The sequence below is a fragment of the Agromyces sp. NPDC060279 genome (assembly GCF_042726785.1).
Classification (GTDB): Bacteria; Actinomycetota; Actinomycetes; order Actinomycetales; family Microbacteriaceae; genus Agromyces.
Map to the genome: position 1 here is coordinate 1 of NZ_JBHXBK010000009.1, position 86,974 is coordinate 86,974.

General features: G+C 72.4%; 87 protein-coding genes and 3 tRNA genes. 25 read left to right on the forward strand and 65 right to left on the reverse strand.

Annotated elements, in window-relative coordinates; all coding sequences use genetic code 11:
* A partial coding sequence (locus tag ACFWE1_RS16865) for a DUF3459 domain-containing protein (protein ID WP_376934587.1) occupies positions 1–516 on the forward strand: 516 nt, incomplete at its 5' end.
* 61 nt (positions 517–577) lie between these two features.
* On the opposite strand, the gene ACFWE1_RS16870 is transcribed toward ACFWE1_RS16865, so the two are convergent.
* The 6 genes from ACFWE1_RS16870 to ACFWE1_RS16895 all read right to left on the reverse strand — a co-directional run bounded on the left by ACFWE1_RS16870 (position 578) and on the right by ACFWE1_RS16895 (position 7,200).
* Positions 578–650: transfer RNA gene (locus tag ACFWE1_RS16870), tRNA-Arg, on the reverse strand.
* Between the two features lie 159 nt (positions 651–809).
* Positions 810–1,742, reverse strand: coding sequence for a carbohydrate ABC transporter permease (locus tag ACFWE1_RS16875; RefSeq protein ID WP_376934730.1), 933 nt, complete (start codon positions 1,740–1,742; stop codon positions 810–812).
* 38 nt (positions 1,743–1,780) lie between these two features.
* Complete coding sequence (locus tag ACFWE1_RS16880) at positions 1,781–2,776, reverse strand: carbohydrate ABC transporter permease (protein WP_376934589.1); 996 nt, start codon at positions 2,774–2,776, stop codon at positions 1,781–1,783.
* A complete protein-coding gene (locus tag ACFWE1_RS16885; protein ID WP_376934591.1) occupies positions 2,773–4,131 on the reverse strand; it encodes an ABC transporter substrate-binding protein in 1,359 nt (452 codons plus the stop codon). The genes ACFWE1_RS16880 and ACFWE1_RS16885 overlap by 4 nt, the downstream gene beginning before the upstream one ends.
* A gap of 87 nt (positions 4,132–4,218) precedes the next feature.
* Positions 4,219–5,904, reverse strand: a complete 1,686-nt coding sequence (locus ACFWE1_RS16890; protein ID WP_376934731.1) for a glycoside hydrolase family 13 protein — start codon at positions 5,902–5,904, stop codon at positions 4,219–4,221.
* A 276-nt stretch (positions 5,905–6,180) separates the two neighbouring features.
* The gene (locus ACFWE1_RS16895) at positions 6,181–7,200 is read right to left on the reverse strand and encodes a LacI family DNA-binding transcriptional regulator (RefSeq protein WP_376934593.1); all 1,020 of its coding nucleotides are present in this window, start codon (positions 7,198–7,200) and stop codon (positions 6,181–6,183) included.
* A gap of 84 nt (positions 7,201–7,284) precedes the next feature.
* Here ACFWE1_RS16895 and ACFWE1_RS16900 point away from each other — a divergent pair, with 84 nt between their 5' ends.
* Positions 7,285–7,608, forward strand: a complete 324-nt coding sequence (locus ACFWE1_RS16900) for an ATP-dependent DNA ligase (protein WP_376934595.1) — start codon at positions 7,285–7,287, stop codon at positions 7,606–7,608.
* 18 nt (positions 7,609–7,626) lie between these two features.
* Here ACFWE1_RS16900 and ACFWE1_RS16905 read toward each other — a convergent pair whose 3' ends face one another.
* Positions 7,627–7,884, reverse strand: coding sequence for a hypothetical protein (locus ACFWE1_RS16905; RefSeq protein WP_376934596.1), 258 nt, complete (start codon positions 7,882–7,884; stop codon positions 7,627–7,629).
* On the reverse strand, positions 7,881–8,279 hold the full coding sequence (locus tag ACFWE1_RS16910; RefSeq protein ID WP_376934598.1) for a hypothetical protein: 399 nt from the start codon (positions 8,277–8,279) through the stop codon (positions 7,881–7,883). The genes ACFWE1_RS16905 and ACFWE1_RS16910 overlap by 4 nt, the downstream gene beginning before the upstream one ends.
* A gap of 118 nt (positions 8,280–8,397) precedes the next feature.
* On the opposite strand from ACFWE1_RS16910, the gene ACFWE1_RS16915 reads away from it, so the two are divergent.
* Positions 8,398–8,664 (forward strand): Rho termination factor N-terminal domain-containing protein, encoded by a 267-nt coding sequence (locus ACFWE1_RS16915; RefSeq protein ID WP_376934600.1) that lies wholly within the window; start codon positions 8,398–8,400, stop codon positions 8,662–8,664.
* Positions 8,665–8,683: 19 nt separating this feature from the next.
* Here the strand turns inward: ACFWE1_RS16915 and ACFWE1_RS16920 are convergent, their stop codons facing one another.
* The gene (locus ACFWE1_RS16920) at positions 8,684–11,170 is read right to left on the reverse strand and encodes an ATP-dependent DNA ligase (RefSeq protein WP_376934602.1); all 2,487 of its coding nucleotides are present in this window, start codon (positions 11,168–11,170) and stop codon (positions 8,684–8,686) included.
* Between the two features lie 90 nt (positions 11,171–11,260).
* Between ACFWE1_RS16920 and ACFWE1_RS16925 the strand changes: the two genes are divergently transcribed.
* A complete protein-coding gene (locus ACFWE1_RS16925; RefSeq protein WP_376934604.1) occupies positions 11,261–12,193 on the forward strand; it encodes a Ku protein in 933 nt (310 codons plus the stop codon).
* 25 nt (positions 12,194–12,218) lie between these two features.
* Here the strand turns inward: ACFWE1_RS16925 and ACFWE1_RS16930 are convergent, their stop codons facing one another.
* From ACFWE1_RS16930 to ACFWE1_RS16950, 5 genes are all read right to left on the reverse strand, one after another.
* The gene (locus ACFWE1_RS16930) at positions 12,219–13,901 is read right to left on the reverse strand and encodes a dipeptide ABC transporter ATP-binding protein (RefSeq protein WP_376934606.1); all 1,683 of its coding nucleotides are present in this window, start codon (positions 13,899–13,901) and stop codon (positions 12,219–12,221) included.
* Entirely contained in the window at positions 13,898–14,764 is an 867-nt protein-coding gene (locus ACFWE1_RS16935; RefSeq protein WP_376934608.1) for an ABC transporter permease, read from the reverse strand. The genes ACFWE1_RS16930 and ACFWE1_RS16935 overlap by 4 nt, the downstream gene beginning before the upstream one ends.
* Positions 14,761–15,795, reverse strand: a complete 1,035-nt coding sequence (locus ACFWE1_RS16940; RefSeq protein WP_376934610.1) for an ABC transporter permease — start codon at positions 15,793–15,795, stop codon at positions 14,761–14,763. The genes ACFWE1_RS16935 and ACFWE1_RS16940 overlap by 4 nt, the downstream gene beginning before the upstream one ends.
* The gene (locus ACFWE1_RS16945) at positions 15,782–17,428 is read right to left on the reverse strand and encodes an ABC transporter substrate-binding protein (RefSeq protein ID WP_376934612.1); all 1,647 of its coding nucleotides are present in this window, start codon (positions 17,426–17,428) and stop codon (positions 15,782–15,784) included. Before ACFWE1_RS16945 ends, ACFWE1_RS16940 begins: the two co-directional genes overlap by 14 nt.
* 77 nt (positions 17,429–17,505) lie before the next feature.
* Positions 17,506–19,167: an amidohydrolase gene (locus ACFWE1_RS16950; RefSeq protein WP_376934614.1), complete on the reverse strand. Its 1,662-nt coding sequence runs from the start codon at positions 19,165–19,167 to the stop codon at positions 17,506–17,508.
* A 161-nt stretch (positions 19,168–19,328) separates the two neighbouring features.
* Between ACFWE1_RS16950 and ACFWE1_RS16955 the strand changes: the two genes are divergently transcribed.
* Complete coding sequence (locus ACFWE1_RS16955) at positions 19,329–20,015, forward strand: TetR/AcrR family transcriptional regulator (protein ID WP_376934616.1); 687 nt, start codon at positions 19,329–19,331, stop codon at positions 20,013–20,015.
* A gap of 70 nt (positions 20,016–20,085) precedes the next feature.
* On the opposite strand, the gene ACFWE1_RS16960 is transcribed toward ACFWE1_RS16955, so the two are convergent.
* The 5 genes from ACFWE1_RS16960 to ACFWE1_RS16980 form a co-directional block, all read right to left on the reverse strand.
* Entirely contained in the window at positions 20,086–20,499 is a 414-nt protein-coding gene (locus tag ACFWE1_RS16960; protein WP_376934618.1) for a hypothetical protein, read from the reverse strand.
* A gap of 123 nt (positions 20,500–20,622) precedes the next feature.
* Positions 20,623–21,015: a DUF1304 domain-containing protein gene (locus tag ACFWE1_RS16965; RefSeq protein ID WP_376934620.1), complete on the reverse strand. Its 393-nt coding sequence runs from the start codon at positions 21,013–21,015 to the stop codon at positions 20,623–20,625.
* The gene (locus tag ACFWE1_RS16970) at positions 21,012–21,479 is read right to left on the reverse strand and encodes a GNAT family N-acetyltransferase (RefSeq protein WP_376934622.1); all 468 of its coding nucleotides are present in this window, start codon (positions 21,477–21,479) and stop codon (positions 21,012–21,014) included. Before ACFWE1_RS16970 ends, ACFWE1_RS16965 begins: the two co-directional genes overlap by 4 nt.
* Before the next feature lie 39 nt (positions 21,480–21,518).
* Positions 21,519–22,466 carry a capsular polysaccharide synthesis protein gene (locus ACFWE1_RS16975; protein ID WP_376934624.1) on the reverse strand — a complete coding sequence of 316 codons (948 nt, stop codon included), beginning with the start codon at positions 22,464–22,466 and terminating at the stop codon, positions 21,519–21,521.
* Positions 22,467–22,476: 10 nt separating this feature from the next.
* Entirely contained in the window at positions 22,477–23,388 is a 912-nt protein-coding gene (locus ACFWE1_RS16980; protein ID WP_376934626.1) for a CPBP family intramembrane glutamic endopeptidase, read from the reverse strand.
* A 108-nt stretch (positions 23,389–23,496) separates the two neighbouring features.
* Here ACFWE1_RS16980 and ACFWE1_RS16985 point away from each other — a divergent pair, with 108 nt between their 5' ends.
* Positions 23,497–24,951 carry an FAD-binding oxidoreductase gene (locus ACFWE1_RS16985; RefSeq protein ID WP_376934628.1) on the forward strand — a complete coding sequence of 485 codons (1,455 nt, stop codon included), beginning with the start codon at positions 23,497–23,499 and terminating at the stop codon, positions 24,949–24,951.
* Positions 24,952–25,391: 440 nt separating this feature from the next.
* On the opposite strand, the gene ACFWE1_RS16990 is transcribed toward ACFWE1_RS16985, so the two are convergent.
* The 3 genes from ACFWE1_RS16990 to ACFWE1_RS17000 all read right to left on the reverse strand — a co-directional run bounded on the left by ACFWE1_RS16990 (position 25,392) and on the right by ACFWE1_RS17000 (position 29,977).
* The gene (locus ACFWE1_RS16990) at positions 25,392–27,728 is read right to left on the reverse strand and encodes an arylsulfatase (protein ID WP_376934630.1); all 2,337 of its coding nucleotides are present in this window, start codon (positions 27,726–27,728) and stop codon (positions 25,392–25,394) included.
* Positions 27,729–28,007: 279 nt separating this feature from the next.
* Positions 28,008–29,210, reverse strand: coding sequence for a CynX/NimT family MFS transporter (locus ACFWE1_RS16995; RefSeq protein WP_376934632.1), 1,203 nt, complete (start codon positions 29,208–29,210; stop codon positions 28,008–28,010).
* Positions 29,207–29,977 (reverse strand): FadR/GntR family transcriptional regulator, encoded by a 771-nt coding sequence (locus ACFWE1_RS17000; RefSeq protein WP_376934634.1) that lies wholly within the window; start codon positions 29,975–29,977, stop codon positions 29,207–29,209. Before ACFWE1_RS17000 ends, ACFWE1_RS16995 begins: the two co-directional genes overlap by 4 nt.
* Before the next feature lie 120 nt (positions 29,978–30,097).
* Here ACFWE1_RS17000 and ACFWE1_RS17005 point away from each other — a divergent pair, with 120 nt between their 5' ends.
* The gene (locus tag ACFWE1_RS17005; RefSeq protein ID WP_376934636.1) at positions 30,098–31,048 is read left to right on the forward strand and encodes a hypothetical protein; all 951 of its coding nucleotides are present in this window, start codon (positions 30,098–30,100) and stop codon (positions 31,046–31,048) included.
* Between the two features lie 102 nt (positions 31,049–31,150).
* Here the strand turns inward: ACFWE1_RS17005 and ACFWE1_RS17010 are convergent, their stop codons facing one another.
* The 4 genes from ACFWE1_RS17010 to ACFWE1_RS17025 are packed head-to-tail and all read right to left on the reverse strand — an operon-like array spanning position 31,151 to position 33,427.
* Complete coding sequence (locus ACFWE1_RS17010) at positions 31,151–31,915, reverse strand: ABC transporter permease (protein ID WP_376934638.1); 765 nt, start codon at positions 31,913–31,915, stop codon at positions 31,151–31,153.
* On the reverse strand, positions 31,912–32,730 hold the full coding sequence (locus ACFWE1_RS17015; RefSeq protein ID WP_376934640.1) for an ABC transporter ATP-binding protein: 819 nt from the start codon (positions 32,728–32,730) through the stop codon (positions 31,912–31,914). The genes ACFWE1_RS17010 and ACFWE1_RS17015 overlap by 4 nt, the downstream gene beginning before the upstream one ends.
* A complete protein-coding gene (locus tag ACFWE1_RS17020; RefSeq protein WP_376934642.1) occupies positions 32,727–33,095 on the reverse strand; it encodes a DUF1048 domain-containing protein in 369 nt (122 codons plus the stop codon). Before ACFWE1_RS17020 ends, ACFWE1_RS17015 begins: the two co-directional genes overlap by 4 nt.
* A gap of 2 nt (positions 33,096–33,097) precedes the next feature.
* On the reverse strand, positions 33,098–33,427 hold the full coding sequence (locus ACFWE1_RS17025; protein ID WP_376934644.1) for a PadR family transcriptional regulator: 330 nt from the start codon (positions 33,425–33,427) through the stop codon (positions 33,098–33,100).
* Positions 33,428–33,607: 180 nt separating this feature from the next.
* Here ACFWE1_RS17025 and ACFWE1_RS17030 point away from each other — a divergent pair, with 180 nt between their 5' ends.
* Both ACFWE1_RS17030 and ACFWE1_RS17035 read left to right on the forward strand, forming a co-directional pair.
* Positions 33,608–34,513, forward strand: a complete 906-nt coding sequence (locus tag ACFWE1_RS17030) for a transposase (RefSeq protein WP_376934646.1) — start codon at positions 33,608–33,610, stop codon at positions 34,511–34,513.
* A gap of 253 nt (positions 34,514–34,766) precedes the next feature.
* Positions 34,767–35,357: a uracil-DNA glycosylase family protein gene (locus ACFWE1_RS17035; RefSeq protein ID WP_376934648.1), complete on the forward strand. Its 591-nt coding sequence runs from the start codon at positions 34,767–34,769 to the stop codon at positions 35,355–35,357.
* A 427-nt stretch (positions 35,358–35,784) separates the two neighbouring features.
* Here the strand turns inward: ACFWE1_RS17035 and ACFWE1_RS17040 are convergent, their stop codons facing one another.
* Positions 35,785–37,125: an MFS transporter gene (locus tag ACFWE1_RS17040; RefSeq protein WP_376934650.1), complete on the reverse strand. Its 1,341-nt coding sequence runs from the start codon at positions 37,123–37,125 to the stop codon at positions 35,785–35,787.
* 118 nt (positions 37,126–37,243) lie between these two features.
* Between ACFWE1_RS17040 and ACFWE1_RS17045 the strand changes: the two genes are divergently transcribed.
* Positions 37,244–37,618 (forward strand): winged helix-turn-helix transcriptional regulator, encoded by a 375-nt coding sequence (locus ACFWE1_RS17045; protein WP_376934652.1) that lies wholly within the window; start codon positions 37,244–37,246, stop codon positions 37,616–37,618.
* Positions 37,619–37,659: 41 nt separating this feature from the next.
* On the opposite strand, the gene ACFWE1_RS17050 is transcribed toward ACFWE1_RS17045, so the two are convergent.
* Complete coding sequence (locus ACFWE1_RS17050) at positions 37,660–38,289, reverse strand: class I SAM-dependent methyltransferase (protein ID WP_376934654.1); 630 nt, start codon at positions 38,287–38,289, stop codon at positions 37,660–37,662.
* Positions 38,290–38,456: 167 nt separating this feature from the next.
* On the opposite strand from ACFWE1_RS17050, the gene ACFWE1_RS17055 reads away from it, so the two are divergent.
* A complete protein-coding gene (locus ACFWE1_RS17055) occupies positions 38,457–39,323 on the forward strand; it encodes a GyrI-like domain-containing protein (RefSeq protein WP_376934656.1) in 867 nt (288 codons plus the stop codon).
* A gap of 45 nt (positions 39,324–39,368) precedes the next feature.
* On the opposite strand, the gene ACFWE1_RS17060 is transcribed toward ACFWE1_RS17055, so the two are convergent.
* The 10 genes from ACFWE1_RS17060 to ACFWE1_RS17105 all read right to left on the reverse strand — a co-directional run bounded on the left by ACFWE1_RS17060 (position 39,369) and on the right by ACFWE1_RS17105 (position 48,584).
* Positions 39,369–39,629 (reverse strand): hypothetical protein, encoded by a 261-nt coding sequence (locus tag ACFWE1_RS17060; protein WP_376934658.1) that lies wholly within the window; start codon positions 39,627–39,629, stop codon positions 39,369–39,371.
* Between the two features lie 99 nt (positions 39,630–39,728).
* Complete coding sequence (locus tag ACFWE1_RS17065; RefSeq protein ID WP_376934660.1) at positions 39,729–40,832, reverse strand: aminotransferase class V-fold PLP-dependent enzyme; 1,104 nt, start codon at positions 40,830–40,832, stop codon at positions 39,729–39,731.
* Entirely contained in the window at positions 40,829–41,239 is a 411-nt protein-coding gene (locus ACFWE1_RS17070) for a RidA family protein (protein WP_376934661.1), read from the reverse strand. The genes ACFWE1_RS17065 and ACFWE1_RS17070 overlap by 4 nt, the downstream gene beginning before the upstream one ends.
* Entirely contained in the window at positions 41,236–42,288 is a 1,053-nt protein-coding gene (locus ACFWE1_RS17075) for a zinc-binding alcohol dehydrogenase family protein (RefSeq protein ID WP_376934662.1), read from the reverse strand. The genes ACFWE1_RS17070 and ACFWE1_RS17075 overlap by 4 nt, the downstream gene beginning before the upstream one ends.
* Positions 42,285–43,634, reverse strand: coding sequence for an MFS transporter (locus ACFWE1_RS17080; protein ID WP_376934663.1), 1,350 nt, complete (start codon positions 43,632–43,634; stop codon positions 42,285–42,287). The genes ACFWE1_RS17075 and ACFWE1_RS17080 overlap by 4 nt, the downstream gene beginning before the upstream one ends.
* Positions 43,635–43,726: 92 nt before the next feature.
* Complete coding sequence (locus ACFWE1_RS17085; RefSeq protein WP_376934664.1) at positions 43,727–44,545, reverse strand: acetoacetate decarboxylase family protein; 819 nt, start codon at positions 44,543–44,545, stop codon at positions 43,727–43,729.
* Positions 44,542–45,573, reverse strand: coding sequence for an alpha-ketoacid dehydrogenase subunit beta (locus tag ACFWE1_RS17090; RefSeq protein WP_376934665.1), 1,032 nt, complete (start codon positions 45,571–45,573; stop codon positions 44,542–44,544). The genes ACFWE1_RS17085 and ACFWE1_RS17090 overlap by 4 nt, the downstream gene beginning before the upstream one ends.
* On the reverse strand, positions 45,566–46,519 hold the full coding sequence (locus ACFWE1_RS17095; RefSeq protein ID WP_376934667.1) for a thiamine pyrophosphate-dependent dehydrogenase E1 component subunit alpha: 954 nt from the start codon (positions 46,517–46,519) through the stop codon (positions 45,566–45,568). Before ACFWE1_RS17095 ends, ACFWE1_RS17090 begins: the two co-directional genes overlap by 8 nt.
* Entirely contained in the window at positions 46,516–47,346 is an 831-nt protein-coding gene (locus tag ACFWE1_RS17100; protein ID WP_376934669.1) for an IclR family transcriptional regulator, read from the reverse strand. The genes ACFWE1_RS17095 and ACFWE1_RS17100 overlap by 4 nt, the downstream gene beginning before the upstream one ends.
* Entirely contained in the window at positions 47,343–48,584 is a 1,242-nt protein-coding gene (locus ACFWE1_RS17105) for a M20 family metallopeptidase (RefSeq protein WP_376934671.1), read from the reverse strand. The genes ACFWE1_RS17100 and ACFWE1_RS17105 overlap by 4 nt, the downstream gene beginning before the upstream one ends.
* Before the next feature lie 138 nt (positions 48,585–48,722).
* On the opposite strand from ACFWE1_RS17105, the gene ACFWE1_RS17110 reads away from it, so the two are divergent.
* Both ACFWE1_RS17110 and ACFWE1_RS17115 read left to right on the forward strand, forming a co-directional pair.
* On the forward strand, positions 48,723–50,075 hold the full coding sequence (locus ACFWE1_RS17110; RefSeq protein ID WP_376934673.1) for an aspartate aminotransferase family protein: 1,353 nt from the start codon (positions 48,723–48,725) through the stop codon (positions 50,073–50,075).
* A complete protein-coding gene (locus ACFWE1_RS17115; protein ID WP_376934675.1) occupies positions 50,072–50,854 on the forward strand; it encodes an SDR family NAD(P)-dependent oxidoreductase in 783 nt (260 codons plus the stop codon). Before ACFWE1_RS17110 ends, ACFWE1_RS17115 begins: the two co-directional genes overlap by 4 nt.
* A gap of 31 nt (positions 50,855–50,885) precedes the next feature.
* Here ACFWE1_RS17115 and ACFWE1_RS17120 read toward each other — a convergent pair whose 3' ends face one another.
* The 5 genes from ACFWE1_RS17120 to ACFWE1_RS17140 all read right to left on the reverse strand — a co-directional run bounded on the left by ACFWE1_RS17120 (position 50,886) and on the right by ACFWE1_RS17140 (position 55,401).
* On the reverse strand, positions 50,886–51,626 hold the full coding sequence (locus ACFWE1_RS17120; RefSeq protein ID WP_376934677.1) for an alpha/beta fold hydrolase: 741 nt from the start codon (positions 51,624–51,626) through the stop codon (positions 50,886–50,888).
* A 13-nt stretch (positions 51,627–51,639) separates the two neighbouring features.
* Positions 51,640–52,242, reverse strand: coding sequence for a TetR/AcrR family transcriptional regulator (locus ACFWE1_RS17125; protein WP_376934679.1), 603 nt, complete (start codon positions 52,240–52,242; stop codon positions 51,640–51,642).
* Between the two features lie 74 nt (positions 52,243–52,316).
* On the reverse strand, positions 52,317–53,255 hold the full coding sequence (locus ACFWE1_RS17130; RefSeq protein ID WP_376934681.1) for a GlxA family transcriptional regulator: 939 nt from the start codon (positions 53,253–53,255) through the stop codon (positions 52,317–52,319).
* The gene (locus ACFWE1_RS17135; protein WP_376934683.1) at positions 53,252–53,830 is read right to left on the reverse strand and encodes a cysteine hydrolase family protein; all 579 of its coding nucleotides are present in this window, start codon (positions 53,828–53,830) and stop codon (positions 53,252–53,254) included. The genes ACFWE1_RS17130 and ACFWE1_RS17135 overlap by 4 nt, the downstream gene beginning before the upstream one ends.
* A gap of 155 nt (positions 53,831–53,985) precedes the next feature.
* Positions 53,986–55,401 carry an MFS transporter gene (locus ACFWE1_RS17140; RefSeq protein ID WP_376934685.1) on the reverse strand — a complete coding sequence of 472 codons (1,416 nt, stop codon included), beginning with the start codon at positions 55,399–55,401 and terminating at the stop codon, positions 53,986–53,988.
* Positions 55,402–55,506: 105 nt separating this feature from the next.
* Here ACFWE1_RS17140 and soxR point away from each other — a divergent pair, with 105 nt between their 5' ends.
* The 3 genes from soxR to ACFWE1_RS17155 all read left to right on the forward strand — a co-directional run bounded on the left by soxR (position 55,507) and on the right by ACFWE1_RS17155 (position 57,756).
* Positions 55,507–55,947: a redox-sensitive transcriptional activator SoxR gene (gene soxR / locus ACFWE1_RS17145; protein ID WP_243569573.1), complete on the forward strand. Its 441-nt coding sequence runs from the start codon at positions 55,507–55,509 to the stop codon at positions 55,945–55,947.
* A gap of 189 nt (positions 55,948–56,136) precedes the next feature.
* Positions 56,137–57,414 carry an MFS transporter gene (locus tag ACFWE1_RS17150; protein WP_376934686.1) on the forward strand — a complete coding sequence of 426 codons (1,278 nt, stop codon included), beginning with the start codon at positions 56,137–56,139 and terminating at the stop codon, positions 57,412–57,414.
* Positions 57,415–57,438: 24 nt separating this feature from the next.
* Positions 57,439–57,756, forward strand: coding sequence for an ATP-dependent DNA ligase (locus tag ACFWE1_RS17155; RefSeq protein ID WP_376934687.1), 318 nt, complete (start codon positions 57,439–57,441; stop codon positions 57,754–57,756).
* Here ACFWE1_RS17155 and ACFWE1_RS17160 read toward each other — a convergent pair.
* A complete protein-coding gene (locus ACFWE1_RS17160) occupies positions 57,753–58,073 on the reverse strand; it encodes an ATP-dependent DNA ligase (protein ID WP_376934689.1) in 321 nt (106 codons plus the stop codon). The genes ACFWE1_RS17155 and ACFWE1_RS17160 overlap by 4 nt on opposite strands.
* Before the next feature lie 155 nt (positions 58,074–58,228).
* Between ACFWE1_RS17160 and ACFWE1_RS17165 the strand changes: the two genes are divergently transcribed.
* The gene (locus ACFWE1_RS17165; protein WP_376934691.1) at positions 58,229–59,008 is read left to right on the forward strand and encodes an EAL domain-containing protein; all 780 of its coding nucleotides are present in this window, start codon (positions 58,229–58,231) and stop codon (positions 59,006–59,008) included.
* Positions 59,009–59,022: 14 nt separating this feature from the next.
* On the opposite strand, the gene ACFWE1_RS17170 is transcribed toward ACFWE1_RS17165, so the two are convergent.
* Complete coding sequence (locus ACFWE1_RS17170) at positions 59,023–59,289, reverse strand: hypothetical protein (protein ID WP_376934693.1); 267 nt, start codon at positions 59,287–59,289, stop codon at positions 59,023–59,025.
* A 43-nt stretch (positions 59,290–59,332) separates the two neighbouring features.
* Between ACFWE1_RS17170 and ACFWE1_RS17175 the strand changes: the two genes are divergently transcribed.
* Positions 59,333–59,623, forward strand: a complete 291-nt coding sequence (locus ACFWE1_RS17175) for a hypothetical protein (RefSeq protein WP_376934695.1) — start codon at positions 59,333–59,335, stop codon at positions 59,621–59,623.
* A 29-nt stretch (positions 59,624–59,652) separates the two neighbouring features.
* On the opposite strand, the gene ACFWE1_RS17180 is transcribed toward ACFWE1_RS17175, so the two are convergent.
* On the reverse strand, positions 59,653–61,581 hold the full coding sequence (locus tag ACFWE1_RS17180) for a diguanylate cyclase (protein ID WP_376934697.1): 1,929 nt from the start codon (positions 61,579–61,581) through the stop codon (positions 59,653–59,655).
* 135 nt (positions 61,582–61,716) lie between these two features.
* Between ACFWE1_RS17180 and ACFWE1_RS17185 the strand changes: the two genes are divergently transcribed.
* The 4 genes from ACFWE1_RS17185 (at position 61,717) to ACFWE1_RS17200 (ending at position 65,136) form a co-directional block, all read left to right on the forward strand.
* Positions 61,717–62,025: a hypothetical protein gene (locus ACFWE1_RS17185; RefSeq protein WP_376934699.1), complete on the forward strand. Its 309-nt coding sequence runs from the start codon at positions 61,717–61,719 to the stop codon at positions 62,023–62,025.
* 195 nt (positions 62,026–62,220) lie between these two features.
* On the forward strand, positions 62,221–63,186 hold the full coding sequence (locus tag ACFWE1_RS17190) for a LacI family DNA-binding transcriptional regulator (RefSeq protein ID WP_376934701.1): 966 nt from the start codon (positions 62,221–62,223) through the stop codon (positions 63,184–63,186).
* Positions 63,187–63,289: 103 nt separating this feature from the next.
* A complete protein-coding gene (locus ACFWE1_RS17195) occupies positions 63,290–63,766 on the forward strand; it encodes an RpiB/LacA/LacB family sugar-phosphate isomerase (protein ID WP_376934703.1) in 477 nt (158 codons plus the stop codon).
* Between the two features lie 32 nt (positions 63,767–63,798).
* Positions 63,799–65,136 carry an MFS transporter gene (locus tag ACFWE1_RS17200; RefSeq protein ID WP_376934705.1) on the forward strand — a complete coding sequence of 446 codons (1,338 nt, stop codon included), beginning with the start codon at positions 63,799–63,801 and terminating at the stop codon, positions 65,134–65,136.
* Between the two features lie 22 nt (positions 65,137–65,158).
* On the opposite strand, the gene ACFWE1_RS17205 is transcribed toward ACFWE1_RS17200, so the two are convergent.
* On the reverse strand, positions 65,159–66,118 hold the full coding sequence (locus tag ACFWE1_RS17205; RefSeq protein WP_376934707.1) for an aldo/keto reductase family oxidoreductase: 960 nt from the start codon (positions 66,116–66,118) through the stop codon (positions 65,159–65,161).
* Between the two features lie 197 nt (positions 66,119–66,315).
* On the opposite strand from ACFWE1_RS17205, the gene ACFWE1_RS17210 reads away from it, so the two are divergent.
* A complete protein-coding gene (locus ACFWE1_RS17210; RefSeq protein ID WP_376934709.1) occupies positions 66,316–66,825 on the forward strand; it encodes a nucleoside deaminase in 510 nt (169 codons plus the stop codon).
* A gap of 33 nt (positions 66,826–66,858) precedes the next feature.
* On the opposite strand, the gene ACFWE1_RS17215 is transcribed toward ACFWE1_RS17210, so the two are convergent.
* The 9 genes from ACFWE1_RS17215 to ACFWE1_RS17255 form a co-directional block, all read right to left on the reverse strand.
* Positions 66,859–68,091 (reverse strand): threonine/serine exporter family protein, encoded by a 1,233-nt coding sequence (locus tag ACFWE1_RS17215; RefSeq protein WP_376934711.1) that lies wholly within the window; start codon positions 68,089–68,091, stop codon positions 66,859–66,861.
* Entirely contained in the window at positions 68,088–69,200 is a 1,113-nt protein-coding gene (locus tag ACFWE1_RS17220; protein ID WP_376934713.1) for a glycerate kinase, read from the reverse strand. Before ACFWE1_RS17220 ends, ACFWE1_RS17215 begins: the two co-directional genes overlap by 4 nt.
* Positions 69,197–70,291, reverse strand: coding sequence for a tartrate dehydrogenase (locus ACFWE1_RS17225; protein WP_376934715.1), 1,095 nt, complete (start codon positions 70,289–70,291; stop codon positions 69,197–69,199). Before ACFWE1_RS17225 ends, ACFWE1_RS17220 begins: the two co-directional genes overlap by 4 nt.
* A gap of 70 nt (positions 70,292–70,361) precedes the next feature.
* Complete coding sequence (locus ACFWE1_RS17230; RefSeq protein ID WP_376934716.1) at positions 70,362–71,348, reverse strand: ABC transporter ATP-binding protein; 987 nt, start codon at positions 71,346–71,348, stop codon at positions 70,362–70,364.
* Positions 71,345–72,343, reverse strand: a complete 999-nt coding sequence (locus tag ACFWE1_RS17235) for an ABC transporter ATP-binding protein (RefSeq protein ID WP_376934717.1) — start codon at positions 72,341–72,343, stop codon at positions 71,345–71,347. Before ACFWE1_RS17235 ends, ACFWE1_RS17230 begins: the two co-directional genes overlap by 4 nt.
* Entirely contained in the window at positions 72,340–73,242 is a 903-nt protein-coding gene (locus ACFWE1_RS17240; RefSeq protein WP_376934718.1) for an ABC transporter permease, read from the reverse strand. The genes ACFWE1_RS17235 and ACFWE1_RS17240 overlap by 4 nt, the downstream gene beginning before the upstream one ends.
* Positions 73,239–74,207 (reverse strand): ABC transporter permease, encoded by a 969-nt coding sequence (locus ACFWE1_RS17245; protein ID WP_189085346.1) that lies wholly within the window; start codon positions 74,205–74,207, stop codon positions 73,239–73,241. The genes ACFWE1_RS17240 and ACFWE1_RS17245 overlap by 4 nt, the downstream gene beginning before the upstream one ends.
* A gap of 33 nt (positions 74,208–74,240) precedes the next feature.
* Positions 74,241–75,941, reverse strand: a complete 1,701-nt coding sequence (locus ACFWE1_RS17250) for an ABC transporter substrate-binding protein (protein ID WP_376934719.1) — start codon at positions 75,939–75,941, stop codon at positions 74,241–74,243.
* A 114-nt stretch (positions 75,942–76,055) separates the two neighbouring features.
* Positions 76,056–77,930: a prolyl oligopeptidase family serine peptidase gene (locus tag ACFWE1_RS17255; RefSeq protein ID WP_376934720.1), complete on the reverse strand. Its 1,875-nt coding sequence runs from the start codon at positions 77,928–77,930 to the stop codon at positions 76,056–76,058.
* Between the two features lie 189 nt (positions 77,931–78,119).
* On the opposite strand from ACFWE1_RS17255, the gene ACFWE1_RS17260 reads away from it, so the two are divergent.
* Positions 78,120–78,833 carry a TetR/AcrR family transcriptional regulator gene (locus ACFWE1_RS17260; RefSeq protein ID WP_376934721.1) on the forward strand — a complete coding sequence of 238 codons (714 nt, stop codon included), beginning with the start codon at positions 78,120–78,122 and terminating at the stop codon, positions 78,831–78,833.
* Here the strand turns inward: ACFWE1_RS17260 and ACFWE1_RS17265 are convergent.
* The 3 genes from ACFWE1_RS17265 to ACFWE1_RS17275 all read right to left on the reverse strand — a co-directional run bounded on the left by ACFWE1_RS17265 (position 78,821) and on the right by ACFWE1_RS17275 (position 81,774).
* Positions 78,821–79,924, reverse strand: a complete 1,104-nt coding sequence (locus ACFWE1_RS17265) for a M20 family metallopeptidase (RefSeq protein WP_376934722.1) — start codon at positions 79,922–79,924, stop codon at positions 78,821–78,823. The genes ACFWE1_RS17260 and ACFWE1_RS17265 overlap by 13 nt on opposite strands.
* Positions 79,921–80,805, reverse strand: coding sequence for an alpha/beta fold hydrolase (locus tag ACFWE1_RS17270; RefSeq protein ID WP_376934723.1), 885 nt, complete (start codon positions 80,803–80,805; stop codon positions 79,921–79,923). The genes ACFWE1_RS17265 and ACFWE1_RS17270 overlap by 4 nt, the downstream gene beginning before the upstream one ends.
* Before the next feature lie 78 nt (positions 80,806–80,883).
* Entirely contained in the window at positions 80,884–81,774 is an 891-nt protein-coding gene (locus tag ACFWE1_RS17275; protein ID WP_376934724.1) for a LysR family transcriptional regulator, read from the reverse strand.
* A 69-nt stretch (positions 81,775–81,843) separates the two neighbouring features.
* Between ACFWE1_RS17275 and ACFWE1_RS17280 the strand changes: the two genes are divergently transcribed.
* Positions 81,844–83,001 (forward strand): MFS transporter, encoded by a 1,158-nt coding sequence (locus tag ACFWE1_RS17280; RefSeq protein ID WP_376934725.1) that lies wholly within the window; start codon positions 81,844–81,846, stop codon positions 82,999–83,001.
* Positions 83,002–83,012: 11 nt separating this feature from the next.
* Here the strand turns inward: ACFWE1_RS17280 and ACFWE1_RS17285 are convergent, their stop codons facing one another.
* From ACFWE1_RS17285 to ACFWE1_RS17310, 6 genes are all read right to left on the reverse strand, one after another.
* Positions 83,013–83,402 (reverse strand): GNAT family N-acetyltransferase, encoded by a 390-nt coding sequence (locus ACFWE1_RS17285; protein WP_376934726.1) that lies wholly within the window; start codon positions 83,400–83,402, stop codon positions 83,013–83,015.
* Between the two features lie 138 nt (positions 83,403–83,540).
* Positions 83,541–83,759, reverse strand: coding sequence for a hypothetical protein (locus tag ACFWE1_RS17290; protein WP_376934727.1), 219 nt, complete (start codon positions 83,757–83,759; stop codon positions 83,541–83,543).
* A 149-nt stretch (positions 83,760–83,908) separates the two neighbouring features.
* Positions 83,909–84,000 (reverse strand) — tRNA-Ser (locus ACFWE1_RS17295).
* Between the two features lie 84 nt (positions 84,001–84,084).
* The gene (locus ACFWE1_RS17300; RefSeq protein ID WP_376934728.1) at positions 84,085–85,383 is read right to left on the reverse strand and encodes an LCP family protein; all 1,299 of its coding nucleotides are present in this window, start codon (positions 85,381–85,383) and stop codon (positions 84,085–84,087) included.
* A gap of 52 nt (positions 85,384–85,435) precedes the next feature.
* Positions 85,436–85,520, reverse strand: a tRNA-Ser gene (locus ACFWE1_RS17305).
* A 135-nt stretch (positions 85,521–85,655) separates the two neighbouring features.
* Positions 85,656–86,909 (reverse strand): LCP family protein, encoded by a 1,254-nt coding sequence (locus ACFWE1_RS17310; RefSeq protein WP_376934729.1) that lies wholly within the window; start codon positions 86,907–86,909, stop codon positions 85,656–85,658.
* Positions 86,910–86,974 lie beyond the last annotated feature (65 nt).

Here is an 86,974-nt window from a genome sequence, read left to right on the forward strand (position 1 = left end):
CAGGGCGAGGAACTCGGCCTCCCCGAGGTCATCGACCTGCCCGACGACGCCCGACAGGACCCGACCTGGTTCCGCACGAACGGCGAACGCTACGGCCGCGACGGCTGCCGCGTCCCCATCCCCTGGGAAGCCGACTCACCCTCCTACGGCTTCGGCCAGACGGACGCCTCCTGGCTCCCCCAACCCGCCGAGTGGGCCGAGCACGCCCGCGACCGCCAGCACGACGCACCCGGCTCGACCCTGTCGATGTACCGGGCCGCACTCACCCTGCGCCGCGAGCACGCCCTCGCGAGCGGCACCCTCGAGTGGATCGACACGCCCGCCACCCCCGACGTCGTCGCCTTCACGAACGGCGCACTCCTCATCGTCGCGAACACCGGCGACACCACCCTCGCGCTCACGGACGTGCTGCCCGACGAGCACACCGCAGCCGCCGCCACGCAGCCACTGCTCGCCTCCGGCGACATGGCCCCAGGCATCCTGCCCGCCGACACCACCGTCTGGCTCACCCGCTGAACCGCGCTGCGCCGGCAAACGCAGAACGGCCCCGTCCGAAGACGGGGCCGTTCTCATTCCGTGCGCCCGGAGGGACTCGAACCCCCAACCTTCTGATCCGTAGTCAGATGCTCTATCCATTGAGCTACGGGCGCATCAGATGCCGCCTGGCGCAGGCTCTGCGATCAGGCAACCACGTCACTCTATCCCACGTCCGACGCGATTGCGAATCGAGCGCCGCGCGATCCCGAGTTGCCCGACTTTCATGAAAGTCGGGCAACTCGGGATGTTGCGCGGCGGATCGGGGACTGGGGCTAGCCCTTGACCGCGCCGCCGAGCCCCGCGCCGCTCAGGAAGAGCCGCTGGAACACGAGGAACAGCACGATCGGGATGAGCGTCGAGATCGCGAGCGCCGCCAGGAACACGTCGAGCTCGGTCTGCGACTGCACCGCGGGCAGGCGCACCGACAGCGGCTGCACGGCGGGGTCCGGCAGCACGAGCAGCGGCCACAGGAAGTCCTTCCACGCGGCGATCACGGCGAACACCGAGACCACGCCGAGGATCGGCTTCGACATCGGCAGCACGATCGACCAGAACACCCGGAACGGGCCCGCCCCGTCGGTGCGCGCCGCCTCGAACACCTCGCGCGGCAGCCCGTCGAAGAAGCGCTTCACGAGCAGGATGTTGAACGCGTTCGCCGCCGCCGGCAGCCAGACCGCCCAATACGTGTTCAGCAGCGAGGTGTCGATGAGCGGCGGATGCAGCACCGTGAGGTACAGCGGCACGAGCAGCACCACCGCGGGCACGAACAGGGTCGCCAGCACGAGCCCGTTCAGGATCGGGGCGTACTTCGGCCGCAGCACCGAGAGCGCGTAGCCCGCGGTCGTCGCGATCAGCAGCTGGAAGAACCAGGAGCCGGCGGCGACCCAGATCGTGTTCAGAAAGTACTGATCGATGTGGATGTCGTTCCACGCCGTCTCGAGGTTCGCCCAGTCGATCCCGTTCGGCCAGAGCTCGAAGGGATGGCTCAGGGTGTCCTGCGTCGGCGTGACCGCCGCCTTGGCGAGCCAGAGCAGCGGGCCGAGGCCGGCGACGACGAGCCCGACGAAGAGCACGACGTGCACGCCGGCCATCGAGACGCGCACGCCCCGCTTGCGCCGGTCGTGCCCGCTCAGGATGCCGCGGTCGCCGCCGGCCTCCGAGGGGTCGCGACGCCGCTTGCCGAGTCCGGCGAGCTTCTGCCGCAGGGCCGTGGCGGGCTGGGCCGAGGAGGGGGTGGGCGCGGTCAATTCGTGCTCCAGCGGTCGGTGAGCTTGAAGTACAGCCAGCTGAGCAGCCCGAGGAACACGGCGAGCATGAGGCTGAGCGCCGTGGCCTCGCCGTAGGCGCCGCCGAGACTGTTCTGGAAGGCGTAGCGGTAGATCAGCAGCAGCACCGTCAGGGTCGCGTTGTTCGGCCCGCCGCCCGTGAACAGGTACGGCTCGAGGAACACCTGCGCGGTGCCGATCACCTGCAGGATCAGCATGATGAAGAGGATGCCGCGCAGCTGCGGCAGCGTGACGTGCCAGATCTTGCGCCAGATGCCGGCGCCGTCGACCTCGGCCGCGTCGTAGAGCTCCGGCGGCACCGCGATGAGCGCGGCGAGGTAGATGATGATCGAACCGCCGGCCGCCGCCCAGGTCGCCTCGATGACGAGCGAGGGCATCGCGGTCGCCGGCGATTGCAGCCAGGGCTGCGGCGGGATGCCGACCCAGCCGAGGATGGTGTTGAACACGCCGTCGGGGCTCGCGTTGTAGAAGACCTTCCACAGCAGCACCGCGACGACGGGCGGCACCACGACCGGCAGGTATGCGAGCGCGCTGTAGAGGCCCTTGCCGCGGCGCACCTCGCTCATCAGCACGGCCATGATGATCGGCAGCGGGAAGCCGAAGACGAGCGCGAGGCCCGCGAAGTACAGGGTGTTCACGACCGCGGTGCCGAGGTTCGGGTCGGCGAGCACGCGGGCGAAGTTGTCGAGGCCGACCCAGATCGGGTCGCTGATCAGGTTCGTCTTCTGGAAGCTCATGACCACCGACCGGGCGATCGGCCACCAGCTGAAGACCCCGAACACGATGAGCATGGGCGCGAGGAAGGCGAGGTTCCACAGGCCTCCCCCGCGCAGCCAGGTGAGCGGGGTGCGACGGCGGCGGCGCGATGGGGTGCGCGCCGCCGCCTCGGGCGACGGATGCCCCGCGCCGGCCTCGGCCGGGGCATCCGTCTGATCGATCGCGGTGGTGCTCACTGGTCGAGCAGCGCCTGCGCGTCGGTGTCGAGCTGCACGAGCAGCGCGTCGATGTCGGCGTTGCGGTCCGTGAGGACCGCCTGCACGACGTTGTCCATCAGGGCGTAGATCGGCTGGGTCTGGCCCTTGAACTCGCCGACCGGGCTCTGGTCGAAGATGCCCTCGGTGAAGCCGGTCATCTGGTCGAGCGGAACGTTGATGTAGTCCTTGATCCACTCGCGCGACTCGAGGTAGGTGTCCTGGTCGAGCACCGGCAGCACCGGGGTGCCGACGGCCTGGTCGCTCGCGGCCAGCGCCTTCGCGTCGGCGACCGCGGCATCCTGGTTCATCAGCTTCTGCATGTAGTACCAGTCGATCCAGGTGACCGCGGCCTTCTTGGTGTCGTCGTCGACCGTGGGCGCCACGACCGCGATGTCACCGCCGCCGAGCACGCCGCCGCCGTCCTCGAGCGGGATGACGGTGAGGCCGTACTTGCCGGAGTCCATGCCGTAGTCGCGCACGAGCGCCGTGTACACGTCGGAGCCGCTCGTGTACATGCCGATGTTGCCGGCCGCGAACTCCTGGTTGATGCTGCCCCAGTCGAGGTCGAAGTTCGCGCCCATCGAGTTGTCTTCCCAGCGCAGGTCGTGCAGGTACTGCAGGGTCGCCTTCGTGGCCGGGTTGTTGATCGTCGAGGTGAAGGTGCCGTCGTCGTTCGCGGTCTGCAGCTGGGCGCCGCGCGAGTCGGCCTGCGCCGACAGCTGCCAGCCGCCCGTGCCGTTGCTCGTCATCGTCGCGTAGCCGGCCTTGCCGGTCTTCTCGGCGATGGTCTTCGCGGCGGCGCGCACCTCGTCCCAGGTGGTCGGCGGCTGGTCGGGGTCGAGGCCGGCCTGCTCGAACAGGTCCCGGTTGTACTGCAGGCCGTTGGCGTAGGCCTGGCGGGGGAAGCCGTAGATCTTGCCGTCGCCGCCGGTGACCTCCTCGAGGAGGATCGGGTTGAACTTGTCGGTGTAGCCGAGCTCGTCGATCTCCTTCGTGAGGTCCATGAGCTGGCCGTTCTCGAGCAGCGTCTTGGAGTCGGTGAAGGGCACGGTGAACACGTCGGGCAGGCTGCCGCCCGCGAGCTGGGCCGCGAAGGTCGGGGCGGTCCACTCGTACTCGACGCCGATGATGTCGATGTCGGGGTGTTCCTTCTCGAACTGCTTCTCCTGCTCGGCGAAGGCGTCGTAGGCCGCCTGGTCGGCGCCGGGCGGGAAGGTGGCGACGCGGAGCTCGAGCTTGCCGTCGCCGTCGCTGCCCCCGGAGGAGCAGGCGGCGAGCGCGCCGACCATGGCGAGCGCGGCGATGCCGGCTGCGACGGTGCGTGATGACTTCATTGTCGGTCCTTTCGGTGCTGTGATGCGAAGGGGTGCGGATGGTGCGTGGTGCGGATGGTGCGTGGTGGTGCAGGCGGATGGTGCGGGTCAGGGCGCCGTCGTCCCCGCCGGCGGCACGGTGCGCAGCCAGGCGGTGGCGTCGGCGGCGAGCCGGCCTCCGTCGAGCGGGGCGCTCGCGAGGAGGATCGACTCGTGCGGCGGCAGCTCGATCGGAGCCGGGCCGAGGTTCGTGATGCTGAGGAATCCGTCGCCGCGGCGGAAGGCGATCGCTTCGGGACCTGCGTCGACCCACTCGAGCGCACTGCGGTGCAGCGCGGGCTCCGCGCGACGGATGCCGAGGGCCCGCCGGTACAGCGCGAGCATGGAGGCCGGGTCCGCCTCCTGCGCTTCGACGGTGAGACCGGACCAGTCGGCCGGCTGGGGCAGCCAGGGGGCCGCCGTTGCGCCCGCCGGGCTGAAGCCGAACGGCTCGGCGAGGCCGCGCCAGGGCAGCGGCACCCGGCAGCCGTCGCGGCCGGGGTCGATGCCGCCGGAGCGGAAGTGCATGGGGTCCTGCAGCACGGCGACGGGCAACTCCGCCTCGGGCAGGCCGAGCTCGTCGCCCTGGTACAGGTAGAGCGAGCCGGGCAGCGCGGCCGTGAGCAGGGCGGCGGCGCGAGCGCGGCGGGTGCCGAGCTCGCGGTCGCTCGGGGTGCCGAAGCGCTTCTTGCGGAACGCGAAGCTCGAGTCCTCACGGCCGTAGCGGGTGACCGGCCTCGTCACGTCGTGGTTGGACAGCACCCAGGTGCTCGGGGCGCCGACCGGGGCGTGCACGCGCAGCATGAGCTCGATCGAGGCGCGCAGTTCGGCGGCGTCCCACGGGCGGGTCATGAAGTCGAAGTTGAACGCCGTGTGCATCTCGTCGGGGCGGAGGTACGCCGAGAAGCGCTGCGCGTCGGGCAGCCAGATCTCGCCGACGAGCACCCGGGGGTCGTCGTAGCTCTCGGTGATCCGCCGCCAGGAGCGGTAGAGCTCGTGCAGCTCGTCGCGGTCGATGTGGGGGTGCTCGCCCGGGCCGGGCTCGGCGGGGTAGTCGGGCAGCTCGGGGTGCTTCATGAGCTGGGCGGCGGAGTCGATGCGCACGCCGGCGACGCCGCGGTCGAACCAGAACCGCAGGATCTCCTCGTGCTCGCGCCGCACGTCGGGGTGGTTCCAGTTGAGGTCGGGCTGTTCGGGGGTGAAGAGGTGCAGGTACCAGTCGCCGGGGGTGCCGTCGGGGTTGGTGGTGCGGGTCCACGGCTCACCGGTGAACTCCGACACCCAGTCGTTGGGCTTCTCCGCGCCGGCCGGTCCGCGGCCGGGGCGGAACCAGAACCGCTCGCGCTCGGGGCTGCCCGGCCCGGCGGCGAGGGCCTCCTGGAACCAGGGGTGCTCGTGCGAGACGTGGTTGGGGACGATGTCGATGATGGTGCGGATGCCTCGCGCCGCCGCGTCCTCGATGAGCTGCTCGGCGTCGGCGAGGGTGCCGAAGGCGGGGTGGATGTCGCGGTAGTCGGCGACGTCGTAGCCGCCGTCGGCGAGGGGCGAGGGGTACCACGGGGTGAACCAGAGCGCGTCGACGCCGAGCTCGGCGAGGTAGTCGAGGCGGCTGCGCACCCCCTGCAGGTCGCCGACACCGTCGCCGTTCGAGTCGGCGAAGCTGCGCACGTACACCTGGTAGATGACGGCGCTGCGCCACCAGTCGGCGTCGCCGGCGGGGGCGGCCGGGCCGGTGGTGGCGGCGGTGAGTGGCATGGTCACGCGGTGGTGCTCCTCGTCGTTCGGCGCGCCGTCGCGTCCGACGACGGCGTCTTGCCGGTCAACGTAATGAGAGCAACAGGATGATGCAACTATTCAACAAATCGACAAAATGTTCCGACGACTTGCGTGAAATTGCGTCAGCCGCTTGCACCACCCGCGCAAGCGGCATCCCGCCCCAGACCGACTTGCCCGACTTTCATGAAAGTCGGGCAAGTCGAGAGCCAAGCAGCAGGGTTGCCCGACTTTCATGAAAGTCGGGCAAGTCTGAACTCAGGCGAGGGCGGGGGCGGGGGCGGGGCCCGTGGAGCCGCGGACGACGAGCTCGGGCGCGAAGAGCACCTCGTCGCCGAGGGCGCGCTCGCTCGTCATCTGCCGCAGCAGCAGCTCGATGACCATCTTTCCCATCGCCTCGATCGGCTGGCGCACGGTCGTGAGCGGCGGTTCGGTGCAGTTCATCAGCGCCGAGTCGTCGTAGCCGATGACCGACACGTCCTCCGGCACGCGCAGGCCCGCCCGACGCACGGCGCGCACGGCGCCGAGCGCCATCGGGTCGCTCGCGCAGACGATCGCCGTGACGCCCGCCTGCAGCAGCTTCGCGGCGGCCGCCTGCCCCGACTCGAGCGAGTACAGCGAGTGCACCACGAGCTCGTCGTCGAGCGCGAGGCCGTGCCGCTCCGCCATCCGCCTGGCCGCGGCCAGCTTTCGCCTGGACGGCACGTGGTCGCGCGGCCCGAGCAGGATGCCGATGCGCCGGTGCCCGAGTTGCACGAGGTGCCCGTAGCCCTGCTCGATCGACATGGCGTCGTCGCACGACACGGTCGCGAAGCCGAGGCCGTCGACCGGGGCGTTCAGCAGCACCGTGGGCAGCTTCAGCTCGACGAGCCGCGCGTAGTGCTCGTGCGAGGCGTCGCCCTGCGAGTACGCGCCGCCGGCGAAGACGACCCCCGAGACCTGCTGGTGCAGCAGCAGCTCGACGTAGTCCGATTCGGACACGCCGCCCGCGCTCTGGATGCAGAGCACGGGGGTGAAGCCGTTCTGCGCGAGGCCGCCGCCGATCGACTCGGCGAGCGCGGGGAAGATCGGGTTCTGCAGCTCGGGCATCACGAGCCCGACGAGGCGGGCCCGTTCGCCGCGGAGCTTCGTCGGCCGTTCGTAGCCCAGCACGTCGAGCGCGGTGAGCACGGCGTCGCGCGTGGACGCGGACACCCCGGGTTTGCCGTTCAGCACCCGGCTCACCGTGGCCTCACTCACGCCGACCTTGCGTGCGACATCCGCCAGTCGTCTCGACATGCGAGCAATGGTATGCGAACTGCGCGCAAGAACTCGACGAACAGTTCCCGGGCAGGCGGCCACCGGCCCGCGTAGGCTTGGCGCATGGGCAAACTGGTCTACGGCGCCTCGTTGCGCGAGTTCGACATCGACGACCGGACGCTCGCCCACCTGCGGGTCGCCATCCTGAACAAGCTGCGACGTTCCGAGTCGTTCGCGTTCACGTGGGAGCACGGCGTCGACCGCGGGTCGGGGCGCACGACGGTCTGGCTGAACGAGTCGATCCCGGTGCAGTTCGTCTTCAGCGGCAACCGCCCGCCGAAGCTGAACCGGCTCTGGATCGAGCAGCTGCTGCTCTCGGCCAACAGTGCGGGCGGCCTGCAGCACGTGCTGGAACCCGACGAGACCGAGCCGTTCGACGCCGAATAGCCTCCGGGCGGAGTCCGCTCAGTCGACCGCTTCGATCTGGGTGCGCACGTAGTCGCGCTCGTGCGCCTCGAGCCGCACAGGCGGTTCAGCATCCGGCCGTCCGCTGCGCGCCGCGATGACGACGATCTCGGCGATCGCCTCCTCGTCGAGCTCGGCCTCGAGGTCGCGGAGCACGCGGTGCTTCGCCTCGATCGAGAGCTGCGGCCACCAGCGCTCGATCTCGATCCGCGCCGCGGCCTCGTCCGCCTGCCCCAGCTCCTCGTCGCGCTCGCTCATGTCGTCGCCTCCTCCTCGTCGTCGCTGTGCTCGATCTCCTGCACGTCGACGCCGACCCGCACCGGCTGGCCGGGGTCGGTCGGGATCGGCCCGGTGTCGAGGTACTCGGGCACGAGCTCGATGCCCCCGGTGCTGTTCGCCGAGCGCATCAGCTCCTCGATCCAGCGCACACTGAGCTCGGGGCGCTCGGGCTCGTCGAAGACGAAGCGCAGCGGGATGGACGGATGCATCCACAGGGTGCTGCGCCCGCGCGGCTGATCCTCGGTGTGCCGCCAGGAGAAGGTGAAGCTCTCGTTGCGGCGCAGCTTCGTCGTGATCGCCACCTTCAGGTGGGCGAGTGCGCGATCCTCGATGCCGATCGGCGTACCGGAGTCGCCGTAGTACAGCGTGCCCATGCGGCCGATGCTACGCCGACCCGAGCGGCGACGCGAGCACCCGCCGGAAGCTGTCAACCCCCTGCCGGGCCGCTCGCGGGCGCCCTAGCGTCGCAGGCACCGAGGAAAGGAGCACGCCATGCCCGGACGACGGAACGCCGCACTGAAGGACCCCGAACTGTACGAGAAGCTCCGCGACGACGGCGCCTCCAAGGAGAAGGCCGCCCGCGTCTCGAACGCCGCGGCGAAGCAGGGTCGCAGCGCCATCGGCCGCAAGGGCGGATCGCACGGCGACTACGAGGACTGGACGGTTCCCGAGCTGAAGAAGCGCGCGAAGGAACTGGGCCTCTCGGGCTACAGCGGCAAGCGCAAGTCCGAGCTCATCTCGGCCCTGCGGAACCACTGACGCGGGATCGCGCCCCGGCTCAGCCGCCCTCCCGGCGCACGCCGGCCGGGTCGAGGTCGGGTCGGAGGCCGCGCCAGCGCGCGTGCCGGACGACGCCCGTGCGGGTCCACGAACCGAACTCGATCTCGCCGACGAGCTCGGGCGCGAGCCACACCGCGTCGGCGGCGTCCGCGGCCGGCACCTCGACGAACGGCGAGGTCTCGCGCTCCAGCTCGCGGAAGCGGGCCAGCAGCCGGTCGAGTTCGCGCTCGCGGAAGCCGCTGCCGACCCGGCCGACGTACTCGAGCCCACGCTCGCCGGGCAGCCCGAGCAGCAGTGAGCGGATTCGCCCCGTGCGCGTGCCGACGCCGCGCCGGTAGCCGCCGATCACGACCTCCTGGGTGCGCGCGAGCTTCAGCTTCAGCCAGTCGTCGCTGCGCTCCCCCGCCCGGTACGGCGCGTCCCGCCGCTTCGCCATGACCCCTTCGAGGCCGAGCCGTTCGGCCTCGGCGAGCGCGGCCTCGACCGGGCCCTCGGCGGGCGCCGGCACCTCGACCGGCACGCCGCTGCCGGGCCGCAGCAGCCGTTCCAGCCGCTCGCGGCGCCGCAGGTACGGCTCGTCGACGGTCGGGGAGCCGGCGACTTCGAGCACGTCGAAGAGCAGCAGCCGCACCGGGATGCGCGGCGCCGTCTTCGCGATCTCGCGCGGGTCGGCGAGGTTCATCCGGTGCTGCAGCAGACCGAAGTCGGGGCGGCCGTCCTCGTCGAGCGCGACGATCTCGCCGTCGACGACGGCGTCGGCGCGGAGCGCCGAGGCGAGCCCGGCGAGCTCGGGGTAGACGTCGGTCACGTCGCGCCCCGTGCGGCTCGCGAGCCGGCTCGCGCCGTCCTCGACGCGGGCGAGCACGCGGATGCCGTCCCACTTCCACTCGAGCGCGCGGTCGTCGCCGGCGAGGCCGGGCGCCCCTGCGACGGCGAGCATGGGCGCGTACGGGATGCGCGGCGGCCGGGCGGCGCCCGTGCGCGGCGCGGGTATAGCGATCCGCTGCGCCGGGGCGAGCGGGGAGGCGGATGCCTCCGCCGCAGCCGGCGCCGCGTGCCGCTGCCCGGCCCGCTGCTCCTTCATGCGGTGCAGCAGCCAGCTGCTCTTCTCGCCATCCCCGTCGGTGCGGATGAGCGCGAGCCGCACCCGCCCGAGCGGCCCGCCGACGCGGCCCTCGAGGGTGAAGATGAGCTCGTCGTCGCGCCACTTCTCGAGCTCGTACTCACCGGTGTCCCACACCGTCATGGTGCCGGCGCCGTACTCCCCGGCCGGGATGGTGCCCTCGAAGTCGAGGTACTCGAGCGGGTGATCCTCGGTCTGCACGGCGAGGTGGTTCACGCCCGTCGTCTCCGGCACGCCCTTCGGCACCGCCCAGCTGCGCAGCACCCCGTCGCGTTCGAGCCGCAGGTCGAAGTGCAGCCGCCGGGCGTGGTGCTCCTGGATCGTGAAGCGGCGGCCCGAGGCATCCGTCGCGCCCGAGGCATCCGCGCCCGCCGTCTCGATGCGCTCGCGCGCCGCCGGGATCGGCTCGGGCGTCGCGCCGACCGTGCGCTTGGCGCGGTACGCGTCGAGCGCATCGCCGCCGGGTGACGCCGCGCGGCCCAGGCGCGCCATCGGATCGCCGCCCGCGGTGACCCGGGCGAGCACCTCCTGGAACTCCAGCTGCGCGAAGCCCGGCTCGTCGAGCTCGGCCCACTCCCGCGGCGCCGCGACGGAGGGGCGCAGCCGGCCGCGCAGGGAGTAGGGCGCGATCGTCGTCTTCTTGCCGTTGTTCTGGCTCCAGTCGATGAGCACCTTGCCCGTGCGCAGCGCCTTGCGCATGCTCGACACGATGAGCTCGGGGTGGTCGGCCTCGAGGGCGCGCGCCAGCTCGTGCGCGACGTCCGAGACCTGCTCGGAGCTCTGCGAGCCGTCGAGCCCGGCGTAGAGGTGCAGGCCCTTGCTGCCGCTCGTGACGGGCACCGCCTCGAGACCCATGCCGCCGATGACGTCGCGCACGAGCCGGGCCACCTCGGCGCACTCGGCGAGGCCGACGCCCTCCCCCGGGTCGAAGTCGAAGACCATCCGGTCGGGGTTCGCGGCGGAGCCGTCCGGCGCGAAGCGCCACTGCGGCACGTGCAGCTCGAGCGCGGCCTGCTGGGCCATCCAGACGAGGCTCGCCCGGTCGCCCGCGATCGGGTAGGTCTTGGGCCCGTCGGAGTGCTGGATGATCCCGCGGCGCAGCCACTCCGGCGCGTGCTCGGCGAGGTTCTTCTCGAAGAAGGGGGTCTCGGGATGCTCCGCGGTGCCGACGCCGTGCACCCAGCGCTTGCGGGTGACCGGGCGCCCGGCGACGTGCGGCACCATGACGGCGGCGATCTCGGCGTAGTACGAGATCACCTCACCCTTCGTCGTGCCCGTCTCGGGGTACATGACCTTGTCGAGGTTCGTCAGCCGCAGCCGTCGACCGTCGACTTCGACGAGCTGGCGCTCCGCATCCGCCATGCCCCCATCCTGCCCGTTCGCGCACCGGGGAGGCGAGGGCTTGCGCGCAAGGGGGTTCCGGTGCGGCATCCCGGGGTGTTCACTGGGGGTATGCGAGCCGTCTGGAAAGGGGCGGTCACGTTCGGCCTCGTGAACGTGCCCGTGAAGCTGTACAGCGCGACCGAGGACCACGACGTGAGCCTGCACCAGGTGCACGACGAGGACGGCGGCCGCATCAGGTACCAGCGCAAGTGCGAGGTCTGCGGCAAGGTCGTGGCCTACCAGGACATCGACAAGGCGTACGACGACGGCGAGCGCACCGTCGTCATCACCGACGCCGACCTCAAGGCGCTGCCCGCCGAGCGCAGCCGCGAGATCGAGGTCGTCGAGTTCGTGCCGAGCGAGCAGATCGATCCGATCATGTTCGACCGCTCGTACTACCTCGAGCCCGACTCGGCGTCGAGCAAGGCGTACGTGCTGCTGCGCGAGACCCTCGAGTCCACCGACCGCACCGCGATCGTGCGCCTCGCGCTGCGGCAGAAGACGCGGCTGGCGGCGCTGCGCGTGCACGACGAGGTGCTCGTGGTGCAGACGCTGCTCTGGTCCGACGAGGTGCGCGAGGCCGCGTTCCCCGCGCTCGACGAGAAGGTGAAGATCAGCGACAAGGAGCTCGCGCTCTCGAAGCAGCTCGTCGAGAGCCTCGTCTCCGACTTCGATCCGACGCAGTACGTCGACGAGTACCAGCAGGAGCTGCGCACCCTCATTCAGGCGAAGCTCGAGCAGGGCGACGCCCTCGACACCGCGGCCACCTTCGGCGAGGAGCCCGAGGAGGAGGGCGCCGAGGTCATCGACCTGATGGAGGCGCTGCGCCGCTCGATCTCCGCCAAGCGAGGCGGCGGCGCGGATGCCTCGGACGGGGCGGATGCCGCTCCGAAGAAGTCGACCAGGAAGAAGCCCGCCGCGAAGAAGACCGCGCCCAAGAAGGCCGCCCCCGAGAAGGCTCCGGCGAAGAAGCCGGCGGCCAAGAAGAAGGCGGCCTCCTAGCCCGCAGCGGGCCGGGGCGCCGCTGCTAGGCCGCGGCCTCCCAGCTGGGCTTCGGCACCGAGTCCACGAGCAGGCGCGTGTAGGGGTGCTCCGGTTCGCGGAGCAGCCGCTCGCTCGGGCCCTGCTCGACGATCTCGCCGCGGCGCATCACGACGGCGCGCTCGCACACCCGGCGCACGACGCCGAGGTCGTGGCTGATGAAGAGCACGGTGAGGCCCCGCTCTGCTCGGAGCCGGGCGACGAGGTCGAGCACCTGCGCCTGCACCGAGACGTCGAGCGCGCTCGTGGCCTCGTCCATGACGAGCAGCTCGGGCTCGATCGCGAGCGCCCGCGCGATGGCGACGCGCTGCCGCTGCCCGCCCGAGAGCGTCTTCGGCCGCGCGGCGAGGTGGCGCTCGCCGAGCCCCACCGCCTCGAGCAGCTCGAGCGCCCGCGCCTCGGCGGCGCCGCGGTCGAGGCCGCCGTGCAGCCGCAGCACGTCCTGGATGGCGCGCCCTGCCGGGATGCGCGGATCGAGCGAGAGGTAGGGATCCTGGAACACCATCTGCACGCTCTTCGCGTGCGCGATCCGCTCGGCGCGACTGCGCGGGGCGGCGCTGCGTTCGCGGCCGCCGATGCGCACCTCGCCGCCATCCGGCCGCTCGAGTCCGACGATCATGCGGGCGAGGGTCGACTTGCCGGAGCCGGACTCGCCGACCACGCCGAGCGATCCGCCGCGCGGGATCTCGAGCTCCGCCTCGACGACGGCGTGGACCGGGGGCCGGCCGCGCAGCTGATACTGCTTGTCGAGCCCGCGCACCTCGAGCATCGGCCCGACGAGAGCCGAGGCATCCGTGCGCCCCGAGGCATCCGGGCGCCCCGAGGCATCCGGGCGCGCCGCGGCATCCGCGGGCGCTGCGGCGTGCGCTTCGGCGTCGCCGTCCAGGCTGCGCACCGCGATGCTCGGCGTCGCCTCGATGAGCCGGCGCGTGTAGTCCGCCTCGGGCGCCGTGAAGACGCGCCGGGCGTCGCCCGACTCCTCGACGCGGCCGCGGCTCATCACGACGACCCGGTCGCACAGCGAGGCCGCGAGGTTCAGGTCGTGCGTGATGAAGAGCATGCCCATGCCGCGCCGCTCGCGGAGTTCCACGAGCACGCGCACGATCTCCGCCTGCGTCGTGACGTCGAGCGCCGTCGTCGGCTCGTCGCAGATCAACAGCTTCGGCGAGCTCGTGAGCGCGCCGGCGATCATGACGCGCTGCAGCATGCCGCCCGAGAACTCGTGCGGGTACTGGCCGAAGTGCTCCTCGGGGCGCGGGAGCTGCACGTCGGCGAGGAGCTCGACCGCCCTGGCCCGCGCCTCGGCGGCGGATTTGCCCTCGCAGCGGCGGAGCGTCTCGGTCAGGTGGTCGCCGATGGTGCGCATCGGGTTGATGCCGGCACGCGGGTCCTGGAAGATCATGGCGGCCGCGTGGCGGCGGAGGTCCAGGATGTCGCGGGCGGGCGCGCCGATCACCTCGCGCCCGTCGAGCCGCACCCGCCCGCCGAGGCGGGAGCGCTCGGGCACGAGGCCGAGCACGGTGCGCGCGGTCAGCGACTTGCCCGAGCCGGACTCGCCGACGAGGCCGACGGTCTCGCCGGGCGCGACCGACAGCGAGATGCCGTCGAGCAGGCGCGTGCCGTCGTGCAGTTCGAGCGTGAGCCCGTCGATGTCGAGCAGCTGGCTCATGCCGGCACCCCTCCTCCGATGCGGTCGGAGAGCTCTTCTCCGATGATGTTCACGGCCACGACGACGAGCACCACGGCGACGGCCGGCACGATCGCGGGCAGGAAGTAGCCGCCCGCGACGCCCGACTGCGCCTCGTTGATCATCGCGCCCCAGTCGGGCGTCGGCGGTTGCACGCCGAGCCCGAGGAACGAGATCCCGGCGAGCTCCGCGAGCACGTAGCCGAAGTTCAGCGCCGACTGCGCGCCGACGATCGGCGTGACGTTCGGGAGCACCCGCCGGAACGCGATCCACGCGCCGCCGAACCCCTGCACCCGGTACGCCGCGACGTACGGCCGGGTGCGCTCGGCCTTGACGAGGGCGCGGGTGAGCCGGGCCACGAAGGGGGCGTAGGCGATGCTCATCGCGATCACCGGCGCCACGAGGCCCTTGCCGAACAGCGCGACCGCCATGATCGCGATGAGCAGCGAGGGGAACGCGAACAGCACGTCGAAGACGCGGCCGAGCACGGCGTCGATCCACCCGCCGCGCCAGCCGGCGATGAGGCCGAGCAGCATGCCGATGACCGTCGAGCCGATGACGACGAGGAGCGGCCCCAGCAGGGCGGTCCGCGCGCCGTAGACGAGCCGGCTCAGCAGGTCGCGGCCGAGGCCGTCGGTGCCGAGCCAGTGCGCGGCGCTCGGCCCGGCGTTCACGGCGGTGAAGTCGACCGCGTCGGGCGGGTACGGCGCGACGAACGGGGCGAAGACGGCGGCGAGCGTCATCACCGCGACGACGCCGCAGGCGATCGCGAAGACGAGGCTCGTGCGGTGGGCGCGGGGCGCGCGCAGCACCTTCACGGCGAGCGTGGGGGTCGGGGTCGTCATCTGGCACTGGCTCCTGCGGCGGATCGGGGGTCGATCCAGGGTTCGGCGAGGTCGACGATCGCGTTCACGACGACGAACGCGGTGACGACGAGCATCACGATCGCCTGCACGACCGGGAAGTCGAGACGGTCGACCGACTGCACGAGCAGCGAGCCGATGCCGGCGAGGCCGAAGGCGGCCTCGACGATCGTGGAGGCGACGAGGAGGCCGGCCACGAGCACACCGCTCACGGTGAGGATCGGGCCGAGCGCGTTGCGGAACACGTGCCGGCGGATCACGGTGGCCCGCTTCAGGCCCCGACTGGTGGCCACCTCGACGTGCTCGCGGCCGAGCTGCTCGACCATCGAGGAGCGGGTGACCTTGCCGACGAGCACGACGAACACGATCGCGAGCGCGATCGACGGCAGCACGAGGTGGGAGACCATGTCGCCGAAGCCCTGGCCGGAGCCGAAGGTCGGGAACCAGCCGAGCTGCACGGCGAAGATCGCGATCAGCACGATCGACCCGACGAACGAGGGGATGGCGCTCAGCACCGTCAGCCCGATGAGCGTCAGCCGGTCGAGCGGACGGCCCTTGTTGAGGGCCGCCACGATGCCGGCGGAGAGGCCGACGATCGCGATCAGGAGGCCCGACATGACGACGAGCATGAGCGTGACGGGCAGGCGCTCGCCGATCACCGTCGAGACGTCCTGGCGGTACTGCAGCGAGCGACCGAAGTCGCCCGTCAGCGCACCGCCCAGCCAGTTCAGGTACTGCTGCCAGGGTGGCAGGTCGAGGCCGTACTGGGCGGTGACCTGCGCGATCGCCTCGGGGCTCGGCTTGCGGCCGCGGAGGAGGAAGCTCACCGGGTCGCCCGGCACGAGGAAGCGCGAGAAGAACACCAGCAGCGAGGCGAGGAAGAGGGTGAGCGCGAGCCCGCCGAGCTTGCCGGCGACCCGGCGCACCCCGGCGGCCGACCACCGCCCGCGGCGGGGCGCCTCGGCCGCCGCCTCGCGGGCGGCGACCGAGACGGTGCGACTATCGAGCGCCAATGGTGGCCGCCCACGGGGAGTAGAGGAACGCGATCGACGGCGCGACGCCGGTGATCCGCTCGCCGACGAAGACCGGCATCGGCCCGGCGAAGAGCGGCAGCCAGGGCAGCTCCTCGTTCGCGATGTGCTGCAGGCGGCTCGTGAGCTTCGCCCGCTCCTCCGGGTCCATGGTGCCGACCGCCTGCGTCGCGAGCTCGTCGAACTCGGCGTTCGACCAGTTGCCGTAGTTGCTGAACTCGCCGGTGCGGAGCACGCCGTACATCTCCAGCGGGTCGGGGCTCGACAGGTACCAGACCGTGTAGAAGAGGTCGACGTCCTCGCGCGCGCTCGGGTCGGAGAAGAGCGCCGTGTACGCGTTCGGCGTGACCGTCTTGATCTCCGCCTCGAGGCCGATCGACTGCGCCGCAGCGGCCGTCGCCTGCGAGACGACGGTGAAGTCGTTGCCGATCGGTGCGGTGGCGAAGACGATCTTCTGCCCGGTGGCGCCCGCTTCCTCGACGAGCGCCTTGGCCTGCTCGAGGTCGTTCGGGTACTCCTCGAGGCCCGAGAAGGCCTCGTCGCGGGTGGCTTCGGACGCCTCGCCCCAGACGGATTCCTGCGTCAGGGCGTTCGACACCTCGCCGTAGCCCTTCGCCGCGGCATCCAGGATGCCCTGCCGGTCGAGCGCGAACATGAGCGCCTTGCGCACCCGGAGGTCGCCGAGCGGCCCGTCGAGGTTCGAGACGATGAGGTTCGACGTCGCGGTGCTGAGCCCGAAGTAGACGTCGCCGGCGCCCGAGGCCTGCAGCTGCGGGATGCCGTCGACGGGGAGCATCCAGCTGCCGTCGACGTCGCCCGACTTCAGTGCGTTGACGCGGGCGGTCGCGTCATTCATGAAGACGAAGCGCACCTCGCCCGACTTCGCGCGGAGCGACTCGTCCCAGTAGCCGTCGAAGCGGGTGAGCGTGATCGACTCCCCCGACTTCCACTCGCTGAGCTCGAACGGCCCCGTGCAGTTCACGAGTCCGGTGGAGTTGCCGTAGTCGGTGCCGTCGGCGGCGAGCGTGGCCGCCGACTCGACGACGCCGGCCGAGCCGCCGAGGCCGAGGTTGAACTGGGAGTCGGGGATCGTCGTGGTGACCGTCACCTGGCGGTCGCCGGTCTGCTCGATGCTCGCGACGTTCTGGTAGACGGAGTACCAGGAGGAGCCGACGGCCGGGTCGAGGTGCCGGCTCATCGAGGCCACGACGTCGGCCGCGGTGAGCGGCGTGCCGTCGTGGAAGCTGACGCCGTCGCGGATCGTGTACACCCAGGTGGTCGGGCTCGTCTGCTCGTACGCCTCGGCGAGCCCGGGGCTCAGCGTGTAGTCGGGGTTCAGCCGCAGCAGCGACTCGCAGACGTTCGAGAGCACCATGTTGTCGGCGTAGTCGAACGCGTAGGCGTAGTCGAGCGAATACGGCTCGGCGTAGTTCGCCCAGGTGAACGAGTCGATGTCGCCGGACGGCGCCGGCGTCTCGGTGCTCACCTCCCAGTCGGGGGCTGCGGTGGGGGCGTCGGATGCCGGCGCGCAGGCGCTGAGCGCGAGCGCGGCGGCCGCGGCGCCGGCGGTCAGCGCGACGATGCGCCGGCCGGTGCGGGGTCGGAGGACTGGCATTGGGGGCTCCTCTGGGTGCGGTGGATGGACGGATGCAGCGGTGCTGGTGCGTGCGGTGCTGGTGCGCGCCGCGCCGCTCAGCCCGCGTCGAGGACGGCGTAGACGCACTCGCCCTCGATCCAGGTCGAGCGGACGGCGGCGCGGTGGAGCTCCTCCGGCGCGAGCCCGAAGGGGTCGGGTGCGACCACCACGAGGTTCGCGAGGTAGCCCTTGCGCACGTGGCCGGTGTCGTGATCGCGGTGGTTCACGTACGCGCTGCCCGAGGTGTACGCGGCGAGCGCGGTCTCGAGCGTGAGGCGCTGGTGGGCTCCGCCGAGCGGTTCGGCGTCGAGCCCGGGGGCCACCCGGGTGACCGCGATGTGGATCGCGGCGAGCGGGTCGGCGGTCGAGACGGGCCAGTCGCTGCCGGCCGCGAGCCGGGCGCCGTCGCGGACGAGGTCGCCGAAGGGGTACTGCCTCGCCTCGGCGCCGTCCTGCAGGAACGGCAGGGTGAGCTCGTCGATCTGGTCCTCGTGGGTGGCCCAGAGCATCTGCAGGTTCGCGACGGCGTCGAGCTCGGCGAAGCGCGCGGTGTCGGCCTCGTCGACGATCTGCAGGTGGGCGAGGTGGTGACGCCCGTCGCTCGGGCCGTTGGCCGCGCGGGCCGCGGCGACGGCGTCGAGCGCCTCGCGCACGGCGCGGTCGCCGAGGGCGTGGAAGTGCACCTGCACCCCCTCGGCGTCGAGCCGTTCGACGGCCTCGCGGAGCAGCTCGGGGTCGATGAAGGAGAGCCCGCGGTTGTCGGTGTCGTGCCCGTGGTGGTCGCGGTAGGGGGCGAGCATCGCGGCGGTCTGGTTCTCGGCGACGCCGTCGACCATCATCTTCACGGTGGCGAGGGAGAGCCGCTCCTCACGGCCGAGCGCCGCGACCTCGTCACGGAGGGCGAGGAGCCCGTCGATCTGCTCGAGACCGGCGTCGCGCCGCCACCACTGCGAACCGACGACGTGCACCTTGAGTTCGCCGGCGTCGAGGGCGCGGCGGTAGGCGGCGAGCGGGTCGTGCACGCCGCCGCCCTGGCCGACCATGGCGTCCTGCCAGCCGGTGATGCCGAGGGCGAGCAGCTCCTCCTGGGCGCGGAGCAGGCCGCGATAGGCGAGGGCCTCGCTCGTCGCGGGCCGCACCTCGGCGAAGAGCTCCATGGCGCCCTCGTGGAAGGTGCCGGCGGGCGTTCCGTCGGCCTCGCGCTCGATCCGCCCGTCGACGGGGTCGGGGGTCGCGGCGTCGAGCCCGGCGGCGCGGATGGCGGCGGTGCTCGCCCAGGCGCTGTGGTGGTCGCGGCTCATGAGCAGCACGGGCCGGTCGCCGACCGCGGCGTCGAGGAGGCCGCGGGTGGGGGCGCCTCCCGGGTAGTGGTCCATCGACCAGCCGCCGCCGAGGATCCACGGCTCCTCGGGGTTGGCCGCGGCGTACGCCGCCACGAGCGCGACGGCCTCCTCGGCGTCGGCCGCGGAGCTGAGTTCGCACTGCAGCAGCTCGATGCCGCCGCCGACGGGGTGGATGTGCGCGTCCTGGAAGCCGGGCGCGAGCAGGGCGCCCTCGAGCTCGACGATGCGGGTGCCCGGGCCGCGGAGGGCGTCGGCCTCGGCATCGGGGACGACCGCGGTGATGCGGCCGCCGGCGACGGCGACCGTGTGGCCTCGGAGCGGGGATCCGGTTCCGGTGAACACGGACCCGCCGGTGAACAGGACGTCGGCAGTCACGTCGCCTCGCTTCCTCATCGAATGGACGAGGCGAGCGTACTCAGCGCGCAACACTGATGTCAACACTGTTGACAGCATTGCTGCGTGACTTGCTACGCTTCCCGAGCCTCCGCACCGCCTCGGCGTGGCAGCATGGAGGCGACGCGGAGCGAAGGAGCGCCATGACGACAGCCACCGACACCACGGCTGGCGCGAGCGCGCGCGGCAAGGCCCGGCTCGACCACGACTCGATCGTGGCCGCCGGCCTGGAGCTCGCCGCGGAGACGCGGGCGACCACGCTGTCGGTGCGGGAGCTCGGCGCCCGGCTCGGCGCCGATCCGACGGCGATCTACCGGCACTTCCGCAACAAGGAGGCGCTCATGCAGGCGCTGCTCGACGAGCTCAATGCGCGCTCCGTCGCGGCGGTGCGCGCCCCGCTCGACGACTGGCGCGGACGCATCCGCCAGCTCGGCGACGCGACGCTCGAGCTCTTCTGCGCGCACCCGGCCGTCGCCGCCGAAGCGGTCGTGCTCACGACGCACGGCCGGGGCGAGCTCGACGCGATCGAGCTCATGCTCGACGCCTTCGCCCGCGCGGGCCTCGCCGAGGAGGAGCTCGTGCGCCACTACGCCCTGCTCGCCTCGCACGTGCTCTCGACCGCGGCCGGCATCGCGCGCAGCCGCAGCGAACGCGGAGCCAACGACGACGGCACGAGCCCCTGGTTCGACGCGCCCATCCTCGCCGACGCCCGCAGCCATCCGCGCGTCGCCGAGTTCGGCACCCGCCTCGTCGAGCTGGAGGACCGCGAGCTGTTCCAGCTCGGCATGGACGTCATCATCGCGTCCGCCGAGCGCGCCGCCGCGCGCTGAGCCCTGGAAACGACGGAGCGCGCGGCACCCGGGGAGGGATGCCGCGCGCCCGTGCGTGCGTGACCTGGCGTCAGGCGGCGCAGGCCGAGGTGACCTCGTTCGCGGCGGTCTGGATCGCGGACTGCTGGGCGGCGAGCGCCTCGGCGTCCTGCGTGCCATCGGCCGGGATGGTCGCGGCGTAGTCCGCGGCGTCGCCGAGGGCGGTCTTCAGGCCCTCGAGCGCGTCTTCCACCTTGGTGTCGTCGCCGGCCTGCTCGTCGAGCGCGTCGACCCGGTCCTCGAGACCCTCGAGGTAGGTCTTCGTCGCCGCACCGTCGGTCGCCGTCGCGAGCGTGTTCTGCGCGCCGTTCGAGACGTTGCGGACCTCGCTGCGGATGGTGTCGCAGCCGTCCTTCGCAGACGTCGAAGCGGCGTCGCCCGAACCGGACGTGGCGCAGCCCGAGAGTAGCAGGGCACCCGCGAACACGAGTGCCGTCGTCGTCATGAATCGTTGCATTGTGTGCAACCTCCCCTGTTCTGTTGTGACCACGGGAGTCTACGCCGCACCGGGGACGCCGGCTCGCCAGCCCCAGTCCGAGTGCCGTGCGCGCGGCTGGACGACGGGGCCTCAGGCGGTCGCGAGGCCGATCCAGAGCGCGACGACGCCGAGCAGCGGCGGCCCGAGCTGGATGAGCGCGGCGCGCGCCTTCGACGGGCTCGACAGCAGCAGCACGAGCCCCGCGGCGACCATCATGCCCGCCCCCGCGAAGACGAGCGTCGCACCCACGGCGGGCGCCCCGGCCGCGAACGCGACGATGCCGGCGAAGACGGCGAGCGCGAGGAACAGGTTGTAGAAGCCCTGGTTGAACGCGAGGGCGCGCGTGAGCTGCGCCTCCTCGTCGCTGCGGATGCCGAAGGTGGCGCGGGCGCGCGGGCCCGTCCAGATGAGCGACTCGAGCACCCAGATGTAGACGTGGATCAGCCCGCCGAGGCCGGCGAGCACGAGCCCCGCGGCGATCACGCGGCGGCCCTCGCCTCGCGGCGCAGGTGGAGCAATGGGAACGGGCGGCCCTCGCCGTCGAGCTCGGAGCGGCCGACCTCGACGAAGCCGCGCGCGAGGTAGAAGCCGCGCGCCACGGGGTTCTGCTCGTTCACGTCGACTCGCAGCTCGCCGCCGTCGGCGCCGACGGCGTCGAGCAGCCGGGTGCCGATGCCCTGGCCGTGCCTGGCCGGGTCGACGAAGAGCATGCCGATCTCGCCGTCGTCGTGCGCGATGAACCCGACGACCTCGCCCTCGCCGTCGCCGCCGTCGACGACCGCGACGCGCAGGTCGCCGAGCTGCGGCAGGTAGCCCGCGACGACCTCCTCATACCAGTCGACATCGGCCGGTGCGAGGAAGTGATGGGTCGCCTCGACGCTCGCGCGCCACAGCTCGAGCAGGCGCGGGTGGTCGCTCGGCGCAGCCGATCGGATCGTGGGTGCCATGCAAGCACGATACGCGACGCCGCCGACGCGGGTCGCCGTTCAGCCGCCGAGGCCGTCGCCGGCGAGCAGCCGCTCCAGCACGGAGCCCGGCGGCACCGCGTCGTACTTGTAGCTGAGCTTCTGCAGCGGGGCGGCGTCGAGGATGCGGCGCACGGTCGAGCTGCGCCAGGGCTGCATCATCTCGAGCTGCAGCAGGTGCGCGGAGGTCGCCGACAGTGACGGCGCGGCATCCCACTGGCCTCGAGCCTCCGGCACGAGCGCCTGGATCACCTCGAAGATCCGGTGGTAGAGGAAGTAGTCGGGCAGTTCGTCCGTCGACTCCCACCAGGCGTCGAGCGCGAGCCGCTGCAGCACGAGGACCGGGGCGCCCGGCTGCGCCGCGATGAACCAGTTCGCGATCTGCCGCTTCGCCCAGCGCGGGAACACCACCCCGGCGCGGAGCAGCCGGTGCAGCTCGGGATCCAGCGGCCGGTCGACCCAGGCCGTGGCATCCGCCCAGACGCCGCCGTGCTCGGCGAGCACCCTGGTGCGCACGTAGTCCGAGAAGTGCGCGGGGCGGGCGTCCTCGAGCAGGGTCGCGACGCGCTCGGGGATCTCGACGAGCTCGCGCGCGGATGCCCCGTCGAGCACCCGGGCGTGCGGGTACGTGCGCCGCAGCTGGGCGATGCAGGCCTGCACGAGGGGCGGCGCCTCGTCGATCGGCCGGTTCCAGAACGTGAACACGCGGTCGCTCGGCACCGGACGCGCTGCGAAGGCCCGGGCCGAGCGGCGCGCACGCCAGCGGGCGAACGGCGGCGGGGCCTCGGGCAGCCCGGCCGCGAGCCGCAGCTCGCCGAGCCGCGGCTGCAGCAGCTGCACGAGGCGCAGCGAGGTGCGCAGCGAAGCGGCGAGATCGATCGTCCCCTCGAAGCGCGCCGAGCGTTCGAGCTGCGCGCGCAGGCCCGCCATCACCCGGTCGAGTTCGGGGATGCCTCCGGCGCCGCTCATGCCTGAGCGCTCAGCCCTGCCGCGCCGGGGTGTCCGCGCCCGCGACCGTCGCGGCGAGCGGGGTCGCCCGGCCGCGGATGAAGATGAGCAGCAGGAAGCCGCCGATGATCAGCAGGATCGTCGCCGGCGCGGTGAGCGCGAGCAGCGGGCTCTCGGCCGCCGCGCCGCCGGTCTTGTCGACGCCGCCGGTCGCGAGGAAGGTGGTCGGGTCGGTCAGGCCGTGCAGCACGATCGCCCAGACCAGGCTTCCCGTCACGCGCATCGTCAGGTACATCAGGATGCCGAAGGCGAAGGTGTAGAGGAGCGTGAAGCCCACGGCCTCGACGCCCTGGCCGGTGAGCGCGTTCACCGAGTGCATGAGCGAGAAGAACAGCGCCGACACCGCGGCGACGGCCCATTCGGCGTGCCCGGCCTTGCGCATCAGGGTGACGACGAGGCCGCGCGTGACGAGCTCCTCCGAGAGGCCGATGAAGAGGCCCGCGACGAAGGTCATGACGATGACCCCCGCGGAGTAGCTCGCGTAGTCGGTGCCGAAGAGCCGCAGCACGATCGGGATGAGCACGAGCACCGGCGCGAGCCACATCCACCAGCGGCCTCGCACGGGCTGACGGCCGAACAGCGGCCGCGGCAGCCAGCCGAGCGACCAGGCGAACGCGAGCAGCACGATGGAACCGAGGATCACCGGCAGGGCGAGCCCGGCGAACACGCTGCCGGGCGTCGCGAAGAGGTTCTCGTCCATCACGGGCCGGGTGAGCGGGAGCAGCACGATCGGCAGCAGCTGGTACACGGCGAGGTAGACCACGACGACGATGAGGGCCTTCCACCAGCCGCCTCGGTTCCAGAATGCGCGCCAGCCGCGCTCGCGGGTCTCGGGGGCGTCGGGCTCGGGGGTGGATGCGTCGGCGAGGGAGGCGTCGGTCACGGAGAGTCCTCTCGGCAGGGTCCCCGATCGCCTCGCGCGGTCGCGCGACGGGCCGAGGTCAGTTCAGACGGTAGTCGAGCGGATGGCCCGCGCGGAAGCGGCGCGAGGGTGTTCGTGTTCGTGCTCGTGCTTGCGTTCGTGCTCGTGCTCGCGTTCGTGCTCGTGTTCCGGGGGATGGCGCATGTCGGCGGGCCCCGCTACCGTCGCGCTATGACCTCGACGGCACTCACCGCCCTCGCCGAGCGCTTCGGCGACCGACTCGTCCTGCCCGGCGACGCCGCCTACGACGAGGCGCGCGCACCGTGGAATCGGGCGGTCGACCAGCGCCCCGCCGCCGTGGCGAGCCCGCGCGACGTCGACGAGCTGCGCGCACTCCTCGAGGCGGCGCGCGCCGACGGCCTGCAGCTGGCGGTGCAGCCCGGCGGCCACGGGGCCTCCGGCTCGCTCGAGAGGGCCGTGCTCCTGCGCACCGTGCACTTCGACACCGTCGAGGTCGACGCCGAGCGCCGGGTGGCGCGCGTCGGGGCCGGCGTGGGCTGGGGCCGCGTGCTCGCCGCGCTCGAGGGCACAGGGCTCGTCGCGCTCTCGGGGTCCAACCGCGTCGTGCACACCGTGCCGTTCCTGCTCGCGGGCGGGCACTCCTGGTTCAGCCGTGAGCACGGGCAGGGCTCCGCCTCGCTCCTCGCCGTCGAACTGCTGACCGCCGACGGCGAGCATCGCTGGGTGCGCGACGCCGACGACCCCGAGCTGCTCTGGGCGTTGCGCGGCGCAGGCGGCGCGTTCGGCGTGGTGACCGCCGTCGAGCTCGAGCTGTACCCCGCGCGCGAGCTCGTCGGCGGCCGTCTCGCCTTCGACGGAGCCGAGCTCCGGCCCGTGCTGCAGGCGGCGCTCGCGGCACAGGCGGCCGCGCCGCGCGAGGTCGCCCTGCACGCCGGGGCGATGCGGCTGCCCGATGTCGAGGCGGTGCCCGCCGAACTGCGCGGTCGCACGATCGTCACCGTGCAGGCCGTCTCGACCGACGGCGCCGAGGCCCTCGAGGCCGTGCTCGCCCCGGTGCGGGCCACCGGCACCGTGCAGCTCGACACGATCGCGCCGATCGGCATCGAACAGCTCGCGGTCGTGGCCGACGAGCCGACCGAGCCGAGCGCGGGCTACGGCTGGGGCCGCTTCGCCGACCTCGACGCCGACGGTCTCGACGCGCTGCTCGACACCTGGCAGTCGCCGGCGGGGCAGGCGATCATGCTCATCGAGTTCCGCGGGCTCGGCGGGGCGCTCGCCGAGTCTCCCGAGCGTCCGGCCATTGCCGGAGCCGTGCCGCACGCGCACGTCGTGAGCGCCCGTGCGGTGGCCGTGCCCGGCATCGAGCCGGCCGTGCAGGCGGGCTTCGCCGCGATCGCGGCGGCGCTCGGCGAGCAGGTGACCGAGCGCACCTTCGCGACGTTCCTCGAGGGTGAGCCGAGCTACCTCGGTGCCTACGACCGGGCCGACGTCGAGCGCGCCGACGCGGTGCGCCGCCGCCTCGACCCGGAGGGCCGCTTCCGCGGCAACCGCGTCTTCGTCTGAGCCGCCGCCCTGCCACCCGTCCGCCTGCCGCTCGCCACGCGCGGCAAGACGTCAGTATCTGCGGGTGCGCGGCCTCCCCGACCCGCAAATGCTGACGTCGCGCCATCCGCCCGCGCCCGGCCCCGGCCCGCCCGCCACCGGCCCCGCCCGCCCGACACCCCGCCCACGCCACCAGGCAAAACGTCAGTATGTGCGGGTGCGCGGGTCGACGAACCCGCACATACTGACGTCGCGCCATCCCCGCCCCGGCGCTCCCGGCTCCGGCCCCGCCCCGCCCGGCCCCGAGGCAAGAAGTCCGTATTTGCGGGTGCCTGGCCTTCCGAACCCGCAAATACTGACGTCTTGTCACCGGCGGCGGCGGAGCTGGGCGGGGGCGGAGTCCGGCGGGCGGGGGGCGGGGTCGGGTGGGGACGGGCGGGCGGGATGCCGGCGAGTGCGACTCAGCGGTATGCGATGTGCACGGCGTCGATCGTGCCGTCCAGGGCGAACGGCATCCGCTCGGCGTACGCCCGCGACACCGCGCCACCGTAGGCGCGCCCGATGTCGAGGCAGTCGTTCGCCGAGAACAGCAACGGCGCGCTCACCGGCACCGTGCCGCTCGCGACCTCCGCACCACCGACCCGTAGCGCGACCGAGAGCGGGCCGCCCGGCCGTCGCTCCACGTACGCCGTCTCGATCTCGATCGTCGCCTCGCCCGCCGGCAGCGGGGCGTCCGCTGCGATGATCGTGCGCTGCACGAGGAACAGGTTGTACTCGTAGTGCAGCACGCCGTCGAGCAGGTACGCGGTGAGCCCGCCGCCCGCGCCGCCGAGCTTGTAGAGCACGCCGTTCGCCCGCTCGGGCAGCGTGGCCCGGATGGTGACGAGGTTCGGCGTGTTCCCGAGCGCCGGCGCGCAGAACTCCGGGATCCGCACCGTGTCGCCCGAGAGCTCCCATTCCGTGTAGGCCGGGCCGAGCCGGTACTCGGGGTGGTAGACCGGCACCCAGAGCCCGCCGCCGACGGGCAGCACCTCGTTGCGCGCCGCCTCGATCGCGAAGAGTTCCTTCAGCTGGGCGAGCTTCTCGGGGTGCTCGGCGGCGAGGTCGTGCGCCTGACTCCAGTCCTCGTCGAGGTGGTAGAGCTCCCACGGATCGGCATCGGGCGTCCAGGTCGCGATGCCGGAAGGGGCGCCGGGCACCCAGGGCAGCCGCGGCCCGGTCGCCGAGGCGAGCCAGCCGTCGGCGTAGATCGATCGGCTGCCCATGATCTCGAAGTACTGCACCCGGTGCCGGCCCTCGGCCGCGGCGTCGTCGATCGCATAGGCGAAGCTCGTGCCGTCGATGGGGATCTGCGGGATGCCGTTCACCGTCTCCGGCGGCTGGATGCCGATGATCTCGTAGATCGTCGGCACGACGTCGATGACGTGGTGGAACTGCGTGCGCGGCGAGGCATCCGCCGCGATGCGGCCCGGCCACTGGATGAACATGGGGTTCCTGGTGCCGCCCAGGTGCGACGCCATGAGCTTCATGCCCTGGTAGGGCGTCGACCCGGCCCAGGCCCACGCCGCGTGGTACTGGTTGTCGGTGGCCGGGGTGCCGAGCGCGTCGAGCCCGCCGAGCTCGTCGAGCGCGGCGAGGTGCTGGTCGATGGTCGTCGGGATCATGTTCTGCGCGAGCAGTTCGCTGATCGTGCCGTTCTGCCCCTCGCCCGAGGAGCCGTTGTCGCCCCAGATGTAGACGATGATCGTGTCGTCGAGGTAGCCGAGCCGCTCGAGTTCGTCGATGAGCCGCCCGGCCTGCACGTCGGCGTGCTCGCCGAAGCCGGCGGCGACCTCCATGAGCCGGCGCTGGAAGGGCTTCTGGTGCTCGGGGATCTCGTCCCAGCCCTGCAGGCTGTCGGGCCGCGGGGTGAGCTCGGCGTCCTCGGGGATCCAGCCCGCGGCCTTCGCCCCCGCGAAGGCCTCCTCGCGGTAGGCGTCCCAGCCGTCGTCGAAGACGCCGGCGTACTTGTCGGCCCACTCCTTCATGATGTGGTGCGGTCCGTGGATGGCGCCGGTCGCCCAGTAGAGGTAGAAGGGCTGGTCGGGCGCGTTGGCCTTGTGGTCGCGCAGCCAGCGCATCGCGTCGTCGGCGAGGTCCTCGCTCAGGTGATAGCCCTCTTCGGGCGAGCGCGGGGGAAGCACGGTCGTCGTGTTCCGCACGAGGTTGGGCTCGTACTGGGATGCCTCGCCGGCGAGGAAGCCGTAGAAGTACTCGAAGCCGTAGCCGGTGGGCCAGCGGTCGAAGGGGCCGGCCGCGGTCGTCTCCTCCGCGGGGGTGTTGTGCCACTTGCCCCAAGCGGCGGTGGAGTAGCCGTACTGGCGCAGCACCTCCGCCATCGTCGCGCTCGACTTCGGGATGTGCCCCGAGTAGCCGTCCCAGTCGTTCGCGAGTTCGGCGATCTGGCCGTTGCCGACGCGGTGGTGGTTACGTCCCGTCAGCAGGGACGCGCGGGTGGGCGAGCACATCGCCGTGGTGTGGAAGCGGTTGAAGCCGATTCCGCCCTCCCGGATGCGGGCGAGCGTCGGCGTCTCGACGAGGCCGCCGAGCGGTTTCGGCAGGGCCGGGCCGGCGTCGTCGATGAGGATGACGAGCACGTTCGGCGCGTCGGTCGGGAGGTGCCGTTCGGGCGGTCTCGGCGAGTAGGTGGACTCCTGCAGCGTCCGCCCCGCGGTGCTGCCGGAGGATTTCGGTGGGAACGGCAGGGTGCGTGCCGTCGGCAGCGCCTCCCCGATGACCGATGTGCGCGTGCCCGACATGTCGACCTCGACTCTGCGGTGCCGCGCCGTTGCGGCAGGCGGAGCCGACCGCATCCCCCCGGATCCGGCGGCGTTCTCGCCGCCGTCGCCCTGCCCGCTCGCAGCCTAGGGGGAACCCCGAGCAGAACTCAAGAACCCCGCCCCTCCCCAGCCCCGCCCCGCCCACACCCGGCGCAAGACGGCAGTATTTGCGGGTGCGCGGCCATCCCGACCCGCAAATACTGACGTCGCGCCATCCGGTCGGCCGGTCCGGGGCCGCGGGGCGGGGGCGGGGCGCGCTCAGCGGAGCACGCGGTCGCGTCCGGCGAGGAAGCCGAAGACGACCGTGAGGCACACGAGGCCGGCGAGCACGAGCAGCGGCGGCGTCCACGAGCCGGTGACGTCGTGCATGAGGCCGACGGCGATGGGCCCGATCGCGGCGAGCGTGTAGCCGACCGACTGCGCCATGCCGGAGAGCGAGGCCGCCTGCGCGTGATGGCTGGTGCGCAGGCCGAACGAGCTCAGCGCGATCACGATGTTCGATCCGCCCGCGATGCCGGCGAGGACGGCCCACACAGCGGCGAGCTGCGGCGCCAGCAGCACCCCGAGCACCGAACCGAGGAAGAGCGCCGAGCTGCCCGCGGCGAGCCAGCGCTGGTCGCGGAGCCGCGGGATGAGCGCGGATGCCGCGAGGCTCCCCGCGATGCCCGCACCGTTCAGCAGCAGCTGGTGCAGGCCCGCGGCGGCGCGGTCGATGCCGGCCGAGGCCTCGATCGAGGGCAGCCAGGTGATCAGCACGTAGAAGCCGAGCGACTGCAGCCCCATGAACGCGGTCACCTGCCAACCGATCGCCGAGCGCCACGGCGAGCGCAGCCCGGAGAGGTCTGGGTGTTCGGCGTCGGCGAGGTCCTGCGCCGAGAGATGCGTCGTACGCCGGAACTGCGGCAGCATCACCACGATCGCGATGAGCGCGAGACCGGCCCACATGCCGAGCGGCAGCCGCCAGCCGAGCGCCGACGCCCCGGCGACGGGTACGGCGACTCCCGCGGCGAGCGCGGCGAAGGCCGCCTGCACGGCCGAGTAGGTGCCGGTGACCTGGCCGATGCGCTTCGGGAAGTCGCGCTTCACGACGGCGGGCAGTACGACGTTCAGCACGGCGATCGCGACGCCGAGCAGGGCGGTGCCGGTCCAGAGCAGCGGCAAGCCGGGCAGCGAGCGCACCACGAGGCCGACGGCGAGCGCCGCGAGGGCGATGCCGAGGGAGCGTTCGAGGCCGATGCGGCTCGCGACCGCCGGCGCGATCGGCGAGACGATCGCGAAGGCGACGAGCGGCAGGCTGATGAGCACGGATGCCTCGAGCGAGGCGAGCCCGAGATCCTGCTGCAGCTCGCCGAGGACGGGGCCGACCGTGGTGATGCCGGCGCGGAGGTTCGCGGCGACGAGCAGCAGCCCCGCGAGCACGAGCGCGGGGCTGAGGGCGCGGGCGGCTCCCCCGCGGCTCATCGGGCGTCCTCGGCGTCGCTCGCGGCGGTGCCGAGGCCGGTGCCGGTGGCGGTGCCGAGGCCGGCGCCGGTGGCGGCCCCGGGGAAGCCGGTCTGCTCGTGCGCGAGGCGGACCATCCGTTCGGCGGCCTCGACCGCGGCCGCCGGATCGCCGGCCACGATCGCCTGGGCGAGCTCGGCGTGCGCGTCGTCGACGTGACCGAACGCGGCGCGCTGCGCGGCGAGGTCGACCTCGGGCCCCGAGAGCGGCGCGAGGGCCTGCTCGTTGCCGCCGACCCCGCGGTAGAGCTCGGCGAGCAGGGCGTTGCCCGAGGCATCCTGCACCGCGCGGTGGAAGCGCACGTCGGCGGCCGCGTACTCCGGTGCGGTCTCGGCGGCGGTGCGGGCGGCGAGCGCGTCGAGGATGGCCCGGTGCTCCGGCTCGCCCGCGCGCAGGGCGGCGAGGCGCGCTCCCTCGCGCTCGAGCAGGAGCCGCACCTCGGCGACGTCCTCGGCGCGGTCGTGGTCGAGGCGCCTGGCGAGCGCCGGGGCGACGTCGCTCGCGGCGACGACGAAGGTGCCGTAGCCGGCGCGGGCGCCGAGGAGCCCGGCGTGCACGAGCGAGCGGATCGCCTCGCGCAGGCTGTTGCGGCTCACCTCGAACTCGGCGGCCAGCTCGGCCTCGGTCGGCAGGAGCGCGCCGACGGCGTACTCGCCCTCGGCGATGCGGCGGCGGAGTTCGTCGGCCAGTTGGGTGGAGAGCGGGGTGTTGTGGGAGATTCCGGGCACTGCACCACCCTACGCCCGATTGAGCCAAATATTGGACAAATGACGGTTGGGGCGGTTGGATGCTTCGAGGGGCCCGGTCGGGCGATGCGGACGTCGGCGGTCGGTGGCATCATCGCCCGCATGGACGAGGACGTCATCGACTGGCTGTTGCACGCCGACCCGGCGATCCGCTGGCAGGTGCAGCGCGATCTGCTCGACTCGCCGCCCGACCTCGTCGCCGCCGAGCGGGCGCTCGCGACGCGCGAGGGCATCGCCGCGCGCATCCTCGAGCTGCAGGACGAACGCGGCTATTGGGGCGGCTTCACGTACGGGCCGCAGCGCGAACGCGACAGCGTGATGTGGACGCTGCACGTGCTGCTGCGCTTCGGCGTCGATCCCGAGGCGCCCGAGGTGCGGGCCGCGATCGAGCGGGTGCGCGAGGGGGTGCGCTGGCCCGAGGAGGATGGCGGCCGGCCCTTCTTCGCCGGCGAGGTCGAGGAGTGCGTCAACGGCGGCGTGCTGGCGTACGCCGCGTACTTCGGGGTGCTCGACGAGGCATCCGATCGCCTGGTCGACCGCCTGCTCGGCCAGCGTCTCAGCGACGGCGGCTGGAACTGCGACCCCGTCGAGGAGTCCGTGCGCTCCTCCTTCGACAGCACGCTCTGCGCGCTCGAGGGGCTGCGCGCGTACCAGCGGGCGACCGGGTCGGCGGATGCCTCGATCGCCGATGCCGTGCGCACGGGCGAGGAGTACCTGCTCGAGCGCAGCCTGTTCCGCCGCCGGAGCACCGGCGAGCTCGCGAACCCGCAGTACGCGACGTTCGCGTTCCCCATGTACTGGTTCTACGACGTGCTGCGCGCACTCGAGCACTTCCGGCTGAACGGCGGAGCGCCCGACGAGCGGCTCGCCCCGGCGTTCGAACTGCTGCTCGCGCGGCGCCTGCCCGACGGCCGCTGGCCGGCCGGACCGCAGCGGCCGACGTTGCGCGGCTACGTCGTCGAGGCGCCGGAGGGGCAGCCGAGCCGGTGGAACACGCTGCGCGCGCTCCGGGTGCTGCGCTGGGCGGAGCCGGCCGCGCTCACGCGCCGCTGAGGCGTCCGCCGCCGACGGTGCAGCCGCCAACCGCGCACCCGCCGACCCAACGCCGAGTTGCCCGACTTTCATGAAAGTCGGGCAACACCGCATTGGGGCGGCTCAGCTGAGCTTCTTCCGGTAGATCGCGATCGCGAAGCCGTAGGCGACGGCGAGGATGCCGACGAGCCAGGCGAGGGCGATCCAGATCTCGGTGCCGACCGGCTGTCCGGCGAACAGCGCCCGGATCGTGTTCACGATCGAGGTGACCGGCTGGTTCTCGGCGAACCAGGCCACCGGCGCCGGCATCGAGTCGGTCGGCACGAAGGCCGAGCTGATGAACGGCAGGAAGATCAGCGGGTAGCTGAACGCGCTCGCCCCATCGACCGACTTCGCCGAGAGCCCCGCGACCACGGCGAGCCAGGTCAGCGCCAGGATGAAGAGGATCAGGATGCCGGCGACGCCGAGCCACGCCCCGACCGACGCCCCCGTACGGAACCCCATGATCAGGGCGACGCCGACGACGATCGCGACGGACACGAGGTTCGCGACGACCGAGGTGAGCACATGCGCCCAGAGCACGCTCGAGCGGGCGATCGGCATCGACTGGAATCGGTCGAAGATGCCGCCCTGCAGATCGAGGAACAGTCGGTACGAGGTGTACGCGACGCCCGAGGCGATCGTGATGAGCAGGATGCCCGGCAGCAGGTAGTTGATGTACGACTCGTCGGAGCCCGTGTTGATCGCCCCGCCGAGCACGTACACGAACAGCAGCATGAGCGCGATCGGCGTGACCGCGGTCGTGATGATCGTGTCGGGACTGCGGAGGATGTGGCGCAGCGAGCGCCCGGTGAGCACGCCGGTGTCGGCGATGGCGTGGGTGGTCATCGTGCTTCCTTTCGTGCTGAGGCATCCGCCGCCGCGTCGGCGTTCTCCGCCGCGTCGGCCTCGCCCGTGTCGCCGACGAGGGCCAGGAAGACGTCCTCGAGGGAGGGCTGCTTCTCGACGTACTCGATCTCGGCTGGCGGGAGGAGCTGCTTGAGCTCGGCCAGGGTGCCGTTCTGGATGATGGTGCCGCGATGCAGAATCGCGATGCGGTCGGCGAGCTGCTCGGCCTCGTCGAGATACTGCGTCGTGAGCAGCACGGTCGTGCCGCCCTCGGCGAGCTGCTTCACGGTGCGCCAGACGTCGATGCGAGCCTGCGGGTCGAGCCCGGTGGTGGGCTCGTCGAGGAAGATGATCTTCGGCTCCCCGATGAGACTCATCGCGATGTCCAGCCGGCGGCGCATGCCGCCGGAGTACGTCGCCGCGCGTCGGTCGCCCGCCTCGGTGAGCGAGAACCGGGCGAGCAGCTCGTCGGCGATCGCGCCGGGGTTCTTCACGTGCCGGAGCTTCGCGACGAGCACGAGATTCTCCCGCCCGCTCAGCACCTCGTCGACCGCGGCGAACTGCCCCGTGAGGCTGATCGACTCGCGCACCTCGCCGGGGGCGCTGCCCACGTCGTGGCCCTGCACGGTCGCGGCGCCCGCATCGGCCTTCAGCAGCGTCGAGAGGATGCGCACGAGCGTCGTCTTGCCGGCCCCGTTCGAGCCGAGCAGGGCGAAGATGCTGCCCCGCTCGACGTCGAAATCGACCCCGCGCAGCACGTGCACGTCCTTGAAGGACTTCTCGATGCCGCGCACTCGGATGGCGGTGTCACTCATTTCCGATCACCTCGCTTCGCCTGCTCGATGTCCTTGACGAGGCGCGCGCGCTCCTTGTCGATCCACTGGGTGCCGCCGTAGGCCTGGGCGAACGTCTCGGCGAACTCGACGGGGTCGTCGCCCACGATGTCGGCGACGGGGGTGCCGTCGACGGCCGCGCGCTCCCAGAGGTCGGCGAGGTCGACGAACATCTGCACGAGGGTTTCGCCGTCGGTGATGCCGCCGTAGTACATGAGGTAGCGGTGGCAGGCGTTCGCCGCGATGCGGTACTGCTCCGGCAGGGCGTCGAGCCGCGCCTTCGCCTGGCGGTACTGCTTCTTCTGCTCGAGCGAGCCGGTCAATGCTTCGATCCACTTGGCAGCCATGGTCACTTCTCTCCTTCGTGGAGCTGTTCGATACGTTCTGCGAGGAAGCTCCACGTCCTCCAGAACTCTTCGAGTTCGTCGCGCCCCTTGGCGTTCAGGGTGAACACCTTGCGGGGCGGGCCCTTCTCGGAGGGCACCTTCTCGACGTCGACGAGGCCGCGCTGCTCGACTCGGACGAGCAGGGCGTAGATGGTGCCCTCGGCGATGTCGGTGAAGCCGCGCTCGCGGAGCCGCGCGGTGATGTCGTAGCCGTGCGCCGGCTGCACCGCGATGATCGCGAGGACGATGCCCTCGAGCGTGCCCTTGAGCATCTCGGTCATCTGCTTACCCATCGGGATGCTCCCTTCTCTTCGTTCAGTTCCGTGCTCTGCTATTCAGTGTTGCTGAGTACCACTAGAAAGTAACACTGAGTACCGGTACTTAGCAACACCGAATACCGAACTTCTTTTCTCGACTTGCCCGACTTTCATGAAAGTCGGGCAAGTCGAGATGGGGCGGGGCAGGATGAAGGCATGGCCGACGACCACGCACTGGCCGAGATCGCCGGGGAGCTCTACGGGACGCTTCCGACGGAGTTCGTCGCAGCCCGGAACGCCCGGGCGAAGGAGCTGAAGCCGAGTGACCCGGCGCTCGCCGCCGCGGTCGCCGAACTGCGCCGCCCGGCCCCGGCCGCCTGGCTCGTGAACCAGCTTGTCCGGCACCGGCGAGCCGAGCTCGAGCAGCTCCTCGAGCTCGGCGACGAGCTGCGCGCCGCCCAGGCCGAGCTCGACGCGGCCTCCCTCACCGCGCTCGCCCGGCAGCGGCGCACCGTCGTCGCGGCGCTCGCCCGCGAGGCGGGCGGACTCGCCGACGAGCTCGGCGCGCCCGTGCGCCAGCCGGTGCTCGACGAGGTCGCCGAGACTCTGCAGGCGGCGATGACGGATGCCTCAGCCGCCGACGCCGTGCGCACGGGGCTGCTCGTGCGGGCGCTCGAAGCCGTCGGCACCGAGGTCGAGCTCGACGGCGCCGTCGCCGGTGGGCTCGCGGGCGGTGTCGCCCCGGCGTCCGCACGACGTCGGGCGGATCCGCCCGACGAGCTCGCCGAGCGGCGCACGCGCAAGCAGCGGGAGGCGAGGGCGCGCGCGGAGCGCGAGCTCGCCGAGGCGGAGGAGCGGGCGGATGCCTCCGAGGCTGCCGCGGCCGAGGCATCCGAGCTCGTCGACGCGGCGAGCGCCGCCGCCGGAGCCGCCGCTGCGCAGCGGGACGCTCTGCTCGCCGAACGCCGCGAACTCGAACGCCGGCTCAGCGACGCCGAGGGCGAGCTGGCCCGAGCCGAACAGGCGGTGCCACCGCTCGAACGGAAGCGCGCCCGGGCCGCCCGGGCCGCGAGCGAGGCCCGCGCCGCCGCCGACGCGCTGCGCGCCGACCTGGCGCCCTGAGCCCGTGGTTCCCTGAGCCCGTCGAAGGGAACACCGCCCTGGTTCCCTGAGCCCGTCTGGTTCCCCGAGCCCGTCGAAGGGAACACCGCCCACCCTGCTTCGACGAGCTCAGCGAACCAGTACCGCTTCGACGAGCTCAGCGAACCAAGTCCCGCTTCGACGAGCTCAGCGAACCAAGTTCCGCTTCGACAAGCTCAGCGAACCAAGTCCCGCTTCGACAAGCTCAGCGAACCAGGGTGAGATCATCGTTCGCATGAGCTCCGAGACGATCGCGTCGATCCGCGCGGCGATCGTCGCGGCCCCGGCGAACCGGGCGTTCGTAGCCGCCGGCGCGCAGCCCGTCTTCACCGCCGACCCCCGCGCGCGCATCCTCGTCGTCGGCCAGTCCCCCGGTCGGCAGGCGCAGGACAACGCCCTCCCCTGGAGCGACGCGAGCGGCGAACGGCTCCGCGAGTGGCTCGGCGTGGACGAGCGCACGTTCCGCGCGCCCGAGTCATTCGCGTTCCTCTCGATGGACTTCTTCTATCCGGGCCGCGGGCCGAGCGGCGACCTGCCGCCCCGGCGCGGCTTCGCCCAGACGTGGCATCCGCGCATCCTCCGCACGATGCCCGAGCTCCGACTGACCCTGCTCATCGGCGGCTACGCGCAGCGTCACTACCTCGGCAGGCGCGGCGGCGCCACGCTGACGCAGACGGTGCGCGACTTCGCCGCGTTCGGGCCGGAGATCGTTCCGCTCGTGCATCCGAGCCCGCGCAACACGGCTTGGCAGCAACGCAATCCCTGGTTCGCCGCCGAGCTGCTGCCCGTGCTGCGCGAGCGGGTCGCCGCCGCCCTGGCCCCCTGAGCGTGAACCGCTGGTTCCCTGAGCCCGTCGAAGGGAACGCCGCATCGCTTCGACAAGCTCAGCGAACCAGGGGCCGCTCCGCGAACCATGCCCAAAAGCGGACCAAACTCGTCGATTTGCGGCCGGGGCCGCTCTCTGACAAGATCCCCCTACCTTCGGGGTGGTCCCCGTCCTGGAGGACATCGGATGCCGGCGTTTTCCCTGCCGCTCCGATGGCACGGCCGGCCCGGGCAAGCATCCCCCCGATCTCGCCCGGGTCGACCCCCCACTGCGGTGCGCAGCGACGTCGCCCGAACGGTTGACGCGCCTCAACCACCGCAGTGCGCGTCAGCATACTCCCACGTGGCATCCAGCCGACACCCCCGAACGGGCGGGGGCGCGCCCGCGCCGCGGAAGCGCTCTCACGCCGTGCCGGGACTCGGCGAGCTCACCGCCGGCGGCGCAGCTCCGGGAGCACCGCCATGGCGCCCACGACGATCGTCGCGACGAGCACCGCGACCGCGAACCCGCCCGTCGGGAGCGCGGCGGCGATCGTGCCGAACACGGCGATGCCGAGCCCCGAGCCGAGGGCGAAGCCGATCTCCTGGATCGCCCCGACCTGCCCCGCCTGATCCTCGGTGGTCGCCTCGAAGAGCGCGGTCGCCGCGAGCGTGCCGGCGATGCCGAAGCCGAGGCCCACGAGCACGAGCGGGGCCGCGATGAACGCGGGATCGCTCGCGAGCCAGCCGAGCCCGGCGGCCTGCACGAGCAGGGCGAGCACGGTGAGGAGGTTCGCCGAGAGCCAGCGGAGCAGCAGCGGCGTGATCACGCCGCCCGCCGCGATCGCGGCGGCTTGCGGCAGCAGCGCGAGCCCGGCCTCCGCGGCGCTCGCACCCCGGGTGTCCTGCAGCTGCAGGCTGACGAGCAGCACCGCGGCTGCGGAGGCGCCGGCGCTGACGAGGATGCGGGTGATCGCCGGCGAGAACCCCGGGAGGCCGAACAGCCGCACATCGATGAGCGGTTCGCGCAGCCGCCGCTGCCGCACGATGAAGAAGACGAGGCTCGCGATGGCCACCGCACCGGCGACGATCGCGACGAGCGGGGCGGCGATCGCCTCGTGCAGCGCGAGCACCAGGCCGCCGAGCGCGAGCATCGAGGCGAGGATGCTCGGCACGTCCCAGCTCGGCCGCAGGCTGCTGCGGGAGTCGGGCACCAGCCAGGCCGCGAGCACGATGGCGATGATCGCGAGCGGCACACTGCCGAGGAAGAGCCACCGCCAGCCCGGGCCCTCGGCGAGCGCGCCGCCGAGCACGGGCCCGACCGCGTTGCCCACGCCGAAGGTCGCGGTCCAGAGGCCGTAGGCGACGACGCGATCCCGCCCCGCGTAGCGCGCGCCGATCGTCGCGACCACGCCCGCGATCACGAACGCCTCGGCGATGCCGAGCAGGGTTCGCGCCCCGATGAGCATCGCGCCGCCGGTGGCGAGGCCGCCGGCGAGGTTCAGGATGGCGAAGCCGGCGAGTCCGATGAGGATGATCCGTTTGCGGCCGAAGGCATCGCCGATCCTCGCCGCGATGATGAGCGTCGCGGCCATCGCGAGCGCGTAGCTGTCGACGAGCCAGAGCGCCTCGGTGTCGCCGAGCGAGAGCTCCGTGCGGATCGCGGGCAGCGCCGTCGCGGCACTGCTGATCGCGAGCGAGCCGATCAGGATGCCGAGCAGCATCGGCACCATCGCGGCCCAGCGACGGATCGAGGAGCGGGAGTCGGGCAGGGCCGGAGAGAGGGTCACTCGACCATTCTGTGGAGTACGGTACGGAGTGACAAGTACGGACATTCTCGTCAGGTAGTGACCGTTTGGATACTATGGGTGCGAGGAGTCATCCCGATCTCACCCGGAGGTGCAGTCGATGCGAGAGAAGACGGAACGCGTCATCCGCGAGTGGGCCGACTCCTGCGACGCGGAGGTCTCGATCGCCGTGCTCGGCGGCGCGTGGAAGCCGAGCATCCTGAAAGCCCTGGCCGAGCACGGCGTGCTTCGCTTCGGCGAGCTCGGCCGCCTGCTCGACAACCCCACAGCACGGGTGCTCACCCGGCAGCTGCGCGAGCTCGAGCAGGACGGGCTCATCACCCGCACCGTCTACCAGCAGGTGCCCCCGAAGGTCGAGTACCGGCTGAGCGAACTCGGCGAGAGCGCCGGCCCGCTCGTCGAGGCGCTGACGCGGTGGGGCGGGCAGTACGCGGCGCGGCAGCGCACGGGTCTCACGGCGACGCAGGTCGGCTGACGCCGGGGCGTCGACGTTCGACGCGACGGTGGATGCCTGGATCAGGCGCGATGCGCCCCGGTGTGGCGCGCCCCGGCGCGACGGGCGAGGATGAGGCCCTGCCTGCGCACGCCGGGGTCGGTCCGTGCCTGGGCCTCGGTGATCGTGAACCCCGCGTCCTCGACCCGCGCCGCGAGCAGGCCGAGCGGCCAGAAGTAGGCCGTCGTCACGGCGTGCGGGAACGCTTCGAGTTCGGGGCCCTCGAAGAATCCGAGCGCGAGCGAGCCGGCGGGCGCGAGTGCTCGCGCGAACTCCCGGAGTGCGACGTCGATGGCCACGGGATGGGTGTGGATCAGCGAGAACCAGGCCAGGATGCCGCCGAGGCTCGCGTCTCCGACGCCGAGCTCCTCGGCCCGGCCGAGACGGAACCGCTGGGCCGGGTGCCGCAGCCGGGCGGCGGCGACGAACTCCGGCGTGGGGTCCAGGCCCTCGATGTCGAGCCCGTGCTCGGCGAGGAAGGCGGTCCACTGGCCCGGTCCGCAGCCGACGTCGAGCGCCGGCCCGGTGACGCCACCCGCCCAGGCGAGCAGGGCCCGGCGGTCGGCTTCGGCCGCCGCGTCGATGCCGCCGAAGGCGTCGACGTACTCCGCCGACCTGGCGCCGTACGCCGTACTGACCGCTTCGACCGTCACTCGAGGACTCTACCGGCGGGCGCGCGACCACCGGGCGAGCCGTGCCACGATACTCGGATGGCCGGGTGGCCGCCCACCGGAGGCCGATCGGCATCCGATCGATTCGGACCGCGGAAGTCGGGTGCCGGGCCGCCGCGACGAGCAGGCTGGATGGCGAAGGAGGAACCGTGATCGCGACCCTCAACCGCGTCGTCGAGCTGGTCGAGCAGACGCTCGACGGCCCCACGGAGCTGGCGGCGCTCGCCCGCCGGGCGGGCACGACCGAGTACCACCTGCGGCGCATGTTCTCCTCGCTGGCGGGGATGCCGCTATCGGAGTACGTCCGACGGCGGCGGATGACGCTCGCTGCGGCGGAGGTCCTCGGCCACGGCGAGCTGCTCGACATCGCCGTCCGCCATGGCTACGGCTCGACGGAGGCGTTCGGCCGGGCGTTCCGTGCGGTGCACGGCGCATCCCCGGCCGAGGTGCGTCGCGACGGCGGCCCCCTTCGCACACAACCACAGCTCAGGTTCCGCCTGACCGTCGAAGGGAGTGCCCCGATGGACACCCGCATCACCGACCGCCCCGCGTTCACGCTCGCCGGCCACGCCGCGCGCGTGCCGCTCATCCACGAGGGGGTGAATCCGCACATCCAGGCGCACATCGCCGCGATCGAGCCGAGCGAGCACGCCCGGTTGAAGCAGCTCGGCGACACCGAGCCCCGCGGGCTCCTCCAGGTGAGCGCCGACGTGGATCCCGACGCGCGCAAGGGCACGCCATTGACGTATCTGCACGGCGTCGCGCTCGCGGACGCCGCCGCAGCGCCCGACGACCTCGACACGATCGAGGTTCCGGCCGGTCAGTGGGCCGTGTTCCGCGTCGCGGGCGAGTACCCGGCCGCGCTGCAGTCGGCGTGGGCCGCGACGGCGACGGACTGGTTCCCGTCGAATCCGTGGCGGCTCCGCCCCGGGCCGTCGATCGTGGCGGTGCTCGACCGCTCGGACGATTTCGCCACGGCCACGTGCGAGCTGTGGCTCCCGGTCGAGCGCGCCTGAATGCGCGTCCGTCGGCGGCCCGACCCCTGGCCGCCGACGCCGGACTCAGCGCGAGTAGTAGAAGTACGCGCTCCAGTAGCCGCCGCCGCTGTGGTAGCAGGGCTGGCGCAGATCGACCTTGTAGCCGGTCATCAGCTTGCCGCGGATGGCGCTCGTCAGCATGCCCTTGCAGGCGCTCTGCCCCTGCACGCTCACGCTGTACGCCTTCCAGTCGGCGGCCTGCGCCGGTGCCGCAGCCGCCACGCCCCCGGTGACGACGAGAGCGAGGGCCGCCGTCATGGTGGCCAGCCGGATCTTGCGCTTCATGGTTCTCCCCCGGATTCGGTGTCCCTTGTCCTCAGATGCAATCACGACGGGCGCCGAAGCGGTATGGGGAGGACTCCCCGTTTCGAGGCAGCCGCGCCGTCAGGCGGCCCGGATCGCGGCCAGCACCCGTTCGATGTCGCGGACGTCGTTGAAGCCGTGCACGCCGATGCGCAGTCGATCGCCCAGCACGCGTGCGCGCACGTCCGCCTCGGCGAGGCGGGCGGCGAGCCGCTCGGGGCGCGCCACGCGCACCACTCGGATGTGCGAGCCCGCCCCGGTCCGGACGGGGACGGCGCCGAGCTCGAGGGCTTCGCGCTCGAAGAGCTCGGCGAGTCCGAGCGCGCGCTCCTCGATCGCGAGCGGATCGAGCCGGGCGAGGAGGCCCAGCGCCGCCTCCGCCCCGATCCAGGAGAGCCAGGCCTGCGAGGTGTCGCACCGCGCGAGCCCGCCGCCGAGCTGCGGCCGCCCGCCGAACAAGCCATCAGCGCCCTCGGCCGTCTTCCAGCCCGGCGCGATGGCTTCCAAGTGCGCCGCCGCTCCGGGAGCCGCCACGAGCCAGGCCGCACCGCGCGGCGCGAGCATCCACTTGTAGCCGTGCACCGCGAGGTAATCGGGCGCCGCCTCCTCAATCGGCGAACGGAGCACGCCGAGGCTCTGCGTGGCGTTCACGAACAGCTCGGCACCGACCTCGCTGGCGCGCTCCCGCAGCGCCGCAAGGTCGATCCGTTCCCCGTCGAGCGTGGTCGTCTCGGACACCGCGACGAGCGAGACGCCCGGCCGGATCCGCTCGAGCAGCGCGTCGCTCCGGCTCTCGCCCACTTCGACCGGCACCAGCTCGACCGGGCGACGGGGGTCCCGTCCCGCCTCGGCGACGAAGGGCAGCAGCAGGCTCTGGAACTCGTCGGCGGCGAGCAGCGCGACGCCCGCGGGCCGGAACCGGGCGACCGTCGCGGCGGCCTCGGCGAGCGAGCCGAGCGTCGCGACCGAGTCGCGGGGCACGCCGCACCAGTCCGCGAATCGCGCCCTGGCGCGATCGGCGGCCGCGTCCCAGTCGCTCCAGTCGAAGTCCCCGGCCAGCTGCCCGTCGACGGCGCGCCGGAGCGCGGCGGCGACCGCCGCCGCCGCCGGGGCCGAGCCGGGGGTGTCGAGCCACGCCCAGCGCTCCAGCGCGGGGAAGCTCGCGCGGAACTCCTCCGGCGTCATCGCGGGACCGCGACCACGGCCTCGATCTCGACGAGGAGCTCGGGGGCGGCGAGCTCGGCCGCCACGAACGCGGAGTGCGCGGGGTACGCGCCGTCCGGGTACCAGCGCCCGAAGACCTCGGTGCGCACGCCCGCGAACTCCCGGAAGCTGCCCTCGCCCGCGACGATCGTGAAGAGCTTCACGATGTGGGCGGGGGTCGCGCCGAGCTCGTCGAGCAGGAGCTCGAGATTGCGGAAGACCTGCGCCGTCTGCGCGGCGCAGCCGCCGGGAGCGAGCACGCCGTCGCGGTCCTGCCCCACCTGCCCCGAGAGGTACACGAGGCGGTGGTCGTCCGGCACGACCGTGTAGTGCCGGAACTGCCCGATCGGTGCGGCGAGCGTGTCGGGGTTGCCTCCAGTGACGATCATGGCCGTTCTCCTCCTTCATCGAGCGTTCCGGGCATCCGGAACACGGTCTTGCCCAGGGTCCGTCCGTCGGCGCTCGCGCGCATGGCGGCCGGGGCCTCCTCGAGCGGATGCACCGCGTCGACGACGGGCCGGATCCCATGCTCGCGTACGAAGGCGAGCGCGTCACGGAACTCCTCCGCACTGCCCACGGAGGTGCCCCGCAGGCTCAGCTGCCGGAAGAACAGCTCGCGCAACGACAACCGGATCTCCGCGCCTGTCGTCGCCCCGAGGGTCACGATCCGGCCGCCGGGGCGCAGCGTGCCGAGCGCCGCCGGCACGCTCGCGGCGCCGACCGTGTCGACGACGAGGTCGACCGGTGGCAGGCGGGCGCTGCCGAGTTCCTCGCTCGGCACCGCGGCGGCGGCACCCCGTCCGAGCGCGAAGGCGCGCTTCTCGGCCGAGCGGCTGGTCACGGTGACCCGCGCGCCCACGGCGAGCGCGAGGTCCAGCGCGAGGAGGCCGACCCCGCTGCCGATGCCGGGGATGAGCACGTGCTCGCCCGCGGCCAGCTCGCCGACGGTGAAGAGCGCCCGGTACGCCGTGACGGCGGCGAGCCCCAGCGCGCCGGACTCGGGTCCCGAGAGGTGCGCCGGAACGGGATGGGCGTTCCCCGCGGGCACGGCGACGAACTCCGCGAAGGTGCCGGGAGCGCGGCCGCCGAGCAGATCCGGGTGCTCCGGCACCCGGGCGCGCTCCGGCCAGTTCAGGGTGGGATCGAGCAGCACCCGGTCGCCGAGCGCGGGCCCGTCGCCTGCGCGGCCCGGCCGGGCGGCGGCCCCGAGGCCCACCACCCGGCCGACCGCGTCTGCGCCGAGGATCCGGTCCGGCTCCGAGCCGTCGCGCCGCTCCGCGGTGAACAGTTCGTGCCGGTTCAGGCCCGCGTACTCGACGGCGAGCAGCACCTCCCCTGCCGCCGGCTCCGGCGCCGGCATCCGGGCGACGCGCAGTCCGTCGAGCCCCGGCGCCCCGCCGTGCACGAGGGCGAGCATGCCGGCATCCGCGCCCGTCATGCGCCCGCCGCGGGGATCGCGCCGGTGCGCAGCTCGGCGTGCTTGGTCTCCGGAGTGAACAGGGCGGCGATCAGGCTGATGACCGCACCGCCCACGAGGTACCAGGAGGGCGACCAGCTCGAGCCGGTCGCCGTGACCAGGGCCTGCGCGACGAGCGGGCCGAGGCCACCGAAGAGCACCACGCCGAGGTTGTAGCCGACCGCGAGGCCGCTGTACCGCTGCGCGGTCGGGAAGAGCTCGGCGAAGAGGGCCGGCTGGGCCGCGAGCATCATCGCGTCGCCGACGAGGATGAGTCCGATGCCGAGGATCGCGAGGCCGAGCTGCTGGGTGTGCAGCAGCAGGAAGCCGATCGGCGTGGTGACGATGACGAGGGCTGCGCCCCAGCGGATGAACGGACGCCGGCCGAAGCGGTCGCACGCCTTAGCGAAGGCGAGCACCAGCACGACGAGCACGAGCATCGAGACCAGGCCGATGTTGCGCGCCTCGGTGTCGGCGAAGCCGAGCTGGCCCGCGAAGAACGTCGGCCCCCAGACGAGCAGCACATAGGTGCACATGGTGGGCGAGGCGACGAGCCCCGCGACGAGAAGCACCGAGCGCCAGTTCTCGCGCAGCACGCGGGTCAGCGGCGAGCGCCCCGCCCGGCGGCCGTCGGAGGCCTCGACCTCGGCCTTCGCCTCGGTGAACTCCGCGGGGTCGGCGAGCCGGAGGCGCATGTACAGCCCGATCAGGCCGAGCGGGAGCGCGACGAGGAACGGGATGCGCCAGCCCCACTCGAGCACGGCCTCCGGGCTCATCGAGGTGGTGATGAAGAGCGAGGTGAGCGCCGCGACGAACATGCCGAGCACGATCGTGATGGTCTGGAAGCTGCCGTACCAGGCGCGCTTGCCCGCGGGGGCGGTCTCGATGATGTACGTCACCGCGCCCATCCACTCGCCGCCGGCCGAGAGCCCCTGCACCAGACGCAGCAGGAAGATCAGGATCGGGGCGAGGACGCCGATGCTCGCGTACGGCGGCACGAGGCCCATGAGCGCGGTCGCGATCGAGATCATCAGGATGATCGCCGACAGCGCGGCCTTCCGGCCCAGCCGGTCGCCGACGAGGCCGAACAGCACGCCGCCGAGCGGGCGGATGATGAAGCTGATGCCGAAGACGAGGAAGGTCGTCAGCAGCGCGACGGCCGGATCCTCCTGGGGGAAGAAGAGCGCCGCGAAGACGGCGGCGAAGTAGCCGTACAGGACGAATTCGTACCACTCGAGGAAATTGCCGATGCAGGCGGCGACGATCGCGCGCATCTGCGACGGCTGCAGGCCCTTCTCGCGGGTGGTGCGGGGGTGCGTGACAGTCATCGTGAGCTCCTTTGCTGTTCGGTGACGCGGGGGATGGATCGGGTGACGCGGGAGGATCGGGGCGGCGGATGCCGGGTGGTGCTGCGGTGGGGTTACGGCAGGTGCTGCACGGGCGGCGGCACCGGGGTCCAGCTCGGGCGGCCGAGCGGCACGGGCGGGTCCACCTCGGCGAGGTACCGGCCGTAGCCGATGTCGAGCACGGCGCGGCCGTAGGCGGCCGTCGCCGGTCCGGTCGCGGCGAAGACGTGCAGGGGGTCGGCCTCGCTCGCGCCCCAGGCGAAGGTCGCGGTGCCCGTGCGGGCGGGGCCGAGGGCGGTGAGGCTCCACGGGATCTCGACGAGCTTGCAGAGGTCGTAGCCCGTGCCCTCCGCGCTGGGGATCGCCTTGACCGTGCAGTGCCGGGCGAACCAGTCCGGGGCGGGGACGTGCTGGAAGTCGAGGCCGAGCGCCGCCTCCCCTGCGACGAGCTCCTCGCCGAGGGCGGAGACGATCGCGAAGGCGACGCCGTCGCCATGCTCGTCGAGGCGAACGGCTCGGGCCTGCTTCTTCGGCAGCCCGAACAGCTCGCGGCCGAGGATGCCGTGGTTCAGGCCCTCTACGAACGTCTCGATCGCGTAGGCGCCGTCGGGGCCGCCGCCGTAACCGGCGCAGCGCAGCGAGACGCCGCCCTGCAGGTAGTCCGGGCGACGCTCCACGCCGTCGGCCGAGGCGAACTCCGCGCCGATGAACTGGGCGATCCAGAGCGCCACGGTCGGCGACTCCGGCACACCCAGACCGGCGGGCAGGCACCGGGCCGCGACGGCGGCGTCGATCGGCGCCTCCACGGTCAGCCAACGCACCTCGACGCGCTCGGTGCCGGGCGTGAACAGCGGGGCGAAGACCGGCATGGCGACCGGCGCGGCGGCGCTCATCGCGTACCCACCGGCATGGCTTCGACGCGGCCGGCCGGCACGTCGTGCGCGACCCGGCGGATGGCCCCGAGGATGTCCTCCTCGCCCGGCAGCACCCGGGCGGCCAGCTGCACCGCCGCGGGGATCCGCGTCTCCAGCGCGCCGATCCGCACCGGCGGCGAGCTGAGCTGGACGCCGCTCTCGACGACGCGGGAGACCACTTCGGCGCCCACCCCGCCGGTCGTGTGCGCCTCGTGCACCACGAGCAGCCGGCCCGTCCGCTGCACGCTCGCGAGGATGCTGTCGAGATCAAGCGGGCGGATCCACCGGGCGTCGATCACCTCGGCGTCGATGCCCTCGGCCGCGGCGCGCTCGGCCGCGGCGAGCACCCGGTGCTGCATCGCGCCCCAGGTGACGATGGTGAGGTCCGAGCCCGAGCGGCGCAGGCCGACCCCGCCGACCGCCTGCACCGGGCCGCCGATCCGCACCGGCTGCTTGGCGCCGTGGTAGAGCGTGCGGTTCTCGATCACGATCGTCGGGTCGTCGCTCCAGATGGCGCTGAGCAGCAGGTCGTAGGCGTCCTGGTTCGTGGTCGGCATGCAGACGCGGATCCCGGGGATGTGGGCGAACAGCGCCTCCAGGGACTGCGAATGCTGGGCGCAGGCGCCCGGGGCGTTTCCCTGCTGGGTGCGCACCGTGAGCGGAGCGGCGAGCGCGCCCCGCGAGACGTATCGCACGTTGGCCGCCTGGTTCACGATCTGGTCGAACGCGACGAGGGCGAAGTCGGCCCACATGATCTCGACGATCGGCCGCCGGCCGAACATCGCGGAGCCGACCGCGCCGCCGAGGATCGCCGACTCGGAGATCGGGGTGTCGAACACCCGCTCGCCGAACTTCCGGCGCAGGCCCTTCGTGACGCCGAAGACGCCGCCGGGGATCGCCACGTCCTCGCCGAACAGCAGGGTTTCGGGGCGCTCCTCGAGCGCCCGCGCGAGTGCCGCGTTCACGCTCTCCGCGTAGGACAGGGTCTTCTCGATGATCTCAGGCATGGACGTGCTCCTCGACGGTGGCGGGGTCTGCGAGCGGGGCGGCGAGCGCGGCCCGGACGGCGTGATCGATCTCGTCGACCACGCGCTGGCGCAGCGCCGCGAGCTCCGCGTCGCCGACGCCGGCCGCCCGGGCCATCCGCTCGGCTCTCGCGATGGGCTCGGCCGCGATGGCGGCGTCGAGCTCGCCCGCCGGCCGGTAGTGCTGGATGTCGCCGATGTAGTGGCCCACGATGCGCTGGGTCATGGCCTCGAGCAGCACCGGGCCGGCGCCGTTCCTGCACCGCTCGACGGCGTCGGCGACGGCGTCGCGCACCGCGTCCGGGTCGTTGCCGTCGAAGCGCACGCCGGCCATGCCGTATGCGGAGGCGCGGCGGAAGAACTGGTCGTTCCGCACCACGTCCCGCGTCGGGGTGAGCTCGGAGTACGTGTTGTTCTCGACGAGGAAGATCACCGGCAGCGTCATCGCCGCGGCGAAGTTCATGGCCTCGTGCACGGCGCCCTGGTTCATCGCGCCCTCGCCGAAGGAGGCCACGGCCACTCGGCCGCTCCCGTCGAAGCGGCCGGCGAGCGCCGCCCCGCACGCGATCGGCGCGCCCGCGCCGACGATGGAGTTCTCGCCGTACATGCCGTACGCGGGAGCCGTGAAGTAGGCGGAGCCGCCTCGGCCGCCGCTGATGCCGCTGGCCCGGCCGAGCAGCTCGGCGAGCACGGCCTCCGGCGGCACGCCGCACGCGATCGCCCAGCCGTGGCCCCGGTAGGTCGGGAACACGGCGTCGCGGCCGAGGTCGAGGGCGCGGACGGCCCCGGTGTAGATCGCCTCCTGGCCGTTGCAGAGGTGCACCGAGCCGACGATGTCCTCGCTCAGCCGCAGTCGGCTGATCGCCTCCTCGGTCTCGCGGATGCGGTGCATCACCTCGAGCGAGGCGAGCAGCGTGTCCTGGCTCATGCGGTCTCCTTCCGGTCTCCGGCCGCGCGGGCGGCCTCGTGGACTGCGGCGGGCGCGCGCAGGCGCCCGGAGGCGAGCAGGGAGCTCGCCAGGCTGGCGGCCTCCCCCACTGCGGCGACGAGCTGCGGCCGCGTACGGGTGAATCGTTCCGTCGGGGCGGACACCGTGAACGAGCCGGCCGGGGTGCCGTCCGGGGCGAAGTACGGCGCCGAGACGCAGCGCATGCCCTCGGCGAACTCCTCCTCGTCGACGGCGTAGCCCTGGCTGCGCACGCGCGCCAGCTCCATGAGCAGGCCGTCGAGGTCGGTCACGGTGCGCGGCGTGAGCCGGGTCAGCTTCACCCCGGCGAACAGCGTCTCCACCTGCTCGACCGGAAGGTGGGCGAGGATCGACTTGCAGGATGCCCTGGCGTGCATGTCGCCCGTGTAGCCGACCTCGAGCCCGCCGACGCTGAGCGTGTGGGTGCTCGTCAGGAAGTGCCGCAGCAGCACCGCCCCGCCGGTCCACTCCGCGATGAAGGCCGTCTCGCCCGTCGCGTTGAACAGCCGGGTGAGGATGACCGAGAGCTCCGGGGCGATCTCCGAGTGCCGTTGCAGGCCCCGCCCGAGGGCGAACCCGTGCGGGCCGAGCGCGTAGCGACCGCCCTCGCCGCGGACGACGTAGCCGTCGGCTTCGAGCGTGCGCAGCACGTGGTAGCAGACGCCGAGCGAGAGGCCGCGTTCGGCGGCGAGCTGCTTCGCGGTGGCGGGCCCGGCGTTCACGAGGTGCTCGAAGACCGCCATGCCCCGGCTGAGCGTCGTCAGGATCTCCGGCTTCGCGGCGGTCACGGCAGCACCCGCAGGGCCTGGGCGATCGTGCGGGCCGCGCGCAGCAGCTCCGTCTCGGCGACGGACTCGTTCGCGGTGTGCGCGAGCGAGGTGTCCCCCGGGCCGAAGACGAGGGTCGGCACGCCGAGCGCGGCGTACTGGCCGGCGTCGTTTCCGGCCGTGAAGCCGCGCAGCTCGGCGGCGCCGTCGACGAGCTCCAGTGCGCGCACGAAGGCCAGCGCGAGCTCGCTCGATTCGGAGGTCTCCCAGCCCGGGTACGGCGCCCCGAGCCAGTCGAGCCGGTGCGGCTGCCTGAGCTCGTGCGGGTCGTCGCGGACGGCCGCGGCGAGCGCGGCCGCGAACTCGGCTCGGGCGAGCTCGGGGTCCTCGCCGGGCTTCAGCCCGATCCGTCCGGTCATGCGGGCGCGCTCCGGCACGGATGCCTGGTATTCGCCGGCCTCGAGGAGGCCGATGTTGAACGGGATGCCGGTGGGCACGTCGGCGAAGCGGGGGTGGGCGAAGCCGGCGGAGCGGGCGGCGGCGGTCGCGATCAGCGCGTCCCGCAGCACGAGCAGTCGCGCGAGGGCGTCGACGCCGAGCCAGGGCGCCGAGGAGTGCGCGGCGACGCCCGCCGCCTCGACGCGGAAGAACTGGAGCCCCGTGCACGCCGTGACGAGGGCGTTGCCCGTCGGCTCGAGCACGACGGCGGCGGCGGGCGGTGCGGCGAGGGAGAGCGCGAGCCGGGTGCCGACGCCGGTGCGCTCCTCCCCGATCACGAGGTGGACGACGGGGAGATGGCTGAGCGGCTCGGCGCGTTCGCGGAGCACCTCGAGCGCGATCAGCGCGGCGGCGATGCCGCCCTTCATATCGACCGTCCCGCGCCCGTGCACGCGCCCGCCCTCGCGGACGCCGCCGAAGGGCGGATGCGCCCAGGCGGCGTGGTCCCCCTCGGGGACGACGTCGAGGTGGCCGTTGAAGACGATCGTCCGCTGACCGGGCTGCGGGCGGCCGAGGGGGTAGCCGATCACGTTCGCGCGCTCGGCGACGTGCTCCTCACCGGCGGCGAAGTCGGTGCCGGCGAGGGGCTGGAGCTCGACGTCCCAGCCGTGCCCGCGCATCCAGTCGGCGAAGAAGTCCGCGACGGCGCGCTCGGCACCGGTCACGCTCGGCCGCCGGACGGCGTCGGCGAGGAGCGCGGCGATGGCCTCGCCGTGCGCCGCGATCTCCTCGTCGAGACCGCGCGATTCCGCTGCTGTCATTGCTGGCTTCCCTCTCTGGTCTGGATCATCATGGGGGCGCTCCCGGACCTCATCGATATTCCGAACAAGCTTTTCGATTATCTGAAATATCGCTCCTTCGGCCCCGTCCGCCGTCGCCCTCGGCCCTACCGTGGGCGCATGACGAACGCGCAGCCCAGCCCGCCCGTAGCCGAGGCGCCCTCGCTCCTCGAGCGCCACCGCGCCGTGATGCCCGACTGGATGTCCCTGTACTACGACGAGCCGCTGGAGCTCGTCTCGGGCCGTGGCCGCACCGTGCTCGGCAGCGACGGCCGCGAGTACCTGGACTGCTTCGGCGGGCTGCTCGCGACCATGGTCGGGCACGACATCCCCGAGATCACCGAGGCGATCCGACGCCAGTCCTCGCACATCCTGCACTCCTCGACGCTGTACCTGCTGAGCGGCCAGGTGCGGCTCGCCGAGCGGCTGGCCGCCGCGAGCCGGATGGCCGATCCCCGCGTGTTCTTCGTGAACTCGGGGACCGAGGCGGTCGAGGCTGCCCTCCTCGTCGCGACGGCGCACGCATCGAGCAACCAGGTGCTGGCGCTGCGCGGCAGCTACCACGGCCGCAGCTTCGGCACGGTCGCGACGACCGGCATCCGCGCCTGGTCCGCGACCGGCTTCAGCCCGCTGCAGGTGAGCTACCTGCACAGCGGCTACCGCTACCGCAGCCCGTTCCGCGACCTCGACGACGCCCGCTTCGTCGACGCCTGCATCGAGGAGATGCGCACCATCATCGAGACCAGCACGAGCGGCCAGGTCGCGGCGATGCTCGTCGAGCCCGTGCAGGGTGCCGGCGGCTTCGCCGAGCCCCCGCCCGGCTTCTTCCAGCGCACGAAGGCGGTGCTCGACGAGTACGGCATCCCGCTCATCTCCGACGAGGTGCAGACGGCGTGGGGCCGCACGGGCCGCGGTCCGTACGGCATCCATTCGCACGGCGTCGTACCGCAGCTGCTGACCCTCGCCAAGGGCATCGCGAACGGGCTGCCGATCGGCGCCGTCGTCGCCGAGGCCGAGATCATGAACAGCCTGCCGGCGAACAGCATCTCGACGGCGGGCGGCAACCCGGTGGTGATGGCGGCGGCCAACGCGACCCTCGACTACATCGAGGAGCACGGCCTGATCGAGCAGGCCGACCGCATGGGCGAGGTCCTGCAGCGCGGGCTCCGCGCCATCGCGGCCGAGTCGCAGGGACTCGTCGGCGAGGTCCGCGGAGCCGGGCTGATGATCGGCGTCGAGCTCGTCGAACCGGGCACGACCGAGCCCGCGCCGGCCCTCGCGGTCGCGGCGGTGCAGCGGGCGCGGGAGCTCGGCCTCCTGATCGGCCGCGGCGGCCTCTACGGGAACGTGCTGCGGGTCACCCCGCCGATGACGATCACGGCCGAGGAGGCGGCACGAGCCCTCGAACTGCTCGGCGAGACCATCCGCTCGCTCGCGGCCGAACGCCTCGGCGCGGCCGTCCCGGTCGCATGACCGGGGAACGACGGCGCGTCCTCGTCACGGGCGGCGCCCGGGGTCTCGGCCGCGCGTTCGCCGAGCACCTCGCCGGCGCCGGCTGGGACGTCGCGGTGCTGGACCTCGACCTCGACGGCTACCGCGAGTTCCCGGAGGAGCCGTTCACGGCGCCCGTGGTGGACGTCCTCCGCGAGCTCGGGGCGGACGCCGTCGGCTTCGAGGCGAGCGTGACGGACGGGGCCGCGCTCGACGCGGTGGCCACCGAGCTCCGGACGCGGTGGGGCTCGCTCGACGGCCTCGTCTGCAACGCCGGCGGCGGCTCCGGCGAGCTCGACGGCAATCGGGCGTCGGAGGTCTCGCTCGCCGATCTCGGCGAGATGCTGGAGCGCAACCTTCTGGGCACGGTTCGCACGGTGCAGGCGAACCTCGGGCTGCTCCGTGCGACGCCCGGCGGAGCGATCGTGACCATGTCCTCGCTCAACGGGATCGAGCCGACCGAGCACGGCGGCTACGCCCACTACGGGGTGGCGAAAGCGGCCGTGGCCCACTACTCGCGCTATCTAGCGAAGGACCTCGGCCCCGAGGGCATCCGGGTCAACTGCATCGCACCCGGCCCGATCGCGACCGGCCGCCTGCTCCGCCGCATGGCCGAGCGCCCCGAGGCGAACGCGAACGTGCGGAACGCCCTCGGCCGCCTGGGCACGCCCGCCGACGTGCCCCCGCTCGTGCGCTTCCTGCTGGAGCCCGGGTCCGAGTACCTCACCGGCCAGGTGCTCCGCATCGACGGCGGGCTGTGACGACGGCGGGCTGCGGCTCCCGGAGCGCTCGCTAGTCCTCGGCCAGCCAGCGCTCCAGCCGCCTCGCGAACCACTCGGGCCGTTGCAGCGGGATGCCGTGGCCGCAGCTCTCCACGATCTCCAGCTCGCTGCCCGGCAGGGCCTCGGCCAGGCGGCGGGCGGAACGGCGCATGACGGCGCGCTCCTTCGCGCCGGCGAGCACGAGGGCGCGGCCGGGGAAGCGCGCCCAGCCCACCGGCACGGTGAAGCGGAGGTTCTCGCCGACGGCCGCGAGGAGCGTCGCGCGCGAGATGCCCGCCGAGGTGCGCAGGTAGTCGTCGAGCAGGGATGCCGGGACGAACAGCTCCCGCGCCTGCAGCGTCGCGAACCAGCGCCGCCGCGCGAGCGGTGCGGTGAGGCCCAGCAGGCCGAGGATGAGGCCGGCCGCGGAGGTCGGCTCGGCCTGCGCGCTCACCACGGCGACGCGGTCGACGAGCTCGGGCCGCTCGGCGGCGAGGAGCGCCGCGAGCTGCGCGCCCAGCGAGAAGCCCACCACCGCGACCGGCCCCTCGGCACGCCGCTCGATCAGCTCAGCCAGCTCGCGCACCGTCCGGGTATGCGAGACGTAGGGCGTCGCCGAGCTGCGGTCGTGGCCGGGCAGGTCCGGGACGATCAGCGTGGGCTCGGAGCGGAGCTCGTCGATCGCGGGCCGCCACATCCACCCGCCCACGCCGCCGCCGTGCAGCAGGAGCACCGTCCGGTCGCCCCGCCCGCTCGTCACACTCGCATGCATGCCGCTCCCTTCGTCACGCGCCGGCCGCGGGTGCATCCGCACGCTCGAAGCCGGCGACCATCGTGGCGAGCACGGAGATGGCCCCGCCGAGCTGCGCCGGGCTCAACGGCCCGAGCCGTTTCGCCGCCGAGAGCAGGCCGATCGTCGCGCACGACAGGGCGAGCGCGAGCTGCTCGGCGTCGACCGCCGCACTAAACGCACCGCGCTCCTGGAGCTGGCGGATCCACTCGGCGGTGCCCTCGAAATGCACCCGGAAGCGCTCGTCGCTGACGGCGTCGGCGTGGGTGCCGAGCACCGCCTCGTCGTCGAGGTACGCGGCGGTCATCAACGGGTCGCCGAGGAGCGCCCGGATCGTCGCGCGGTAGCCCTCGCTGAGCAGGGGCTGCGCGCCGAGCTCCTGCTCGACCCGGGCGCGCATGCGCTCGGCGCCCCGGCCGAGCAGCGCCTCGCGGAGCTCGTGCTTGCTCGCGAACTCGCGGTACACGGCGCCCTTGGCGATGCCGGCGCGCTCGGCGACCGAGGCGACGCTCATCGCATCGAATCCGCGGTCGAGCACGAGCTGCTCCGCGGCGTCGAGAATGCGTTCGCGGCGATTCGGGACGAGTGGTCGTGGCATGGCGGCGGGCTCCGTTTCCGACGTTGTGACCAATGTAGCATTTCTGGTCACAACGTCGCTGGGCAGCCCCGACGTCATCCCGCCGAGACGACCGGCATGGTCGCGGGACGCACTGCGGCCCGCATCCGCCGCAGCATCCGCGCGTCCTCGAAGCCGACCTCCCGCGCGGCCGCGTCGGCGGTGTAGCCCTGCGCCATCAGATGCTCGGCTCGTTCCCGTCGCAGCAGCTGCTGGTAGCGCAGCGGCGTGAGGCCGGTGGCGGCGGTGAACGCCCGCGTCACGGTGCGCGGGCTCGCGTGCACGCCCTCCGCGAGCTCGGCGAGCGGCAGCGGCTGGTCGAAGGACCGGTCGATGAGGTCCTGCACGCGGTGCACGAGCTCGTCGACGTGCGAGCGGTGCCGCAGCAGCGCGCTGAGCTGCGCTGCATCGCCGTTGCGGCGCGCGTAGACGACCATCTCCCGCGCGACCCGCGCGGCGAGGGCCGGCCCCTGGCGCTGCGCCAGCAGGAAGAGGGCGAGGTCGATCCCGCTCGCGATCCCGGCCGAGCTGAGCACGCGGTCGTCGTCGACGTAAAGGACGTCGTGGATGACCCGGGCGTCCGGGTTCCGGCGCTGCAGCTCGTGCTGGATGTCGTGGTGCGTCGTGCAGCGCCGACCCTCGAGCAGTCCGGCGCGGCCGAGGGCGAACGCGCCCGAACACACGCTCACGACGGTGCCGCCGCGCTCGTGGTGCTCGCGGATCCAGCGCAGCGTCGCCTCGGCGAACGCGCCGCTGCCGGGCTCGAGCGGGGCCCGCCAGCCGGGGACGACGAGGAGGTCCGCCGGGTCAAGCTCGGGCCGCTCGACGGCGGCTTCGAGCATCAGCCCGTGCCCGGAGGGGATCCTCGCGGTCTCGGCCACGTAGTCGAGACGGTAGTCCGCGCCGGCCGAGGCGGCCGTCGCGAACACCTGCGCCGGCCCGGCGAGATCCAGCAGGATCACGCCGGGCGCGAGCAGGAAGACGACGCGGGTCATGCCGGGACCGCCACCCCCGCGAGCTGCTCGGTCGTCACGATCTCCGCGAAGCCGCGGCCGCCGAGGATCGACGCCGTGCGTGCCATCAGCTGCTCGCCGGAGATCTCCGGGTATCCCTCGCCCGCGCGGATCGGGGAGGTTGTCGTGGCGTCGATGACGAACTGCACCTCGTAGCCGAGGTCGCTCGCGACGCGAGCGGTCGTCTCGCAGCACTGCTCGGTGCGGATGCCGCAGACGACGAGTCGGCGGATGCCGGCGACCGTCAGCTGCTGCTGCAGATTCGTCGACGTGAACGCGTTGATCGAGGTCTTCGTCACCCGCGGCTCGTCGGCGCCGGGCTGCAGCTCGTCCATCACCCGCACGAAGCCCAGCGCCGGGTCGAACACGTGACCGGTGCCGGGCTCCGCGTGGGTGACCCACACGATCAGGTCACCGGCTTCGCGGGCCCGCTCGACGAGCCGGACGACGTTCGGCACGGCCCGGGGGTTGGCCGTCGCCGCCCAGTCGTCGGCGCGCTGGCGGAACGATTCCTGCACATCGATGACGAGCAGGGCGGTGTCGGAACGAGCGGTCATGGAATCATCCTGCGTTGCACGGGCGTCTTCGGCGAGGGCCGAACCGGCCATGACTCGGTACGATCCGGTCATCGGCGCTTCGGGCGCTTCGGGCGGTTCGGGCGCGTGGACAAGCTCAGCGAACCAGTCGTGGTCCCCCGAGCCGGTACGGGTGCTCACTCCCCCGCCGCGCCGCGAGCGACGCCCCGCCCTGCCCCGCTGGCCGGCAGCATGCCGAGCAGGCCGACACCCGCGAAGACGAGCATGAGCAGCTGGGCCGCGCGCACGAGATCGGGCGCGGCCAGGTTCACGAGCACCCCGGCGAGCGCGGCGGCGAACGCGCTCGCGATGAGGAGCACGGTGTTGACGGCCGCGGCGGCCTTCGCCCCCTCCTCCTCGCCGCTCGTGCTGCCGAGCGCCGCGACGGTGAGGTGCGGGAAGCCGAGCCCGATGCCCGCCCCCGCGACGAACAGGGTCACGAACCAGAGCACGATCACCGCGAGCGAGGGCTCGTCGTGCTGCAGCAGGCCGTACGCCGCGAGGCCGGCGGCGAGCACGAGGGGGCCGACGAGGATGAGCGCCCGGCGTGCGGCCGCCGTGCTGGCGTTCGCGGTGACCACCTGGGTGACCGACCAGCCGAGCGAGAGCGCTGCGCCGAGCAGCCCGGCGGTGAAGGGGATGAGGCCGCCGACCTCCTGTCCGAACAGCGGGATGAACGCCTCGGTGCCGATGCCGAAGGCGAGCACCGCGACGGTGAGGTAGACCCAGCGCAGCGAGGAGCCCCGCGCGAAGGTGACGCGGGGCAGGATGCCGGTGCCGGTGCGCCGCTCGTGGGCGACGAAACCCACGGCGAGCGCGGCACCGGTGAGCAGCACGACCGCGGTCCAGACGCCGGCGGGCAGGATGCTGGCGACACCGACCGCGCCGACGGCGCCCGCGAGCAGCAGCAGCGAGGCCCACGGCAGGGCGTCGCTCGACGGCGAGGTCGCGGTCCGGGGCATCCAGCGCAGCACGACGAGGGCGATCAGGGCCGAGACGATGGCGAGCAGGGCGAAGGCCCAGCGCCACGCGTCGAGCTGTGCGAAGCCCCCGCCGACGACGGGCCCGACGAGGTTGCCGACGCCCCACATGGCCGAGACGAGCGCGGCGGCCCGGGCCCAGAGCCGTTCGGGCAGTGCGCGCTGGATGAGCGCGTAGCCGAGTCCGGCGAGCAGGCCGCCGCCGAGGCCCTGCACCGCGCGGCCGAGCAGCAGCACGAGCATCGACGGGCTCGCGGCGCAGAGGAGCGAGCCGGCCGCGAACAGGCCCAGCGCGAGCAGGTAGGCCTGCACGGCCCCGCGTCGGGTGAGCACGCGGCTCACGAGCATGGAGCTGACGACCGAGGCGAGCAGGAACACCGTCATCGTCCACGCGTAGAACTCGGCCCCGCCGATCTCGGCGACGATCGTCGGCAGCAGGCTGGTGGTGAGGTAGACGTTGCTCGCCTCGAGCAGCACCCCGCCCGCGAGGACGGCGGCGATCGGTGCATACCGGCTGCCGAGCAGTTCGCGCCACGTCCCGGTGGCGGTCGAGTCCTGGTCGATCTCGGTCATGGTCCGTCCTTCGTGTCGAGGGGCGGATGCCGCGGCATCCGAGCGCCGATGCGACGCCGCGGGCCACGGTAATACCTCGAGTAAACTTGAGGTCAAGGAGGTGCCATGTCCCTGGAACCCGACGACCTGCTCGCGATCGGCGAGGTCTCCCGACGCACCGGCGTGCCCGCCTCGGCGCTGCACTTCTACGAGCAGCTCGGGCTCATCGCCTCGACCCGCACGGCCGGCAACCAGCGCCGCTACCCGCGGCACATGCTCCGGCGCATCTCCCTGATCGTCGTGGCGAAGCGGCTCGGCATCCCGCTCGGCGACGTGCAGGAGCTGTTCGCCGGGCTCCCGCTCGACCACGCACCGTCGCAGCAGGACTGGCGACGGCTCGCCAAGATCTGGCGCGCGGAACTCGACGCCCGGCGCACGCAGCTCGAGCACCTGCAGCGCGAGCTCACCGGCTGCATCGGCTGCGGATGCCTCTCGCTGAAGGCCTGCCGGCTGCTGAACCCCGACGACGCCCTGAGCGCCGACGGCCCCGGCCCGCGACGCATCTGAGGCGCGCTCGGGGCCGACCGGGCGGAATCGGTCATCCGGGATCCGGCGGCGCCGCCCTCTCCGGTCGGATCGCCACGCACACCGTCCGCACGATCCGGTCGAATCCGGCGCCCGACCTCGCCGGGACGGGCCGCACGCCCCGTCCGATTTCCGCCGGAGCGGCGCCGCCCGCGGTGGTGGGGTGGGGGCATGCAGCTCACCCGCGAACGCGTCCCGCTCCCCTCCGGCTTCACCCGCCTCTCCTGGGCGAGCGTCCTCACCCAGCTCGCCGAGCAGCTCGTGCTCGTGGCCGCACCGCTGCTTGCGGTGCTCGCGCTCGGCGTGGGCGCGGCGGAGACCGCCCTGCTGCAAGTGGCGCAGACGCTGCCGTTCCTCCTGCTCGCGGTGCCGTTCGGGCTGCTCGTGGACCGGGCCGCCCCGCGCCGAGTGCTGCTCGGCTCCGAGGCCCTGCGGACGGCGACCCTCGCGGCGGTCGTCGTGCTGCTCCTGCTCGAGTCCCTGACCTTCCCGGCCCTGCTCGCGCTCGGCTTCGTCGGCGCGATCGGCACGATGGGCCTGAGCGTCGCCGTCCCCGCCTCCGTGCCACGGCTCGTGGCGCGCGAGCAACTCGTCCCGGCGAACCGCTGGCTCGAACTCGGCCGGAGCGCGGCGTTCATCTCGGGACCCGTGCTCGGCGGCGCGGCCGTGGCGGCCGGAGGCGCCCCGACGGCGTTCGTCGCTGCGACGGTCGCCTGCGGGGCGGCGCTCGCCCTGCTCGCGACGACGCGGGTGACGCGCGGCGACGTCGCGCCGCGCAGCCACCCCTGGCGCGAGATCGGCGAGGGCCTGCGCTTCGTCTTCACGCACGCGCTGCTGCGGGCGATGATCGTCACCTCGCTCCTGTTCAACGTCGGCTGGTTCCTGCTGCAGTCCGTCTTCGTCGTGTACGCGCTCGAGCGTCTCGGCATGACCCCGGAGCTCATCGGCGTGGCGCTCGGCGCATTCGGCGTCGGCATGGTGCTCGGCGCACTGAGCGCGGGCTGGCTGTCGGCGCGCGTCCCGCTGGGCCGGATGGCGCTGTTCGGGCCGATGGGCGGCTTCGCTGCCGCGCTGCTCATCGCGGCGACGCTCTGGGTCCCCCGCCCGACCCTCGCCGTGCTCTCCTACTTCCTCTTCGGGCTCGGCCCGGTGCTCTGGACGATCGGCACCACCGCGCTGCGACAGGCGGTCACGCCGACCCGGATGATCGGACGGGTCTCCTCCGTGCTCGTCGTCGCCACCTACGGTGCCCGTCCGATCGGCGCCGGTCTCGGCGCCGCCCTGGCCGCCACGGTCGGCATCGAGTGGTGCGTCGCGGGGTGCGCGGTGCTGTTCGCCGCGCAGCTGCTGTACGTGCTGCGCTCGCGGCTGCCCCGGGTGCGCGAGCTCCCCGAGCCGGGCGCGGGCACCGCGGGCGCCGATCCTGCGGCCCGGGTGGCGGCCGAGTGACCGCGGGGGTGGCATGCTGGAGCGGTGGGCATCCTGACCTATCGCTTCATCCGGACCGTCGAGATCGAGGACCGGTCGCTCGCCCATCTGCGCAGCGTCATCCTGGCCAAGCTGCGGCGCGGCGAGTCCTTCGCGTTCTCCTGGGAAGTGCCCGCCGAGCAGGGCAGCGGCCGCAACTCGATCTGGCTCGGCCCGGACATCCCGATCGTCTTCGAGTTCTTCGACGCACGGGAGCCGCGGCTGAACCCGCTCTGGCTGCGCGAACTGACGCGGGCGGCGAACTCGCCCGCCGGCCTCAGCCTCGTGCCCGAACCGACCGCCCCGGCCACGGCGGAGCGCTAGGCGGGCTCGCGCTTGGCGTCGAGCGGCTCCGGCACGATCGTGAGGCCGCCGGCGGAGTTCGCCGAGCGGTTCATCGCCTGCACCCAGGCGGGGTTGAGGCGCGGGGCGCGGCCCCCGAAGTACTCGAAGGCGACGGGGATCGCCGGCGACAGCCAGACCGAGGTGCGACCGAAGCCGCTGGCCGAGGCGGACTCCGTCCAGGTGAAGGCGAACGGTTCGCCGCGTCGCAGCTTCGCCCAGATCGCCGCCTGCAGGTGCGCGAGCACCCGATCGTCGAACGAGACGACCAGCTTGGAGTCGTAGGTGAGCGTGCCCATCAGAGGAAGGATACCCGGCGCACGACCGCTGGCCGGCATCGGCCCGCTGAGCTCGCGGTCGGGGGTGCGCTGAAGCCGCGAGGCGGTACGGTACACCCTCAAGCTGAGAACGAACGATCCTTGCGCAAGGGGCTTGACAGGACGAGTCTGGTGGGATGGAGCGCCGCGCATCGCATCCCATCGCCGACGAGTCGGCCGACGAACTCCGTCGCGCCGTCGGGCGGGGCGAGCTGGTCGCCTACTTCCAGCCCGAGTACGAACTCGCGACCGGGCAAGCCGTGGTGGTCGAGGCGTTGTGCCGCTGGCTGCACCCCGTTCGCGGCCTGGTGCTGCCCGATCTGTTCATCCCGGTCGCCGAGCGCACCGGCCTGATCGGCGACCTCAGCCGCGCGATGCTCGAGCAGGCCGGGCGCCGCGTCGCCGAGTGGCACCGCCACGGCCGGCACGTCGGGCTCGCGATCAACGTCTCCCCGACGCAGCTCCGCCCGGACTTCGCCGCGACCGTGCTGGAGTCCGTGCGAGAGCTCGGGCTGCCGGCGGGCACCGTGACCGCCGAGATCACCGAGACCCCCGCCCTCACCGAGAGCTGCGAGGAGGTCGAGGCCCTGCAGATGCTCATCGACGGCGGGATCGGCGTCTCCGTCGACGACTTCGGCGCCGGCTTCACCTCGATCGAGGCGCTCCGGCGCATGCCGCTCACCGAGGTCAAGATCGACCGCTCGCTCATGCGCGACCGGGCCCCGGAGGCGGACGCGCTCGCCCGTGCGGCGGTGGAGGTCGCGCACGCGCGCGGCGCCGTGGTGGTCGCGGAGGGCATCGAGACCGCCGAAGATCTCGACCGCGCCCGGCGGTGGGGCTGCGATCGCGGCCAGGGCTTCTATTACTCCCCCGCGCTGCCCGCGGCCGAGGCGGAGCGGCTGCTCAGCGTCGCCTAGCCGCTCCCGCTCGGCTAGAGGACGATCTCGTCGCCGGCTGCGCCAGCGGGCTTGTCGTCGTCGCGCTCGGACAGGTCGCCGCCGACGTCGATCTGCGACCAGGTCACGGGCATGCCCGGCGAGAAGAGGATGTCGATGCCGGGGCCGCCGCGCAGCGGCGGGATGTTGACGTACCCGCCGCCCGCCTTGATCGCCTCGAGGACCTGCTGCTTCAGCTCGGTCACGGGGTCGGGCAGGAAGTAGTCTCGGCCGTCTACGGTCAGTCGGTGCACAAGGGTCACCGATTCAGGCTACCCCGGCTCGCTTCCGCATAGGATCGGAGCGATGGGAAATCTGCACTACGGCTCGCCGCCGGCCTCGTTCGCGATCCCCGATCGCACCCTCGCGCACCTCGAGTTCGTCGTGCTCGCCAAGCTCCGCCGCAAGGAGGCCTTCGCGCTCTCCATCGACGGCGACGGCGGCGCGCGCCAGCAGGTGTGGATCAACCCGTCCTCGACGCTGCGCTTCGAGTTCGACGGCGCGCCCGGCGAGATCAACCGGGTCTGGCTCGAGGAGCTCATCGACTCCGCCAACGGGGCCGCCGGCATGCGACTGACCCCGGAGCCCTCGGCCTGACACCCGGCGCCTGAGCGGCGGCGCGCCGTTCAGAGCGAGATGCGGTTCCGTCCGGCGTGCTTGGCGCGGTACATCGCCGCGTCCGCCGCCTCCAGCAGGCCGACCCTGGGCGAGCCGGGCTCGGCCACGACGACGCCGCACGACGCCGTCACCGAGAGCACCGCGCGGCTGGTCACGATGGGCACCGCGATCGACTGCACCATGCGATCGGCGATCGCCTCGACATCCTCGCCGATGACCCCGTCGAGCAGCACGACGAACTCGTCGCCGCCGAGCCGCACCACGACGTCCTGCTCGCGCGAGGACTCGGTGAGGCGGTTCGCGACCTCGAGGATCACCGCGTCGCCGGCATCGTGCCCGTGCGCGTCGTTCACGCTCTTGAAGTCGTCGAGGTCGACGAAGAGCATCGCCTTGCCGGCCTCGCCCACCGGGCCCCTCGTGGCCAGCCGCTCCACCAGGTAGCGCCGGTTGTACAGTCCGGTGAGCGCGTCGCGCATCGCGAGCTCGGCGAGCTGGGCCTCGGCCCGCCGCTGCAGGGCGACCTCCAGCTCGTGGCCGAGCTCCGCCGCCTCCTCGACGACCGTGCCCCACGGCGCACTGCGGTCCCGAACCGTGCGCTTCCACGCGGCGAACGAGGTGCGCGGCGACAGTTCGTCGGGCCGGTTCGTGCCGCCGGGGTCCCCGAGCCAGGCGATCTCGCGTGCAAGCTCGCCGCGGAAGAACACGAGCACATCGCCCGACTCCGCGAGCGGCACGATGAGGAGGCCGGCGACGCCAGGGATCAGCTCGGCGAGATCGGGCCGCTCCGTCACGAGGCACTCGGACACGAAGGGGATCGCGCCGACCCGCTCGAGCACCTGCAGGATCGGGCCGAGTGCGGGCGTCTCGCCCGCCATCCGCGAGGTGCCCGCGATCCGCACCAGCACGCCGTCGGCCGGCACGAGGTCGAGCACCGTCGCGGTGCCGCCGAGCAGCGCGGCGTGGATGTCGTCGGACGCGTAGAGCGGGGCGAGCAGTTCCGCCCGCCGCGCGCGCACGTCGACCATGTGCTGCAGGCGGCTGATCTGCCGCATCGAGGCGAGCTGCAGGGCGATCTGTCCCGCCAGCACCTCGAGCGCCCGCCGGAGCAGCACGGGCAGACGCCGCTCGCCCCGATCGGCGCACGTGATCATGCCGACGAGCCGGCCGCTCTCGACGATCGAGAGCGAGAAGCTCGAGGCCTGGCCCATGTTCCGCATGAACTGCAGGTGGTAGGGCGAGACCGTGCGCAGCTCGGCATCCGACAGATCGAGCGTCCGCGGGTCGTCGGCGAGCGCGACGAGCGGGATGCCGGGGGCCTCGGTGCTCGCGATCGTGCGCCCGATCTTCGAGATGTAGAGGGCGCGCGCCTGCGGCGGGATGTCGGAGGAGGGGAAGTGCAGGCCGAGGTACGGCGGCAGCTCATCCGCGCGCGCTTCCGCGACCACCTCGCCGTGGCCGTCGTCGTGGAAGTGATACATCATGACGCGGTCGAAGCCGGTGATCTCACGGATCTCGGTGACCACCGCCGCGCGCAGCTCCTCCTCGGAGCTCGCGTGCGAGGTGCGCATGATCGCCCCGACGACCGCGGTGCGGGCGTACTCGCCGGTCTCCGGCAGGGGCTCGATCTCGACGATCGTGATGGCGTCGCGGTGATGCACGATCGCGTCGCATGCCTCGCCGTGCCAGGTAATCCGCACCGGGTCGATCGCGTGCCCGCTGCGCACCGCGTACTCCAGTTCGGGGTTGCCGAGCTCGGCCACCAGGTGCCCCAGCCAGTCGCTCGCGTTCTCGCTCGCCACCGCGATGAGGCCAGTGCGGTCGATGCCGAGCAGGGTGCCGTGCGCCTGGATCGAGCCGGGTGTGCGGATCGGCTCCTTCGCGCACTCGTCGAGCCTGCGGAGCTCGTCGGGGTCGAGGGCGAGTTGGGCCGGGTCCACGGTCACTCCGTCTGCCGGAAGGGGTAGGACGACCGGTGTGGCCAGCGTAGCCGATTGAGCTGAAATGCCGCCCGTGTCAAGGGCCCCGTGCGTGGGCCGTTCCGACGCGATGATGCTCTCGGGAGGTCGATCGACATGGAGCAGACACTGATCTGGGAGCCGCTCGCGGCGGGCAGCTGGCGGCTCTGCGACTCGCGGTACCCGGTGGGACAGGTGCAGCGACTCGTCGCCTACGTCGAGCGCGGGCAGCGCGGCGGCTTCGAGGCCGTCTGGATCGCACGCCGCTCGGCGCCGACGTGGCACACCTCGCGCGCCGACGTGCTCCGCGAAGCCCGACGCAATGCCGGGTCGGTGGTGCCGACGGCCGCCGACGCGGAGCTGCACGAGGCCGTCGCCTTCACGGCATCCAGCACGTCCGACCGGCACCGCGTGCTCGCGGCCTGATCGAGGGGCGAACACCGGCGCCGACGAGCGCGCGCGGGTAGGGTCTCCTGACGCACGCTGCGAAGGAGTCAGATCTGGAGCCGCCGATGGGAGTGCGCATCGCCGAGTGACCGGAGCCGGGGGATCGGACGGCTCCGCGGCCCCGCCGTGGTACCGTGACCGCGCACGTGGAAACGTTTTCGAGCGAGGCACCGGATGAGCACGATTCATGATGTCGCGCGGCTCGCGGGCGTCTCGATCGGGACTGTGTCGCGGGTGCTGAGCGGGAACCCCGCCACCTCCGCGGAGTCGCGCGAGCGCGTGCGCGAGGCCGCCCTGCAGCTCGGCTACACACCGAACGCGCGGGCGCAGTCGCTCCGATTGGCGCGCACGGGGGTGATCGGCCTGTCGATCTCCGATGTGCGGAACCCCTTCTTCGCCGACGCGGCGCACGGGGCGGAGCAGGAGGCGCTCGCGGCGGGACGGGTGACGATGCTCGCCAACGCGGACGAGGACTCCGCGATCGAGGCCAGGTATCTCCGGGCGTTCCGCGCCCAGCGCGTGGACGGTGTGCTGATGTCGCCGCAGGGCGGCAGCGCCGAGGGCGCCAGCTCGCTCCTCGAGGCCGGGATCCCGGTGGTGCTGCTGAACCGCACGCTCGACGGCGTCGACGCCCCCGTCGTGACGTTCGATGTACGGCAAGGGATCGAGCAGGCGATCACCCACCTGCGGGATCGCGGGCACCGGCGCATCGGCCTGATCGCCGGGCCGGTCTCCGTCTCGACGGGGCGGGCGCGAGTCTCGGCGTTCGAGCGCATCCGCGACGAGCTCGGGCTGGATCCGGCGCCGGAGCTCGTGCAGCTCGCCGACGGTCGGCGCGGCGGCGGCGCGGACGCCGCCGAGCGGCTCCTCGACCTGAGCCCGGCGCCGACGGCGGTGCTGTCCTCGAACGCGCTCATGAGCTCCGGGGCGTTCGAGGCGATCCGCGGCCGCGGTGCGGCGGTCGAACTGGTCTCGTTCGACGACCAGGACTGGATGCGCCTGGTGGAGCCGCCGCTCTCGGTGATCGAGCAGGATGCCGCGCACATGGGCGCGGTCGCGATGCGCCTGCTGCTCGAGCTGATCGACGGCGGTCACCCCCGATCGGTGACCCTGCCCACGCGGCTCATCGCGCGCGGCTGACCCCGCGACTTGACAGCAGGGGCCCACGGAGGTTAACTCTCTGCAGTCATGTAAACGTTTCCATGTAAACGTTCACATTCACCGTGGATGAAGGAGTTGCCGGATGAGAGTTGCTGTGGGCGCCGATCACGCGGGGTTCCCGCTGACCGGATTCGTGAAGGAGCAGCTGACGGCCCTCGGCCACGAGATCGTGGACGTCGGCACCTTCGACGAGACCCCCGTCGACTTCCCCGACATCACCGCCCGCACCGCGCACGCCGTGCTGTCCGGCGCGGCCGAGCGCGGGGTGCTCGTCTGCGGCAGCGGCGCCGGCGCGATCATGGCGGCGAACAAGATCGACGGCATCCGCTGCGCGCTGACGCACGAACCGTACTCCGCCCACCAGGCCGTGGAGCACGACGACGCGAACCTGATCGCGATGGGCGCCTGGCTCGCGCCGCGCGCGCTCATCCGCGACATCCTCGACGCCTTCCTCACGGCGACGTTCGACGACGACGAGGACACCCGGCGCCGGGTGCGGAAACTGCAGCTGCTCGAGCAGCGCACGCTCGCCGACTACCTGAACGACACCACCCCCTGACCCCACCACCGCGCAATCGAAGGAGATTGGGTATGACCAGCACGACCAGCACCGCCCCGAGCCCCCTGGGCTCGCCCGACCGGGTGAAGACCGCGATCGCCGCCGCCGTCGGCACGAGCGTCGAGAACTACGACTTCATCGCCTACGGCACCGCCGCCGCCCTGTACTTCGGTCCCGTGTTCTTCCCGAACGAGGACCCCGTCGTCGGCACGCTCCTCGCGTTCGCGACCCTCGCCGTCGGCTTCCTGATGCGCCCCATCGGCGGCGCGATCGGCGGGTACCTCGGCGACCGCTTCGGCCGCAAGCCCGTGCTGGTCGGGGCCATGCTCGTCATGGGCGGCGCGACCTTCGTGATCGGCGTGCTGCCGACCTACGCGACCGTCGGCATCCTCGCCCCGATCCTCCTCGTGGTCATCCGCATGATCCAGGGCCTCGCCTTCGGCGCAGAGTGGGGCGGCGCCGTCACCATGGCCTACGAGCACGCGCCGTGGAACCGGCGAGGGATGTTCGCCGCGATCCCCCAGTCCGGCAACCCGCTCGGCATCGCGCTCGCGAGCCTCATGTTCCTCGTCTGCGCGAACCTCCCCGGCGACTGGGCCTGGCGGGTGCCGTTCCTGCTGAGCCTCGTCCTCGTCGTCGCGGGCCTGATCGTGCGCGCGCGGCTGTCGGAGTCGCCGGAGTTCGAGGCGGCGAAGGAGACCGGGAAGATCGAGAAGAACCCGTTCCTCGCGACGCTCCGCAAGGACTGGCGGGGCATCCTGCGCGTCATCGCGCTGCGCATCGTGGAGTCGTTCGCCTACTACCTGACGGCGACGTTCCTGCTCAACTACCTCACCACGAACCATCCCGACACCCGCTCGGTCGCGCTCGCCGCGATCACCGTCGCGAGCGTCGTCGCCATCGGCACCACCTTCCTCGCCGGCTCGCTCAGCGACCGCTTCGGCCGCCGGCCGCTGTACATCGCCGCATGCGTGACCGCGATCCTGTTCGCGTTCCCGATGTACTGGCTCACGAACGACGGGGTGCCGGCGCTCATCTTCGCCGTCTTCGTGTTCGGCATCGCCTTCATCCACGCCACCCTCACCGGCGTGCAGGGCTCGCTGCTCTCCGAGCAGTTCGGCACGACGAGGCGCACCTCGGGCGCGTCGATCGGCTACCAGGTCGCGGCCTCGCTCGGCGGCTTCGCCCCGCTGCTCGCGACCCTGCTGACCGGCGCGTTCGGATGGCCCGGCGCCGCGATGCTCTACATCCTCGCCGCCGTGATCGGCCTCGCCGGCATCCTGACCGCCCGCGAGACCTGGGGCCGGGCGCAGCGCGCCAAGGTGGCGGCGCAGATCGAGGAGGCGCGGCGCGAAGCCGTGTCCGCCTGACCGGGCGAGTCGTTCCGCGCGGTCAGGGCACGATGTGCCCGGCCGCGCGGAACAGCTCGTACCACTCGCTGCGGCTGAGCCGGAGATCGGAGCCCTCCGCCGCGGCGGCCAGCCGAGCCGGCTTCGTCGTGCCGAGGACCACCTGGATGCCGGCGGGATGCCGGGTCAGCCACGCAGTCGCGACCGCGATCGGCTCGACGCCGTAGCGGCCCGCGATCCGATCGATGACGGCGTTCAGCTCGGCGTGCTGATCCGAGCCGAGGAACACCCCCGCCGGGCCCTGGAAGGGCGCCCACGCCTGCAGGGTGATGCCGTGCAGGCGCGCGTAGTCGACGATTCCCCCGCCGTCGCGCACGACGGACTGCTCGTCGGACATGTTCGCGGCGATGCCCTGCGCGATCGCGGAGGCGTGCGCGAGCGAGAGCTGGATCTGGTTCACCACGATCGGCTGGTTCAGGGAGCGGCGGAGCAGCTCGATCTGTCCGGGCGTGTGGTTCGAGACGCCGAAGGCGCGCACCTTGCCCGCCGCGTGCAGTTCGTCGAACGCCCGCGCGACCTCGTCGGGCTCGACCAGGGCGTCGGGCCGGTGCAGCAGGAGCACGTCGATGCGGTCGGTGCGGAGCGCCTCGAGCGAGCCCTCGACCGAGTCGACGATGTGCTCGTAGGAGAAGTCGAAGGCGCTCTCGCCCTTCACGATGCCGCACTTCGTCTGGATGGTGAGCTCATCGCGCTCGGCGGGGCTGAGCCGGAGCGCCTCGGCGAAGCGGCGTTCGCAGCCGTGCAGTTCGCGGCCGTAGATGTCGGCGTGGTCGATGTACGTGATGCCCGCGGCGCGCGCGGTGTCGACGAGCTCGCGGATCGCGGCGTCGTCGAGGTCCTCGATGCGCATGGCGCCGAGCAGGAGGTTCGGGGCCTCGAGGCCCGTGCTGCCGAGCGGGACGCGCTTCACGGACGGCTCGGGTGCGGCGGTGGCGGCGGTCATCCGGCTTCCTTCGTTTCGACTGGGGTGAGCGGGTTCGGAGCGAGCCCGCTGCCGACGTTACCGCCCGTCGGCGCGTGGCGTGCGGATGCGCACGGAGGCGCGGCCGGCGGGCGGGTACCCTGGCGTCGAGCGAGGGGGTCAGTCTTGAACGCACACCGAACGACCGGAACGAAGACGGCAGCCATCGGGGCGGCGCGATGAGCGGCATCCCCGAGATCGCGCCGGCCACCGACCCGCGGGACGTCGCGTTCCTGCGGCGCTGCGTCGAACTCGCACGAGAAGGACTGGAGGCGGGCGACGAACCGTTCGGCTCGCTGCTGGTGGATGCCTCGGGGGCCGTCCGATACGAGGACCGCAACCGGGTCGCCGGCGGCGACGAGACCCGCCATCCCGAGTTCGAGATCGCGCGCTGGGCGGCCGAGCACCTGAGTCCCGAGGAGCGTCGCCGCTCGGTCGTGTACACCTCGGGCGAGCACTGCCCGATGTGCTCGGCCGCGCACGCGTGGGTCGGGCTCGGGCGGATCGTCTACGCCACCGCGTCCGCGCAGCTCGCGCAGTGGCGCGCCGAGTGGGGCCTCGAGCCCGGACCGGTCGCCGCGCTGCCGATCAACGCCGTCGCCCCCGGCATCCCCGTCACCGGGCCGGCGCCCGAGCTCGTCGACGAGGTCAAGGAGCTGCAGCGCCGGCTCGTCGAACGCGGGGCCTGACGCCGCACCGCGGCCGCGCACGCCGCGCGTGCGTCACCCCCTGCGATGCACGACGAGTTCCGAGACGGCGTCGCCGATCTTGGTTCCGATGCAGAGACTCACGAAGGTGAGCAGCGCGGCGACGACCGCGGCGGGGTCGAACGTGGCCAGCGAGACCAAGCCCACGGTCCCCGGAACGAGCAGCAGGAACGCCGGTTGGAATGACACGGTCGCCGGCACCGCGAGGGTGAGCCGCTCGATGAGCCGGGCGGCGACGAAGAGGGCGGCGGCCGTCGCTCCCGTCGCGGTGACGCTCCCGAGCAGCGGGGTGAGGGCGGTGAGCGTGGCGTAAGCCCCGGTCATGACGACCAGGTTCACGAGGTTGAGCGCGAGGCCGGAGCCGAACGCGATCCCGACGCCGAGGGCGAGCACCACCACCCCGAGCCACGAGCACCACACGGGCGGGAGCTGCTGCCACCCGGACCCGAGCCCCGTCGCCTGCGCGGCCGTGCCGACGAGCGAGACCGAGTCCGGGTCGACGCGGAGTCCCGTGAGCGTCCCCCCGGCGGCGATGCCCGCCGCCATGAACCCCAGCACGATGAGCCCGTAGCTGAGCCGGGCCGAGCCCGTGATGATGTCGGTCGCCGTGAGTTCGAGCAACGCCTTCGTGATGACGGCGCCGGGGACCAGGATCGCGACCGGCGCGCAGACGGCGTAGAGCGGCACCGGCCCGGTGCCGAGCGCTGCGGCCGTGGCTCCGACGGCCAGGGTGGAGAGGCAGGCCGTCAAGAACGGCGCGATCGCCGCTGCGCTGCGGATCCGCTCGAGGAGCCTGGTGACGATGCCGACCCCGGCCCCGGCGACGAGCGCGAGGACGACGGCCCACCACGGGCAGCGGAACAGCAACGCCAGCCCGAGCGCGACCAGCGCGGCGCCCGCGACCCATTTGAGGCCGTCGTGCGACCGGGCGGCGGCACGGATGGCGGCGAGTCCGCGGGCGATGTCCGCGAGCGGGACCGTGCCCGCCTCGACCGCTCGCGCGAGCCGATTCACCGCGGCGGCCTGGGCGAACGCGAGGGGCGGGTTCCGGGTCTGCACGACGAGCGTCGCCCCGGAGACCGGCTCCGTGGTCATGACGAGTTCCGGGAGCACCGAGAAGTCGAGCCGCCCCGCGCCATGGCGGGCTGCCGCCCGGGTGAGCGACGTCGCCACGTCCGTGACCGAGGCTCCCGCGTCGAGCAGCGCCGCGCCGAGATCGCTGAGCTCTCGCGCCGCTTCACGCGTCACGTCATCGCGCGCGCGGGGAACGCGGCGGCAAGCCGGGACCCGCTGTCGAACAGCCATCGGCGGGGATCGGCCATCGCCGCCCGCTTCGATCCTGCGGATTCCGTCAACGACACGGCCAGCGCGAACTCGTCCGTCGCTGCCGCGATGCTCCCGGCGACGAGTGCCGCGGGAACGTGTGCGCGGCGCACGACGCTGAGGACCTCGGACGGCACCTTCCCGGCCAGCGACTGACCGTCGAACCGCCCCTCCCCGGTGATGACGAGATCGGCGCCGTCGACCGCATCGGCGAGGCCGATCACGCCGGCGATCGCGGATGCTCCGGACTCCAGGCGACCGCCCCAGACCATGAGCCCGAATCCGGTGCCACCGGCCGCCCCGGCGCCTGCCGCGTCGGAGGCGAGCTGAACGCCTGCGTCGCGCAGCACGGAGACGTAGGCGGTCAAGGCTCGTTCCAGCACTCGCACCCCCGCCGCGTCCGCGCCCTTCTGCGGGCCGAAGACCGTCGCCGCTCCGTGCGGCCCGAGCAGTGGATTGGTGACGTCCGACAGCCCGATCACGCCGCCGCTCGGCAGGCGCGGGAGGCCGGCGAGATCGACGGCCCGCAGACTGACGAGGCCCTGGCCGCCGAGCCCGATCGGCTGGCCGTCGGCGGTGGTGAACCGCGCGCCGAGGGCGCTGAGCATCCCCGATCCGCCGTCCGTGGACGCGCTCGAGCCGAGCGCGACGAGGACCCGCGCGGCCCCCGCATCGAGCGCGGCCGCGATGACCTGCCCGAGTCCGAACGTGTGGGCGTCGAGCGGCGCCAGCCCGTCCATCAAGGTGATTCCGGAGGCACTCGCGAGCTCCACGGCCGCCGTCCGGTCGGGAAGCATGAGCCACGGCGCGTCGAGCGCGTCGCCGTTCGGGCCGAGCACCCGTGCGTGCTCCCACCGCGCACCCGGGATCGCGGCGGCGAGCGCGGCGAGGGTGCCTTCACCGCCATCCGCCATCGGTTTGCACACGAGCTCGTCGTCGGGGCGCCGGGCCTTCCAGCCGGCCGCGATCAGTCGCGCGGCCTCGTCCGCGCCGACCGTTCCCTTGAACGAGTCGGGCGCGACCACCACCTTCATCGGGCGCGATCGGCCTCGATCGCGGCGGCGATCTCGCGGCCGAGGCGGGCCGTCGTGCCCCGGCCTCCCAGATCCGGGGTGAGCACCGAATCGTCGGAGGCGCCGAGCACCGATTCGATCGCCTCGACGACGGCGGCGCCCGCGTCGGGGTGGCCGAGGTGGTCGAGCATCATCGCGCCGGCCCAGATCTGACCGATGGGGTTCGCGACGCCCCGCCCGGCGATGTCGGGCGCGGAGCCGTGGACGGGTTCGAACAGGCTCGGGAAGTCGCGCTCGGGGTTGATGTTCGCGCTCGGTGCGATGCCGATCGTGCCGGTGCAGGCCGGCCCGAGGTCCGACAGGATGTCCCCGAACAGGTTGCTCGCGACGACGACGTCGAACCAGTCGGGGTGGAGCACGAAGTTCGCCGTGAGGATGTCGATGTGGTACTGGTCGCGGTCCACGTCGGGGTGCTCCTCCCCGACCGCGGCGAAGCGCTCGTCCCAGTAGGGCATCGAGATGGTGATCCCGTTGCTCTTCGTCGCCGAGGTGAGGTGCTTCTTCGGCCGGCGCTCCGCCAGCTCGTAGGCGAAGCGCAGCACCCGGTCGACCCCGGTGCGCGTCATGACGGTCTGCTGCACGACCACCTCGCGGTCGGTGCCGTCGAAGATCCGCCCACCGATCGAGGAGTACTCCCCCTCGGTGTTCTCGCGGACGACGACGAAGTCGATGTCACCGGGCTCGCGGCCGACGAGCGGGGAGCTGATGCCGGGCATCAGCCGGCACGGCCGCAGGCTGATGTACTGGTCGAACGAGCGCCGGAACTGGATCAGGCTGCCCCACAGCGAGACATGGTCGGGCACCACCTCCGGCCAGCCGACCGCCCCGAAGAAGATGGCGTCGAAGCCGCGCAGCGTCTCGAACCAGTCGTCCGGGAGCATCTGCCCGTGCTTCAGCCAGTAGTCGGCGGACGCGAAGTCGAACCACTCGTACTCGAGGGCGATCCCGAAGCGCTTCGCCGCGGCATCCAGGGCGCGGATCCCTTCGGGGACGACCTCGGTACCGATGCCGTCGCCGGGGATCACGGCGATCCGGTGGACGCGTTCCGTCATAGCTGGTTCCTGACCTTCATGAGTGTGCGGGGATGTCTCGATGGGATGTCTGCGCAGGATGACCGCGGCCCTAGACCACGGCCCGCTCTTCCGGGTAGTGGCAGGCGACCCGCTGGCCGTCGCCGAGCTCGGCGAGCGGCGGCTCGACCGTCGCGCAGCGCTCCGTCGCCTTCCAGCACCGCGTGCGGAACCGGCACCCGGATGGCGGGTCGACCGGGCTCGGCACGTCGCCGCTCAGGACGATGCGCTGCCGTGCACGCTCGACCCTCGGGTCCGGAACCGGGATCGCGGAGAGCAGCGCCTGGGTGTACGGGTGCTTCGCGTGCTCGAACAGCTGGTCCACCGGCGCCTCCTCGACGAGCTTGCCGAGGTACATCACGCCGACGCGGTCGCTGAGGTGCCTGACCACCGACAGGTCGTGCGCGATGAACAGGTAGCCCAGGCCGAGGTCGCGCTGGAGGTCGTCGAGCAGGTTCAGCACGCCCGCTTGGACGCTGACGTCGAGTGCGCTCACCGGTTCGTCGAGGACGATGAGCGACGGCTCGACGGCGAGCGCCCGGGCGATGCCGATGCGCTGGCGCTGGCCTCCCGAGAACTCGTGCGGGAACCGATCGCCATGACGCGAGCTCAGACCGACCTGCTCGAGGAGTTCGTTCACCCGAGCCGCACGGTTCTTGCGGTGCAGCCCGTGGATCTCGAGCGGTTCGCTGAGGGCGGCTCGCACCGTCTTGCGCGGGTTCAGCGAGGCGTACGGGTCCTGGAAGACGAACTGGATCCTGCGCCGGAGCCCTCGCAGCGCCGAGCCGGTCAGTGAGGTGATGTCCTCGCCGTCGAGGGTGATGCTGCCCGCGTTCGCCGTCTGCAGCCGCGAGACGGTGCGGCCGAGCGTGGACTTCCCGCAGCCCGACTCGCCGACGAGCCCGTAGGTCCGCCCGGCTTCGACCTCCAGGCTCACCTCGGAGACCGCGCGCACCGTCTCACCGCCGCGCCCGAAGAGGCCGCCACCGCCGACGCGGTACTCCTTGACCAGGCCGTCGACCTGCAGTGTCGCCGTCATCGCGCCTCCTCCTGCCACTCGCCGATGCGCACGCACGCCGCGGTGTGCCCCGCGCCCACCTCGACCGCCGCCGGAACGGCGACGTCGCAGCGCCCGGCGACGGCGTGCCGGCACCGCGGGGCGAAGCGGCACCCAGCGGGCCACGCGGTGGGCAACGGTGGCTGCCCGGGGATCTGGAACAGCCGCTCGTCGCGGGAACGCCGGTCGAGCCTGGGAAGGGAGGCGAGCAGACCCGCGGTGTACGGGTGCGCGGTGTCGTAGAAGATCGGCTCGACTGGGGCGGACTCGACCACCCCGCCGGAGTACATGACGAGCACGCGATCGGCGCTGCCGGCCACGACGCCGAGGTCGTGCGTGATGAGCATGACGGTCGTCCCGGTGCGGGCCTGCACCTCGCGCAGCACGTCGAGGATCTGGGCCTGCACGGTGACGTCGAGGGCGGTGGTCGCCTCGTCGGCGATGAGCAGTTCGGGTTCGTTCGCGATGCTCATCCCGATCATGACGCGCTGGCGCATGCCGCCCGAGAACTCATGCGGGTAGCGGGCCATCCGCTGCTCCGGCGAGGGGATGCCCACCAGGGCGAGCAGCTCGATCGCCCGGGCGCGGTGCTCCGCGGCGCTCAGGTCCGGGCGGTGCACCCGGACGGCCTCGACGAGCTGGTCGCCGACGGTCATCACCGGGTTCAGCGCCGCCAGCGCGTCCTGGAACACGATCGCGATCCGACGGCCGCGCACTTCGCGCAGTTCGTCGTCGGAGAGCCCGAGCAGCTCCCGGCCGCGGAGGCGGATCGAACCGGTGACGATCGCCGACTTCGGCAGGATGCCCATGATCGCCATCGCGGTCATCGACTTCCCCGACCCCGACTCGCCGACGATGCCGAGGGTCTCGCCCGCGTGGAGCACGAAGGAGACGTCGTCGACCGTGCGGGCGAGCCCGGTTTCGGTGGGAAAGGCGATCGAGAGGTGCTCGACTTCGAGCAGGACTTCGGCGCTCACAGGTGCTTCCCTTGCGGATCGAGTGCGTCCCGGAGCCCGTCGCCGATGAAGTTGACGGCGAGGACCGTGACGAGGATGAACAGGCCGGGGAAGTAGAGCAGGTACACCTGCGGCGTTCCCACGTATCCGGCCGCCTGGCTGAGCATGGATCCCCAGCTCGTCTGCGGCGACTGCACGCCGAAACCGAGGAAGCTGAGCGTCGACTCCGCGATGATCGCGGAGGCCACGGCGAGGCTCATGCCCACTGCGAGCACCCCGGCGAGGTTGGGCAGCAGATGCGACACGATGATGCGCAGGTTCGACGCGCCGATCCCTCGCGCCGCCTCGATGAAGTCCTTCTCCCGGAGCGAGAGGACCTGCGCTCGCACGACGCGGGCGATGTAGGTCCAGCCGAGTGCCGTGAGCGCGAACACGATCGTGACCGGTGAGGGCCCCAGGCCCTGGACGATGACGGCGAGCAGCGCGATGGCCGGGACGATCAGGAAGAGGTCGGTGATCCGCATGAGCAGCTCACCCAGCGTGCCGCCGACGTAGCCGGCGACCGCGCCGAGCGCGGTGCCGACGAACGTGGAGAGCAGGGCGACGAACAGGCCGATGGCGAGCGAGATGCGGCCGGCGTAGAGGATCTCGCTCAGGAAGTCGCGGCCGAGTTCGTCGGTGCCCAGGAGGTGTTCGAGGGACGGCGGGGTCGGCCCCAGCAGCAGATCCTGCTTGCCCTGGGGGAAGGGTGCGATCCAGTCGGCGCCGAAGCACACGACGATGAGCACGAGCAGCACGATGGTGCTCGCGAAGGCGAGCCGGTGCGCGCGGAAGCGCCGGAGGAGTTGGCGGGCCGAGCCCTGCTGCGCCCCTTGCTCGGCGAGGAGTTCTTCGTTGCCTGCCAGTCCTGCCCCGCTCATCGCAGCCTCACTCTCGGATCCAGTAGTGCGTAGCCGATGTCGGCCAGCAGATTGCAGATCACGACGGCGATCGCGACGACGATCATCCACGGCAGGAGGACGAAGACGTCCCCGGCGACGAGGGAGTCGAGGAAGAGGCGTCCCATGCCCGGGATCGCGAAGATCTGCTCGGTGACGACGAGCCCGCCGATCAGCACGGCGGCATCCAGCGCGACGACCGTCACGAACGGGGCGAGCGAGTTGCGCACGGCGTGCCGCCAGATGATCTGGCGCCGGGGGACGCCCTTCGCCCGCGCCGTGCGCACGTAGTCGCTGGACAGGGCGTCGAGCATCGCCGCGCGCCCGAAGCGGCTCCACGTCGCGACGAGGGCGATCATGAGCGCGGCGACCGGAAGCACGAGGTGGCGCAGGTAGTCCAGGTTGAAGCCGGACTCCCCCGGCGAGTGGAGGCCGACGAAGTACAGCGGCGGCTCGGCGAGGCCGAACTGCTCCTTCGGCCACACCGCGAAGGTCTGGATGAGGATGAGACCGAACCAGAACGCCGGCATGGCGATGCCGAGGTAGGACGCGCCCGTGAGGAGGTTGTCACCCAACGAGTACCGCCGAACCGCCGAGTAGACGCTGACGGCGCCCGCGATCACGACGGCGACGAGCAGGCCCCAGAACGCGAGTTGCGCGGTCGGCCAGAGCGCCTCGCCGATCAGCTGGAACACGGGCGAGCCGGTGCGCGAGCTCGTGCCCCAGTCGCCGGTCACGAACGCCTTGAGCCAGAGGAAGTACTGCTCGACGATCGAGCGGTCGAGCCCGAGTCGTTCGATCTCGCGCTGGATGACGCTCGGGTCGTGCGCCTGGCGGAGCTTCGCGAGCGGATCGAAGGTCGAGCGAACGGCCCAGAAGAGCACGAACGAAGCCACCAGGATCACCGGGATCGAATACAGCACGCGTCGGATGATGAAGGTGAACACCGTCGTCCTCTCCTGGGCCGTTGCCGCCCGGCGTCAGCCGGCGAGACCCCAGGCCGCGAGATTCCAGAAGGGACCTTCGACCGGGTTGATGCTCAGCGGGCCGCCGACCTTCTCGCTCCAGAGGAGCACGTTCGGCACGGTGTCGATCGGGATGGACGGCACTTCCTCGGCGATGATCGCGTCGGCTTCCTGCGAGGCGGCGACGCGGGCGTCCAGGTCGAGTTCGCTGTCGATCTCCGCGAGGAGCGGGTCGAGCTCGGGGACGTCGACCCGGTAGAAGTTGATGCCGGAGAAGCCGTTCGCCTCGCTGGGGATGTTCGCCGAGCCGAACGAGGAGCTGAGCGTCGGGTCCGGGAAGGTGTCGACGATCGCCCACAGCCCGGCCTGGAAGTCGCCCTGCGGCGCGATGGTGCCGAAGAGGTCGGCGGGGGTCACCGCCTTGATGTCCATCTCGAAGCCGGCTTCCTGCAGCTGGGACTGGATGATCTGCACGGTGAGGTCGCGCCGCTTGTTCCCGGCCAGGGTGTTCAGGGTGAACGAGGCGGTCTCGCCGCCCTTCGCCCAGACCCCGTCCGCGTTCTTCTTCCACCCGTCGGCCGTCATGATCTCGTCGACGCGGTCGAGATCGGTCGTGTAGACGGAGAAGTCGTCGCTGCCGAAGGCGCCCACGATCGGCGTGTTGAAGCTCTGCTGCGCGGACTCGACGCCGAGGTCTCCGAAGAGCCGCTTGACGATGGCGTCCCGGTCGAGGGAGTAGGCGACCGCCGTTCGGACGGCCTTCGAGTCGAACGGGGCGACCGAGTTGTTGAACCAGAGCGCCTCGAGGTTGCCGCTCCGGGCGTCGACCGCCGAGCTGATCCCGGGCAGGCCCGCTTCGATCTGCTTGACGGCGTCGAGCTGCGCCGATGGGTAGAGCGCGTCGACCTGCCCGCTCTTCAGGGCCTGGAAGGCGGCCGCAGTGTCGGGGAGGAACATGAAGGTGACCTTCTCGAGGTGCGGCTTCTCGCCCCAGTAGTTCTCGTTGGGCACGAGGGTGACGGAGGTGCCGCGGTTCCAGGAGTCGATCTTCCACGGGCCGCCGCTGAAGTCGTAGCCGTCCTTCATGATCGCCGCCCGGTCCTGCCCCTCGAGCAGGTGCGCGGGGAGCACGCCGTAGACGCTGAACAGCGAGCGCCAGCCGGCGTACGGGCCGCTGAGCGTCACGATCGCGGTCTGCGGGTCGGGCGTCTCGATGGACTCGATGCCGGTGTAGCCGGTCTTGTCGAAGATGTCGTCGCCGTCGCGGATCTGGAGGGCCGTGTAGGAGAGGTCGGCCGAGGTGATCGGCGTCCCGTCGGACCAGACCGCCTCGGGGTTCAGACGGTAGGTGATGACCTGCTTCTCGCCCTGCATGACCGCTTCCGGCTCCTCGCTCATGAGGTCGGAGGCGACGGGCGACCAGACGTCGTCGACGAGGCGGGTCTCGAACACGGCCGGCATGGTGGGGATCTGCATGACGTAGGTGCCCCAGATGGACCCGCCGCAGGTGGCGATCCAGTCGGCGCAGTCGGGCTCCTGCTCGGCACCGATGACGAGTTCGCCGCCCTCGGTGACCGTGGTGTTCGGGGTGTCGCTCGGAGGGGCGCTCGTCGTCGAGCAGGCCGAGACGGACACGACGGCGAGCGTCGCGATGATCGCTGCGGCGGCGTGGACCAGCCGGCGCCGCGTGGGCGGTGATACCTGAGACCTCTGCATTGGGGAACTCCGTGATCGTGTGGAACCTCGTGAGCCACACCCGGCGGGGGCCGGGGTGGTTTGACTCTAGGCGGGACGCGGCTAGTTAGCAATGCCCCTAGTCAATGCGGATGACTAAATGCTGGATGCTCCCGCCGCGGAGGCGGGGCGCTCCGCGCCGTCGCTCCAGCGGCGACCGTCGAGCGTGCGGTGTGCGAGCTCGATCATGATCCGCTGCTCGGATTCGAGCAGCTCGAGACCGGTCGGCTCGTGGCCGCCGTCGAAGATTCGCAGCACGACGTCGCCGCCCCGGGCGGCGATCTCGTCCACGAAGCGCTGCACGCCGACGACCGGGGTCCTGGTGTCGAGCGCGCCTTGATTGATCCAGGCCGAGCCGCGCACCCGGTCGACGTAGCTCACCGCCGAGTAGCGGGCCACCGCCTCCGGCGGCACCCAGGTCTGCCAGACGCCGCGGACGGCCGGATTCATCGCTGCGATGGCCGCTTCCCAGTCCGCGACCGCGACGTGCGCGAAGCCGCCCGCGAAGAGCTCGGGGAGCCGCCCGAGGCTGAGCAGGGTGAGATGCCCGCCGAAGGACGCGCCGGTGATGAAGGTCGAGGCCGGGTCGCCGAGCCCCTGCTCCCGCAGCCAGCCGACGGCGGCGGCGATGTCGTCGATCTCGCGGTCTCCGCCCGACCCCCAGAAGCCTTCGCGGAAGGCTTGCCCGAAGGTCACCGAGCCCCGATAGTTCACCGTCGCGTACGCGAAGCCGGCATCGATCCAGGCCTGAGCGCTCGGGTTGTACTCGTCGAGGAAGACGAGGTTCGGCCCGCCGTGCACTTCGAGCACCGTGCCAAGCGGCGCGCGCCCCGACGGCAGGCCCAGCCAGACCTGCACGGGAACGCCGTCGGCACTCGGAACCATGTGCGAGGTGAACGGCACGCCCGGCGGCGTCGCCGCCGGCGGGAGCGCGACCGTGACCGTGCCGTCCTGGTCGATCAGTTCGGCATGCAGCGGCACGTCCCAGGCGGAGCGAAGCGCGACGACGCCCCCGTCGCGGCGATACCAGGACGACCATTGGAACGCGTGCAGGTCGGCGACGTCCGGGTTGGCGAAGCTCCCGCCCACGCGCACGACCCGGTGCGCGCCGGTCCGCTCGTCGAACTCCAGCAGGCGCTGGATGCCGTCGAAGACGTGCACGGCGAGGATCCGGCCGTCGGCGGCGTGCCAGTCGAGGGGGATGACCTCGCCCTCGAGATCGGATGCCTCGAAGTCGACCCGCTCCCCGGTCAGCGGATCCCAGATCGCGGGCCGCACGTATCCCGTCCGCTCCGTCGCGACGAGGAGGCGCTCGTCGCCCGGCTCGGGCGAGAAGCGCACGGCGCGCACGGGGCCGGCGGGCAGGTCGTCGAGCACCGCGACCGGTGCTCCGCTCGCGACCTCGAAGACGCTGACCGCAGCGCGGCGCACCCCTGGATTGTGGTCGGTGGTGTCCATGGATGCGAGCCGCCCGTCCGCCGAGGGCTGGCCGTACCAGGCTTCGGCGGCGGTGTGATGGACGACGGAGGCCGGCCCCCACGGCCGCGCCGGGATCGCCAGCAGGTGGTAGCCCTGTTCGTCGACGATCGAGGCGAGCACGAGCGAGCCGTCGGCGCTGGCCTCGAGGCCGCGCAGGACGAAGGGTTCGCGGCCGGGGGTGAGATCCACCCGACGGCTCCCGTCGAGGCTGGTCGCGACGAGCGACCCGACCTCGGATCCGCCCCCGTCGGCGAGGTCGACGATCCAGCCGTTCCCGTCACCCGCGATGATGGCGCCCACGGCGACGGGGAAGGGCAGCTCCTCGCCCGGTGCCTCGCCCACCCGCCAGAGCCTCGCGAACGATTCGGCCCGCTGATCCTCGACGACGAGCGCGAGATCGGGGTCGGCCTGCGCCGGGCGGACGGCGAGCGTGTGCGGCACCGCGAATCGCGCGCGCAGCGTCTCGTCCTGCAGATCGTGGGTCCCGGTCATCCGCTGCTCCTTCGCAAGGCCGATCTCGTTAGTCAGTGTGCCTGACTATATCATTGACTTGCATGCAGGATAGTCCCACTTCGCCAACGTTGTTGACTATGCGGAAGACTGGCGTGCTGTACGGTTGGGTGCGATCCGCCCCGGCCGGGCCACTGGCCCGCCACAGGACCGCTTTGAAGGAGGACCGGTTTGTCGACGCCGAAGTCAGCTGACGCAGCCTCCGCCGGCTCGGGCCGGAAACGGCGCGCCCGGGATTCGCTGAGCCGCGAGCTCATCGTCGCCGCAGCCGAGGAGATCGCGCAGCAGGAGGGGCTCGAGAAGCTCACCTTCCAAGCCATCGGCGAGAAGCTCGGCGCGCACCCCACCTCGCTGTACCGGCACTTCCGCGACAAGGACGAGCTGATGCTGGTGCTGATCGACACCCTGCGCGCCCGATCGTACGCCGGAGCGATGATCGCGACGGACGACTGGGTGGCCGACGTCCGCGCCCAGGCCCGCCTCATCCACGACCACTACATGCGGTACCCGGAGTTCGCGCTGCAGATGGCGACGCGCCGGCCGACCGACTTCGGGTCGATGGACTTCATGATCGGCGCGCTGCGCCGCGCGGGCTACGGCGCCGAGGAATCGGCCTTGTACGCGCGGGCGCTCGGCCAGCTGGTGCGCTCGGCGACGAGCATCCAGGCCGCGATCGAGGCGCAGCCGGCCGAGATCCGCGAGCTCGACGAGGTGACGTGGGAGATCGACTTCCGCCGACTCGATCCCGAGGACTACCCCAACATCACCTGGGCCGGCAGCCTCCCCGGCATCCGCGATCCGCGCGCCTGGGAGACGGCCCTCGAGCTGATGATCGAGAGCATCGTCCGCCGGGCGCCCGGCCGCGACGCCGCTCAGCCGGACTGACCCCCGTCGAGGGCGTCGATCGCCCCCGCGATGAGTGCGATCCGCTCGATCATCGAGGCGAATGACACCCACTCGTCGACCGCATGGGCACCACCGCCGTTCGGACCGAGCCCGTCGAGCGTCGACGCGCCGGCCGCCGCCGTGAAGTTGCCGTCCGATGCGCCGCCGACCGCGACGTCGCAGAGCTCGGGCTGCCCGAGTTCGGCCGCGACCCCCCTCGCCACGGCGAGGAGCTCCTGCGAGGCTTCCGGCTCCATCGGCGGCCGGTTGATCCCGCCGTGCAGCACGAGCTCCACATCGGGCGTCCTCGTGGGCAGCGCGAGCATCTCCCGGTGCACGCGCTCCAGTTCGGCGACCGACCAGGCGCGCACGTCGATGCGGAGCTCGGCATGGTCGGGAATGGCGTTCGTGACAGTGCCGGCCCTGGCGACGGTGGGGCTCACGGTCGTCCCGAGACTCGCGTCGGCCAGCGCCGGCAGGGCGAGCACCTGGTGCGCGAGCTCGGTCAGGGCGTTGCGCCCGCGCTCCGGCTCGAGTCCGGCGTGCGCCGCCCGGCCGTGCACCTCGATGCGGTAGATGCTGCCGCCCCGGCGCGCCGTCTTCACGGCACCGTCGAGGCTCGGCTCCAGGACGAGGACCGTGCCGCAGCGCCTGGCCTCCTGCTCGATGAGGGCGCGCGAGGTGATCGAACCGGTCTCCTCGTCGCTCGTCAAGAGGATCGCCACCCGTTCCGGGTGCGCCACTCTCGCGAGCGCCTCCGCCATCACCACGATGCCGGCCTTCATGTCGAAGACGCCGGGGCCGGTGATGCGGTCGCCCTCGACTCGGAACGGTCGCGCAGCGGCGGTCCCGCGCGGCCACACGGTGTCGAGATGCCCGAGGAGCAGGACCGAGGGCGACGCCCCGCCGCTCCAGCGCAGGTGCCGCACCCCGTCGCTCTCGACGATCTCCCCAGCGGTCCCCGCGACGGGGGCCAGCCAGGAGTCGATGAGCGTGTGCGCCGCGTCGATGGCGTCCGCGTCGCCGGTCGGCGTCTCGATCTCGACGAGCGAGCGGAGCCGGTCCAGCGCGCGTCGATCCGCCGCCGTCACCAGGCCCCTCCCTGCTCGAGGAAGGCGCGCAAGGCCGCTGCGGTCTCGGCCGGCGCTTCCTCGGCGAGATAGTGGTCGGCTTCGACGGCGTGGCCCTGCACGTGGGCGGCGAACTCGCGCCAGACGGCGAGGACGTCGAAGTTGCGTCCGACGTAGCTCGACTCGCCCCAGAGGGCGAGGAGCGGGGCTTCGATCGTGCGGCCGGCCGCGCGGTCCTCGCGGTCGTGCTCGAGGTCGACGCCGGCGGCGGCGCGATAGTCCGCGCAGGAGGCCCGGATCGTGTCGGCGTCGAAGCACCGGCCGTACTCCTCCATCACCTCGGCCGGGAACACGTCCGGGCGCCGGGCCCGCCCCCGGAACCGGCTCTCGAGCCAGGCGCGGGGGTCGGCGCCGATGAGCGTCTCGGGAAGTCCGCCGCCCTGGGTCAGGAAGAACCAGTGGAAGTAGCTGGTGGCCATCGCCCGGTCGACGTGCTCGAACATGTACAGGGTCGGCACGATGTCGAGCACGGCGAGCGCGGCGACGGCCTCGGGCGCATCGAGCGCGAGCCGGTGACCGACGCGTCCGCCGCGGTCATGGCCGACCACGGCGAAGCGATCGAATCCGAGCGAGCGCATCACTGCGAGCTGATCCGCTGCCATCGCCCGCTTGTCGTAGTGCTCCCCGATGGGCTTCGCCGAGTCGCCGTACCCGCGGAGGTCGCTCGCGACCACGGTGAACCGTTCGGCGAGCTCCGGAGCGACGAGCCGCCACATCGAGCGGGTCTGCGGATACCCGTGCAGCAGCAGCAGCGGCGGTCCATCACCGCGGACCGTCGCGGCGATGCGGACACCGCCGCCGACCTCGACCGTGGTGCGGTCGCCCTCGAACAACTCCATCATCACTCCAGTCAGCATCGCCGCTAGTCAGCGCCATTGACTATACACTGACAATCGCGGCCGCCACGCGTCGAGGAGCGTTCAGCGCGCCGCTTCGGCGAGCGCCAGCAGGAACTCCTGGGCGAGACCACGGGCGTCGGGGCGGACCAGGGCCGCGATGGTCCGGGACGCCAGCGGGTCGTCGATGGCGATCTCGACCGCACCGGTGCCGATGCCGTTCGAGCTCCGCGGGAGGATCGCGACGCCGAGCCCCGCGGCCGCGAGCCCGTGGGCGACACGGTAGTCGTCGACCTGGAAGGCCGCCTCGGGCACCGGGCCCGCCCGGCCGAGCAGCCGGAGCACGGAGTCGTGCAGGCCGTACCCCCGATTCAGACGGATCGACGGCTCCTGCCGGAGCTGGGCCGCGGTGACCGATCTCGCCGTCGACAGCGGATGGCCCGCGTGGACGACGGCCACGAGCGGCTCGACGTACAGCGGCTGCACGTGCACGGCGTCGAGTTCCGGCGGATCGGCGACGAGCGCGAGCATCACCTCGCCCGCGACGACCGCTTCGATGCACGCGTCCCGCGAGCCGTGCGTGAGCGAGAAGGATACGTGCGGCCGCTGCAGGCGGTACCGCCCGATCGCCCTGGGCAGGAACTGCTCGCCGAGCTGCGTCTGGAACGCCACCGAGAGCTCCCGTCGCGACAGCTCCTCCTGCGTCATGGCGGCCGCGATTCCCAGCCGCAGCGCCGACACCGCCTCCTGCGCCGCTCGAGCAAGCTCAGACCCGGCGGGCGTGAGCCGCACGGAACGCCCGTCAGGGCGGACGATGGGCACGCCGAGCGCCTCCGACAGCGCCTTGAGCCCGCGGCTCGCCGACGACTGCGGGACGCCGAGTTCGTCGGCGGCACCGCCCACCGATTCGGTCGACGCGACCGCGGCGAGCAACGGCGCATAGCGCGCCAACGCGCGCAGCTGTCGAGATTCCATGTCGGAATGCTATGCCTTAGCCATAAGAACTCATTAGTGCTGCTTCTGCGGCATGGATACCGTCGCTGCATGAGCGAAGGCGTCGCAGCACGGATGACCCTGGTGCTGGTCTGCGCCGGGCTCGCCACCTTCGCGGATCTCTATGCGATCCAAGGGGTCCTCCCGCTCGTCGCCGCGGAGTTCCGCGTCGACGCCGCAACGGCCGGGCTCACCGTCTCGGCGGCGACGATGGGCCTCGGACTGGCGGTGCTGCCGTGGGTCGCGATCGGCGAACGCTGGGGGCGGGTCCGTTCGATGAAGGCGGCCGTGCTCGGTGCCGCCGCGATCTCGCTGGCGTCCGCGGCGGCCCCGACGGTGGAGACCCTCCTCGTCGCCCGCGTGCTGTGCGGCGCGCTGCTCGCCGCCGTCCCCGTGCTGGCGGTCGCGTACGTGCACGAGCTGCTCGGTCCGGCGGCGGCGGCGAGGGCCGTCGCGGCCTATGTCGCCGGCACGACGCTCGGCGGTGCGAGCGGACGACTGCTCGCCGGACTCCTCGCCGAGCCGGTGGGCTGGCGGGCGTCGCTCGCCGTGGTCGCGCTGCTCAGCGCCACCGCAGCGGTGACGTTCGCGCTGCTGGCGAGGGGCACGCCGCCCACCGGCGCATCGCGCGCCAGACTCGTCCCCGGCATCCTCGCCGCGCTCGCGAACCCCCGGCTGAGTTCGATCGCCCTGCAGACCTTCTTGCTGATCGGCGTCTTCGTGGGCATGTACAGCTACCTGACGTTCCGCCTGCAGGAGTCGCCGTACTCGTTGTCGCCGGCGGCCATCGCCCTGCTCACGCTGTGCTACCTCGTCGGCACGCTGACCGCGCGACTCTCCGCGCACGTCGTGTCGCGCCTGGGCTATCGCGGAACCGTGCTCGTCGGGATCCTGGCGATGGGCGCCGGCCTGGCGCTGAGCTGCGTCGAGCCGATCGCCGGGGTCGTCACCGGCCTCGCCCTGTTCACCGGTGCGTGGTTCCTCACGCACGCCGCCGCCTCCGCGGAGACCGGCGCCCGCGCATCCGCGGACTCCCGAGCACATGCGAGCGCGGTGTACACGATCGCCTTCTACCTCGGCAGCGCCGTCGGCGGCTGGGGGCTCGGCCTGCTCTTCCACGCGGCGGGCTGGCCGGGCTTCGCGCTCGGGGGCGCGACGCTCGTCGTGCTGGCCGGGGTGATCGCGCTGACCGTCAGGCCCGCCGACTGACCGCGCCGCGCTCAGCCAGGAGTCGTCGAGCGGGCGATCCTCTTGGCGAAGTACACCCGGTCGAAGCCGTCCTCATGGCGCCGCCCACGCTCCTGGTATCCGAGCTTGGGGTACATCGCCAGATTCTCGACCATCGCGGCGTTGGTGTAGAGACGGACTTCGGGAACCCCGGCACGCTCGGCCAAGCCCTCCGCGTGTCGGAGCAGCGCGCCCCCGACTCCGTGGCCGTGGTGGGCGGGATCCACCGCGACGTTCTCGACGAACAGGTGATCGGCGGCGAGGTCCGTGACGATCACGCCGACCGGCACCTCTTCCAGCAGGGCGACCGCCACCTGCCCGTCGCGGACTCGCGCACGGTAGTCGTCGTCCATCGGCGCGGGACGCCGCCCGATGCGTGCCACGTATGGTTCGTACGCACGTCGCACGATGCGGATCAGCGTGTCGACGTCACCTGGTTGCGCTGGCCGAATCTCCATCTTCACAGCTTGCCAGTCCGCCCGGACTCAGTCGGGATGGTCCCGTCACTGCCGAGCCCCGGCTTACTCAGTCGCGCCATCCGAGTCGTCGCCGCCGGAGCCGTCTGCAGGGAGCCGGCTCGGTTCGCCACCGATTCCAGCGCCCTGCCCCTCGGGCTCCTCAACCTCGCCGCTTCGGTGGGCTTCGACTTCCTCTTCGTCGACCTGCGTTACCGGCAGGTCCATGCGGTCCGCGTCCCTGTTGTCGCCGGGGTCGATGAACCCGCTCGAGATGTCAGTCATGCGCCGCTCCTCTCGGTTTCTCGTGCGGCCACGCTTCCACGGCTCCCCGCTGGGCAGGAGCCGGTTGACAAGACTGGCGGCGCTCGATGTAGGCTGCGCCGCCGTCCAGAAACGACGAACGCCCCCGCACACGGCGGGGGCGTTTCGAGTGGCGGAGACGGCGGGATTTGAACCCGCGGTCCCCTTACGGGGACTCCACCTTAGCAGGGTGGTGCACTCGACCGGACTATGCGACGTCTCCATGCGGACGCTTGCGCGCACGCGAGTGCCATCATAACCCGATGCTCCCGCGAATCACGATTCGAGGGGCAGGGGGCGCCCGGCCCTACTGGTCGGCGAGGGTGCGACCGGCGGAGCAGCGCACCTCGGCGGCCGTCTGCCCGGTGACGTCGCTCGGCAGCGAGCCGGGCGGCGGGGTCGACTCGACGGGGGCGTCGCTCGAGGCATCCTCGGCCGGGGCCTCCCCCGTGTCGCCCTCGGCGGCGACCTCGGCGCTCGGCGACGCGGGCGGCGCGGTCGGGTCGGCGGCCGACGCGAAGTCGGTCTGGTCGGCGTTCGGGTCGAAGGTGATCGGCTCGTCGTTCTGCAGCGCCTGGTTCACCAGCTCGGCCGACTCGGCGGGGATGACGCCGTCGTCCTGGTAGCCGGTCGGGTACTGGATGAACGCGATCTTCGACAGGTCGACGTCCTTCATCGCCTTCGCGATGGAGATCATGCGCGTCGGGTCGGTGAGGCTCGACGAGAGCTGCATGTTCGCGAGGGCGACCTTGGCGATGCTGTAGAGCTTGACCGGGTCGCCGAGGGTCCCGTCGGACTGCAGCTGACGGGCCAGCGCGGAGAGGAACACCTGCTGGTTGGAGATGCGGCCGAGGTCGGAACCGTCGCCGACGCCGTGGCGCACGCGGAGGAACTGCAGGGCGGCGAGCCCGGAGAGCTCGTGCATGCCGGCGTCGAGGTACGTGTCGGTGTACGGGTCCTCGATCGGCTCGGCCACGCACACCTCGACGCCGCCGATCGCCTCGGAAAGCCCCGCGACGCCCATGAACTGCACGATGCCGGCGAACGGGATCGTGACGCCCGTGAGCTCCTCGACGGTCTTCACGACGCAGTCCATGCCCCCGTAGGAGAGCACGCTGTTCAGCTTCACGCTCGAGAGCGCCGACAGCTCCTCGTCGGGGTTCTCGGGGTCGGTGCAGGTGCCGGGGACGGAGACGTACATGTCACGGGGGAAGCTCACGACCTCGACGTGCGAGTGGTCCTCGGCGATGTGCATGAGCATGGTCACGTCGTTCAGCACGGCGGTTTCCTCGTCGGGATCGCCGAAGCCGTTGCCCTGCCCCTGCCGGCTGTCGCTGCCGATGACGAGGAGGTTCACGCCGCCCTCGATCGCGCCCACGTCGGGCACGCCCTCGAGCACCTTCTCGCTATCGAGGGTGACCGTGGGCTGCGTCGAGGCCGCGAGGTCCCAGGCGGCGTAGGCCGCGACCGCGCCGCCGGAGACGAGCGTGACGGCGGCGACCGCCGCGACGCCCTTCAGGATCGTCTTCCACGCCGCGCTGCGGCGGAGCCGGCCGTGCCGCGCGAGCGACGGCGTCTTGGCGGAGCGCCGCGAAGTGGGCTGCACGTCGTGAGGCAAATCGCGTTCCTTCCGTCTGCCAGGCTTGGGGGATTCGACGCGGAGGGCGTGGGATTCGAACCCACGAGGCATTGCTGCCCACTGGTTTTCAAGACCAGCTCCATCGGCCGCTCGGACAGCCCTCCATGCCCGCCGGCGAGCGCCTCGTGTCTGCACCCCGATACGCCCGCGACGGACAGGCCCCGATTCTACCGAACCACGTCCCCCAGAGCCTGCCATTCGGGCCTGAGAAGGTGCTGAGGCAAGCTCGGATCCCCTGATCAGCCCGCGTTCGCGGTCGAGCAGCGCACCTCGTCGCCGGCCTGCCCGGTCACGTCGTCCGGCAGGGTCGGCGGGTCCGTCGGGGCATCCGTCGCGGGCGCATCGCTCGCGGCCGCCTCGTCGACGGCGCCGTCCACCGCATCACCCACCGCCGGATCCTCGGGCGCCGGCGTCTCCGGTGCCGTGCCGTAGCTGGCGCGGTCCGTGGCGGTCGCCGAGAGCTCGATCGGCGCGTCCGCCTGCAGGGCGGCGTCGACCGCCTCGGCGGAGTCCGACGGCACGACCGCGGAGAGATCCTCGGTGTACCGCGTCGGGTACTGCACGAACACGATCTTCGAGAGGTCGAGATCCTGCACCGTCCGCGCGATCGCGATGAGCGTCGCGGGGTCCTGCAGGTAGCTCGAGAGCTGCATGTTCGCGAGCGCCGCCTTCGCGATCGAGTACAGCCGCACCGGGTCGTCGAGCACGCCCTCGGCCTGCACCTTGCGCATGAGGGACGCCATGAACGCCTGCTGGCTCGAGATGCGGCCGAGGTCGGAGCCGTCGCCCACGGCGTGCCTCGTGCGCAGGAACGCGAGCGCGGTCAGCCCCGAGATCGAGTGCGTGCCCGCGCCGAGGTTCAGCCCCGACCACGGGTCGTCGATCGGGTCGACGAGGCAGACCTCGACGCCGCCGATGGCCTCGCTGATCGCCGCCACCCCGGCGAACTCCACCACACCGGCCAGCGGGATCGGGATGCCGACGAGCTCCTCCACCGTCTCCGCCACGCAGCCCAGGCCGCCGTGCTGGAAGACCGTGTTGAGCTTCACGCTCGACATCGACGAGAGCGTCTCGCCCTCGGCGCCGTTCGGGTCGGCGCACTCGGGCACGCTCACGAGCAGGTCCCGCGGGAAGCTCACGACCTCGACGTGCGAGTGGTCCTGGGCGATGTGCACGAGCAGGTTCACGTCGTTCAGCACCGCCGAGTCCTCCTCGGGGTCGCCGAAGGAGCCGTCGGCCGGCCGCTTGTCGATCCCGGCGAGGAAGAAGGTGAGTCCGCCGTCCATCACCCCGATATCAGGGACCTCGGCGAGCACCTCCTCGCTCTCGAGCGTGAAGGTTGGCGGCTCCTGGATGTCGTCGTAGAGGTCGGCGACGGCGTACGCGGCGATGCCGAGCGTCGAGACGAGCAGCACCGCGACGCTCGCGGCGAGCCCCTTCCCGAGCGCGCGCCACGCGCTCGTGCGCCGCTGTCTGCCGTGCCGTGCCGCCATGGCGTGCGCTCCCCCGGACCGGCCAGGTCGATGGCCGTCGCAGCGACAGGATAGCGGGATGCCCC

What these genes read in the sequence shown, in the direction of transcription:
- ACFWE1_RS16885 (WP_376934591.1), bottom strand. Translation starts at nt 4,131, where the DNA reads ATGAAGTCATCACGCACCGTCGCAGCCGGCATCGCCGCGCTCGCCATG.
- ACFWE1_RS16890 (WP_376934731.1), bottom strand. Translation starts at nt 5,904, where the DNA reads ATGCCACTCACCGCCGCCACCACCGGCCCGGCCGCCCCCGCCGGCGAC.
- ACFWE1_RS16895 (WP_376934593.1), bottom strand. Translation starts at nt 7,200, where the DNA reads ATGTCGAGACGACTGGCGGATGTCGCACGCAAGGTCGGCGTGAGTGAG.
- ACFWE1_RS16900 (WP_376934595.1), top strand. Translation starts at nt 7,285, where the DNA reads ATGGGCAAACTGGTCTACGGCGCCTCGTTGCGCGAGTTCGACATCGAC.
- ACFWE1_RS16905 (WP_376934596.1), bottom strand. Translation starts at nt 7,884, where the DNA reads ATGAGCGAGCGCGACGAGGAGCTGGGGCAGGCGGACGAGGCCGCGGCG.
- ACFWE1_RS16910 (WP_376934598.1), bottom strand. Translation starts at nt 8,279, where the DNA reads ATGGGCACGCTGTACTACGGCGACTCCGGTACGCCGATCGGCATCGAG.
- ACFWE1_RS16915 (WP_376934600.1), top strand. Translation starts at nt 8,398, where the DNA reads ATGCCCGGACGACGGAACGCCGCACTGAAGGACCCCGAACTGTACGAG.
- ACFWE1_RS16920 (WP_376934602.1), bottom strand. Translation starts at nt 11,170, where the DNA reads ATGGCGGATGCGGAGCGCCAGCTCGTCGAAGTCGACGGTCGACGGCTG.
- ACFWE1_RS16925 (WP_376934604.1), top strand. Translation starts at nt 11,261, where the DNA reads ATGCGAGCCGTCTGGAAAGGGGCGGTCACGTTCGGCCTCGTGAACGTG.
- ACFWE1_RS16930 (WP_376934606.1), bottom strand. Translation starts at nt 13,901, where the DNA reads ATGAGCCAGCTGCTCGACATCGACGGGCTCACGCTCGAACTGCACGAC.
- ACFWE1_RS16935 (WP_376934608.1), bottom strand. Translation starts at nt 14,764, where the DNA reads ATGACGACCCCGACCCCCACGCTCGCCGTGAAGGTGCTGCGCGCGCCC.
- ACFWE1_RS16945 (WP_376934612.1), bottom strand. Translation starts at nt 17,428, where the DNA reads ATGCCAGTCCTCCGACCCCGCACCGGCCGGCGCATCGTCGCGCTGACC.
- ACFWE1_RS16955 (WP_376934616.1), top strand. Translation starts at nt 19,329, where the DNA reads ATGACGACAGCCACCGACACCACGGCTGGCGCGAGCGCGCGCGGCAAG.
- ACFWE1_RS16960 (WP_376934618.1), bottom strand. Translation starts at nt 20,499, where the DNA reads ATGACGACGACGGCACTCGTGTTCGCGGGTGCCCTGCTACTCTCGGGC.
- ACFWE1_RS16970 (WP_376934622.1), bottom strand. Translation starts at nt 21,479, where the DNA reads ATGGCACCCACGATCCGATCGGCTGCGCCGAGCGACCACCCGCGCCTG.
- ACFWE1_RS16975 (WP_376934624.1), bottom strand. Translation starts at nt 22,466, where the DNA reads ATGAGCGGCGCCGGAGGCATCCCCGAACTCGACCGGGTGATGGCGGGC.
- ACFWE1_RS16990 (WP_376934630.1), bottom strand. Translation starts at nt 27,728, where the DNA reads ATGTCGGGCACGCGCACATCGGTCATCGGGGAGGCGCTGCCGACGGCA.
- ACFWE1_RS16995 (WP_376934632.1), bottom strand. Translation starts at nt 29,210, where the DNA reads ATGAGCCGCGGGGGAGCCGCCCGCGCCCTCAGCCCCGCGCTCGTGCTC.
- ACFWE1_RS17005 (WP_376934636.1), top strand. Translation starts at nt 30,098, where the DNA reads ATGGACGAGGACGTCATCGACTGGCTGTTGCACGCCGACCCGGCGATC.
- ACFWE1_RS17010 (WP_376934638.1), bottom strand. Translation starts at nt 31,915, where the DNA reads ATGACCACCCACGCCATCGCCGACACCGGCGTGCTCACCGGGCGCTCG.
- ACFWE1_RS17015 (WP_376934640.1), bottom strand. Translation starts at nt 32,730, where the DNA reads ATGAGTGACACCGCCATCCGAGTGCGCGGCATCGAGAAGTCCTTCAAG.
- ACFWE1_RS17020 (WP_376934642.1), bottom strand. Translation starts at nt 33,095, where the DNA reads ATGGCTGCCAAGTGGATCGAAGCATTGACCGGCTCGCTCGAGCAGAAG.
- ACFWE1_RS17025 (WP_376934644.1), bottom strand. Translation starts at nt 33,427, where the DNA reads ATGGGTAAGCAGATGACCGAGATGCTCAAGGGCACGCTCGAGGGCATC.
- ACFWE1_RS17030 (WP_376934646.1), top strand. Translation starts at nt 33,608, where the DNA reads ATGGCCGACGACCACGCACTGGCCGAGATCGCCGGGGAGCTCTACGGG.
- ACFWE1_RS17035 (WP_376934648.1), top strand. Translation starts at nt 34,767, where the DNA reads ATGAGCTCCGAGACGATCGCGTCGATCCGCGCGGCGATCGTCGCGGCC.
- ACFWE1_RS17045 (WP_376934652.1), top strand. Translation starts at nt 37,244, where the DNA reads ATGCGAGAGAAGACGGAACGCGTCATCCGCGAGTGGGCCGACTCCTGC.
- ACFWE1_RS17060 (WP_376934658.1), bottom strand. Translation starts at nt 39,629, where the DNA reads ATGAAGCGCAAGATCCGGCTGGCCACCATGACGGCGGCCCTCGCTCTC.
- ACFWE1_RS17065 (WP_376934660.1), bottom strand. Translation starts at nt 40,832, where the DNA reads ATGACGCCGGAGGAGTTCCGCGCGAGCTTCCCCGCGCTGGAGCGCTGG.
- ACFWE1_RS17070 (WP_376934661.1), bottom strand. Translation starts at nt 41,239, where the DNA reads ATGATCGTCACTGGAGGCAACCCCGACACGCTCGCCGCACCGATCGGG.
- ACFWE1_RS17075 (WP_376934662.1), bottom strand. Translation starts at nt 42,288, where the DNA reads ATGACGGGCGCGGATGCCGGCATGCTCGCCCTCGTGCACGGCGGGGCG.
- ACFWE1_RS17080 (WP_376934663.1), bottom strand. Translation starts at nt 43,634, where the DNA reads ATGACTGTCACGCACCCCCGCACCACCCGCGAGAAGGGCCTGCAGCCG.
- ACFWE1_RS17085 (WP_376934664.1), bottom strand. Translation starts at nt 44,545, where the DNA reads ATGAGCGCCGCCGCGCCGGTCGCCATGCCGGTCTTCGCCCCGCTGTTC.
- ACFWE1_RS17090 (WP_376934665.1), bottom strand. Translation starts at nt 45,573, where the DNA reads ATGCCTGAGATCATCGAGAAGACCCTGTCCTACGCGGAGAGCGTGAAC.
- ACFWE1_RS17095 (WP_376934667.1), bottom strand. Translation starts at nt 46,519, where the DNA reads ATGAGCCAGGACACGCTGCTCGCCTCGCTCGAGGTGATGCACCGCATC.
- ACFWE1_RS17105 (WP_376934671.1), bottom strand. Translation starts at nt 48,584, where the DNA reads ATGACAGCAGCGGAATCGCGCGGTCTCGACGAGGAGATCGCGGCGCAC.
- ACFWE1_RS17110 (WP_376934673.1), top strand. Translation starts at nt 48,723, where the DNA reads ATGACGAACGCGCAGCCCAGCCCGCCCGTAGCCGAGGCGCCCTCGCTC.
- ACFWE1_RS17115 (WP_376934675.1), top strand. Translation starts at nt 50,072, where the DNA reads ATGACCGGGGAACGACGGCGCGTCCTCGTCACGGGCGGCGCCCGGGGT.
- ACFWE1_RS17120 (WP_376934677.1), bottom strand. Translation starts at nt 51,626, where the DNA reads ATGCATGCGAGTGTGACGAGCGGGCGGGGCGACCGGACGGTGCTCCTG.
- ACFWE1_RS17125 (WP_376934679.1), bottom strand. Translation starts at nt 52,242, where the DNA reads ATGCCACGACCACTCGTCCCGAATCGCCGCGAACGCATTCTCGACGCC.
- ACFWE1_RS17130 (WP_376934681.1), bottom strand. Translation starts at nt 53,255, where the DNA reads ATGACCCGCGTCGTCTTCCTGCTCGCGCCCGGCGTGATCCTGCTGGAT.
- ACFWE1_RS17135 (WP_376934683.1), bottom strand. Translation starts at nt 53,830, where the DNA reads ATGACCGCTCGTTCCGACACCGCCCTGCTCGTCATCGATGTGCAGGAA.
- ACFWE1_RS17140 (WP_376934685.1), bottom strand. Translation starts at nt 55,401, where the DNA reads ATGACCGAGATCGACCAGGACTCGACCGCCACCGGGACGTGGCGCGAA.
- soxR (WP_243569573.1), top strand. Translation starts at nt 55,507, where the DNA reads ATGTCCCTGGAACCCGACGACCTGCTCGCGATCGGCGAGGTCTCCCGA.
- ACFWE1_RS17150 (WP_376934686.1), top strand. Translation starts at nt 56,137, where the DNA reads ATGCAGCTCACCCGCGAACGCGTCCCGCTCCCCTCCGGCTTCACCCGC.
- ACFWE1_RS17160 (WP_376934689.1), bottom strand. Translation starts at nt 58,073, where the DNA reads ATGGGCACGCTCACCTACGACTCCAAGCTGGTCGTCTCGTTCGACGAT.
- ACFWE1_RS17165 (WP_376934691.1), top strand. Translation starts at nt 58,229, where the DNA reads ATGGAGCGCCGCGCATCGCATCCCATCGCCGACGAGTCGGCCGACGAA.
- ACFWE1_RS17175 (WP_376934695.1), top strand. Translation starts at nt 59,333, where the DNA reads ATGGGAAATCTGCACTACGGCTCGCCGCCGGCCTCGTTCGCGATCCCC.
- ACFWE1_RS17185 (WP_376934699.1), top strand. Translation starts at nt 61,717, where the DNA reads ATGGAGCAGACACTGATCTGGGAGCCGCTCGCGGCGGGCAGCTGGCGG.
- ACFWE1_RS17190 (WP_376934701.1), top strand. Translation starts at nt 62,221, where the DNA reads ATGAGCACGATTCATGATGTCGCGCGGCTCGCGGGCGTCTCGATCGGG.
- ACFWE1_RS17195 (WP_376934703.1), top strand. Translation starts at nt 63,290, where the DNA reads ATGAGAGTTGCTGTGGGCGCCGATCACGCGGGGTTCCCGCTGACCGGA.
- ACFWE1_RS17200 (WP_376934705.1), top strand. Translation starts at nt 63,799, where the DNA reads ATGACCAGCACGACCAGCACCGCCCCGAGCCCCCTGGGCTCGCCCGAC.
- ACFWE1_RS17205 (WP_376934707.1), bottom strand. Translation starts at nt 66,118, where the DNA reads ATGACCGCCGCCACCGCCGCACCCGAGCCGTCCGTGAAGCGCGTCCCG.
- ACFWE1_RS17210 (WP_376934709.1), top strand. Translation starts at nt 66,316, where the DNA reads ATGAGCGGCATCCCCGAGATCGCGCCGGCCACCGACCCGCGGGACGTC.
- ACFWE1_RS17220 (WP_376934713.1), bottom strand. Translation starts at nt 69,200, where the DNA reads ATGAAGGTGGTGGTCGCGCCCGACTCGTTCAAGGGAACGGTCGGCGCG.
- ACFWE1_RS17225 (WP_376934715.1), bottom strand. Translation starts at nt 70,291, where the DNA reads ATGACGGAACGCGTCCACCGGATCGCCGTGATCCCCGGCGACGGCATC.
- ACFWE1_RS17230 (WP_376934716.1), bottom strand. Translation starts at nt 71,348, where the DNA reads ATGACGGCGACACTGCAGGTCGACGGCCTGGTCAAGGAGTACCGCGTC.
- ACFWE1_RS17240 (WP_376934718.1), bottom strand. Translation starts at nt 73,242, where the DNA reads ATGAGCGGGGCAGGACTGGCAGGCAACGAAGAACTCCTCGCCGAGCAA.
- ACFWE1_RS17250 (WP_376934719.1), bottom strand. Translation starts at nt 75,941, where the DNA reads ATGCAGAGGTCTCAGGTATCACCGCCCACGCGGCGCCGGCTGGTCCAC.
- ACFWE1_RS17255 (WP_376934720.1), bottom strand. Translation starts at nt 77,930, where the DNA reads ATGACCGGGACCCACGATCTGCAGGACGAGACGCTGCGCGCGCGATTC.
- ACFWE1_RS17270 (WP_376934723.1), bottom strand. Translation starts at nt 80,805, where the DNA reads ATGATGGAGTTGTTCGAGGGCGACCGCACCACGGTCGAGGTCGGCGGC.
- ACFWE1_RS17275 (WP_376934724.1), bottom strand. Translation starts at nt 81,774, where the DNA reads ATGGAATCTCGACAGCTGCGCGCGTTGGCGCGCTATGCGCCGTTGCTC.
- ACFWE1_RS17280 (WP_376934725.1), top strand. Translation starts at nt 81,844, where the DNA reads ATGAGCGAAGGCGTCGCAGCACGGATGACCCTGGTGCTGGTCTGCGCC.
- ACFWE1_RS17290 (WP_376934727.1), bottom strand. Translation starts at nt 83,759, where the DNA reads ATGACTGACATCTCGAGCGGGTTCATCGACCCCGGCGACAACAGGGAC.
- ACFWE1_RS17310 (WP_376934729.1), bottom strand. Translation starts at nt 86,909, where the DNA reads ATGGCGGCACGGCACGGCAGACAGCGGCGCACGAGCGCGTGGCGCGCG.